Raw genomic sequence first — 96,484 nt, 5'->3', positions numbered from 1 at the left:
AGTCACTGGTAGGAGAGTCCGTTGGACTGCGAGAAGTGGACGACAACGTGTGGGACATGTACCTATGTAACTATCCACTGGGTAGGCTAGACAGCAGTGCAAGCCGGCTGTCCAGCACCCAGAAACGTAAAGGATGTCCCCGGTCTCGTTTGTAAAGGATGTCTCCGTCTGTACACCCCGAGAGGCCCTCACAGCCAGCACAAATCCCAAACAAAAAGCCCCCTCCCACCTTTGATCTGTGAATACATTCAAATGTGGGAGGGGGCTTGCCCCCGATGAGGCCCTCACAACCAGCGCAAATCCCAAACAAAAAGCCCCCACCCAAGCCACTGCGGATAGGGGACGCAATGACCTGGGCGAGGGCTTCTTTTACGACTGTTTTACTGCGCGATCGTTTTCACCGACACGCCACGTTCCACCGGCGTCGAGCGACCGTAGATATCCTCAAACCGCTCGATATCGTCTTCGCCCAAATAGCTGCCCGATTGCACTTCGATGATCTCCAGCGGGATCTTGCCCGGGTTGCGCAGGCGGTGTACCGAGGCGATCGGGATGTAGGTGGACTGGTTCTCGCAGAGCAGGAACACGTTCTCGTCACAGGTGACTTCGGCGGTGCCGCTGACCACGATCCAGTGTTCGGCGCGGTGGTGGTGCATCTGCAGCGACAGGCACGCGCCCGGCTTGACCGAGATGTGCTTGACCTGGAAGCGCCCGCCCATGTCGACCGAGTCGTAGGAGCCCCACGGACGGTAGACTTCGCAGTGGTTCTGGGTTTCGCTGCGCCCTTGTTCGTTGAGGGTGGCGACCATCTGCTTGACGCCCTGGACCTTGTCCTTGTGGGCAATCATCATCGCGTCCTTGGTTTCCACCACCACGATGTTTTCCAGGCCGATCACCGACACCAGCTTGCCGTTGCCGTGGATCATGCAGTTCTTGCTGTCCTGGATCACCACGTCGCCTTTGGTGACGTTGCCGTTGACGTCTTTATCGTTGACCGCCCACAGCGACGCCCAGCAACCCACGTCGCTCCAGCCCGCGCTCAGCGGCACCACGCAGGCGCGCTGGGTTTTTTCCATCACCGCGTAGTCGATGGAATTGTCCGGGCAGCAGGCGAAGGTGGCTTCGTCGAAGGTCACGGTGTCGGCGGTCTGCTCGCTGCGTTCCAGGGTCAGCACGCAGGTGTCGTAGATGTCCGGGTCGTGCTTTTTCAGCTCTTCGAGGAAGCGGCTGGCGCGGAACAGGAACATGCCGCTGTTCCAGAAGTAACCGCCGCTTTTGACGAACTCGACGGCGCGTTTTTCATCGGGTTTTTCCACGAACTGTTGTACGCGGCTCACGCCTTCGGGCAGCAGCGAATCGTTGGCGGACTTGATGTAGCCATAACCGGTTTCCGGACGGGTCGCCGGCACGCCGAACAGCACCATCTCGCCACGCTCGGCGGCCACGGTGGCCAGGGCCAGGGCGCGTTGCAGGGCTTTCTGGTCGTCGATCACATGGTCGGCCGGCAGCACCAGCATCAGCTCATCGCGGCCTTCGTTGACCAGCATCATCGCGGTCAGCGCCACGGCTGGCGCGGTGTTGCGGCCGAAGGGTTCCATCAGGATGCGCTGGGCTTCCAGCTTGCGCACGCTCAGTTGCTCGTTGACGATGAACCGATGGTCTTTGTTGCAGACCACGATTGGGGTGTCCATGCCATCGAATACCAGGCGCTCCAGGGTTTGCTGGAACAGCGTGTGCTCGCCGGTCAGGGCCAGGAACTGTTTAGGAAACTGTTTGCGCGAAAGCGGCCAAAGACGTGAGCCGCTACCACCGGAAAGGATTACTGGGATCATGCGGTTTCTCCTTGAATCGATTTGGGTCAGAGCTACGAAGGTTTGTCGTTCCACTCTTGTTTTTGTCTCGGTCCGAACTGACGCCTCTGCCCTCTGTAGGCGCGAGCTTGCTCGCGAAGAACTTCCAGACACCGCGTACATCCAGAATGCCCGCGTCATCAGTGGCGATTTTCGCGAGCAAGCTCGCTCCTACAGTGGGTTGCTGTCAGTCCGAGAAATGTTTAGCGGGTCGACACGGGGCGTTTCACCCACACTGGCGACAGGCTTGAACCGGAGCCGGTGATGTACAGCACCGCCGCCTCACCACGCTCCAGGGCTACCGGTTTTACGTCGCCGACTTTCTTGTCGCCGTCGTACAGCGCCAGGCTGACCTTCACCGGGTTGATTTCACGCTCGCCACGGCCTTTGGCGGCGACGGCCTTGACCACGTCGGTCTTGCCGTCGGCGGTTTTCAGGGTCAGGGCCTTGTCGCTGAGGTTCTGCACGCGCACCAGGGATTTCTGTTTGTTCTTGAACGGCGGTTCTTCGATCAACTGCGGCTGACCGCTGCTGTTGTTGACCAGGGTGTAGTAGTGGTCGGCGGCGAGCTTGACCGACACGGTCTGGCTGCCCACCTTGGCGCTGTAGTCGCCGCCGGGCATGAAGCTGAAGTCGCTGCTGGCCAACGGGGCGACGTCGCTCAGGTTGGTGGCGCCGACGGTGGCGCTGACTTCCTGATTGGAGGCGTTATAGACACGCACGAAGCTCGAGCCTTTCGGTGCGACAGGGCCGTACAAGGCCGCGTCACCGGCGAAGGCGGACATCGATACAACGCTCATGCCGGCAACCAGGGCCAGGGTCTTGGCGAGACGACGCGGAGTAGTAGTGAAAGTCATGTGAGTTACCTCTCTTTCAGTTTTGCGCCCGTTCGGGCGTCTCGGATTTTGGGTGTTTAGCTGGAGTGTTCAGAGCCATGTTCTGTTGGCGCGCACCGGCTTGTTTGAGTTGCGCGACCCACTGCGGGTCGGCATCGCCGATTTCGTTGTTGACAGGAAGATAGCGTTCGGGGAACTCCCAGATCAGCACCTGGGGCGGGCGGTTCTTGAAGTCATCGCTTTTGAGGTAGCTGAGCATCGGCAGGATCGGGCCATGGCCGTCTTCGGCGTAGCTGATCACGTCGCTGCCCAGGGCTTGCTTGAGCGCCCCGACGAAGTTCCAGTTGGGGTTGGCGCTGTAGCTGGTGCCGACCAGTGCCACCGGGGTTTCGCTGTCGCTGAACAGCGCGTCGTCGCCTTTGGTTTCGGCCAGGTGCGTGACGCGTTTTTCCAGCGGCTCCTTGGGCGGCATCAGGTTTTCGAACAGCGGGTCGAGTGGCAGGAACAGGCGCAGGTCGCCCTTGTGCGGTGCGGTTTTCTCGGCCTCGGTGACAAAGCGCTGCGGTTCGCCGCTCAGTGGGGCCTTGTCGGCGATCGCCTTGGCCAGTTGCTTGGCGGCGATTTCGGCACCGTCCGGGGTCCAGTGGGTGTCGGTGCGCAGGAACACTTGCTGGCCGCCGAGCTTGGCCTGTTGCAGCGGGCCAAGCAGGTCGGGGGCGAGGATCTTGTCGGCGGCGACACGGGCGTGGAAGTCCTGGTACAGGTTGGCGTGGATGCTCGCCGGTTTCACGTCACCCAGGTGTTCCGGGTACAGGCGCACCTTGGCCGGCACGATGGCGAGCACCAGTTGAATGCCTTGGGCCTTGAGCTGCTGGCGCACGCCTTCGACCAGGGCGTAGTTGCCCTCCAGGTTCTGCTCTTCGTTGACGGCGGGGTTGAACTCCTCGTCGCTGTACAGCCAGTGATCGCGGCCCAGCACCACGCCGGGGCGGCCTTCATTGAACAGCTTGTAGTCCAGCGCGGCCCAGAGGTTGGTGCCCAGGCGCTTGATCGGGAACTGTTCGTCGTAGTGGGTCTCGACGGCTTTGGTCCAGCGGCCGTTGAGCACGGTGGCGTCGGCATTGGTGCTGAAGCCGAAGAAACCGCGCAACGACCAGGCGCCCAGGGCGAGCAGCACCACCAGGAACAGGCTGATATAGAGGACGCGCAATGATCGGGTCATGGTCGGCTCCCTCAGAATTGGAAGTAAAGGAACGGCGAGAAACTCTGCGCCGACAGTTTCAGAATCGACGCCACGAACAGCAGCAGCACGGCAGCGCGCATGGCGTAGCGTGGCCAGTCAGCGGTCCAGTAGGCCGGTTGCACGGCGGCGTCTTTGCCCACGGTGAAACCTGGCTGGTGGATGCTGCCTGGGTCGTCGCCCGGTACGGCCTTGATCAGGCTCGGGTCGGCCGCCTTGGTTTTCTCGGCAGGGCGGTTGCTGTAGAAGTCGCGCAGGCCAAAGAACGCCAACGTTGCGTAGGCCACCACCAGGGTCGCCACTTGCAGGCCGGTGAGGCTGGCGCGGTTGAGTTCCGACAGCGACCATTCGCCAAAGCTGAACATCGCGCCGTACATGCGCCCGGCGACGTGCAGGTTTTCGGAACGGAAGATCACCCAGCCCATCACCACCAGCAGGAAGGTCAGCGCCCAGCGGATCGGGTTGAAGCTGCGCGGCGAGGTGTTCAGGCCGATGGCTTTCTCGATCGCCAGCCACATGCCGTGCCAGGCGCCCCACACGATGTAGGTGATGTTCGCGCCGTGCCACAGACCACCGAGCAGCATGGTCAGGAACAGGTTGCGGTAGGTGATCAGCGTGCCTTTACGGTTGCCGCCCAGGGTGATGTAGAGGTAGTCGCGCAGCCAGGTCGACAGGCTGATGTGCCAGCGCCGCCAGAACTCGGTGATCGACTGGCTGATGTACGGCTGCTTGAAGTTTTCCATGAAGCGGAAACCCATCATCAAGCCCAGGCCGATGGCCATGTCGCTGTAGCCGGAGAAGTCGAAGTACAACTGCGCGGTGTACGCCAGCGCACCGAGCCAGGCATCACCGGTGGTGGGGTTTTGCAGGGCGAAGCAATGGTCGGCCACCACCGCCAGGGTGTCGGCGATGAAGACCTTCTTGATGAACCCCTGCATGAACCGCGTACAGCCTTCGGAGAACTTGTCGAGGGTGTGGGTGCGGTTGTTGAACTGGTCGGCCAGGTCGCGAAAGCGCAGGACGGGGCCGGCGATCAGGTGCGGGAAGATCGCCACGAACGCGGCAAAGTCGATGAGGTTGCGCGTGGCCGGAGTGTCGCCGCGATACACGTCGATGATGTAGCTGATGGACTCGAAGATGTAGAACGAGATCCCGATCGGCAACAGTACGTGGGTCAGGATGAATGGCTCCAGGCCCGCCGACTTCATCATCACGTTGATGCTGTCGACGCCGAAGTTGGCGTACTTGAAGTAGCCGAGGATGCACAGGTCGACCGCCACGCCCAGCAGCAGCCAGCGTTGCGCCGGCTTGGTACGCACGCCGGCGGCACCGACCTTGAGGCCGATCCAGTAATTCCACAGCGTGACGGCGGCGAACAGCGCCAGGAAGTCCACTCGCCACCAGGCGTAGAACACGTAGCTGGCCAGTAGCAGCAGCAGGTTGCGATAGCGTTGCCCGCTCAAGTAGTACAAGCCGAGAAAGATCGGCAAGAACAGAAACAGGAACACATTGGACGAGAAAACCATCCCGATCTCTCCATGTTTAACCAACAGTCAAGGGCCGCAGCCCCCCCAAACCCCCCCCACGAATCCGGGGGGAGGTTGTATTGCTCAAATGTGGGAGGGGGCTTGCCCCCGATGGCGGTGTAACAGTCGCCATCTGTGTTGAATGACACACTGCTATCGGGGGCAAGCCCCCTCCCACATTTCTAACCGCGTTTCGTCAGATGCCTTTGTTGCCTTTTTCGTGCGTCGGGTCGTAGACCTTGGTCAGGTCGCCCCCGAGGCGGAAGGTCTTGAACGGCTGCATCCCATGTTTGCGCTCGAGCACATCCGGTGCGCAGGTGTAGAGGGTGCAGAAGGGTTCAAGCCAGGCGAATTTCATGTCTTCCTTGAGGTCCTTCATGTCCTGCTCTTTGCCGTTCTTCTGCTCGAAGATCTGCGGGTCCTTGACCCCGGCCAGCACCTTGTCGCCCAGGCGTTTGAGCGCGCCGTTGTTTTCCTGGCGCAGATCCACGCCGTTGACCAGGGCAAAACTGGCGATCATCGACAGCGGCGGCAGGGCGTAGTTGTGGTACGACAGCGCGCGTTGCTGGCGCTTCAGCTCGTTGGGCAGGAAGCCCTGGTCGTCGACCTGGTTGGCGCCGACTTTGTATTCCTTCACCGCCCAGTCAAACAGGTCGCGACGGTTGGTGGCGATGGACGTCGCCATCACCGACCAGGCGGCCCAGTAGGAGTGGTTGTTGGTTTTTTCCAGCGGCAGGTTGTCCCAGTCGCTCACCACCTGATCGGCCAGCCGGTTGAACCAGGCTTCGATCAGTTGCGATTCCTGCTGATGGTTGGCCAGCGGGTGCGAGTCGGAGAACTTCAGGCGCACATAGGCCGAGGCCATGCTGCCCAGCGCCCATTTGCGCATGGATTTGCCGGTGTGGTTGAAGTCCTTGGACATCAACGCATCCGCCTTGGCCCAGCTGGTCAGCCAGTTGAGTGTGCATTCCAACTGTTCCGGGCGACCGTCGCGCATGAACTGCATCACGCGCTTGCTGGTGTCTTTTTCCAGCTTGGTGATGTCGGCGGTGCTGTCGCGGAAGGCTTTTTCCGACTGCACGTTCAGCGTGGAACGGGCCTTGTCCGAGCCTTCGTACTTGCTGCGAAACTGCAGCGAGCCGGTGTACGGCGCCGGCATGGCGTCGCAGCCGTCCTTGAAGTCGCCGGTCTTGAACGCTTCCACCGGGGCGAAATAACCCTGGGGCGGACGCAGTGGCGCGGCGGCATTCACAGAACCGGCGAAGATCGCCAGGCCCAGCAATGTGGGGATCAATAACTTCTGCATAGGTAACCTCATTGCCCGAGTGAGGCAGTCTTCTGACCGCCGCTTGGGAATACGTTGCGTGTGCAAATTTTCGCTTCGACTTTCTGCGCGGCAGCACCCGCTTCGGGGCCCTGCACTTCCACGGCCAGCAAGTTCTGCGAGGCCCAGTCTTCGTCGGTGCGCAGTTCAAAGGCGAAACGCCCGTCTGTATCGGATGTTTCGGGTTTTTCGATCTTGATGTCCTCGTGGCGCCCGTTCATGTACCAGAGGGTGGCTTGCAAGGTTTTCACCGACGGGTCGGCGAAGCGGATGTCGACCTGATGGTTGGCGTTGCGCAGGTCTTTGTTCGAACTGTTGACCAGCAATTCGTTCTTGCCGGGTTTCAGGGTGGCGCTGGCGCTCATCTGCGCGGTCTTGCCTTCGCAGCCGTTGTCCAGCAGCGCCATCATCTGGCGGTAGATGGTTTCCTGGTCGAGGCGGTACAACGGCGAGAATTCCCAGATCAGGATTTTCGGCGGCGTCTTCTGGAACTCGTCGCTGCCCAGGTACTGGATCATCGAGCCTTCCAGGCCGCCGCCGGGGAAGGCGACGTTGAGGATGTCGGCGCCGATTTCCTGTTCGAGGAAGCCGGCGAAGTTGTAGTTCTTGCCGCTGTGGCTGGTGCCGACCAGGGTGATCTGCGGGTTGCCCGAATCGCCGAACAGGTCGCCGTCGCCGGCTTCGCCCTTGGGCTCGGTGGTGAACTGGTCCATGTACTGGATCGCGTAGCTGGTGCCGCACAGTTGCCCGGCCATGTTGTGCAGGGTGCCGGTCTTGCCCATGCGCCCGGAGCGCTTGGTTTCGAATTCGCGCTTGGGAATCTCGGCGAACTCGGGCATCGCGCGCACTTTGGCGCCGACGATTTTCGCGGTGCGCTGGGCGCCGTAAGGGGTCCAGTGCTGGTCGCCGCGGAAGTAGAAATCGTGGGCCGGCAATTCATCGGGCAACTGCTCGTTGGTCAACGGCGACAGGTCCGGCACCACGTAGCCCATCTTGGCGAAACGGCCGAGCATGCTCTTGTAGTTGCCCAGGGCCTTGTCGAAATCGAACGCGGCTTTCTCTTCGGGGTTGAGCTTGTTGCGGTTCACCAGGCCACGGGTCGGCTGGTAGACCACCACCAGTTCCACGCCCTTGGCCTTGAACGCATCGTGCAGCTGTTGCATGCGTTTGTAGCCGGCGGGGCTGGTGTCGAATTCGGTGCGCAGGTCTTCCTGGGTACGGAACAGCCAGTCGCCCTGGGCTTGCACCAGGGTGGTGAAGTTCTGCTGGTAGCGCGTGGTGTAGTTCTTCGCGTCGTGGGCCGCCGGGCACAGGCTGCAGCACGGTTCGGCGCTGAAGGTCGGCGCCTTGATCTCGTCGGCGCGCACGCCCTGGCTGGCCGCGAGCAGGCCGAGGGTCAGACCCGAGAGGCTCAACAGTTTGATCATGTGTGGGTGCATAAGGGTCATCCTCAGTCCTGCATTTCGGTCTGGCGTTCGACAGGGTCGATCAGCACGGCTTTCTGCTGGCGTACCAGCAGGTCGAGAATTTCTTCCTGACGATCGCCCAGCACGCCGGAGAAGCTGATGCCGCTGGATTTGGTCGGCGCCAGCATCGACACGCGGTACAGCTCGATACTCAACGGCGAGTCGATCGACAGCGGCCCGCTGCCGTTACCGGCCAGTTCGCCGCCGACCACGATCAGCGAGACCTTGGTGTCGAACGGGTCGAGGGCGATGTCGCGGTCGGTGTCGGTCAGGTCCTTGATGTGGCCATAGACGCCGGTCAGCCCGTTGGCCATCGAGGTGTTTTCGTACAGCTTGATGTTGACGCTGTTGCGTATGCGGATGCCGTGGCGACGGTTGGCAATCACCTTGTTGCCCCACAGCAGGTTGTCGCCGCTCTCATAGAGGGTGATGCCGTCGGTGTGGTTGCGGTAGATCTCGTTGTCGGCGATCAGGTTGTTCACGCTGTTACGGTCGATCACCAGGCCCGAGAGCTTGTTGTCGTAGCTGCGGTTGTTGAAGATGAAGCTGTCGTTCACTTCCCGGGAAATGATGATGCCGTGCTTCTTCTTGGTGCCGTAGACGGTGTTGTCCGCGATGATCAGGCCGTGGGAACGGTCGTGGGGGTCGATGCCGTAGACGATGTTGTCTTTGTAGGTGTTGCCCTTGATCACAAAGCCTTCGGTCTCGTAGCAGTAGAAGCCGTACCACATGTCCGAGAACTCGGAGTCGATGATCCAGCCGGTCGGCTCAGGGCGCTTGAGCACCTTGGCCATGTTCGGCGTGTACTGGGAAATACTCACCCCATACGACTTACTGTTGGCGTAACCGAAACTGGCCATTTTGGTGTTGGCGATGTAGGTCTCGGTGCCGCCCCAGGCCAGCAGGAACGGGCGGAACTCATTGGGCGACTGGTAGGTCGCCGGGCCGTTGGCCTTTTCTTTCCAGCCGGTGATCTTGGTATCGCGCACGAACAGCTGGCCGTCGTTGATCAGGAACGCACCGGCCTCCTGGGACAGGCGCAGTTCTTTGGTGTGCTTGTCGATGTCGAGGATGCCCTTGCGCCCGACCACGATCGGCAACTTGGCGAGGAACACGCCCGGCGAGGTTTCGCTGAGGTACTGCTTGGGCACTTTGCCCAGCAGGTCCTTGAGGTTCATGTAGCCGTCGTCGATAAAGATCGCCTGGGGAATGCCGTGCTGGCGCACCACCCACTCGGCCATCTTGTTGTCGCCGCCGATGAAGTCCTTCAGCGCGTCTTCCTGCATCATGCGGCGGATGCTGATTTTGCCCGGCTTGGTTCTGACGATTTTCTTTTCCATCGCCGCGGCGGTGTAGCCCGACAGGTCCGGCAGGGCCGGCTTGGGCATTTCCAGCGGCGCGGTCGGCGGGCTGGAAATGGTGTAGGTCTTGGCCTGTTGCAGTTCTTTGGCGATGGTCGGCGCCTTGACCGGCTGCGCGGTATCGGCGAAGGCTGTGGCATTGGCCATCAGCATCGCGGTCACCAGCAAGCATCTGCCTGTGAAGGGGTGAGCAATCATTGCGCGGGCTCCCATCAGAACTTCCAGATCACGTCGACAAAGGCGCGATGCATGTACGAGTCGACCTGGCTGCCATAAGCGTCGCCCGGTTTGAACACGCCGGCACGAAAGCGCACCAGGGCCGACGGTTCGTCGATCGACTGGCTGAGCGCGGCCGGCAGCAGGCCTTTCTTGAAGTACTTGGTGACGACCAGGTCCATCTCCTGGCCCAGGTCTTTCTTGCCGTCTTCAAGGGGCAGGGAGGTGCTGGACAGGATCGCGCCGGTCACGTCGTCGGTGTTGTTCTGCACGGCGTCGATGCCGTTGCTGCCCACCGGCTTGTTGCCGTCGACGCGCCAGAACTTGTGGTACACCAGGCTGGCGTCGTAGTCCTCGCGCAACTGCCAGGAGCCGAACAGGCTCATGGACTGCATGTTGTTCATCTCGCCGCGGAACGCTTCGCCGAAGCGATGCAGGCGGGACTGGGTGCCGGTGAAGTTCGAGCGGTTGCTTTGCAGGCCGTTCTGTTCGTACTCGGCGCTGGCGCGGGCATAGGCCGCACCCACTTGCCACTGCGGGTCGAGGCGCAGGCGGATACCCAGGTCGGTGGCCCAGCCGCTCACGTCTTCGCTGCGCTTGGCGTTGCTCGGGCGGGTGCCGTCGGCGTTCAACGCGTTGACGGTGTCGCGGTCGCCCTGCATGCCGGTGACGCTGGCCCAGTAGTTGACGGTGTTGGTGTTGCGCCAGTTGTAGGCGTCGCTGTTGGCCTCGATGCCGAGCCAGGTCAGGTCGCCGTTCTCGCGCTTGTCCAGCGGGTCGCTGGCCACGCCGGGTTCGGCGTAGTCGAGCTTGCCGTCGTCATGGGTGTGGTGCCCGCGCAGGCCGATCCACTGGCCCGGCGTCCACTGGTAGGCGGCGTCGGCGTAGAAGTGCTGGCGGTCCTTGTCCTTGGGCGACAGTTCCTTGAGGTCGGTGCGGTATTCGCTGAAGCGTTCGGCGGCGCCGACGTTGGCCTTGAGCAGGGTGGTGTCGAAGGTCCAGTTCAGCGCTTCGATGTTGGTGTCGCGCCATTGGCCGTCGTCATTGCGCAGACGCTGGCGGCCGAACTTGAGGAGCTCGCCGGGGTAGGGCGTGAAGCCGCTGTAGCCGACCCAGAACTCGCGCAGCGCCAGGTAGTTTTTCTTCGCTGTGCGGTCGCTGTTGCTCGACTGCTCGGTGGTGTCATCCGAGGACTGCTGCAGGGTGTCGGTCTCGATGATGTCGCTCGAGGCAACGGCCTGGCCCATGGCGTAGGCGCTCCAGTTGCCGCTTTCGCCGTAGATCCACGGGCGCAGGTCGAGGCCGATGCCGTTGACGTCGCCACCCTTTTGGGTGCCGAGGTCGCGGTCGTCTTCGGACTGGCCGGTGACTTTGACTTCCAGGCCGAAGTTATTGGCTTCGGTCAGCGCGGCCAGGGTCGGGCACGACCACAGCAGGGCGAAGGTCAGGCCGATACCGGCCTGCACGAATGGATTGAGCTTCATAGGGATTCCTCGCCGTCTTCTTCTTGCAGGGCGTGCAGTTGCAGCGTGCTCTGGGCCAGGGTGCCGCGCGCGGCCAGTTCCTGTTGCACCAGGCGTTGGCCTTCGGCGCGTTGTTCCGGCGTCAGCGGGATTTCGAGCTGCGTGGCCAGGTCATTGGCCTCTGGTGTGCCCTGGGCTTTAGCCAATTGGCTGAAGACATAGGCGTTCAATGGGTCGGGCTTGGTGCCCTTGCCTTGGGAAAACAATTGCGCGATGGCGAAGTCGGCGCTGTTCTGGCCGTTGCGCGCAGCGGTCAGCAGGTGGTCCAGGGCTTTTTGCGAGTAGACCTTGCCCAGGTAGCCACGGCGGTAGATCTGGCCGAGGTAGTAGTCGGCGGCCACTTCGCGGCCCAGGGCTTTCTCGAAATGCGCTTCGGCGGCCTTGGCGTCCGCCGGCACCCACTTGCCATCGTAGTAGAGCTTGCCCAGCAACAGCTCGGCGCGCGGCTGGTCGGCGGCGCGGCCGTTGTCCAGGTACTTCATCATCTGGTCGACGTCGCCCAGTTCCGGGAAGTCGTAGAGCAATTGCGCCAGGCTGACCCAGGATGCGGGGTAGCCGGGGGCGATTTTTTCCAGCAGCGCCTGGGCGGTTTTCTCGTCGGTCTTGCCCAGCGTTGCGTCGCCCAATACGCGGGCCACGCTGTCGATGCGCTGTGCGGTGACGGTGCCGCTGCTGTAGCCGGCTTCCATTTGCTTGAGCAGTTCGGCCTGTTTTTCTGGCTCGGCTTTTTTCTGGTAGACCGTGGCCAGTTCGACGTAGCAGATGTCGGTGGTGTTCAGCGCGGCCTTGCAGATGCGCTCGACATCATCCAGATGCTGGTCGTAGGTGTCCTGGGTGCGATACAGCAGCACCTGGGCCAGACCGGCTTCCGGGTAACCGGCGGCCTGCCATTTGTTGATCTGCTGCTGGGCGTTCACGTTGGGGAAGCTGTGCGGGTATTGCAGGTACAGCATCGCCAGCGGGATCAGGGTGTTGCCTTCGCCATTGGCAAAGGCTTTTTTCAGCAGGCCTTCGGCTTCATGGTGTTCGGCGTCGGTGGCGCCGGGCTTGGCCACCAGCAGGCGCCCCAGGCGGGCCTGGGCGCGCGGCGAAATATCCGCAGCGGCGCGGTAAGTGGCCTCGGCCTGTTTGATCTGCGCCGGATCGCGTGTGCCGACCTGGATATCGGCCAGGCCCACCTGGGCCTCGCTGTAACCCAGGGTCGCCAGTTGCTGGTAATTCTGCTGCGCGGTGAGCGTGTCGCCCCGCTTGAGGGCTTCGTTGGCCAGGCGCTGGTCGGGCAGACCGGCGCAACCGGCGAGGCTGACCGCAAGGGCCAGCAACGCGACAGGACCCTTGTGGGCGCGGGCTTGCTCGCGATGCAGGCCGTGCGGTCCGTCAGGCAAACCGCACTGATCCCATCGCGAGCAAGCCCGCTCCCACAGGGATTGCGGTGTTTTCAGGAGAGTCGTCACAGGCATGTCCTCGCTTACAGTCCGGCAGCCATGGCTTTATCGATCAGCCAGTTCAGCGATGGGCCACGGTCGCTGGTGACTTCCACCGGGCGGCCAGCGTAGGCGCTGTCCAGCGGTGCGTCCGGCTTGATCTGCACGCGGATGTCGGAGGACAGGTCGGCGCTGTTCAGGCTGGTGCTGCTGACGATGGTGCCGGTGCGGGTCTGTTCTTCGTCGGCGACCTGGAAGTTCACCGGGGTACCTGGGCGAACGTCAGCGAACTGGCGGTAGGAGAAGCGTGCTTCCACGTTGGCCAGGCTGCCGCGAGGCACCAGTTGGAAGATCACGTCGCCTTTGCTTGCGTATTGACCGTCGGCCACCATTTGCTGGGCCACGATGCAGTCGCAAGGCGAGGTCAGGGTGCCGGTCATTTGCTTGCCGAACAGTTCTTCGACCTTGGCCGGTTGCAGTTGGTCTTCGTCCAGATGGCCCTTGAGCACGTCGAGCATGCTGGTGCTGAAGGTCGCGAGCGGCGCGCCTTTGGCCGCCACCGCGTCGCCTTTGAGCAGGCTTTGCACGGTGCCGTCGCGGGGCATGGTCACGTTCATGCCGGGCACGCTGACCAGGCCGGCCTGGGCGTGGCTGACGAAGTACATGCCGTACAGCGATTTGAAGACGAAACCGAATGCCGCCAGGCCCACCAGGAAGATCGCCAGGCTGAACGTCACGGCGCGCAGGCGGCCGAAGACGCTCATGTTGCTGCCGCCGTCCTTGACCTTGCGCGCCTTGGTGAAGTTGTCGCGTTGCAGGGTGGCGAGTACGTCGCCCATGGTCACGATATCGCCCGACAGGTGCGACGTGATCAGGTGACGCAGCGTGGAAATATCCTGCGCGTCGAGGTTCTGGAACTGGCAACCGGTGCGCCCGCTCTGGCGGTCGTAGGAGCGAATCTGCAGCTCCACATCCATCGCCAGGCCGAGGTTGTCGATGACAAATTGCAGGCGACCCTTGTGCACTTCGCCAACGATCAGCGGCTGGGTGGCGGTGAACGCCAGGCCGCCGGCGGACAGGTCGATGACCCGTGCTTCGGTCGGCGTGCGGTCAGTGTTGAAAAAGCGCAACTTGGCCGGGATTTTGACCCGGGCGTGCTGGCGTTGGGCTTCGGATTCGTGGACAACGTTGGCGTTTACTTGGCTGTTCATCAGGGCAATTTCCTAGAGTTAATTCAGGCTTGGCAGGGTCAGACCATCATCAGCAACACGGCGACGAAAATGCTGCCGGCGGAGAAGGTCATGGTCCGAGACGACCAGGTGTTGAACCAACGTTGAAAGCTGGCCAAATCGCGGGTCAGTTTGGTGTCCTGGCGGGTCCAGGACTGTTGATCGAGGCGGAAGAACACGTAGATTTTCACCAGCGCGCCCATGATCTGGTTGTAATAGAGAATCACCGGGTACGCCGGGCCGATCCTGTGTCCGGAGCACGACAGCAGCACGGTCAGGATCAGGCGGGTGATGCCGATCCACAGCAGGTACGCGAGGATGAACGCGCCGCCGTACTTGAAGGTGGCGATGATCGCCACGGTCAGGCCGAGCAGCGAGGTCCACATCGACACGCGCTGGTCGAACAGCACCACGCTGGTGAACAGGCCGAGGCGACGTACACCCAGGCCCAGGGCGCGGGAGTTCTGGCGCAGGTTGTTGCCGTACCAGCGGAACATCAGCTTGCGGCTGGCTTTGATAAAGCTCTTTTCCGGCGGGTGCTCCACGGTGTTGATTGCGGCATCCGGTACGTAGAAGGTGTCGTAGCCCAGGCGCATCAGGCTGAACCAGCTGGACTTGTCGTCGCCGGTCAAAAACTTGAAGCGGCCCAGGCGCCAGTGTTGCAGCGAGTCGCTTTCCACATCGGCGATAAAGCCCGGGTCGGTGACCACGCTGGCGCGGAACACCGACATGCGCCCGGTCATGGTCAACACGCGCTTGGACAGGGCCATCGAGCACATGTTGATGTGGCGCTGGGCGAAGCGCAGTTTGTGCCATTCGCTCATGATGTAGCCGCCGCGCACTTCGCAGAACTCGTTGGTGGTCAGGCCGCCGACATTGCCGAACAGCTGGAACCACGGCACGGTTTTGCGCACGACGCCTTCGGCGAGCACGGTGTCGCCATCGATCACTGCAACCACGGCGCGGTCATCCGGCAAGTGGCGGGAGATGGCGCGGAAACCGAAGGCCAGGCCGTCGCGCTTGCCGGTGCCGGCGATACGCACGAAGTCGAGCTTCACATGGCCCGGCGGGTTCATGCGTTCCCACAGGCTTTTCACCAGCAGTTCATCGGACATTTCCACCAGCGAGCAGACCACGGTGGTGGGGAAGCCGCATTCGATCGCTTCGCGGATCACCGAGCTGTAGACCTGCGCGGTGGTCAGCGCATCGATCCGGAAACTGGTGACCATCAGGAACACATGGGACGGGTCCGCGGCCTTGCCCAACTTGCGCACTTTGCGCCGCAGGTGGGGGTAGACCACGTACAGGAACAGCATGCCGCGAAAGAAATGCGTCGCACCCATCGAGTAGCGCCAGATACCGACGGCGCCAATCAGGAAAATAAAATTCTTCGACTCGGAGTCGAACGTACTCGCCGGCAACAGCAGGGCGAGTCCCATCAGCAGGCTCAAGAAGAACAGCCAGCCGGCGGATTGGAGCAGTACGTGTTTTAACTTGGACATAGGCGTCATCCGCAGGTGAAGGAGGTTTCGAGCTGCAAGCGCTGGGGATCAGGACGCCGGCAGCCCGAAACTTGCGGTTGCTGTTACCAGCAAATACCTTCGGTACGGCCGCTCACACTGGTGGCCTTGGACATGAAGCCCACCAGGTCGACCACTTGCTTGCCGTGCGGTGCGTTATGGGCCAAGGCCCGGAACTTCTCGTCACGGTTGCCGAGGATGATCACGTCGCAGTTGTTGATCACATCGTCGAAGTCCGAGTTGAGCAGGGACGACACGTGCGGGATCTTGCCTTCGATGTAGTCCTTGTTCGCGCCGTGGACACGGGCGTACTCGACGTTGCTGTCGTAGATGCTCAGGTCGTAACCCTTGCCGATCAGCATTTCCGCCAGCTCCACCAGGGGGCTTTCGCGCAGGTCATCGGTGCCGGCCTTGAAGCTCAGGCCCAGCAGGGCGACTTTGCGTTTGTCGTGGCCGGCGACGATGTCGAAGGCGTTCTGCACCTGGGATTCGTTGCTGCGCATCAGCGAGTTGAGCAGCGGCGCTTCCACGTCCAGCGAGCCGGCGCGGTAGGTCAGGGCGCGCACGTCTTTGGGCAGGCACGAGCCGCCGAACGCGAAGCCCGGGCGCATGTAGTACTGGGACAGGTTGAGGGTCTTGTCCTGGCAGACCACTTCCATCACTTCGCGCCCGTCGACGCCGACGGCCTTGGCGATGTTGCCGATCTCGTTGGCGAAGGTCACCTTGGTGGCGTGCCACACGTTGCAGGTGTACTTGATCATTTCGGCAACGGCGATGTCCTTGCGGATGATCGGCGCGTCGAGTTCTTCGTACAGCGATTGCAGGACATCACCGGAGGCTTTGTCGAATTCGCCGATGACGGTCATCGGTGGCAGGTCGTAGTCGGCGATGGCGGTGGATTCACGCAGGAACTCCGGGTTGACCGCAACGCCGAAGTCGACGCCGGCTTTCTTGCCGGAGCAGTCTTCGAGGATCGGGATCACCACATTGGCCACGGTACCCGGCAATACGGTGCTGCGCACGACGATGGTGTGGCGGGTGGTCTTGTCACGCAGGACAAAGCCGATCTCGCGGCATACCGATTCGATGTAGTTGAGTTCCAGGTCGCCGTTTTTCTTGCTCGGCGTACCGACGCAAATCATCGACAGGTCGGTAGCGCGGATGGCTTCGGCGAAGTCGGTCGTACCGCGCAGTCGTCCGGTCTCGATACCCTGGCTCAGCAGCTCGCCCAGGCCCGGTTCAACGATCGGCGATTTGCCTGCGTTGATCAGGTCGATTTTTTCCTTGGAGATGTCTACGCCGACCACTTCATGGCCGCGGGCAGACAGGCAACCGGCACAGACTGCGCCAACGTAACCCAAACCAAATATGCTGATACGCATCGCATTTACCTCTGTATTAAATCATGCCATTAAATGGCCGGAGTTCATGTTTGCAAGCGTCACTGATGCCGCGAAAGTTAGGCGAATAGACGCCGACTTGCCGCGTGTAGGCATGTTGAATAACGAGTGACTAATGATTGCACTCAAGTTGTGCGCAACGTGGCCTTGTTATTGGTGCTTGCCCTGAAATGCAGCCGGCCTTCCTGGGAGAAGGGCCTGGCGCCAGTGCAACAGGGCCTTGATAAAAGGCTGTAAGCCTATAATTATCAATGCCTTGGGTTGTATCACTGACCCATTGGGGTAAGCACGGCCTTGGCCTTATAGTGTGTGGCAATCGATCCTTATCGCCGCTCTTAACTAATCGGTTGGTAATATGAGCCCAGAGTCAAAGTTTAATGTGACAACTTTGCTACTTCCGTTGGTCGCCATGTAAGTCATCTCTTACAGAAACAGAGAATTCCGTTACCGGTGGTATGAGCGGTGCTTTAGGGCTAAGTTCCTGGCCGCTCATCCTGTTTCCGGAAATTTCTTGAAATATCAGCAAAGATGGCACTGGTACTATATTGATAGCACTTGCTATTTGGGCCAGTAGTTACGGGGAGTTGGCGCGCGGGAATAGTTTTGTGCCACTAGTGATTTAAAAAAGTGGTGCCACTACGAAAAAAAATGACGAATGTCGAGTGAAATATTTGTTAGAGATGCGTCAGGATATTTTTTGACGCCAAACAATTGACGATTTCCGCTGTGAAATGCAGACAAAAATGTGCGAGGGGGCTTGCCCCCGATGGCGGTGTGTCAGTCTATCCATGTATGACTGATCCCCCCCCATCGGGGGCAAGCCCCCTCCCACATTTGATCTTTAGCGTCTATGAGGGCGGAGCAGGGCCTTATTCCGGTGCGTGATCGCGCAGGAACACCAGGTTGTCCGGCTTGGACTGCTCGGCATTGAAGCGATAACCCTGCACATCGAACTGCTTGAGCTGGGCCGGGTCGTTGATGCGCTCTTCGATCACGAAGCGGCTCATCATGCCCCGGGCCTTTTTCGCGTAGAAGCTGATGATCTTGTACTGGCCGTTCTTCAGGTCCTTGAACTCGGTATTGACGATCCGCGCATTCAGCGCCGTGCGCTTGACCGCCGAGAAGTACTCGTTGGACGCCAGGTTGAGCAGCACGTCATCGCCTTGTTCGGCCAGGGCTTGGTTGAGCCACTCGCTGATCCGGGTGCCCCAGAAGGCGTACAGGTCCTTGCCACGGGCGTTGGCCAGTTTGGTGCCCATCTCCAGGCGGTACGGCATCATCAGGTCCAGAGGGCGCAGCAGGCCGTACAGGCCCGAGAGCATGCGCAGGTGGTCCTGGGCGTAGCTGAAGTCGGCGTCGCTGAAGGTGTCGGCGTTAAGACCGGTGTACACGTCGCCCTTGAACGCCAGCAACGCCTGCTTGGCGTTGGCCGGTGTGAACGCCGGGGTCCAGCTGCCGAAGCGCGCGGCGTTGAGGCCGCCGATCTTGTCGGACACATGCATCAATTCGCTGATCTGCGCCGGGCTCAGGTGGCGCAGTTGCTCGATCAACTCCTGGGAATGGTCCAGGTACTGCGGCTGGGTAAAGCGCTGGGTCGCAGGCCTGGACTCGAAGTCGAGGGTCTTGGCGGGGGAAATCACCATCAGCATGAAGTTGGCTCCTGTAATCGTGCTTGTAACGTGGGCGGGATTCTAGGGGGTTGGGCACTTTGACTCCACCTATGATGGCGATAGGCGCGATCCGTTATGATGGCCGGTGATTCTGGAGAGGGAGACCCTGTGTGCGAATAGCGCTTTTATTGTCGGCGTGCCTGTTTTGCCTGAACGCCCACGCGGCGCCGGTGGACGTGGCCAGCCTGGATCGCGGCGTCTGGCCGGAAAAACTCAGCAGCCCTGCGCTGTTCGACGTGGCCTCGCGCGCCGAAATATTGATGTTCGCCCGCAGTCTGATCGGCAGCGAAGCCCTGGATGAAGCGGCGCTCAAACAGCGCCTGGGCCTGAAGATCATCAACCTGGCGGCCATCGACGATCTGCGTCGCCAGCTCTGGCGGCGCCTTCTGGAGAATTACACCGCTGCCCAGGAAAGTTGCGAGGAGGATGCGTCGTTCTGCTACCTGGTGGAAAACATGGACGACCTGCGCGAGCAGGCCGGCAAGTTCGAGGTCAGTGACAACTCCTTCTATATAGGCTGGGCCGGCCCGAGCCACAATTTCCACGAGCGTTACCTGGACGAGCTGCTGCGCAAAGCCGCGCTGTTCCCGCAGATCAGCAGCGAAATCGCACGTTTCGGTGACCATGAGCGCAATGGCGACGAATTCAACGACCGCCTGTTCCTGCTGACCTTCGACGGCGGCCCGGCACCGGTCAGCGGCAATACCGACTGGCTCACCGATTACCTGCGCAAGCAGAAGATGAACGCCACGTTCTTCGCCCTCGGCAGCAGCCTGCAAAACCGTGTGGAGCGCAGTTCCGTCGCGGATGTGCAGGCGCTGTATCAGGGGCAGTGCGTGGGCACTCAAGGTTGGCAGTACCGTTCCCACAGCCATTGGGTCGAATGGCAAAGTTCGATCATCCGCAGCGCCGCGCTGGCGCAGAACCTGATGCCGGAAAACTACGTGCCGCTGTTCCGTCCACCCTACGGCCAGCGCCGCGCGGACAGCCAGGGTTTCTTCCAGTCCCAGGGTTTGCAGGTGGCGTTGTGGGATATCGACTCCCAGGACGAACCGGGCAAGCTCAAGGCCGATGAGTCGGCGCAGCGGGTGCTGACATTGATGTTGTTGTGGCGCAAAGGGGTGATTGTGTTTCACGACACCCAGGACAAGGCGCGGGTCGCATTACCGATGGTATTGCAGGCAACGGCGCAAAGCGGGCTGGGTTGGCAGGACTGCCGGGAGGCGTTTCGCTGAAGAGGCTGAAGTGCCCGCTCCCGTTGGGGATGCGGCATTTTCGGGGTGATTTTGTACGATATTTCTATGCGGGCCGACTTCCGACTTTAACGGGGTAGCTGGCACTCGGCTAGTGCTATTCGTCATCCTGAAAAATAAACTTCAAAAAAACGTCAAAGTGCTTTTTCCTGTCATGGGTTTTGCGGTATTACGAAGTCAGATCGCCGAAACCTGCAACACAGGTGGCGTCTTCCAAGACTCCTCATGTGGGCACTGCACTTGACGTCACGCAAGGTGCAGTCGGTGGTCGAATCGAGGCGCAGCACTGTTGTGGTATTGCGTCGACTGGCTCCCACAAAGGTGACCGAGTATGGATGATCATGGACGTAACCCTTCTTCCGACCAGCCAATCCTTTATGTGCTTGATACCAACGTACTGATCCACGATCCGAACGCTCTGCTTAACTTCGAAGAACACCACGTCGCCATCCCGATGATCGTGTTGGAGGAACTCGACAAACTCAAAAGCGGGCATCACAGCGTGGCCGCCGAATGTCGCCAGGCCATCCGCCTGATCGACAAAACCCTGGGTGAAGCGTCACCCGAGGACGTCGAAGTCGGCGTGCCGATCCAGCGCGGCAAAAGCGGGCCCAAGGGTTTGTTGTCGATTTTGATGAGCAAGCGCAGCGAGCCCAACAGCCTGCTGCCGGAAAACCTCAACGACAACAAAATCATCAACCAATTGATCGACCTGCACGCTCGTGACAAGGACATGCGCGTGGTGCTGGTGACCAAAGACATCAATATGCGCCTCAAGGCACGAGCGTGTGGGATCGCTGCCGAGGACTACAGTACCGACCAACTGGTCGACGACGTGTCGATGCTGTCCCGTGGTTATCACACCATGACCGGCTCGTTCTGGGACCGCGTCAGCAAGGTCGAAACCCGTCAGGACCACGGTCGCACCTGGCACCAGGTGCAACTGATCGACAACCTGCCGGCGGTACACGTCAACGAGTTCATCATCGACGAACAGGGCTTCGTGGGCTGGATCAAAGAGATCCAGGTCGACAGGCTGCTGATCCTCGACCTGCATCAGGAACCCCTGTTGCACCAGGAAGCCTGGGGCCTGAAACCGCGTGATATCTACCAGAGCCTGGCGCTGTATGCGCTGCTCGACCCGGACATCCACCTGGTCAACCTGACCGGTGCCGCCGGCTCGGGCAAAACCATCCTGGCTCTGGCGGCCGCCATCGAACAGACCATGGTGACCAAACGCTATCGCCGCATCATCGCCACCCGCAGCGTGCAGGGCCTGGACCAGGAAATCGGTTTCCTGCCCGGCACCGAAGCGGAAAAAATGGAGCCGTGGCTGGGGGCGATCACCGACAACCTCGAAGCTTTGCACATGGATGACGAAAACACCCATGGCAGCGTCGACTACATCCTCAGCAAAGTGCCGTTGCAGTTCAAATCCCTCAATTACATCCGAGGTCGCAGCTTCCAGCAGAGCCTGATTTTGATCGATGAGTGCCAGAACCTCACGCCGCACCAGATGAAAACCATCATCACCCGTGCCGGCGCCGGTTCCAAAGTGGTGTGCCTGGGCAACCTGGCGCAGATCGACACCCCTTACCTGTCCGCGACCAGCTCCGGGCTGACTTACCTGACGGAACGCTTCAAAGACTTCCCGAACGGCGTGCATATCGCGCTGCAGGGAGTTCCACGTTCGATCCTGGCCGAATACGCCGAATCTCACTTGTAAACGCGGTCCATGTAGGAGCGAGCTTGCTCGCGAAGAGTGTCTACGATAACGCGGGGTCTCTGGAGCCCCGCGTTGTTCTTTGGTTTTTCGCGAGCAAGCTCGCTCCTACAGGGTTTACAATCGACGCTCCTGATCAGGAGTATCCCTGTGCTGACTCATCTCGATTCCCAAGGTCGCGCCCATATGGTCGACGTCACCGACAAGTCCGTGACGTTCCGAGAGGCGGTGGCTGAAGCGCGGGTGCGTATGCTGCCCGAGACACTGAAAATGATTGTCGATGGTGCCCATCCCAAGGGCGATGTGTTTGCCGTGGCCCGTATCGCCGGGATCCAGGCGGCGAAAAAAACCAGTGATTTGATCCCCTTGTGCCATCCGCTGATGTTGACCGGCGTCAAGGTCGAACTGAGCGCCGAGGGCATAGACTCCGTGCACATCGTGGCGCGCTGCAAACTCTCGGGCCAGACCGGCGTAGAGATGGAAGCGCTGACGGCCGCCAGTGTCGCTGCGTTGACCATCTACGACATGTGCAAGGCCGTGGACCGCGGCATGACCATCGAAAACATCCGCCTGCTGGAAAAGCTCGGCGGGAAAAGCGGGCATTTCAAGGCGGACCAGGCATGAGCATCAACGTACTGTTTTTTGCCCGCTACAGCGAAACGATCGGCCTGGATTCCCTGGAGATGGAAGGCGACTTCGCCACCGTCGACGCGGTGCGCCAGGCATTGGTCGGCGATCCGGGCTTTGACGTGCTCAACGAGACCAGCTTGATGTGCGCGCGCAATCAGGAAATGTGCAGCGTCGACGAGCCGCTCGAAGCCGGTGATGAAGTCGCCTTCTTCCCACCCGTGACCGGAGGCTGAGCATGGCCATCCGTGTGCAGCCCGCGCCGTTTGACCCCGGCGCCGAAGTCAACGCGATGCACGCTGCCAATGTCGGCGTCGGCGCGGTGGTGAGTTTTGTCGGCTATGTCCGCGACTTCAATGACGGCCACGACGTGGCGGGGATGTTCCTGGAGCATTACCCCGGCATGACCGAAAAGGCCCTGGCCAAGATCGCCGTGGAAGCCGAACAACGCTGGCCGCTGCTCAAGCTGGAAGTGCTGCACCGCATCGGCGCGCTGGAACCGGGCGAGCCCATCGTCTTCGTCGCCGCTGCTAGCGCGCATCGTCAGGCTGCGTTTGATGCCTGCGCGTTTGTGATGGACTACCTGAAGACCCGTGCGCCGTTCTGGAAGAAAGAAAGCACCAGCGAAGGTGCGCGTTGGGTGGACGGGCGCGACAGCGACCACGCCGCAGCGGATCGCTGGAAGTAGCCAGCCGAACACCTATCTCAAAATCAGCTGAAATCAAATGTGGGAGGGGGCTTGCCCCCGATAGCAGTGGGTCAGTTGGCAAATTCTGCGACTGACACTCCGCTATCGGGGGCAAGCCCCCTCCCACATGTTTGACCGCATTTGAGCTTACGGGCGTTTGCGTTCTACAGCCCGGAGCAAGTGCGTCGGCGGTGTCTCGCAGCTGATCTTGCGGCCCAGCAGCGTCTCGATCGACGGCAACTGATACGAGTCATCCTCCCCGGCAAAGCTGATCGACACACCCGCTGCCCCGGCACGGCCGGTGCGGCCAATACGGTGTACGTAGTCGTCGGGCATTTCGGGCAGGGTGAAGTTGATCACATGGCTGATGCCGTCGATGTGAATCCCGCGCCCGGCCACGTCGGTGGCCACCAGCACGCGGATCTTGCCTTCGCGAAAGCCTTCCAGGGTCTTGATGCGCTTGTGCTGCGGCACGTCGCCTGACAGTTGCGCGGCGTTGACGCCATCACGCACCAGGCGCTCTTCGATACGGCGCACTTCGTCCTTGCGGTTGGCAAACACCATCACGCGCTCCCAACCGTTGTCGTTGATCAGGTTGTAGAGCAGCTTGTACTTGTCGGCACCGGCCACGGCGTAGATGTGTTGCTCGACGTTTTCGCTGGCGACGTTCAGCGCCTCGATCTCGACGATGGACGGCTCGGTGGTCCACTGCTTGGCGAGGTTCATCACGTCTTCGGTGAAGGTCGCGGAGAACAGCAGGGTCTGACGCTCGTTTTTCGGCGGGGTCTGGCGAATGATCTGGCGTACTTGCGGGATAAAGCCCATGTCGAGCATGCGGTCGGCTTCGTCCAGCACCATCACTTCGACCATGTCCAGGTGTACGTCGCCGCGCTGGTTGAAGTCGAGCAGGCGGCCCGGAGTGGCAACCAGGATGTCGCAGTGGCGCGCTTCGAGGTGCTTGAGTTGCTTGTCGAAGTCCATGCCACCGACAAACGTCATGACGTTGAGGCCGGTGTACTTGGTCAGGTCGGCGGCGTCCTTGGCGATCTGCACCACCAGCTCGCGGGTCGGGGCGATGATCAGCGCGCGCGGCTCACCCATGTAGCGTTCTTTCGGCGGCGGCGTTTGCAGCAGTTGGGTGATGATCGAGATCAGGAACGCGGCGGTCTTGCCGGTGCCGGTCTGGGCGCGGCCGATGGCGTCTTTGCCGGCCAGGGTGAAGCCCAGCACCTGCGCCTGGATCGGTGTGCAGTACGGGAAGCCCAGGTCCTGGATGGCGTGCATCAGTTCCGGTGCGAGCTTGAAATCGTGGAAGCGGGTTTTGCCTTCCTGGGGTTCGACGACGAAATCTTCGAGTTTCCACGGTGTGACGGGCGGCTTGGGCGCGCGTTCACGGCGTGCGGCTTTTGGCGCAGGCGCAGGCGCAGTTGCCGCAGCGGCTTCGGCCGGTTTCGGCGGTTCGGTTGGCGTCACCTCGAGCGGTTTCGGCGCGGTCACAGGCGCGGCCAGGCCAGGCTGTTTACCGTCGTGGCGGCTGCCGGGTGTCGGGACGGGAGCACTGGGAACTGGCGCGAGCGGCTCAGCCTCGCTTTTGCCGAACATCTTCTTGAGTGCTTTGAGCACGGTGATCTCATTAATTGGTTAAGGAATATACGCCGGCCAGTGTAATGCAAGAATCGGGCGCGGCGTAGTGCGTCTGTCATGTGGCTAAATAAACGGCGGCGTTCAGCGCAGTCGTTCGGCCAACCACGTACCGATATCGCTGATCTCTTCGGGTAACACTTCGTGACCCATTGGGTATTCCTGCCATGTCACGGTGACACCACGGGTCTTCAAGTGCTCGTAAGCGCTGCGCCCCATGGCGTTCTGTACCACCTCGTCGTACTGGCCATGCAGGCACAGCACCGGAATGCGCTGTTGACTGGCGGATAATTCCAGCTCGTCGTCGAAGGTCGGCGCATAAGTGGAGAGGGCAATCACGCCACCCAAGGCGCCTTGCCATTTATGGAAAGCGGTGTGGTACACCACGGCGCCACCCTGGGAGAAACCCGCCAGGAAAATCCGCGAGGCGTCTATTCCGCTGCTTTTTTGTTCCTTGATCAAATCCGTGACCATTTTGGCCGACTCTTTCAGCTCTTCCAGGCTGATGGACCGCGCCGGGCTCATCGCCCTGATGTCGTACCAACTGGGCATCTCATAGCCGCCGTTGATGGTCACCGGGCGGGTCGGTGCTTGAGGCAGGACGAAGCGGGTGGTCAGCAGGTTTTCCTGCAGCGCTTGGGCCACCGGTTGGAAGTCGTAGCGATCGGCACCCAGGCCATGCAGCCAGATTACGCAGGCGTCTGCAGGCTTGGTGGGCTGAAGAATCAAGGGGTTGCTCATGTCTGCTCCATTGATGTGCGTGCGCTCCGATTGAGTGCGACGGAACGGTGCGCAATAGTTTGATCTGTTACGAGAATGTCGCAAGGTTGAATCTTTTGCCATTGACCTTGGGCTGAATCGACTCAGCAGCCACTCTGGTACGCGCTTTGCTATGTGTAGGTCGATGTCAGATCTTTCCTGGGACGGTAACACTATCAGTGACTGCCGTTTGTGGGATAGCAACTGGAATTACTGCGACTGCCTCATGCTGCTTGACCCTAATAAAAGCCAACACGGGTCGATATCGCCTCATAAGGGTGCGCTGAGGTTCTAGCTCCGACACAACAAGAGCAACTGGAGGTTTGAATGAAGGTATTGAAATCCACCCTGGCCATCGTTTCCGCGGCCGCTGTATTGGGTGTCAGTGGTTTCGCCCAAGCCGGCGCCACCCTGGACGCCGTGCAGAAGAAAGGTTTTGTGCAATGTGGCGTGAGTGACGGCTTGCCGGGTTTCTCGGTACCGGATGCCAGCGGCAAGATCCTCGGGATCGACGCTGACTTCTGCCGCGCGGTAGCCGCTGCTGTGTTCGGCGACGCGAGCAAGGTCAAATTCAGCCAGTTGAACGCCAAGGAGCGTTTCACCGCGCTTCAATCCGGCGAAGTCGACATTCTGTCCCGTAACACCACCATGACCAGCTCCCGCGATGCGGGCATGGGACTGAAGTTCCCCGGCTTCATCACTTACTACGACGGCATCGGCTTTCTGGTAAACAACAAGCTGGGCGTTAAAAGTGCCAAGGAACTGGACGGTGCAACCATCTGCATCCAGGCCGGCACCACCACCGAGCTGAACGTTTCCGACTACTTCCGTGGCAACGGTCTGAAATACACCCCGATCACCTTCGACACCTCCGACGAAAGCGCCAAGTCGCTGGAGTCCGGGCGTTGCGACGTACTGACCTCCGACAAGTCCCAACTGTTCGCCCAGCGCAGCAAGTTGGCCTCGCCGAAGGACTACGTGGTTCTGCCGGAAACCATTTCCAAGGAACCGCTGGGCCCGGTCGTGCGTAATGGCGACGACGAGTGGCTGGCCATCGTGCGCTGGGTTGGCTACGCCATGCTCAACGCGGAAGAAGCCGGTATCACTTCCAAAAACGTCGAAGCTGAAGCCAAGTCCACCAAGAACCCGGACGTTGCGCGTCTGCTCGGTGCCGACGGCGAATACGGCAAAGACCTGAAAGTGAAGAAAGACTGGGTCGTACAGATCGTCAAGCAGGTCGGCAACTACGGTGAAGTGTTCGAGAAAAACCTCGGCAAGAGCACGCCACTGGAAATCGACCGTGGCCTGAACGCGCTGTGGAACAACGGCGGCATTCAATACGCACCCCCTGTGCGCTGATCGCTGATGGTTCTATCACCCGGTGGGCCAACCGCCGGGTGATGTTCTGTTCCATTCTTTCCGGGGCACTTCATGCAAAATAAAATCGGCGCACCAAAGCAGAAGCTCAGCTTCAGCGATCCCAAAGTGCGTGCGTGGCTCTTCCAGATCATCACGATTGTGGCGGTGGTCTCGCTGGGCTGGTACCTCTTCAACAATACCCAGACCAACCTTCAACACCGGGGCATTACCTCGGGCTTCGACTTTCTTGAGCGCAGTGCCGGCTTCGGCATCGCGCAGCACCTGATCGACTACACCGAATCGGACAGCTATGCCCGGGTGTTTGTGATCGGGCTGCTCAATACCTTGCTGGTGACCGTGATCGGCGTGGTCCTGGCGACCCTGCTCGGGTTCATCATCGGCGTGGCCCGCTTGTCGCCCAACTGGATGATCAACAAGCTGGCGACGGTGTACGTGGAAGTGTTCCGCAACATCCCGCCGTTGCTGCAAATCCTGTTCTGGTACTTCGCGGTGTTCCTGACCATGCCGGGGCCGCGCAACAGCCATAACTTCGGCGACACGTTCTTCGTCAGCAGCCGTGGCCTGAACATGCCGGCCGCGCTGGCCGCCGACGGGTTCTGGCCGTTCGTGGTCAGCGTGGTCGTGGCCATCGTGGCCGTCGTGCTGATGACCCGCTGGGCCAACAAGCGCTTTGAAGCGACCGGCGTTCCCTTCCACAAGTTCTGGGCGGGTCTGGCGCTGTTCATCGTGATCCCGGCATTGTGCGCCTTGGTCTTCGGCGCGCCGTTGCACTGGGAAATGCCCAAGCTGCAAGGCTTCAACTTCGTCGGCGGCTGGGTGCTGATCCCTGAACTGTTGGCGCTGACCCTGGCGCTGACCGTGTACACCGCGGCGTTTATCGCCGAGATCGTGCGCTCGGGCATCAAGTCCGTCAGCCACGGCCAGACCGAAGCCGCACGCTCCCTGGGCCTGCGCCCCGGGCCGACGCTGCGCAAGGTCATCATCCCGCAAGCCCTGCGGGTGATCATTCCGCCGCTGACCAGCCAATACCTGAACCTGGCGAAAAACTCGTCGTTGGCCGCCGGTATCGGTTACCCGGAAATGGTTTCGCTGTTTGCCGGCACGGTGCTCAACCAGACCGGCCAGGCCATCGAAGTCATTGCCATCACCATGAGCGTGTACCTGGCGATCAGCATCAGCATTTCCCTGCTGATGAACTGGTACAACAAGCGCATTGCGCTGATCGAGCGGTGAGGAAACGAGCATGAGTTCGCATACGTTCAAACCTGATATGCCACCGCCGAGCAAAGTCTTCGGGCCGATGGCATGGATGCGCGCCAACCTGTTTTCCAGCTGGCTCAACACCCTGCTGACCTTGTTGGCGTTTTACCTGATCTACCTAGTCGTGCCGCCGATACTGCACTGGGCGATCCTCGACGCCAACTGGGTCGGCACCACTCGCGCCGACTGCACCAAAGAAGGCGCCTGCTGGGTGTTTATCCAACAGCGCTTCGGGCAGTTCATGTACGGCTACTACCCCGGCGACCTGCGCTGGCGCGTAGACCTGACCGTGTGGTTGGCCATCGTGGGCGTGGCGCCGTTGTTCATCTCGCGTTTTCCACGCAAGGCGATCTACGGCCTGGGCTTTCTGGTGTTGTACCCGATCATTGCCTTCTTCCTGTTGCGTGGCGGCATTTTCGGCCTGACCAGCGTGGCCACCAGCCAATGGGGCGGCCTGATGCTGACCCTGGTCATCGCCACCGTCGGCATCGCCGGTGCCTTGCCGCTGGGGATTGTGCTGGCGCTGGGGCGGCGCTCGAACATGCCGGCGATTCGTGTGGTCTGCGTGACCTTCATCGAATTCTGGCGCGGCGTGCCGTTGATCACGGTGCTGTTCATGTCCTCGGTGATGCTGCCGTTGTTCCTGCCCGAAGGCATGGGCATCGACAAGCTGCTGCGGGCGTTGATCGGCGTGATCCTGTTCCAGTCGGCCTACGTGGCGGAAGTGGTGCGCGGTGGCTTGCAGGCGATTCCCAAAGGTCAGTACGAAGCGGCCGCGGCGATGGGCCTGGGTTACTGGCGCAGCATGGGCCTGGTGATTCTGCCGCAAGCCCTGAAGATGGTGATCCCCGGCATCGTCAACACGTTTATCGCGCTGTTCAAGGACACCAGCCTGGTGATCATCATCGGTTTGTTCGACCTGCTCAACAGCGTCAAGCAAGCCGCCGCCGACCCGAAATGGTTGGGCATGGCCACTGAAGGCTACGTGTTCGCCGCCCTGGTGTTCTGGATTTTCTGTTTTGGTATGTCGCGCTATTCCATTCATTTGGAACATAAGCTCGACACAGGCCACAAGCGTTAGGAGTTGATGTTATGAGCGAAGCGATCAAACAGCCTGTGAGCCCTGAAGGCATTATCCAGATGCAGGGCGTGAACAAGTGGTACGGCCAGTTCCACGTATTGAAAGACATCAACCTCAACGTCAAGCAGGGCGAGCGTATCGTGCTGTGCGGCCCGTCGGGTTCGGGCAAGTCCACCACCATCCGCTGCCTCAACCGCCTGGAAGAACACCAGCAGGGCCGCATCGTGGTCGATGGCGTGGAGCTGACCAACGACCTCAAGCAGATCGAAGCGATCCGCCGCGAAGTCGGCATGGTGTTCCAGCACTTCAACCTGTTCCCGCACCTGACCATCCTGCAGAACTGCACGCTGGCACCGATGTGGGTGCGCAAGATGCCCAAGCGCAAGGCCGAAGAAATCGCCATGCACTACCTGGAGCGCGTGCGTATCCCGGAGCAGGCTCACAAGTTTCCGGGGCAACTCTCCGGCGGCCAGCAACAGCGCGTGGCGATTGCCCGGGCGCTGTGCATGAAACCGAAAATCATGCTGTTCGACGAACCGACCTCGGCCCTCGACCCGGAAATGGTCAAGGAAGTGCTCGACACCATGATCGGCCTGGCCGAAGACGGCATGACCATGCTGTGCGTGACCCACGAAATGGGCTTCGCCCGTACCGTGGCCAACCGCGTGATCTTCATGGACAAGGGTGAGATCGTGGAACAGGCGGCGCCGAATGACTTCTTCGACAACCCGCAGAATGATCGGACCAAGTTGTTCTTGAGCCAGATTCTGCATTGATCGATGGTTGATGCTTGAAGCGATAAACCCGGCACCAGGCCGGGTTTATTTTTGCCTGCTGTTTTTACGCGGACGCTTGAGTTGCAAGCTGCGCATCTTTTGCGATCAGCAGATGGTTCAGGTCTTCGCCGGCATTGAGTGCCTCTATTTCGGCCAATAGATGCGGATGTTTATCCAGTAGACGCATCAATGTGAGCAGTGGCGCGGGCGGAAAGATCTCAGCCCTTTCGTAGCGGGAAAATGCGTTATGGCCGCGGCCGGTCAATAGCCTCACCGCGTCTTTCTGCGTCAGATGCAATTTGCGGCGAATTCGTTTCATTTCGGCGGCGATGATTGTCCTGGCATCCATTAACAACTTATCGCTGGCATCGGAATAACGCTCTGCGCTATCGGTGTCCGAATCGAACTCGACCTCGTGACAGGCCTGGCATTCCCAGCCTGCAATATCAGGGATATCCCGGATCATGCCGCGTGTGTTGATCGTGAAGTTGCGACCTTCGAAATGCTGCATTGCGTCATGGGTTCCGCAGCTCACGCATTGTTGGGTTTTCATAAGGTTTTCTCCTTGAAGGAGATTACGGGAGGACCACCGCCTGGGCGGTAAGTCACTTTGATGTAAATCTCCGTAGCGTAAATCTTGATCAGATAGACGTCCTGCCACACACGGTGGTCTGAATAGGTCGTCATTGACGTGTACAACATTCGATTCTCAAGGGCGCAGACCGCGAGTCGCATCTGGCCGATGTTCAACTCAAGTTGTCGAGCCGCCTCCCGCGCGCTTGCGGTGAATGCTCTGCTACCCAACCTGATGACATCCGCCTTTATCACCGCCAAATCGTAATGAGGTGTGTACTTTTCCATAAGACACCTAAGGCTGAAATTACCCTTTAAGGGTAATTTTAACAATCGAAAATACTGCTCCGTTTCCCTGCCTGAAAACCCTAGTGCGTTGCCTTTGTAGGCAAGTCCGAATAGGCTGTAGGTAAATTCATCCTATGATTGGACGAAAGCGCAAACCCTATGACAGACATCTCCCCGCTGATCAAACGCTCCCTGGTCGACCAAGCCCTCGAGCAGCTGCGCCAGCGCATCACCCAAGGTACGTGGGCCATCGGCGAGCGCCTGCCCACCGAGCCTGAGCTGGCGGCGGAACTGGGCATCAGCCGCAATACCGTGCGCGAGGCCATGCGGGTGCTGGCATTCTCTGGATTGATCGAGGTCCGCCAGGGCGACGGCAGTTACCTGCGTTCGATGACGGACCCGCTGGGCGCCATGCGCGCGTTATCCCATTGCAGCCTGGAGCAGGCGCAGGAGACGCGGCAGATCCTGGAAGTGGAGGCCATCGGTCTGGCCGTCCTGCGTCGCACCGAGCAAGACCTGCACCGGTTGCGCGAGGCGCTTGATGCCAGCGCCGCGCTGTATCACGGTGAGCTGGAGGCCTACATCAGCGCCGATCTGGTATTCCACCAACGGCTGGTGGACGCGGCGCACAACCCGGCGTTGAGCGAGTTGTACCGGTACTTTTCCAGCATCATCGGCGCGCAACTGCGCCAGACCCTGAACATCTCGCCGCGTCGCCAGGCGGTGTTCGACCTGCACACCGCCCTGCTTGATGCCGTAGCGCAGCAAGACCCGGAGCGCGCCAAATCCCTTTGCCGGCAGTTGATCAATGAACCCTGACGCCCCACGCACGCCTGAGTTGGAAGAATTGCTGATCGACGCCGAGGCCGACGACGATGCAGTCCAGCACAGCCCCCCGTCGACGAGCCGGCCATGGCTGTTGCTGCTGGGCCTGGTGCTGGTGGCGCTGAACCTGCGCCCGGCGCTGTCGAGCCTGTCGCCGCTGCTCAGTGAGGTCTCGGCCAGCCTGGGCTTGTCGGCGGCCAGGGCCGGTCTGCTGACCACCTTGCCGGTGCTGTGCCTGGGCCTGTTCGCGCCGCTGGCGCCGCTCCTTGCGCGGCGCTTCGGTGCCGAGCGGGTGGTGCTGGGGATCTTGTTGACGCTGGCCGGCGGTATTCTGCTGCGCAGTGCGTTCGGTGAGGTCGGGTTGTTTGTGGGCAGCCTGATCGCCGGGGCCAGCATCGGCATCATCGGCGTGTTGTTGCCCGGTATCGTCAAGCGCGACTTCGCCAGGCAGGCGGGCGCGATGACTGGGGTCTACACCATGGCGCTGTGCCTGGGCGCGGCGTTGGCGGCGGGGGCCTCGGTGCCCTTGAGCGACTCCTTCGGCAACCGTTGGAGCATCGGGTTGGGCTTCTGGATGGTGCCGGCGTTGCTGGCCGCGCTGTGCTGGTTGCCGCAAATCGGGCAGAAGCACGGCGCGCATCGCGTCGCCTACCGGGTGAAGGGCTTGCTGCGCGATCCGCTGGCCTGGCAAGTGACCTTGTACATGGGCCTGCAATCGTCCCTGGCCTACATCGTGTTCGGCTGGGTGCCGTCGATCCTCATCGACCGCGGCCTGAGCGCCACCGATGCCGGGCTGGCGCTGTCCGGTTCGATCATCGTGCAACTGCTCAGCGCCCTCACCGCGCCTTGGCTGGCCACGCGCGGCAAGGACCAGCGCCTGGCCATCGTGGTGGTGATGCTGCTGACCCTCGGCGGGCTGATGGGCTGCCTGTACGCGCCCCTCGACGGGCTGTGGGGCTGGGCGATTCTGCTGGGCCTGGGGCAGGGCGGTACGTTCAGCCTGGCGCTGACCTTGATCGTGCTGCGCTCGCGGGATGCCCACGTGGCCGCCAACCTGTCGAGCATGGCCCAGGGCTTCGGTTACACCCTGGCGTCCCTGGGCCCGCTCGCGGTGGGCCTGATTCACGACTGGACCGGCGGCTGGGCCGCCACCGGTTGGGTCTTCGCGGTGATCGGCCTGGGCGCCATCGTCGCTGGCCTCGGTGCGGGGCGCGCGCGGTACGTCGAGGTCAGCAGCGAGAAAGTCTAGAGGTACTCCACCTCCAGCGTCGCCGAACCGTCCATGAGGATGTCGGTACTCAGGTCCAGATTCTGTTTGGCGTTGATCACCGTCTCCAGGCTCAGCGTGCTGGTCAGGTTCTGGATCGCCATGGGGCCGGCGGTGCTGCCCGCGGTGTCGGTGAAGCCCAGCAGGCTCTTGGCGCCGATGTTGATCGGGTTGCGGTTGGCCGCGCGCCAGGCCACGCCGCCGGTGGTGGACTCGGTGCCGTGGACCTCGGCCACGCCACCCACCACGGTCTGCTGCGGATCGAACGTCAGCGAGTACACGCCGATCTTGTTCGCGCTGTTGTCCAGGCCCAACCCGTAATAAATCTCGCTGTTGACGTGGGCCGAGCCGTCGCGGTTGTCGTGCATGCGCAAGGCATAACGCACCGGGCCGTTGCAGGTCACCGTCAGGTTCAGGGACTTGACCGGCAGCCGCGTGCCGGTCGTGAGGTTGAGGTCTTGCTGGGCGATCTTGCCGAAATCCACCACGCCGTTGGCCGACAGGCTTGGCGCGCAGGACACCGGGATGATCCGGCCGTTGACGTTCAGGTCGACGGGGGCGGCGGCCTGCGCCGGTTGGCTGAACAACAGGGGCACGAGGATCAGGTAGCGAGCAATCATGGGAGGCTCCGAGGGGCTTAGAAGTAGGTGATTTCCAGGGTCGCCGAACCGTCGAGCCGCACTTCGCTGCGCAGGTCCAGGCTGTCGAGCGGCGCGATGAAGGCTTTCAGGCTGAGTAATGCGTTGAGGTTTTGCAGGGCATTCGGGCCTTCGGTGCTGCCGGCCGTGGCGGTAAACCCGAGGAGGCTGCGCGCGCCCAAGGGGATCGCGCTGGCGCTGGCGCTGCTCCAGGCGGCGCCGCCTGTGGTCGAGTCGGTGCGATACAGCTGGGGCAGGTTGTCGGCGCTGGCCTGGGCGGGGTCGGCCAGCAGGTAATAACGGCCGACTTTCTGCCCGCGTGCATCCAGGCCCAGGCCGTAGGCGGTTTCATCGATGCCGCCGGTGGCTGAGCCGGCGCGGTTGTCGTGCATGACCAGGGCAAACGGAGTCGGGCCGTCACAGCTGACCGTGAGGCTCAGCGCGCGGGCGGGCAGGGCGGTGTCTTTGTCGCGGTGCAAGTCGCTGACCGACAACTTGCCGAAGTCCACCGTGCCGTTGTTGGCCAGGGTGGGCGTGCAGGCCGTCGGTGCGAAGCGCGCTTGCAGCTGCAATTCCCGTGAACGCCCGGAGGTGGGCGCGTCCACCTGCGCCGAGGCTTCCCAGGTTTCGGCATCGCGCACGCGGATCGCTTCGTCCCGCGCCCACGCACTCACCTGCAGTTGCGCGGCAAAACTGCGCCCGGTGGCGGGCTGGCCGTCGTGCAGCGGGACGATGCCGTGGTCGGCGCGCCAGGCCAGGCTCGTGCCGATTTGCGCGGGCGCCTGGCCTGGGCCGGCGAGCAAGCCGAGTTGCACCGCGTGGCCATCGAGCACCGCGTCATGCACTTGCACGCGGTAATTGCCGCCGTCGCCCAAGCGCAAGCGCTCGGTGCCGGCAGCCAGGGCGCGGTAGAACAGGCTCATGTCGCCCGGTTGCGGGCAGTTCAAGGTCAAGGACAGGCGCCGTTCGCCGAGCAGGTGTTCCGCTGCCGGTGCTGACGCGACGGCGCGGTTCATCAGACCAAAATCCAGGCGCGATTCGCTCAGGTCCAGGCGGCAGTCGTCCTCGGCCAGGGCCGTGCCGGCGAACAGCAGCAGGGCTGCCAGGCTGTGTTGAAGCTTCATATTGGGGTCCTCAAGGTCGCTGGCAGCGGGCCGGTGCGGTTTCGAAATACACGTGGGGGTCGGCCTTGGCCGGCAGTTCAAAGCGCAAGTGGCAGCGCGGCTGGTCAGGGGCCTTGATCCATAGCGGGCGGGTGTCGAGCACGTCGGGCAAGAACACTTGGTTGCCTTCCTGGACCAGGGTGATGAACTCGCCGTCCTCCGTGGTCACGGTCGAGCCGCGTGGCATCGGGGTGTCCAGGGTCAGCAGCGCACGCCGGGTGAGCGACACGCCGAACTCGATGCGGTCCACCGCGCCGCGGCCTGCCGATACCACCGCAAGCCCGTTGTGGATGTCGGCATTGCGCGGCAGCGAACGGGTGTGGACTTCCAGCGGGCTGCGCCCATAGGCGCTGAGCTGAGGCGCCACGGCCTGGCCTTGCCAGTCGGTCCACACCGGGCCGCTGGGGGTGTTGACCTTGATCCCGGGCATATCGCCCACCGCCAGCACGGCAAAGGTGTCGCGCACCGGGTAGGGCGAGAACGTCAACCCGTCGGCGTGCAGCACCATCCCGCCGCGTGCGCCGCCCTGGTAGCTGGAGCGTTCGGCGTCAGCGCGCGTGTAGTTGAAGTCCAACTGGCTGTAGAACGGCAGGGCCGACACGCCCAGGGACGATTCGACTTCGCGGTCGCGGGTGTCATGTTCGACGCCGACGCGATACGCCAAGTGGTCGTTGATCTGCTCGTTGAGCCCCATCCCGGTGCGGTGCTCGCCGCCGGAATTGCGCACCCAGGCGCGGCCACGACGGCTTTCGCCGAGGGGCAGGCTGACCGTCAGGTACAGGCTGTCGTCGTTGTAACGACGCCCGCCCATGTGCCATTCGGCGGTGGTGGAAATCGACATACCGGCGACCTGCGTACCCCAGGAGGCGAGGGCGCGGCTGCTGCTGTCGCCCTGGAACGAGGACGAACGGGAAACCCCCGCGCTGAAGGCGCCCAGCCACGGGTGCGACCACGAGCTGGTGGCGCTCTGCTGGTCGCGGTAACGCGCGCGTTGCTGCTCGCGGGTGTCGGCGATGTAGGTCGATTCGGTGAGGTCGCGGTAGCCCTGGGTGCGCCAGGAATTGGCTGCCGTGAAGGCCCAGCGCTCACTGAGTTTGTGCGACCACGACAGGTCGGTCTGCACCCCGCGTTCCTGGGTGCGCCGCGAGGCTTCGGAGGCGACCACGGCCACTTGCACCTGACTGTCCGGCAGCGGCAACAGGCCCAGGCTCAGGCCCGCCGAGCGATAATCCGCGGCCGCCAACAGCCCGCTGCCGAAGCTGAGCTGCGGATGCGGCGCGGCGCTCCAGCCGGCGCTCAGCACCCAGGGTTCGGCGCCCGGGCCGTCGCCGATATTGCGCACCCGCCCGGCCGCCACCGAGTAGCCGGGCGCGGGCAGCCCCAGGCCGAGCATGGCGGCGGGCACGGTAAAGCGCCGTTCCTCGCCGGTGCTTTCCTTGACGGTGACTTCGACGTCGGAGCGCCCGTTGAGGCGCGGCACATTGCTCAAGCTGAACGGGCCGGCGGGCACCACTGTGGAGTGAATCAACGCGCCGTTCTGGCGCACTTCCACCTGCGCCGGGCCGTTGGCGATGCCGTTGATGGTCGCGCCCTGGTTCTGATCCTGCAGGGCCTGTTCGGTGAGCACCTGCACGCCGGTGATTGGCGCACCCGCGAGCACCGGGTTGTAGAGGTTGATCTGCCCGGCCTGCAACACCGCCTGGTGGCTGGCGAAGGTGCGCTGGGCGTAGGCGTCCAGATGGGTGGTGCTTGAGCGGCTGTCCTGCCAGGTCTGTACCTGGCGGCTGCGCACGATCCAGTCGCCGGCATTGAAGCCGACCTCGGTATTGGCCGAGCCAAAGCGGCTGGAATCGTTGCGGTAATGGTTGTACAGGCCGGTCACGTCGTAGTTGAGCAGCGCCGCGAAACCGCCGGTCTGATAGCCGGAAATGTCCTGGGTGAGCGGGCGCAGCGCCTGGGTGGGCACCACCAGGTTCAGGCTCAGGTTGGCCGGGTCGTGCTCGACCACGGTCTGTGGGTATTGCTCGAGAAAGGCATAACAACTGCTTTCTTCTGCCGGGCCCGAAGACGGTGTCACCAACTGCGCGGCGTCCAGCAGCGGCGGGTCGAAGCATGTGGCGCCGTGCTGATCCACGCTGACATCGACGCGCCCGCGCCGCTGGCCGTTGACCGTCAGGTTGAGCGCATGGCGCCCCTGGGTAAAACGCGGGGTCTGCATCAGCAGGCTGGCGAGTTCGGGATCGATGCCGCGCTGGAGCAGGGTCTGTGGATCAAACGAACCTGTCGACGACTGCTCTGCCCATGCCAGGTTCGTCAGCAACCCCTGACTGAGCGTCAGCACCAGTAATGCCAGGCGCGGTGAAACGCCGGGCACGGCTTTGCCGTCACGGTAATGGATGACTGTGTTCACACAAATGCACTCGGATGATGGAAGTACCCGGCGTGATTCCCTATCGCGTCAGGTCTTCCCGGTGGCCTTCAGCGGGTGGCCACTTCGTGATAGTGGCGCCGTCGTGTCCCTGGGCGCCGTTGCATCACAGGCTTATGGGCGCGTCGTGGGGCGCGACCGCAAAGCCATACACTGTGGCCGGTTGCAGGCGCACGCTGGTGGCGCCGGCGCCGGCGCCGGCGCCGCTGGCGGTGACGGTCAGCGTTTCACCGGGCAGCACATAGGTGCGCGGCAGCATCGCCGAAGCATTGCCGGGCAGCAGTTGCAGCTCCTGGGCCAGGCGCACCACATACGGGGACGGGTTGTGGACGCTGAGCTGGTCGGCTTTCAAGGTCCATTGCAGGCCCAGCCACGGCGTGCGATTCGGCGCCAGCCCCTTGGGATGAATGATCACCGGCAGGTTCTGCCGCACGGTCACGCCCACTTGCGCGCGCCCGAGCTGGGCCGGGTCGCGCTGGGCGGGCATGCCCTCGAAAATCACCCGTTTGAGGCGCTGGGTTTGCAGCGGCGCCTGGGTTTGCAGGATGAAGCGCACCAACTGGCTCTTGGACGCCTCGACGCGGGTCAGGGGTGGAGTCACGAACAGCAGCGTGTCGCTGTCCTCGGGGATGTTTTCGAGGGTGACGTGCAGCAAGGCCATTTTGGTGTCGGTGTTGGTGACCGAGACCGTGGCCTCGCCATCGGCCTCGTTGACGATCACCACCGAGGTGTCCGGGACCATGCCGTCGGCACGCGCGACGGTTGCACCGAGGACGGCCAGTGCCACGCAGCAGAGACGCGGCAGCCAGCGCCAAACGGAAAAAAACGAGTTCATAACAGGGCTCTTCTATACAGGGCGCTTCAAATGGGCCGACATGCGCGCGGTGGGTGACCGGGGCGCCGACGGCACGGTGTCAGAGGTAACGCAGGTCCAGCGTGATCGAGCCATCGAGGGGCACCTCTTCGTGGAGCGTCAAGGTGTTGGCCGGGCTGATCGAGGTGTCGACCCGCAGGGACGCCACCAATTGCCGGATCGGCGCGGGCAGCGTATCGCCGGCCCGGGCAAAGCCCATCAACAGACGCGGGTACATGTTAGGTTCGGGCTTCCAGCTAGCCCCCTGGTCGGATGAGGTCAGGGTTTGCATCGGCTGCGAATCGCCTACCGGGCCGCGCAACGACAGGCTGACCGACCCGAGGCGTTCGTCGGGGGCATGGGGGTTCATGCCCAGCCCATAAAAATAATCCGGCGCCAGCGATGACTCACGCTTGTTGTCGATGCCCACCAGGGCGAACAACACCAGGCCTTCGCAACTGATGCTCAAGCCCATCTGCTGGTTCGGCAGCACGGTGAACTCACTCGGATGCAACGTCGTCGCCAGGATCTTGTCGTGGTCGACAAGGCCGTTGTCCGACAGCGATACGCTGCACGCGCTGGGGGTGATTCGCCCGTTGACGTCCAACTCCACGCTCGAGAGCGCGAAGGCCAAGGGCGCCGCCGCCAACAGAAGGGTGAGGGCCGGCAAGCGAGTAAGCAGGTTCATGGCTTGAGTTACCTGGTGTTGAACGGGTGGTACGGGCATCGGGCAAGGCGGTGGCGTTACAGGTAGAGGACTTCGACCGTGACCGAACCGTCGATCACCGTGTCTTCGGTAATCGTCAGGCCCTGGGCCGGCAGGATGAATGGCTTGACCGAGAGCGCCACCTGCGTGTTCTGGGCCGGCACAGGCACCCGCGCCGCGCCGATCTCTTGGATCGAGATCAATTGATTGGTTTGCCAGCCCATGTCTGGCCGCATAGAGTTCCAGGTGGTGCCGTTGTCCGACGACCGGATCATCCCGACGGGCGTGTTATCGGCGACGCCCTGGTCGAGGAACATGAGGTAGCCGCCAATACGCTGACCGGCACTGGTCTTACCGATGCCATATTCGATGATGCTGTTTGCCGAGTCGGTGCGGTTGTCGGTGGCCGTCAGGGCAAACAGGGTCGAGGCTTCGCAGTCGATGCCCATTTGCAGGGTGACCGGGGTGAGTTGGGTCCGGGTGTCCAGGTTAAGGTCCTTGACCGAGACCCGGCCGACGTCGATGGTCTCGGCCGACAGGCTCGGCATGCACGCCGAGGGCACAATCAGGCCCTTGACGGTCAGGTCAACGGTGGAGGCGGCGAGCACCGGGAAAGCGCAGCCGATCAGTACGCCGGTAACGCTGGTACGCAGTAGCTTTTTCATGACGGGTGAAGCTCCAGGGATGGATAGGAATACAGGGGGTCCAGGGGGACAGGGGGTTACGCTGTTACAGGTACTTCATCTCAAGGGTCGCGTGCCCGTCGACGAGGACTTCGTCGGTGAGGGTCAGGCCATCGGCACGGGCAATTCGGGTGTAGAGCACAATGTCTGCTTCGAAGATCGTCACGGCCATTGGCTGAGTAGGGTTGTCCATTGCGGCAATCGCGAGCAGGTTGAGGTGGCCCAACTGCGTACCGGGGGTCCACGTGGTGCCGCCATCCAGCGACACGATGGTTCGCACGGCCATGGTGTCCGCCATGGGGTTGCTCAAACTCAGCGAAACGCTGCCCAGTTTCTCGTCGTTGGGGGTCGTGCCCAGGCCGTGGTGGTTGGGGATCACCGATGTGCCGTGGCGGTTGTCGATGGTGGTCATGGCGAAGAGCGTCGAGCCTTCGCACCGCACGTTCAGGTGCAGGGTGTTGCGCGGCAGCAACGTGTCTCGGTCTTGGTTGAGGTCGCGCACGGTCACCTTTCCGTGGTCGATGGTGCCGCCTTCAGCCAAGCCCGGCGTGCAGGCTTTGGGCGTAATTACGCCGCTCACGCTCAGCTCGGCCTGGCTGCTGGCTAAAGCGCTGGGCACGTTCGCCAGCAGCAGACTCGCCAACAATGCGGGGAAATATTTATCCATGAAATGAACAACCTCTCTGGGCAATGCCCTGCGTGGATGATGAGTTACAGGTACTTGACCTCGATCGTGGCGGAGCCGTCGATCAGCACTTCGTTGCTCAAGTCCAGGCTGTTGGCGGCGGCGATCTGGGTGTCGATCACCAGCTCGCTGATCACGTTCTTGATCGGGATCGGCTTGGGATCCTGACCGTTCGACCTGTCGCCAAACGCCGCCATGTACGGGTTTTGCCAAACCACATCGTCAATGGCTTGCCAGCTCACGCCATCCAATGACTCGATGGGCTCGACGGCGACGTTGTCGGCCACCGGATTTCTCAGGGAGAGCCAGAACGTGCCGATTTTCTGCAGGTTGTTGATCAGGCCCAGGCCGTAGCCGAAGCCGTAGATTGACGACCCGGCGCGGTTGTCGGTGGTGCGCAACGCAAACAGGGTTGCGGCCTCGCAGTCCACATTGAGTTGCAGCCTGGCGGTGGGCAGGCTGGTCGGGCTGTCGAGGTTGAGGTCTTTTACCGAGACCTTACCGTGATCCACCACACCACTGGCGGACAACGTCGGTGTACAGGCGCTTGGGGTAATCACGCCTTTGACGGTCAATTCCACGGTACTGGCGGCGAAGGTCATACCGCTGCCGACAAGGGCGATGACGGCGGTGAATGCGGCTAAGGGCTTTTTCATGTGATCGAGCTTCCGATGCAAAACTGATTGCCGAGGGGCAAAGGGGGACCCGTCGGTAACTAGGTGGCGACCGCCTGGAGTGGCCGGTCGCGTCCCGCTCTGGGGATGCCGGGCAATCTATCGGGGGGAGGGCGTCGGGCAAATACAACAAATACGACAATGGGCGGATGTCGCACACGCCCAATCGACTTGTCGGAACTCGTTTTTTTGTGTGTAGGAAATATAAGGGTTTCGTAGTTGTTGTATCGCGCAGGCGGCCTAATTCAAATAGCGTTCCGGCCGATACATCTTCACAGCACATTCGAACAGCCAGGCGTGTTGCGTGCCGTACCCGGTACCTATGTCGGCGGATGTTCTGTCGGCCATTGAGGTTGCCGATCCCCGCGCCGTGCGCTTATTGAATTTGAGGTAGTCATGTCATCAGGCCCTATCCCAGGCGACCGAGCAGGGGATGACCTGGCCGCACAGCCGGCGTCAACCCGGCATTGGCGTGAGCTCAAGGTGTTGTTGGTAGACGATCATCCCGCGTATTGCCTGCTGATGGGCGCGATGCTGGAGCGGTTGGGGCTGGCATTTGCAGTGTGCGCGCACGGCCAGGCTGCCCTGGCGATTCTGGACGTCAGCCGCGCCGACCTGATTTTCAGCGACTGCCAAATGCCGGTGATGGATGGCTATGCCATGACCCGCGAGCTGCGCCGCCGCGAACTGCGCGACGGCACGGAGCGCGTGCCGGTCATCGCGTTCACCGGCAAGCTGGGCGCGCGCGAAATCCAGCAGTGCCAGGCTGCGGGCATGGATGCCTGGCTGGCCAAACCGGTGACCTTTCAACAACTGCGCCAAGTCCTCGGAGACTGGCTGCCCGGCCCGCGTATCAGCGAGACCGCGCAGCCGGTCACGGCGGTGGAGGGGCGCTGGCCGAGTCGCGGCCGGTTGGGGCAACTGTTCGGCTGCAGCGAGGCGCTGCCCGGCATCCTGGCAAGCCTGGTGTATGAGGCCGAGCTCGATCTGCATGCGCTGGCCCAGGCCACCGACGGCCTGCAAGCGCAGGCCACGGTCGAGCATTTGCACCGCTTGATCGGCAGCGTGGCGTTCTTCGGCGCCACACCGCTGGAAATGCGCGGTCATCAGTTGATCGAGGCGATCAACCGCGACGGTGTGGCCATGCACCTTCAGCGCTTGCTCGCCTTGCGCAGCGACTTGATGGGGTATCTGAAATATTTGTCGCTATTAGGAAAAGGATGACAGCTAAGACCGATGGCTTCTGTAGGTCTTCAGAGTGGGCAATTTCCTTTTTTTCTGTGGGGTAAAATTCTGCTCCCAGGGATTGCTGGGCTATCTGCCATTACGGCGTTTGGGGGCGGTTGTTGCCGATCCGATCCGGGAGTATTTTGCGCGGATTCAAGTTGCCATCATGGTGGTGCTCATGCTTCGCGTAATTATTGCTGACGATCATCCCATCGTGCGTATCGGGCAGAAAGTGGTGATAGAAGCCAATGGCCGGTGCAAAGTTGTCGCCGAGGCCGACGGCCCGGATCAGTTGCTGGCGCTGGTGGACAGCACCCCGTGCGATATCCTGGTGACGGACTTCGCCATGCCGGGTAACCAGCAAGCCGACGGCTATGGCTTGCTCGGCCTGATGCGGCGCCGGCACCCGGACTTGCCGGTGATTCTGGTGACCATGTTTGCCAACGTCGCCACGTTGCGCGAATCGTTTGCCCAGGGCGCGCGGGCGATCCTGGCCAAAAGCGCGTCGGCCCGCGAACTGCCCCTGGCGATTGCCGCCGTCAGTGAAGGGCGCACCTTCGTCAGCGAGTGTCTGCGCGCACAACTGGCGGAGGCCGGGACGGGCAATCAGCAAGCCGTGCCGCAGTTGTCCGGCAAAGAGCGCGAAGTGGTGCGGATGCTCGCCAGCGGCATGACCGTCAGCCAGATCGCGGCGCGGGTCAACCGCAGCATCTCGACCATCAGCAAGCAGAAAAGCACCGCGATGACCCGGCTGTGCATCTCCACCGATGTGGATTTGTTCGCTTATGCGCGTGCGGCGGGCATGGTGCCGTAGAAAGTTGCAGTTTCATGACGGTGCTAGAGTGAGTCAGGCAGTGTCTGAGTATCGTATTACTTGTATTAAGTTTGAATGAGTTATCCCTTAACTTGCGATGGCTGTCCTGGCATTGTTTGGTCGGGGCATACACTTCATTCTAATAGTTTTGTCTTGCTGGCGAGTTAAAGTAAGCGCGTCTGTGCGCTTGCCTGGCTCATCAAGTAATGACCGAAAGTGAGCCTGTTATGCAACCGTCCCGTGTACTTGTTGCCGCCGCGTTTTTACTGGCCGGTGTTTCTAATGTAATGGCCGCATCCAGTGTGGATATCAGCGTGGTCGGTACTATCATTCCGTCGGCCTGTACGCCAACTTTATCTGATGCCGGTACGGTGGATTATGGGAAGATCTCGATCAACGATTTTCCTAGACTGGGGGAGATGGTACTGCCAGCGGCGACGATAAACTTGGAGGTTACTTGTGACGCGCCGACTTTGATGGCAGTCAGGAGTCTGGACAATCGAGCCGGAACTGCGGCTGTTCAATCACCGTCACATGACCCGCTCACCGTGTATGGTTTGGGCTTGGCAAGTGGTGGGCAAAAGATCGGCAGGTACGAACTTAAGATGAACGATGTGACAGCCGACGAACAACCGAGAGTCGTGATTGAGTCCATCGATAAAGAGACGTGGTTTGCTGCCGATAACGCAACGTGGCAACCACGTTGGCTGCGCACCGTGAGTAACGGTAATATAATTCCCGTGGCAGTGACGACCCTTAAGACAGACCTGATGTTGAGTACAGTCCTCGCGCCCAAAGACTCTCTGCCGGGTGAGGAAGAAATCCAGATAGACGGCAGCGCCACTTTGGACGTTATCTACCTTTAACCCCGCCAGGCATCACTTATTCTCGTGACGAATAACCATGGCTTTCCCGTGTTACGAGGATTATCGTTCAGCACCCCTGACCATCGTGCGAATGTTGCCCATGAGTGATGCCCACAACGTCCTGATCACCGAGTTCTATACGGCCTTCCAACATCTGGATGCCGAAGCCATGGCCGCCTGCTACACCGACGACGTGGTGTTCAGCGACCCGGCGTTCGGCGAGCTGCGCGGGCGCGATGCCGGGGATATGTGGCGCATGCTCACCACGCGGGCCAAGGACTTTTCCCTGACCTTCGACCACGTGCGCAGTGACGACAGTACCGGCAGCGCCCATTGGGTGGCGACGTACCTGTTCAGCGCGACTGGCAATACGGTGGTCAACGACATCGGCGCACGCTTCGTGTTTCGCGACGGCAAGATCTGCGAACACCACGACCACTTCGACCTGTGGCGCTGGTCGCGCCAGGCCCTGGGCCTCAAGGGGCTGCTGCTGGGCTGGTCGCCCGCGCTGAAAAACGCCGTGCGCGCCCAGGCGCTCAAAGGCCTGAGGGCATTTCAGGCCAGTCGTTGATAAGATTGGCGCTCCTCTGGTTTGCCGAATCGACCCGTGACTGATCTTCCTGAACCCAAGCCCTGGTTCGTGTACCTGGTGCGTGCCGCCAACGGCTCGCTGTATTGCGGCATCAGCAATGATCCGCTGCGCCGGTTTGCCTCCCATCAAAGCGGCAAGGGCGCGCGGTTCTTCCTCTCCAGCCCCGCCGTCGCGCTGGTGTACACCGAGCAGTGTGCGAGCAAGGGCGAGGCGCTGCGCCAGGAACGCTTGATCAAAAAACTGAAGAAGAGCGCCAAGGAATGCCTGGCGGCGAGTGGCTCATTGACCTGATTGATGGGGGCCTATTTCACCCACGCGTGATTTTGCAGGCTAAGCTGAATGCTCATTTAATTGAGCGGAGCCTGGCATGTCTGAGTTGATCCTGCACCACTACCCGCAATCCCCTTTCGCGGAAAAAGCCCGCCTGCTCCTGGGCTTCAAGGGCTTGTCCTGGCGCTCGGTGCTGATCTCGCCGGTGATGCCCAAGCCTGACCTGATCGCCCTCACCGGCGGCTATCGCAAGACTCCGGTGCTGCAGATCGGCGCCGACATCTACTGTGACACAGCACTGATCGCGCACCGCCTGGAACAGGAAAAAGCCGGGCCGGCGCTGTTTCCCCAAGGCCTGGAACTGGTCGCCCAGGGGTTCGCCGCCTGGGCCGATTCGGTGGTGTTCGCCCATGCCGTGGCCTTGGTATTCCAGCCCGAATCCCTGGCGGCCAAGTTCGCCAAAGTGCCGCCCGAAATGCTCAAAGTGCTGGTGGCCGATCGTGCCAAGCTGTTCAGCGGCGGCACCGCAGCCCGTCTGCATCTGGAGCAGGCCAAGCATCAATGGCCGGCGATCATCAGCCGCATCGACCAGCAATTGCAGCACCAAGAGGGAGATTTTCTGTTCGGTGAGCCTTCGATTGCCGACTTTGCCCTGGCCCATCCGCTGTGGTTCCTCAAAGGCTCGGTGGTGACCGCGCCGTTGGTTGACGCACATCCCGCCGTTGCCACCTGGCTCGACCGGGTGCTGAGCTTTGGCCATGGCACCGCCACCGAGATGAGCACCGAGCAAGCCCTTGACGTAGCGCGTCACGCCACCCCGGCGGCGTTGCCCGCTGAAGTGTTCGAGGACTTGAATGGCTTCACGGCCGGCCAGCAGGTGAGCATTGCGGCCACCGACTACGGTACCGACCCGGTGCTCGGTGAGTTGTTGTTTGCCGGCCGCGAAGAACTGATCCTGCGCCGTACCGACGAACGCGGCGGCACCGTGCATGTTCACTTCCCGCGCCTGGGTTTTTGCATTCAGGCGCAATAAAACCGGATTATTTTCAACCGGAGGTGAGGTAAACCCGACGCCCATCCGTGTAGTGCTTGAAACTGCGATCTATTCGCATTAACAGCGTTTTCTACACGGGTGCTCACAAGCATGAAATCGACGGCGGGCGGTTGGGTTAAACAGTGGCTGGGAGCCTCGGTCTTGACGGTATCGGGGCTGGCACTGCTGCCCCTGAGTGTGGCGCAGGCGCAGGAACAACAAAGTGCCCAGTTCAACTTTGCCCTGGCGGCCAAGCCGCTGCCCCAGGCGCTCAGTGATTTCAGCCGGGTCACCGGGCTCAGTGTGATCTACACCGACGAAGCCCCCTACGGCCTCAATGCCCCGGCCGTCAGCGGCCCGATGAGCGCGACCCAGGCCCTGCAACGCCTGTTGGGCGGCTCCGGTTTTACCTTCCGCCAGATCGACGCCCGCACCCTGGCCCTGGAGCCGGTGCCCAGCGACGGCGCGCTGAACCTGGGCGCCACCACCATCAGCGCGGTCGCCGAACCCGCTGACAGCACCAGCTACCAGCCGCCACCCACCAGCTCGGTCATGCGTTCCCGTGGCCTGCTGCTGGAGACCCCGCAAACCGTCAACGTAGTGCCCGCCCAAGTGCTGCGTGATCAACAACCGCGCAACCTGGATGACGCCCTGGCCAATATCAGCGGCATCACCCAGGCCAACACCCTCGGCAGCACCCAGGATGCGGTGATGCTGCGCGGCTTTGGCGACAACCGTAACGGTTCGATCATGCAGGACGGCATGCCCGTGGTGCAGGGCCGGGCGCTGAACGCTACGGCCGAACGGGTTGAAGTGCTCAAGGGCCCGTCGTCGCTGCTGTATGGCATCCAGGACCCGGGCGGCGTGGTCAATATCGTCAGCAAAAAGCCGCAGTTGCTGCAGTCCACCTCCTTGACTGTCCGTGGCTCCACCTTCGGCAACGGCAAGAACGGCAGCGGCGGCAACCTCGACACCACGGGGCCCATCGGCGACAGCGGGCTGGCGTATCGCCTGATCGTCGACCACGAGGACGAAGACTACTGGCGCAACTACGGCACTCACCGCGAGAGCCTGATCGCGCCATCCCTGGCCTGGTATGGCGACACCACCCAGGTGGTGTTCGCATACGAACACCGCGAGTTTCTCTCGCCGTTCGACCGGGGCACCGCCATCGACCCCAAGACCAATCACCCGTTGGACATCCCCGCCACCCGGCGCCTGGATGAGCCGTTCAACAACATGGAAGGCCGCTCCGACCTGTATCGCTTGGAGGCCGATCACGACCTGAACGACGATTGGAAGGCGCACGTCGGCTACAGCTGGAACCGCGAAACCTATGACGCCAGCCAGGTGCGCGTCGCCTCGGTGAATGCCGACGGCACCTTGACCCGCAGCATGGACGGCACGCGTGGCGCACTGACCACCGACCGCTTCGCCACGGCCAGCCTGGAAGGCAAGGTCAAGCTGGGCGGCATGCAGCATGACCTGGTGTTCGGCCTCGACGATGAGTACCGCAAGATCTATCGCGCCGAACTGATCCGCCAGGCGCAGCGCAGTGCCTTCAGCTACGTCAATCCGGTGTATGGCAACGATGTGCAAGGCACCACGGTGAGCGCCAAGGACAGCGCGCAGACCGACTTGCTGCGCAGTGACTCACTGTTCTTCCAGGATGCGATTCACCTGACCGACCAGTGGATTCTGGTGGGTGGCGCGCGCTATCAGATGTACGACCAATACGCCGGCAAAGGCGTGCCGTTCAAGGCCAATACCGACGGCAATGGCCAGAAATGGGTGCCGCGTGCCGGCCTGGTGTACCGCTACACCGACGAGCTGTCGTTTTACGGCAGCTACACCGAGTCGTTCAAACCCAACTCGACCATTGCCGCGCTGAACGATGGCAGCGTGCTTCAGGGCGACCTGCAGCCGGAGCAATCCAAGGCCTGGGAGCTGGGGACCAAACTCGACATACCGGGGCGCATCACCGCCAGCGCGGCGCTGTTCGATATCACCAAGCGCAACGTGCTGGTGTCCGTCGGCTCCGGTGTCGACACGGTCTACAGCGTGGCCGGCGAAGTGCGCTCCCGTGGCCTGGAGCTGGACGCCAGCGGCCAGCTCAGCGAGCGCTGGAGCCTGATCGGCAGCTATGCCTATACCGATGCCGAAGTCACCAAAGACCCGGCGCTGCAAGGCAAGCGCCTGCAGAACGTGGCCAAGCACACCGGTTCGTTGTCGGCGGTGTACGACGTCGGCAGCTTGATCGGCGGGGATGATCTGCGCGTCGGTGCTGGCGCGCGTTACGTCGGCCAGCGCGAAGGCGATGCGAATAACAGCTTCAATCTGCCGGGTTATACCGTGGCCGATGTGTTCGCCTCCTACAACACCAAAATCGAAGGGCAGAAGGTCAAGTTCCAGCTCAACGTGAAGAACCTGTTCGATCGCACCTACTACACCTCGGCGGCCAGCCGGGTGTTTGTGTCGATGGGGGATGCGCGGCAGGTGTCGGTGTCCAGCACGCTGGAGTTCTGAGCCGGCGGCGAGGGCAGTGGTCGAGCCTGTCAGGGGCGCTTCGCCCCCCCAGCGCGAGCACGCTCTCTCGCCACAAACGGCATGAGCTGTTAGCGTTGCCGCCACTGACGGCTTTGCGGAAAACGGTACTGATGCGGTTTGCACGAGGGTTACACACCAGCGCGATGCTGGTCGGCTTGAGCGTTTTATTGGGGGGCTGCGCCAGCGTTGCGCCGACCGCCGGCCCTTCAACCCTGGACCGCCTGTTGGCCGACCCGGCCCTCAATGGCGCCACGGTTTCACTCGTGGTGCGCGACGCCCGCAGCGGCAACACGCTTTATCAACACAACCCGCGCACGCGGCTGGTGCCGGCCTCCAACCTCAAGCTGCTGACCACCGCAGCGGCGATGGACGTGCTGGGCCCGCAGTATCGGTTTTCCACCCAACTGCTGAGCAACGGCACGCAGCAAGGCGAACGCCTGAACGGCAACCTGTACCTGCGCGGCCTGGGCGACCCGACCACGCAGTTCGCCGATTACCAGGCACTCGCCGCGCAACTGGCGAGCCAGGGCGTGCGTCAGGTGCAGGGCGACCTGGTGTTCGACGACAGCTGGTTCGATGCACAGCGCCTCGGCGTGGATTGGGCTCAGGACGATGAAAGCACCTACTACGGCGCGCAGATTTCGGCGCTGACCGTGTCACCCAATTCTGATTTTGATGCGGGCACCTTGATGGTCACCGCCACCGCGCCCATGAGCCCCGGCCAGCCGGTCAGTGTGGCGATCAACCCGGCGACCGATTACGTGCAACTGAGCAACCGCGCGGTGAGCGGCCCCGGCAACAGCTATGGGATCACGCGCCAGCACGGCACCAACCTGCTGCAACTCACGGGCGCGCTGGCGCCGGGCAAGCACAGCCGGCAATGGGTGAGTGTGTGGGAACCGACGCAACTGGTGGCCAATCTGTTTGAACAGGCATTGGCGCAGCAGGGCATCCAGGTGCTGGGCCGTCGAGTGATCGGGGGCAGCAGTCCGGCGACGGCGCGGCTGCTGGCGGAGCATCAATCGGCCCCGTTGCAGGAACTGATCACGCCGCTGCTCAAACTTTCGAACAACAACATGTCCGAAGCCTTGCTCAAGGCCATGGGCCGCCAGACCACGAACGCCGGAACCGCGCAGGCGGGCGTGGCGGCGGTGGCGGCCTTCATGCGGCGCCAGGGGTTGGACCCGGCGAGCCTGAATCAGGTGGACGGTTCGGGGTTGTCGCGGCGCAATCTGGTGTCGGCGCAGACGCTCACCGACCTGCTGCTGGCGACGTCCAGGCAACCCTGGTTCGACGCGTGGTACAACGCCTTGCCGATTGCCGGCAACCCCGCGCGCATGAGCGGCGGCAGCCTGCGTTATCGCCTGCGCGGCACGCCGGCGCAAGACAACCTGCATGCCAAGACCGGCTCCATGGGCGGCGTGTCGTCATTGAGCGGTTACCTCACCGACGCCCACGGGCGGCGCCTGGTGTTTTCGATGATCAGCAACAACTACCTGAGCGACGCCGCACCGGTCCGCGCTCTGGAGAACCGCCTGGCGGTCGCCCTGACGCAATGGCGCGACTGACTCAGGGCTGGTAGCCCATCCGCCAACTCACCGCCCGGGTCGCCGCCAGCAGGCGCTGCGCCGCCGGGCCGTCTTCATCGGCATGGAACAGCGAGGTGGGGCCGACCACGGTCATCACCGCCGCCACCTGGCCGACCGCGTTGAACACCGGCGCCGACAACGCATCCACACCCGGCATCAGCAGGCCATGCACAAAGTGCAAGCCACGCGCGCGGATCTGTTCGCAGGCGCTGGCGTAGGCCTGGTCGTCCGCCAGAGCGTGGGCGATGCCCGCCTGGATCTCGCGCTCGCGCAATTCGATGGTTTCCCGCGCTGGCAAAAAGGCGCTGAACACCAGCCCGGTGGATGAACTGAGCAGCGGCAACACCGAACCCAACTGCGTCACCACGGTGACCGCGCGCACCGCCGGTTCGATCTGCACCACGGTCGCACCCTGGTTGCCCCACACCGCCAGGAAGCAGGTTTCATTCAATTCGTCGCGCAGCTCGGCCAGGGGCAGGGCGCCGACTTTGAGCACGTCCATGCTGCCCAGTGCGGCGAGGCCTACGCGCAACGCTTCGCGACCCAGACCGTAATGGTTGGTGGCGCTGTTCTGCTCGGCGAACCCCGACGCGATCAGGGCCTGGAGATAGCGGTGAACCTTGCTCGCCGGCATCTGCACATGCTCGGCCAGGCGCGACAGCGAGGTGGAGGGCGACAGTTCGGCCAGGGCCTTGAGGATGTCGGTGCCCACTTCGGCCGAGCGGACTTTCTGTTTACCGGTGTCGCGGGGCTTTTCCATGGGGCAACGGGAATCCGAGAGATGAGTGGGCGTCTTTATAGCTTGACGGTCGACAGCGATCAAATTACGTTATGCGTAACTGGATTACGATAAAAACAACTTCCGTCAGAGGATGATCCATGAACCTCGAATACCTCTCGGGCTTCGGCAATGAATTCGCCAGCGAAGCCCTGCCCGGCGCGCTGCCGGTCGGCCAGAACTCCCCGCAAAAAGCGCCTTACGGCCTGTACACCGAACTCTTCTCCGGCACGGCCTTCACCATGGTGCGCAGTGAAGCGCGCCGTACCTGGCTGTATCGCATCCAGCCGTCGGCCCATCATCCGGCGTTCGTCAAACTGGAGCGACAACTGGCTGGTGGGCCGCTGGGCGCGGTGACGCCGAATCGGCTGCGTTGGGACCCATTGGCGATACCGAGCGAGCCGACCGACTTCATCGATGGCCTGGTCGCCATGGCGGCCAATGCCGGGGCGGAGCAACCGTCGGGCATCAGCATTTACCATTACGGCGCCAACCGTTCGATGCAGCGCGTGTTCTTCAACGCCGATGGCGAGCTGTTGATCGTGCCCGAGCAGGGCCGCTTGCGTATCGCCAGCGAACTCGGGGTGTTGGAGGTCGAGCCGTTGGAAATCGTCGTGCTGCCACGCGGCCTGAAGTTCCGTGTCGAACTGCTGGATGCGCAGGCGCGCGGTTATGTCGCCGAAAACCACGGCGCCCCGCTGCGCCTGCCGGACCTCGGCCCGATCGGCAGCAACGGCCTGGCCAACCCGCGTGATTTTCTGACCCCGGTTGCCCACTACGAAGACCGCCAGCAGCCGACGACCCTGGTGCAGAAATTCCTCGGCGAACTGTGGGCCTGCGAACTCGACCATTCGCCCCTCGACGTCGTGGCCTGGCATGGCAACAACGTGCCGTACAAATACGACCTGCGTCGGTTCAATACGATCGGCACGGTGAGTTTCGATCACCCCGACCCGTCGATCTTCACCGTATTGACCTCGCCCACCAGCGTGCATGGCTTGGCCAACCTCGATTTCGTGATCTTCCCGCCGCGCTGGATGGTGGCCGAGAACACCTTCCGGCCGCCGTGGTTCCACCGCAACCTGATGAACGAATACATGGGCCTGATCCAGGGGGCCTACGACGCCAAGGCCGAAGGCTTCCTGCCCGGTGGCGCGTCGTTGCACAGCTGCATGAGCGCCCACGGCCCGGATGGCGAGACCTGCACCAAGGCGATCAATGTCGAGCTGGCCCCGCACAAGATCGACGACACCATGGCGTTCATGTTCGAGACCAGCCAAGTGCTGCGCCCGACGCGCTTCGCCCTGGACTGCCCGCAACTACAATCTGCTTATGATGCGTGCTGGGCCTCGCTGCCCGTCACCTTCGACCCGAACCGGAGATAACCCATGACGCAATCAACGCTCGCCCGCAGTTGGGTCACCAGCGCCAACGGTCATCGTGATTTTCCCCTGCAAAACCTGCCGCTGGGGGTGTTCAGCATCAACGGCGCGGCGCCGCGCAGTGGCGTGGCGATCGGTGACTGCATTCTCGACCTGCTGGCCGCCCGCGATGCGTTTGACGGTGAAGCGCTGCGCGCCGTCGATGCCACTGCCGGCGGGCAGTTGAACGCGTTCTTCGAGCTGGGCCGTGGCCCGCGCGTGGCCTTGCGCGAGCGCCTGTTGGCATTGCTCGGGGAGGGCAGCCCGCTGCAAGCACGCGAGGCCGAAGTGCTGCACCGCGCCGCCGATTGCCAGATGCACCTGCCCGCCAAGATCAATGACTACACCGACTTCTATGTCGGCATCGAACACGCGCAGAACGTCGGCAAACTGTTCCGCCCCGACAACCCGCTGCTGCCCAACTACAAGTACGTGCCGATCGGTTATCACGGCCGTGCATCGACCATTCGCCCGTCCGGCACCGAGGTGCGCCGCCCCAAAGGCCAGACCCTGCCGGCCGGCCAGACCGAGCCGACCTTCGGCCCCTGCGCGCGGCTGGACTACGAGTTGGAGCTGGGCATCTGGATCGGCCAGGGCAATGCCATGGGCGACTCGATTGCCATTGGCGAGGCGGCCGAGCACATTGCCGGTTTCTGCCTGCTCAACGACTGGTCGGCGCGGGATATCCAGGCCTGGGAGTACCAGCCGTTGGGGCCGTTCCTGTCGAAGAGTTTTATCACCAGTATCTCGCCGTGGGTGCTGACGGCCGAAGCGCTGGCGCCGTTCCGCCAGGCACAACCGGCTCGTCCCGCAGGCGATCCGCAGCCGCTGCCGTACCTGCTGGATCAAGGCGATCAGGCGGCGGGCGCGTTCAATATCGAGCTGGAGGTGCTGCTGACCACGGCGTCGATGCGTGAACAGAACCTGCCGGCCCAGCGCCTGACCCTGAGCAACACCCAGTACATGTACTGGACCGTGGCGCAAATGGTTGCGCATCACAGCGTCAATGGCTGCCAGTTGCAGGCCGGCGATCTGTTCGGTTCGGGCACCTTGTCCGGGCCGCAGCCGGGGCAGTTCGGCAGCCTGCTGGAGATCACCGAGGGTGGCAAGAAGCCAATTGAACTGGCGTCGGGCGAGGTGCGTAAATTCCTCGAAGACGGTGATGAAATCATCCTGCGCGGCCGTTGCAGCCGTGACGGTTTTGCCTCCATCGGCTTCGGCGAATGCCGTGGCACGGTGGTCGCGGCGCGCTGAGGGGCAGGGCGATGGAGCTTTACACTTACTATCGGTCTACCGCGTCGTACCGGGTACGGATCGCGCTGGCGCTCAAGGGCCTGGACTTCACCGCCGTGCCGGTCAACCTTGTGGCGCCGGCGGGCGGCGCCCATCGCCAGCCGGAGTACCTGGCGATCAACCCACAAGGTCGCGTCCCGGCGCTGCGCACCGATGACGGCGAACTGTTGATCCAGTCGTCGGCGATCATCGAATACCTGGAGGAATGTTATCCACAGGTGCCGCTGCTGTCCCAGGACCTGGCAGCCCGCGCCCATGCGCGCGCGGTGGCGTCGATCATCGCCTGCGACATTCACCCGCTGCACAACTCCAGCACCCAGAACCTGTTGCGCCAGTGGGGCCACGATGAAACCCAGGTGCTGGCCTGGATCGGTCATTGGATCAGCCAGGGCTTGGACGCGGTCGAGCAGTTGATTGGCGATCACGGGTTTTGCTTTGGCGAGCAGCCGGGGCTGGCGGATGCGTTTCTGATTCCGCAGCTGTATGCCGCCGAGCGCTTCAAGGTGGCGTTGGCGGGGTATCCGCGTATCGGGCGGGTGGCGGCTTTGGCGGCGCAGCATCCGGCGTTTATCCAGGCGCACCCTGCCAACCAGCCTGATACACCCTAGACGCGCTCGTTGTGTTCAGTGAATCACCGAGTTGGGCGGCAAGTGGCCCAGCCGCTGGGTCAGGCGCAGGCGCTGGATCGGGTCTTCGCTGAGCAGCAGCGCGTGCTCCAGGTCGAAACGCTCGGCGCTTGGGCAGTCCAGGCGTTGATACAGGCTGGCCCGCGCCAGGTAATCGGCGGCGCTGGCATGGCCCAGTTCCAGCACGCGCTCGGCGTCGACCAGGGCGGCCAGCGGGTCGTCATTGGAGAGGTACAACTGGCGCAGGTTGCGCGACAGTCGTTGCAGGATCGAGCGTGGGCTGGCGGTGCGCAGGTGGTCGGCTTGCAGCTTGAGGTCGGGGCCGTATTGGCGTTGCAACAGTTCGCGGCAATCGTTGGGGTACAGGCGTCGGCCGCCGCAAGGGTCGAGCAGGTGATCGGCGCCGGGTACCCGCAGCAGGAAGTGGCCGGGGAAGTTGACGCCGACCATCGGGATATTCAGGCGTTGCGCCAGTTCCATCGCGATCAGCCCCATGGCCAGGGGTTGTCCGCGCTTGCGCTGCAACACCTTGTCCAGCAGCGCGGCGGCGGGGCGCAGCGGGGTGAAGTCATCCTGGGCGAACCCGAGGTCATTCAGGCGTCGCAGCAACGGCTGGCCGAGCTCATCCGCCGGCAACAGGGGCATGCCCAGGCTGACCTGCTGTTGCAGCACGTTGAGCTCCTGCAGGATCAACAGCGGTTGCACCGTTGGGTCATGCTCGGCCGCAATCCACAGCGCAGCTTCAAACAGCGCAGGGGGCGAACGTTCCAGGCAGGCGAAAAAGGCGTGACGGGGGTTCATTGCATTCTCCGGCGGATGCTCCCGTTTTAGCCTTGCTGAGAATTTTCGTCCAGTAGCTTGAGAGATATCCTACTTGCTTATGTCGCAGGCCCCGCAAAACCGGGTGGCTTATTCCCGCGCACTTCGGCAGTTTTCTGCCGCAGGCCTATACTTGGCGACACCAGAAGTGATTCGGGAGCTTGACGATGTTTGCTCTCATGCACAGCACCCGCCTTGAATCGCTGCACCTAAGCATCGACCCGACGACCGGGTTGAAGGCGATCATAGCCATCCACAACAGCCGCCTGGGGCCTGCCCTGGGTGGTTGCCGTTACCTCGCATATCCCGACGACGAAAGCGCGGTGGCCGACGCCGCACGCCTGGCCCAAGGCATGAGCTACAAGGCCGCCCTGGCGGGTTTGCCGGTAGGCGGTGGTTGCGCCGTGATCCTGCGCCCCGCCCATGTGGAAAGCCGCGCAGCCCTGTTTGAAGCCTTCGGGCGATGTGTCGAGCAACTTGATGGCCGCTATATCACCGCCATCGACAGCGGCACCTCGGTGGCCGACATGGATTGCATTGCCCAGCAAACCCGCTTCGTCACCAGCACCACCGCCGCCGGCGACCCTGCGCCCCATGCCGCCATGGGCGTATTCGCCGGTATCCGCACCACCGCGATGGCGCGCCTGGGCAGCGACAATCTCGAAGGCTTGCGCGTGGCGATCCAGGGCCTGGGCAACGTCGGTTACGCCCTCGCCGAACAACTGCATGCCGCCGGCGCCGAACTGCTGGTCAGCGACATCGACCAAGGCAAAGTGCAACTGGCCATGGAGCAACTCGGCGCACACCCGATCGCCAATGACGCCTTGCTCAGCACCCCCTGCGACATCCTCGCGCCCTGCGGCCTCGGCGCCGTGTTCAATCGCAACAGCGTCGGCCAACTGCGTTGCGCCGCCGTGGCCGGTTCCGCCAGTGCGCAACTGACCAACCTGCAAGTCGCCGACCAGTTGGAAGGGCGCGGCATCCTCTACGCCCCGGACTATGTGATCAACTCCGGTGGCCTGATCTACGTCGCCCTCAAACACAGCGGCGCCGAACTGCCGACCATCACCGCGCACCTGTCGAACATCGGCACGCGCCTGACCGAAATCTTCGCCCACGCCCAGGCCGAAAAACGCTCCCCCGCACGGGTCGCCGATGAACTGGCCGAGCGCCTGCTTTACCGCTAGCCCACGCATTAAAAAGGCCCTGAATCATCGATTCAGGGCCTGTTCAATTCGGGCTTTATTCCGCCGGCGGGTTCAGCAACTCGGACAGCGCGTCCGGTTGGCTCTTGAACGCCTTGGCAAAGACATCGCGGTTTTTCGCCATGTAGATCCCGGCCTCTTCAACCTGCTGCTCGCTCAACGACGGCACGGCTTTTTGCAACACTTCTGCGAGCAACTCAGCGAGTTCAAGCATCTTGTCATGACGGTCAGCTTCGGCTTTATCCATGAACAAACGCTCCAGATCTCGGCTGCTGCGGTATACCACTTCGACGGCCATTCACCACCTCACATGCCTTCACGATAGTTGTCTTTTGCGACTACTGTATTTATATACAGCTAAAAGGGTAAGCCAAACCGTGGGGTTTGGGTAGCAGTTTTTTAATGTAGCCCGGAAATACAGGTTTGGAGTGTCTCATGTCACCCCGCCATCATCTTACCCCTGCCGCTGGCCTTTTTTCTGCATGCAGAACAACCGTCACGTCCAAGCGGCACTATCCGGTCGAGCCGACCTAAGGAAGCATCATCGTGAAAATCAATTGGGCCGAAAAGCTGCGTCAGAATGTCCACGGGCTGGCCGAGTCTCTGGGCAATCTGTTTGTCGAGACGTTCCACTACCTGGCGTTGTTCGCTATCGGTGCGGTGACCGCCTGGGCGGCGGTGATGGAATTTCTGGGGATGCTGGAGAACGGGCACATCAAGATCGATGACATCTTGCTGTTGTTCATCTACCTGGAATTGGGCGCCATGGTCGGGATTTACTTCAAGACCAACCACATGCCGGTGCGCTTCCTGATCTACGTGGCGATCACCGCGCTGACGCGTCTGCTGATCTCCAACGTGTCCCACCACAACCCGCCGGACATCGGCATCATCTACCTGTGCGGCGGGATTCTGTTGTTGGCGTTCTCGATTCTGGTGGTGCGCTACGCGTCGTCGGCGTTTCCCTCGGTGAAGGTGCAAGGCCCGCACCGCAAGGGCGAGAGCCCTGAAACAGAGAAAGGCGAGCTTTAAAGCCTGGCGCTCAAGGGCTGGGCGCGGGTGGGCGGTCGCTGCAACAGCTTGTGACTGTCCCCGTCCGTCATCACTGCCAGGATTTCCATGGCGCTGTGGCCCTGCTCGATGGCAATGCCGAACTGGATGCTTTGCACCAGGCGCTTGAGCCGTTGCGGGTCGTTGCGTTGTGCGGCGCTGATCATGCGCTTGACCACCACGCCCTGCTCATTCGAGAGGGTCAGCATGATGCTGCCATCCAGGCGCTGGATGCTCAGGTTGACCCGGTATTGTGGGGTGAAGGTGTCGGTGATGATCTGAAAAGGATTGTCCATGGTGCGTTACCGCCTGATAAGAACATGCAGTCATTGACGACCGAGGTCTGGATTAGTTCGCGTTGCCTGACCACCGGCCACTCCGTCGCTGAGGGTTCACAACATCCGTTTGCCTCATCAGCTGTACAGCAAGGGCCGTGCCGTACAGCGACCTGTCTGACGCTGGAACACACCTGTCGGAGAGGGCTGGCCCGCGATTGCGGGGGATCAGCTCATGAATCCTCGGCTGAGAGACGGCTATCGCGGGCGAGCCGGTTCCCACATGGGTTGGCGTCGTGCTTTGTTTCAGGGCAATAGCGAGAATGCGGTGCATGATTGGTCGGCGGCGCAAGCAGGCACGCGCGGGGCAACGATGAAGATTGCGGGGCATAGGAAGATGTAACTAACTCCCCACCCTACCAGCGTTTTTGCTTGTAGTCAGGGTTAATTTGTAATGTGGGATTTATCTTTGCAAAGGGGTTGAATTGTTTCTCTGACTGCTCAATTGTGTAATCAAGAGGTCATGGTTTCACCACCCCGGTGTTGCAGTTTGTGACCTCTCGCGAGCTAGCTGAAATAAGGGAAGAACTATGCAAATCCAAGTCAATAGCGATAACCATATTGAAAGCAGCATCCGACTGGAGGAGTGGGTACGTAATACCATTGAAAGCACGCTCGAACGTTATGAAGAAGACCTGACCCGCGTTGAGGTCTACCTGCGGGATGAGAACGGCGACAAGCCCGGTCCCCACGATTTAAGCTGCCGCCTGGAAGCACGGCCAAAGGGCCATCAACCGCTTTCGGTGCTGCATAAAGCCGATACGCTGGAACTGGCGATCGACGGTGCCGCGACCAAGCTGGACCATGCGTTGGAACACCTGTTCGGCAAACTGCAAGGCAAGCCACGCGCTGCCGCGAAAAATGTGCCGGCCAACAAAGTGAATGATGACGCGCTTGAAGAGGAATTCCTGGAAAACGAAAACGCTGCAATTAACAGCTGACAGTTTTTTCATTCCCCACTGAGAACGGGCCTGCAGATGCAGGCCCGTTTTTGTTTACCTGCTGCGTCGGAAAAAATACCCGCTCAACCACGCCAACCCACACGCCCCTACGCCCGCAAACAACATCGCCCAACCTGCGCCGTGGCGCAGCGCCGCTTGGGCATCCGCGCGCGCCAGCCCCATCGAGCTCAGCACTTCCAGCTTGCCCGCTGCAATGTGCTGACTGATCGCGGGCCAATCCAGTGCGCTGGTTTCGGGCAGCACTTCGGCCAGTTGATGGCTGATCCCCAGCAAGAGCACCAAACCCATCAGCGCAATATTCAGCGCCAGGGTGATCAGCCGCGCACTGAGGTCGATACCCGAGGCCATGCCGGCGCGATCCGCCGAGACCGAGCCGGTGGTGGTGTTGGTGGTCGGTGAGTTGGTCAGCGCCAAGCCCACGCCGGCCATCGCGCAACTGAACAGCACCAGCACGATGTTTGGATGCGCGGCGCCATTGGCGGCGGCCATGGCCAGAAAGCCGGTGCCCATCACCCCCAGGCCCAGCGGGATGATGCGTGCGGCGCCGTAGCGCAGGGCCAGGCGTTCGGCCAGCGGCGGTACCAGCAAGGTGGGCAGGGTATAGGCGAGCAGGGCGCTGCCGGTGGTCAGGGTGTCGTAGCCCAGGCCCGCCTGGAAGTACAACGGCAGGTAGATCATGAACGGCCAGAAGCTGAAGTTCATGCCGATCGACCCCATCAACGCGCCGTTGAAGCGTTGGATGCGAAACACCGAAAAATCGAACATCGGATGGGCGCTGCGCCGCTCAATCAAGCTGAACAGCAGCAGCGCGGCCAGCGACAGGCCGGCCCAGCCCAGCATGGCCGGTGCGCCAAAGCCATTCTCGGTGCCTTGGGTGATGAAATAAACCAACGCAAACACCGACAGCGTCAAGGTGAGCATGCCGGCGATATCGAGGCGATGGCTGGCCGGGTCGCGCGACTCCTGCACGCTGACATGCAGCAGCACCAGAGTCAGCAAGGTCAGCGGCACATGTACGAGAAACACCCAGCGCCAGTCCGCCACCGCCAGGATCAACGCCCCGACCATCGGCCCGAAGCCCAGGCCCAGGCCCGCGATCACGCCCCACACCGCAAAAGCCCGCGCCCGCGCCGCCGGTTCACGGAACTGGTGCGACAAAATCGCGAACTGGCAGATCATCATCGCCCCGGCGCCCACGCCCTGGACGAAACGCGCCGTGATCAGCTGGGACGCGTCTTCAGCCAGCCCGCAGGCCAGCGAGGCCAAGCCAAACAGCCACAGGCACAGCACCAGCATGCGTCGCCGGCCAAAGCGGTCGGCCAGCGTGCCGGCAGCCATCAGTACGCTGGTGCAGGCCAGGGTGTAGGCGTTCATGATCCATTGGGCATCCTGGAAACCCGTGCCCAATTGTTGTTCCAGCGTGGGCAGGATCACCGGCACGCTGGAGATTTCCAGGCCGAACATCAGCGCCACCAGGCACACGGCGGTGAGGGCGAGCGCGTTTCTGGCGGAGCTTGATGGGCTGACAGCCGATACAGCGACGGCGGGAGGCATGGGGTCTTCCTTTCGAGAGGTGGAGCGTGTCATTCTCGCGGGAAGTAGATTCTTTATTCGTGACAAGTTTTCCTTCAATCAGGGAATCAAAGGCGACAATTACAGCATGGCCACCCCACGTTTTGATGGCGTTGAACTCTTTCTGCAGATCGTCGAGAGCGGCAACCTGACCGAAGCCGCCGAACGGCTGAACCTCACCCGTTCGGCCGTGGGCAAAGGCTTGGCGCGCCTCGAGGCGCGCCTGGGCACGTGCCTGTTGCAGCGCTCCACCCGCCGTCAGCGGTTGACTGAGGACGGGCAGGCTTATTACGAGCATTGCCTGCGCGCGCTGGCCGAGCTGGAAGCGGCCGAATCCGTGCTCGAAAGCGGTCGGCAGCAGCCTCGCGGGCGCTTGAGGGCGAGCTTGCCGCTGGCTTTCGGGCATCACTACGCGGCGCCGGCGTTGTGGGGCTTGCTGGACCGTTTTGCGCAGTTGGAGATTGATATTTCGTTTTCTGACCGGCTGATCGACGTGGCCCAGGAAGGCTTCGACCTGGCGGTGCGAATCGGCGCGTTACCCGACACCGACCGCTTGAGCGCGCGGCGCCTGGGCGAACAGGCCATCGGCCTGGCGGCGGCGCCGGCGTATTTGCGCCGCGTCGGTCGAATCGAGTGTCTCGAAGATTTGGCCGGGCACCGCGGCATTGCCTACCGCTGCAATGCGCCGCGCCTGGAGTGGGAACTCAATGATGCCCAAGGCCGCCCGCACCGCGCGCGGGTCGCCTCGCCGCTGATGATGGACGACCTCCAGGCCGTGGCCGATGCCGCCATCGCTGGCGTGGGCCTGGCCTGGTTGCCGAGCTGGCTGATCGCGCACTATGTGCTGCGCGGGCAGTTGGAAGCGGTACTGCCGAGCTACCGCGAGCAACCCGCGCCGATCCATGTGATCTGGCCCACCGCGGCGCACATGCCGGCCAAGACGCGCTGCGCCATCGACGCCCTGGTCGCGGGCACCCCGAGTTGCCTGGCGGGCAGCTAGATCTCACGCCTTCGAGCAGGTGATTCATCCGTTCTCTTTTGCTTATGAGAATATTTATCATTAATATTGCGCTCTGATGAACCTGGCGCTCCCCGCATGAAAAGCAAAACCTCGCTTCCCGCCGCTTACCGCCTCGCTGTCACGTCACGCGCATTGGCCGCTGTGGTCGGCGGCTATCTGATGGCGTCTCTGGCCGCCGTCTGCCTGGCGCTGTGGCTGCCCACGTCCCGCGCCGACGCAGTGATCACCGGGATGATGAGTTCGTTTGTGTTCTACCTGTTGGCGGTGCTGTGGTGCTTTGCCTGCCGCACGGCATGGCGTGCATGGTGTGGCGTGATGCTGCCGAGCGCGTTGTTCGCGACCCTGGCAGGTGTGGGTGTATGGATGGCACGCACATGAAAGAAGGATTCCGCCAGGCCATGGCCTGGTTGCACACTTGGGCCGGACTGATCTTTGGCTGGCTGCTGTTTGCGATTTTCCTGACGGGCACCTTGTCGTATTTCAAGGATGAAATCAGCCATTGGACCCAGCCCGAAGTGCAGGCCAGGCCGTTGGACGATGGGCGCAGCCTCGCGGTGGCCCAAGCCTACCTGCAGCGGCAGGCGCCCACCGCCGCGCGCTGGATTATCACCTTGCCGAACAGCCGCGACCCTGGCCTGTCGGTGATGTGGCAAGACAAGGTCGACCCGGGCAAACGCGGCAACTTCATCCAGAAAGTCCTCGACCCGGTCAGCGGCCAAGCCGTGCAAGCCCGCGAAAGCATGGGCGGCGAGTTCTTCTATCGCTTCCACTTCCAGCTGCAAATGCCGTACCCCTGGGGCCGCTGGTTATCCACCTTCGCCGCGATGGTGATGTTGGTCGCGTTGATCACCGGCATCATCACCCACAAAAAAATCTTCAAGGACTTCTTCACCTTCCGCCCCCGCAAGGGCCAGCGCTCCTGGCTCGACGGGCATAACGCCGTGGGCGTGCTGGTGCTGCCGTTTCATTTGATGATCACCTACAGCAGCCTGGTGATCTTCATGAGCATGGTCATGCCGGCCCCGATCGTGGCCTCTTACGGCAACGACAGCCGGGCCTTCTTCAACGAGGTGTTCCCCGCCACCGACAACGCCCCGGCGCTGGGCCAGCCCGGCACATTGTTGCCGTTGCTGCCGATGTACGAACAGGCGCGGGCGCAGTGGGCGGGCGGGCATGTCGGGCGCTTGGTGGTGAATAACCCGAGTGATGCGAATGCCTCGGTCAATGTGGTCCGCGCCGGCGCCGACCGCGTGGTGCATGATTTCGGCAGCACCGTGTCGTTCAACGGCAGTACCGGCGAGCGGCTGCGGGTCAGCGCCGAGCAATCGCTGCCGGCGGCGATCGGTGGCAGTTTCTATGGCCTGCACATGGGCCGTTTCGCCGGCCCGGTGTTGCGCTGGCTGTACTTTATCTGTGGGCTGGCGGGCACCGCGATGATCGGCACCGGCCTGGTGATCTGGCTCGGCAAGCGCCAGCTCAAGCACGCCAAAACCGGCGGCATGCCGTTTGAGCTGCGCCTGGTCGAAGTGCTCAATATCGCCAGCATGTCCGGGTTGTTGATCGCCATCGCGGCGTTCTTCTGGGCCAACCGTTTGTTGCCGGTGAGCTTCGCCCAGCGCGCCGACTGGGAAGTGCAAATGTTCTTTATCGCGTGGGGCCTGAGCCTGTTGCACGCCATGCTGCGCCGAGGGCGCCAGGCCTGGGTCGAGCAACTGAGCGTTGGCGCGCTGTTGTTTGGCGCGATCCCTGCGCTCAACGCGCTGACCACCTCGCACCACTTGGGCGTGTCACTGGCGACGGGCGACTGGGCCATGGCCGGCTTCGACCTGACGTGCCTGGGCAGCGGGGTATTCCTCGCCTGGGCCGCCTGGAAGATGCACCACCGCACGGCGCCCCAGCCCAAGGCCGAACGGGCGCGCGCGCTCACTCTCAAACCGGAGGCGCATTGAATGCTGCTTGCATGGCTGATGTGCTACGTCGGGTTTACCGCACTGTGCCTGTCCACCGACCGTCACCATGGCGAACTGCTGCGCAGCAAGCCGTCGCCGCGCCGCCGCCTGGGGTTGCGCGCGGTCGGTGGGGGGGGCTTGACGCTATCGATCTGGCCAGCGGTGGCTGCCTCGGGGTGGGCCCAAGGCCTGGTGGAGTGGTGCGCGGTGTTGATGCTCAGCGCGCTGCTGCTGGTGCTGCTGTTGCCGTATTGGCCGAGGTTGGCCTTGAGCCTGGCGGGCGTCGGCCTGCTGGCCGGTCCCGTCGCAGCCTTTGCCACCCTGTGAGCCGCGCATGATGATCAGTACGCCACCGGAACCCCAGGACAGCCCGCACGCGGACGCGGCGGGTGGGCGCGCGCATTTCCTGCAGGTGTTTTTGTCCCAGCGTTCGCAGATGGAAGCGCTGGTCAGCCGGCGCGTGGGCTGTCGTGCCACTGCAGCCGACCTGGTGCAGGACTTGTTCCTGCGCTTCTGGCGCCGGCCGCTGGTGCAGGTCGAAGAACTCAGCACGTACCTGCTGCGCTGCGCCGGCAATATCGCCATCGACCACCTGCGCAGCGAAGGCGCGCGGGTGCGCAGCAACGAAGGCTGGTTGCCCGAGCAGCAGGACAATCAAGGCTCCGAACCCCAGGCTGCACTGGAGGCCGGCAACGACCTGCGCCACGTCGAGGCGGCCTTGCGCAGCTTGCCCGAGCGCACCCGCCAGATCTTCCTGCTCAACCGCATCCATGGCCGCAAATACGCGCAAATCGCCAAGGCCATGGGGCTGTCCCAAAGTGCCGTGGAAAAACATATGATGCGTGCCCTCGAAGCCTGCAAAGCCAGCCTTCGCGAGCCATCGCCTCCACGCACGCCAGGGAAAGCACCGTGAATGTCACTCCCACGCCCGACCAGCAACAGGCCGCACTGGCCTGGCTGAGCCTGTTGCACGACCAGCCCAGCAGCGGCGACCAGGCCACCTTCAGCCTTTGGCTGCGGGCTGATCCGGCACACGTCGAGGCCTATTCCCAGGCCCAGGTGTTATGGGAGTTGAGCGAAGTGCCGGCGCGTAAACTGGCGGACGAAGACGCGTTGGCCTTACACGGCTACCTGAATGCGATGCACACCTCGCAGCGCTCACGGGTCATGCGCGGGGTGGGCGCCCTGGCCATGGCCGCGTGCCTGGTGTTGATGGTGTGCATGGGCGGCGGCTGGCAACCGTCGCGCTGGGTCGATGACCTGGGGGCGGACTACGTGACGGCGCCGGGCGAGGTGAAAACCGTGACCCTGGCCGATCAATCCCGCGTCACCCTGGATGCCGACAGCGCCATCGCCGTGGATTTCAGCCAAGGTGAGCGGCATGTCCAACTGCGGCGCGGCGCGGGCTTTTTCAGCGTGACTCACACCGGCGCGGTATTTGTGGTGGGCGCGGGCAGTGGTGAAACACGGGTGCTGGGCACGCAGTTCGAAGTGCGTCTGCAACCGGCGGGCGCGCAGGTGACAGTGTTGTCGGGGCGGGTCGGCGTCACGCCGGCCAAGCAGGGTGCGCAGCAAATTCTTACGGCGGGCCAGCAAATGAGCTACGCCGAGAGCGTGGCCGAGCCCCTGCACGCGGTCGACAGCGAATCTCGCCTGGCCTGGCGCGACGGCTGGCTCAACTACTACAAGGCACCGCTGGCCGAGGTGATCGAGGATCTGCAGCGTTACTACCCTGGGCGCATCCTGCTGCTCAACGACGAAGTGGGCTCCCGGCGTGTCAGCGGCAGTTTCCCGAGCAACGATCCGCAAGCCGTGCTGAATGGCTTGCAAGCGGTGCTGGGGTTCGAGCAGCACACGCTGCTGGGGCGGCTGATCGTGGTGCGCTGATTACTTCAGCGCCGCCATGATCTTCTCGGGGCTGTAATCGCGAATCAACGTGCCGTTCACGTCCACGAACGGAATCCCGCCGCCGCCCAACGCTTCATAGGCCTTGCGCGCCTGGGCGTCTTTTTCGATATCGAGCGCCTGGTACGGAATGCCTTTCTGGTCGAGGAAGCGGCGGATCTGTTTGCAGTAGCCACACCACTCGGTGGAGTAGAGCACCACGCGCGCCGAAGCCCGCGTTTGCTCCGGGACCACCTGGGACGGGTTGAACAGCCGTTCGACCTTGCCCCAGTTCTGGATCGCCACCACCACCAGCAACACCAGCAGGACTTTTTTAAGGACCCCGCCGAGCATCAGTTGCGGCGCTTGAGCTGGTCGGTCAGTTGGGTCGGCAGGCCCTTGATGATCAAGGTGCCGGCGGCTTCGTCGTACTCGATCTTGTCGCCCAGCAGGTGCGCTTCAAAGCTGATCGACAGCCCTTCGGCGCGCCCGGTGAAGCGGCGGAACTGGTTGAGGGTGCGTTTGTCGGCCGGGATCTCCGGCGACAGGCCGTAGTCTTTGTTACGGATATGGTCGTAGAACGCCTTAGGCCGATCTTCATCGATCAACCCCGACAATTCTTCCAGGCCCATTGGCTCGCCGAGCTTGGCCTGGCTGCTGGCGTAGTCCACCAGGGTCTTGGTCTTTTCGCGGGCGGTTTCGTCCGGCAGGTCCTCGCTTTCAACGAAGTCGCTGAACGCCTTGAGCAGGGTGCGCGTTTCGCCCGGGCCGTCGACGCCTTCCTGGCAGCCGATGAAGTCGCGGAAGTACTCCGAGACTTTCTTGCCGTTCTTGCCCTTGATGAACGAGATGTACTGCTTGGACTGCTTGTTGTTCTGCCACTCGGACACGTTGATCCGCGCCGCCAGGTGCAACTGGCCCAGGTCCAGGTGGCGCGATGGCGTCACGTCCAGTTCGTCGGTGACCGCCACGCCTTCGCTGTGGTGCAGCAGGGCGATGGCCAGGTAGTCGGTCATGCCTTGCTGGTAGTGGGCAAACAGCACGTGGCCGCCGGTGGACAGGTTGGACTCTTCCATCAGCTTCTGCAGGTGTTCGACGGCGGTGCGGCTGAACGTGGTGAAATCCTGGCCCCCGTCGAAATACTCCTTCAACCAGCCGCTGAACGGGTGCGCGCCCGACTCGGCATGGAAGAAACCCCAGGCCTTGCCTTGTTTGGCGTTGTAGCTCTCGTTGAGGTCGGCAAGCATGTTCTCGATCGCGGCCGACTCGGCAAGTTCGGAGTCGCGGGCGTGGAGAACTGCGGGTGTGCCGTCGGGTTTTTTGTCGATCAGGTGGACGATGCAATGACGGATCGGCATAGGCTTCTCGGCTGGTTGATAGGGGAGCGGTTGGCCTCCCCGAAAAGTCGCCCAGTGTACCGCACCCATTGGCCAAGACGTGCTTTGAAGGTGTTTTGGAAGGCCTCCGACGGGCCATATGCCTTTTTTTCACGGTTTAGAGCGATAAAGCTGACCAAATGGGTAGGTAGAAGCGGATATTTCCCCGTCTCTGTGCTAGTTTTGCCCGGTCTTACGCCCAAGACTCGGCGTTAAGCGTGCATTCAGTATTTGTCAGGTCGAACCAATCCTCGTTTCAAGCATCTATAACCCCGATCTCCGAGGTTATAGCCGGGGATGCCAGGCCTTGACGGTCGGGCTCGACGGCTGACACTGCACTCTGCAATCCATATGAATTTGATAGGGAAGGAACACCACAATGGCTATTACTAAAGACCAACTGATCGCTGACCTGGCTGAAGCAGTAGACGCACCGAAAACCACCGTGCGCGCTCTGCTGGACCAACTGAGCCAAGTTGTTGCTGATCAGCTGGAAAACGGCGGCGAAATCACTCTGCCAGGCGTTGGCAAACTGAAAGTGACCGAGCGTCCTGCCCGTACTGGCCGTAACCCTTCGACTGGCGCTGCCATCGAAATCGCTGCCAAGAAAGTTATCAAGCTGGTTGTGGCCAAAGGCCTGACCGACGCTGTTAACAAGTAAGACGCAGCAAAAAAAAACCGTGCGCCGGAGCGATCCGGGCACGGTTTTTTGTTGCCCGGGATTTAGGCTCAGTCTTTGCGCGCCCAGCGCTGGCGCCATACCTGCTGCTCGGATGGGGTCTGGAAGGTCCAGGCGACAAAGCGGCTCTGTTTCTGGCCCTGGGACATTTCCACCACCTGGCTTTGCAGCACGCCGGCTTTTCTCAGCGCGGTCTCGATCGCGGGCAGGTTCGAGGCTTTCGACACCAGGGTGCTGAACCACAACACCTTGTGGGCAAAGTGCGCGCTCTCGGCGATCAATTGCGTCACGAAGCGCGCTTCACCGCCTTCACACCACAGTTCGGCCGATTGGCCGCCGAAGTTCAGCACCGGCAACTTGCGTTTTGGGTCAGCCTTGCCCAGGGCGCGCCATTTGCGTTCGCTGCCTTTGGTGGCCTCGTCCATGGACGCGTGGAACGGCGGGTTGCACATGGTCAGGTCAAAGCGCTCGCCCGGTTCCAGCAGGCCCAGCAGGATCTGTTTGGGGTTGCTTTGCTGGCGTAGCTGGATCGCCTTGTTCAGGCCGTTGGACTGCACGATGGCCTTGGCGGCGGCGACGGCGGTGGGGTCGACTTCCGAGCCGAGGAAGTGCCAGCGGTATTCGCTGTAGCCGATCAGCGGGTAGACGCAGTTGGCGCCCATGCCGATGTCCAGCACCTTGACCGGCGCGCCGCGGGGAATTTCGCCGTCATTGACGCTGGCCAGCAGGTCGGCGAGGAAGTGGACGTAGTCGGCACGCCCTGGCACCGGCGGGCACAGGTAATCCGCCGGGATGTCCCAATGCTGCACGCCATAGAAGGACTTCAACAGCGCCCGGTTGAATACGCGCACGGCGTCCGGGCTGGCGAAGTCGATGCTTTCCTTGCCGTAGGGGTTGATGATCACGAATTGCGCCAGTTCCGGCGTGGTCTTGATCAGCGCCGGGAAGTCGTAACGGCCCTGGTGGCGGTTGCGCGGGTGCAGGCTGGCCTCTTTGCGCGGCACGACGGGTTTGGCCGTGGTGGCGGTCTTGGGCTTCTTGCGCGGAGGTTTCGGTGTGCTGGGGGCGGTCATGATGATTCTGGTGTTGGCTCAAAGTGGTGGGCATTGTCACACATCCTGAGGTCAACTCGATCAAATGTGGGAGGGAGCAAGCCCCCTCCCACATTGATCGGGTTTGCAAAGGAAAAAAAAGAGACCCGCAGGTCTCTTTTTTCACACGGCTAGCCCTTACAGGCTGGAAATCCGCGCATGTTGCTCCGCCAGCTTGCCCAGGGCCTGTTCGGCCTCGGCCAGTTTGGCGCGTTCTTTGTCGATTACTTCAGCCGGTGCCTTGTCGACGAATGCCGCGTTGGACAGCTTGCCGCCGACCCGCTGCACTTCGCCTTGCAGGCGTGCAATTTCCTTGTCGAGACGGGCCAGTTCCGCGCCTTTGTCGATCAGGCCGGCCATCGGCACCAGCACTTCCATGTCGCCGACCAGTGCGGTCGCCGACAGTGGCGCTTCGGTGCCATCCGCCAATACGGTGATCGATTCGAGCTTGGCCAGCTTCTTGAGCAGCGCATCGTTCTCGCTGAGACGACGCTGGTCTTCGGCGCTGGCGTTCTTCACGAACACCGCCAGTGGCTTGCCCGGGCCGATGTTCATCTCGGCGCGGATGTTGCGCGTGCCGAGCATCAGGGTCTTGAGCCATTCGATATCGCTTTCGGCAGCCTCATCGATGCGGGCTTCGTTGGCCACCGGCCAAGGTTGCAGCATGATGGTCTTGCCTTGGATACCGGCCAGCGGCGCGAGGCGCTGCCAGATTTCTTCGGTGATGAACGGCATGAATGGGTGCGCCAGGCGCAGTGCCACTTCGAGGACGCGCACCAGGGTGCGACGGGTGCCGCGCTGGCGTTCGACCGGCGCATTTTCGTCCCACAGCACTGGCTTGGACAGTTCCAGGTACCAGTCGCAATACTGGTTCCAGATGAACTCGTACAAGACCTGCGCGGCCAGGTCGAAACGGAACTGGTCGAGTTGGCGGGTCACTTCGGCTTCGGTACGCTGCAGTTGCGAGATGATCCAGCGGTCGGCCAGGGTCAGTTCGACTTCTTCGCCGTTCTGCCCGCAGTCTTCGCCTTTATCCAGCACGTAGCGCGCCGCGTTCCAGATCTTGTTGCAGAAGTTGCGATAGCCTTCGACGCGGCCCATGTCGAACTTGATGTCGCGACCGGTGGACGCCAGCGAGCAGAAGGTGAAGCGCAGGGCGTCGGTGCCGTAGCTGGCGATGCCGTCGGCGAACTCGTCGCGGGTCTGCTTCTCGATCTTCTTCGCCAGTTTCGGCTGCATCATGCCCGAGGTGCGTTTCTGCACCAGGGTTTCCAGGTCGATGCCGTCGATGATGTCCAGGGGGTCCAGAACGTTGCCCTTGGACTTGGACATCTTCTGGCCCTGGCCATCGCGCACCAGGCCGTGGACGTACACGGTCTTGAACGGTACTTGCGGCGTGCCGTCTTCGTTCTTCACCAGGTGCATGGTCAGCATGATCATCCGGGCAACCCAGAAGAAAATGATGTCGAAGCCGGTGACCAGCACGTCGGTGGAGTGGAATTTCTTCAGGAACTCGGTCTGCTGCGGCCAGCCCAGGGTGGAGAAGGTCCACAGGCCCGCGCTGAACCAGGTGTCCAGTACGTCGTTGTCCTGCTGCAGCGCCACGTCCGGGCCGAGGTTGTGCTTGGCGCGCACTTCGGCTTCGTCGCGGCCGACATAGACCTTGCCCGACTCGTCGTACCAGGCCGGAATGCGGTGGCCCCACCACAGCTGACGGCTGATGCACCAGTCCTGGATGTCGCGCATCCACGAGAAGTACATGTTTTCATACTGTTTAGGCACGAACTGGATGCGGCCATCTTCCACGGCTGCAATCGCAGGCTCAGCCAGCGGCTTGGTAGACACGTACCACTGGTCGGTCAGCCACGGTTCGATGATGGTGCCGGAGCGGTCGCCCTTCGGCACTTTCAGGTTGTGGTCGTCGACGCTGACCAGCAGGCCGGCGGCGTCGAAGGCGGCAACGATCTGCTTGCGCGCTTCGAAACGGTCGAGACCGACGTATTCGGCCGGGATCTTGCCGTCGATGCTCGCGTTCAGCGTGCCGTCCAGATTGAAGACCTGGCAGGCCGGCAGTACGGCGGCATTCTTGTCGAAGATGTTCAGCAGCGGCAGGTTGTGGCGCTTGCCGACTTCGTAGTCGTTGAAGTCGTGGGCCGGGGTGATTTTCACGCAGCCGGTGCCGAATTCGGGGTCGCAGTAGTCGTCGGCGATGATCGGGATGCGGCGGCCGACCAGCGGCAGCTCGACGAACTTGCCGATCAGGGCCTGGTAGCGCTCATCGTTCGGGTTCACGGCCACGGCGGCATCGCCGAGCATGGTTTCCGGACGGGTGGTGGCGACGATCAGGTAGTCGTGGCCTTCAGCGGTCTTGGCGCCGTCGGCCAGCGGGTACTTGAGGTTCCACAGGAAGCCTTTCTCGTCGTGGTTTTCCACTTCGAGGTCGGAAATCGCCGTGTGCAGCTTGGTGTCCCAGTTGACCAGGCGCTTGCCGCGGTAGATCAGGCCGTCTTCATGCAGGCGCACGAAGGCTTCTTTCACGGCTTCCGACAGGCCGTCGTCCATGGTGAAGCGCTCGCGGCTCCAGTCGACGGACGAACCTAGGCGACGGATCTGACGGCTGATGTTGCCGCCGGACTGGTCCTTCCATTCCCAGACTTTCTCCAGGAATTTCTCGCGGCCCAGGTCGTGACGGCTCTGGCCGGTGGCTTCGAGTTGGCGCTCCACCAGCATCTGCGTGGCGATACCGGCGTGGTCGGTGCCCGGTTGCCACAGGGTGTTGCGGCCCTGCATGCGGCGGAAACGGATCAACGCATCCATGATCGCATTGTTGAAGCCATGGCCCATGTGCAGGCTGCCAGTGACGTTCGGTGGCGGAATCATGATGGTGTAGGAATCGCCCGCGCCTTGCGGAGCGAAATAATTCTCGGACTCCCAGGTCTGGTACCAGGAAGTTTCAATAGCGTGCGGCTGGTAGGTCTTATCCATGCGCGGCGGGACCCTAGTTGGCATTAATTCAGGAAAGCCGGCAAGTATAACGGGGGATAGGGGCGAGGGGTAGGAGCGAGCTTGCTTCGCGAAAACCTGAAGGGCCGCGCGTTCATTCAGGATGTCCGCGCCATCATTGACGTTTTTCGCGAGCAAGCTCGCTCCTACAGGGGCGCTAATTCTGGTACTGGCTGAGCAACCGTTCCATCCGCGCATCCATCCGGCGCTTGATCTCGGTTTCGATATGCGGGGCGAAGTCGTCGATCACGTCTTGCATGATCAGTTGCGCGGCGGCGCGCAGTTCGTTGTCCAGGTGCAGCAGCAAGGCATCCGGGGTTTTTTCGGCAGGCGCGGCAGCGGGCGCCGCTTCGACAACCGGTGGGGCCGGCGCAGGTTGCGGTTCGAGCGGCTCAACCGGCTTGGCGCCGACCATGTCGAACAACAAGGGGATCTGCACGTCGCCATTGACGGTTTCTGTCAATAACGGCGGTTGAAGGTTGTCATCACCCAGCAACTGACGGATCGACTCCAGGTCGTCCAACAGGTGGTCGTCTTTTTTTAGCGTGTTCGGGGTGTCCATCATGCACTCAAAGTCGTTGTAGCCGGTGATCCTGCAAAGGATAGCCCTGTTCGCGATAGAAACGGAAACTCTCCCGCGCGGCCTGACGAATAGCCGGATCTTCCACCACCACTTCCGCCACACGGGCGAACGCCTTGGCAAAGGCCGGGACTTTCAGGTCGAGGTTGACCAGCAGGTCATGGTGATCGCCGCAGCTGTCGCCTACGCCCAGGACCACCTGGCCGTCGGGTTCACTTTCCGCAGGGCCGTGGGGCACGAAACTTTCGCCCTTGAAGCGCCACAGGCGTGCGTCGAGCTCGTCGCGTTGGGCGGCATCGCTGCAATGCAGGTAGATGCGGTGGCCCATGCGCCAGGCTTTTTCGGTGAGTTTGCAGGCAAAGTCCAGGCGCGCGAGCGGATCGGCGCTGGGCAGTATATAGAAGTCAACTTGGGTCATTGCGGTTCCTGGAGCCCGAGGCGGCGGTAACGCCGCCCCGGAGTCACGGTTTTCAGGCCTTGGCGCGATCCAGCAGGTACTGGGTCAGCAGAGGCACCGGACGGCCGGTAGCGCCCTTGTCCTTGCCGCCGCTGGTCCAGGCGGTGCCGGCGATGTCCAGGTGCGCCCAGTTGAAGTTCTTGGCGAACCGCGACAGGAAGCAGGCTGCAGTGATGGTGCCGGCTTTCGGGCCGCCGATGTTGGCGATGTCGGCGAACGGGCTGTCCAGCTGTTCCTGGTACTCATCGAACAGCGGCAGTTGCCAGGCGCGGTCGTCGGCGGCCTTGCCGGCGCTGAGCAGTTGCTCGATCAACTCGTCGTTGTTGCCCAGCAGACCCGAAGTGTGGGAGCCGAGGGCGACGATGCAGGCACCGGTCAAGGTGGCGATGTCGATCACCGCCTGTGGCTTGAAGCGTTCGGCGTAGGTCAGCGCATCGCACAGCACCAGGCGGCCTTCGGCGTCGGTGTTGAGGATTTCGACGGTCTGGCCGCTCAGGGTGGTGACGATATCGCCCGGACGGGCCGCGCCGCCGCTCGGCATGTTCTCGGCGCAGGCCAGGATGCACACCAGGTTGATCGGCAGCTTGAGCTCCAGCACCGCGCGCAGGGTGCCGAACACGCTGGCGGCGCCGCCCATGTCGTACTTCATCTCATCCATGCCCAGGCCCGGCTTGAGGCTGATGCCGCCGGTGTCGAAGGTGATGCCTTTACCGACCAGGGCGTAAGGCTTCTCGGCCTTCTTGCCGCCGTTGTATTGCATCACGATCAGGCGTGGCGGCTGGTCGCTGCCCTGGCCGACCGCATAGAACGAGCCCATGCCCAGTTCCTTGATCTTCTTCTCATCCAGCACTTCGACTTTCAGGCTTTTGAATTCCTTGCCCAGCGCCTTGGCCTGCTCGCCCAGGTAGGTCGGGTGGCAGATGTTCGGCGGCAGGTTGCCGAGGTCGCGGGTGAACGACATGCCGGCGGCGATGGCCTGGGCGTGGCTCACGGCGCGTTCGACTTCGGCCTGGGCGGCCTTGATGGTCAGCAGGGTGACTTTCTTCAAAGCACGCGGTTCGGCTTTCTGGCTCTTGAACTGGTCGAAGATGTAGCCGCCGTCGAGCAGGCTTTCGGCCAGCAGGCGGGTCTTGCCGTAGCTGTCACGGCCCTTGACCACGATTTCATCGAGTGCCAGCGTCGCGTCGCTGCCGCCCAGGCCCTTGAGGGTGGTGAGAATGCCGCTGATGATCTTGCGGAACGGGCGGTCGCCGAGTTCGGCGTCCTTGCCCACGCCCACCAGCAATACGCGCTCGGCCTTCAGGTTCGGCAGGCTTTGCAGCAGCAGGCTCTGGCCGACCTTGCCGGCCAGGTCGCCGCGCTTGAGGACCGCGCTGATGGCGCCGCCGCTCAGTTCGTCGAGTTGTTTGGCCGCAACGCCGAGCTTGCGGCCTTCGCCGACAGCGACCACGAGGGTGGCGGTTTTCAACGTTTCGGGGCTAACGCTTTTTACAACCAATTCCATGTTCGGGTCCCTTATAAAGGTCTGTGAGCCTGGAGTCTGTGTGCTCCGGCTTTTAAAGCCTGGCAGCCGTGTAAACCGCCAGCGACAAAGGCCGCAGTTTGAACCTCGGCGGCGGAGCCTGACAACCCTTGCCGCAGGCTTTGTGTACGCGCATGAGTAAGCTCCGTGACAGGCGCGGTCAATCACAGGATAATGCGCAATCTTTTTAGCCGGCCTGTTTAAACGGGCCGACTCGTTATGCTTGCTTGTTTGGCCGCCTTAGCCTGACAACCCTGGAGTGTCTGGTTTGATTGTCTTCCGTTATCTGTCCCGCGAAGTCCTGTTGACCCTGAGTGCCGTGAGCGCGGTATTGCTGGTCATCATCATGAGTGGTCGTTTCGTCAAGTTCCTTGCCCAGGCGGCTTCTGGCGCCCTGGATCCGGGCTCGCTGTTCTTGATCATGGGCTTTCGCCTGCCTGGCTTTCTGCAGCTGATTCTGCCGCTCGGCCTGTTCCTCGGCATTCTTCTGGCCTACGGCCGGTTGTACCTTGAAAGTGAAATGACTGTGCTTTCGGCCACCGGCATGAGCCAGCAGCGTCTGCTGGCCATGACCATGGTGCCGGCCGCCGGTGTTGCCCTGCTGGTGGCCTGGTTGAGCATGAGCCTGGCGCCGCAAGGTGCCATGCAGTTCCAGTTGCTGCTGAACAAACAGGACGCGATGACTGAGTTCGACACCCTCGAGCCCGGGCGCTTTCAGGCACTCAACGACGGCACGCGGGTGACCTACACCGAAACCATGACCGATGACCGCGCCAACCTCGGCGGCGTGTTCATTTCCCAGAAAAACCTTGGGCAGAACCAGAAAGACCGTGGCATTTCGATTCTGGTGGCCGACAGCGGCCGGCAGGAAGTTCGCCCCGACGGCAGCCGTTACCTGATCCTGGAAAATGGCTATCGCTATGACGGCAGCCCGGGCCTGGCGGATTATCGGGCAATCAAATACGACACTTATGGCGTAATGCTGGCTCGTCCTGATATCAGCGAAGAAGTCACCGACCGCGATGCACTCCCGACGTCGTCGCTTTTCGGCAGCCCGGAACTGCGCTCCATCGCCGAGCTGCAATGGCGTATTTCCCTGCCGTTGCTGGTGTTCATCGTGACGCTGATGGCCGTGCCGCTGTCCCGCGTCAACCCGCGCCAGGGCCGCTTCCTCAAGCTGCTGCCGGCGATCCTGCTGTACATGGCCTACCTGACCATCCTGATCTCCGCCCGTGGTTCCCTGGAAAAGGGCAAGCTGTCGCCGACCCTGGGCCTGTGGTGGGTACACGGGGTCTTCCTGATGATCGGCCTCGGGCTGCTCTACTGGGAACCTATACGTCTGAAAATGAAGAGCCGTCGTGGCCAGAAGGAGTTGGCTCGTGGCTAAGCTCGATCGCTACATCGGTAGCAGCGTACTGATCGCCATCCTGGCGGTGTTGGGCATCATTCTCGGGCTGGCGTCGTTGTTCGCCTTCATTGATGAAGTGGGCAACGTCACCGACACCTACACCGTGACGGACGTATTGAGCTTCGTGGCGCTGACCGCCCCGCGTCGTCTCTACGAAATGATGCCGATGGCCGGGTTGATCGGCTGCCTGATCGGCCTGGGCGGCCTGGCCAGCAACAGCGAGCTGACGATCATGCGTGCGGCCGGGGTTTCCATCGGCCGTATCGTCTGGGCCGTCATGAAACCGATGCTGTTGCTGATGGCGTGCAGCGTGCTGATCGGCGAGTACGTGGCGCCACCGTCCGAAGCCACTGCCCAGGCCAATCGTGCCCTGGCCCAGGGTTCGGGCGATGCGCAAAGCGCCAGGCACGGCCTGTGGCACCGTCAGGGTGATGAATTCATCCACATCAACGCCGTGCAGCCCGACGGCCTGCTGATTGGTGTGACGCGCTACACGTTCGACAAAGAGCGGCACATGCTGACCTCCAGTTTCGCCAGGCGCGCGCAGTACAGTGCTGAGAAATGGACGCTGAGTGATGTCACCACCACTTACTTCCGCAATGTGGGCCAAGGCATCAAGGCCAGCACCGAAGTGATCAGTGTGCCGACCGAGCAATGGGACATCGCCCTGAAGCCGGAACTGCTCAATACCGTGGTCATGATCCCGGAAGCCCTGCCGATCTCCGGTTTGTGGAGTTATATCCACTACCTCAAGGATCAGGGCCTGAATAACGGCCGTTACTGGCTGGCGTTCTGGGTCAAGGTGCTGCAGCCGGTGGTCACCGCCGCGCTGGTGCTGATGGCGATCTCGTTCATCTTCGGCCCGTTGCGCTCCGTGACCCTCGGTCAGCGGGTCTTCACCGGCGTGCTGGTGGGCTTTGCCTTCCGTATTGCCCAGGATTTGCTTGGCCCGTCGAGCCTGGTGTTCGGCTTCTCGCCGCTGTTTGCGGTGCTGGTGCCGACCGCGATCTGCGCCCTGGCCGGGTTCTGGCTGCTGCGCCGCGCCGGGTGAGCCTGCGCTTATGAGCAAAAAATGCCCCGTTCGAGAGATCGGGGCATTTTTGTTCTGGTCAGCAAAGATGACGTCCTGCCCGAGCATCAGGTACAATTCCCGGCTATTTTTCAGCGGGCAGTCTGCCTGCAGCCTTTTTGAGTGTTGATCCGTGAGTGATTTGAGTCATATCCGCAATTTCTCCATCATCGCCCACATTGACCATGGCAAGTCGACGCTGGCCGATCGATTCATCCAGATGTGCGGCGGCCTTGCCGAGCGTGAAATGGAAGCCCAGGTACTGGACTCCATGGACCTCGAGCGCGAGCGCGGGATCACCATCAAGGCCCACAGCGTGACTCTGTACTACACCGCCAAAGACGGTATCAAGTACCAGCTGAACTTCATCGACACCCCCGGCCACGTCGACTTCACCTATGAAGTCAGCCGTTCCCTGGCGGCCTGCGAAGGCGCGCTGCTGGTGGTGGACGCGGGGCAGGGCGTCGAAGCCCAGTCCGTGGCCAACTGCTACACCGCCATCGAGCAAGGCCTGGAAGTCATGCCGGTGCTGAACAAGATCGACCTGCCGCAGGCCGATCCGGACCGCGTGAAGGAAGAAATCGAAAAAATCATCGGCATTGACGCCACCGACGCCGTCGAGTGCAGCGCCAAGACCGGCCTGGGCGTCGACGAAGTGCTCGAGCGCCTGGTCAAGACCATCCCCGCGCCTACCGGCAACATCGAAGATCCGCTGCAGGCGTTGATCATCGACTCCTGGTTCGACAACTACCTGGGGGTTGTCTCCCTGGTACGCGTGCGCCATGGCCGTGTGAAGAAAGGCGACAAGATCCTGGTCAAATCCACCGGCAAGATCCACCTGGTGGACAGCGTCGGTGTGTTCAACCCGAAGCATACCGCCACCGTTGATCTGAAAGCCGGTGAAGTCGGCTTCATCATCGCCGGCATCAAGGACATCCACGGCGCGCCGGTGGGTGACACCCTGACCTTGAGCAGCACCCCTGACGTCGACGTGCTGCCGGGCTTCAAACGCATCCAGCCGCAGGTCTACGCCGGCCTGTTCCCGGTCAGCTCCGACGACTTCGAAGACTTCCGCGAAGCCCTGCAGAAGCTGACCCTCAACGACTCGTCGTTGCAGTACACCCCGGAAAGCTCCGACGCCCTGGGCTTCGGCTTCCGTTGCGGCTTCCTCGGCATGCTGCACATGGAGATCATCCAGGAGCGCCTTGAGCGCGAATACGACCTGGACCTGATCACCACCGCGCCAACCGTTATTTTTGAGCTGTTGCTGAAAAACGGTGAAACGATTTACGTCGACAACCCGTCCAAGCTCCCGGACCTGTCTTCCATCGAAGACATGCGTGAGCCGATCGTGCGCGCCAATATTCTTGTGCCGCAGGAGCACCTGGGCAACGTCATTACCCTGTGTATCGAGAAGCGCGGCATCCAGCACGACATGCTGTTCCTCGGAACCCAGGTACAAGTGACCTACGATTTGCCGATGAACGAAGTGGTCCTGGACTTCTTCGACCGTCTCAAATCCACCAGTCGCGGCTATGCTTCGCTGGATTACCATTTCGATCGTTACCAATCGGCTAATCTGGTGAAACTGGATGTGTTGATCAACGGCGACAAGGTCGATGCCCTGGCACTGATCGTGCACAAGGACAACGCGCACTACAAAGGTCGACAGTTGACCGAGAAGATGAAAGAACTGATTCCGCGCCAGATGTTCGACGTCGCGATCCAGGCCGCCATTGGCGGGCAGATCATTGCGCGGACTTCCGTCAAGGCACTCAGAAAGAACGTACTGGCCAAATGCTACGGTGGCGACGTCAGCCGTAAGCGCAAGCTGCTTGAGAAGCAAAAGGCCGGTAAAAAACGCATGAAGCAAGTGGGCAACGTGGAAATTCCACAAGAAGCCTTCCTTGCGGTGCTCAGGTTGGATAGTTAGGTCCTATGTCGCTAAATTTCCCGCTGTTGCTGGTCATCGCCGTTGCCGTTTGCGGACTCCTGGCGTTGCTCGATCTGGTGTTCTTCGCCCCGCGTCGGCGGGCCGCTATCGCGTCCTATCAGGGCAGCGTCAGCCAGCCCGATGTCGTGGTGATCGAGAAGCTGAACAAAGAGCCTTTGCTGGTTGAATACGGCAAATCGTTCTTTCCGGTGCTGTTCATCGTGCTGGTGCTGCGCTCGTTCCTGGTGGAGCCGTTCCAGATTCCGTCGGGGTCGATGAAACCGACCCTGGACGTGGGCGACTTCATCCTGGTGAACAAGTTTTCCTACGGGATCCGCTTGCCGGTGATCGACAAGAAAGTCATCGAGATCGGTGACCCGCAGCGCGGCGATGTGATGGTGTTCCGCTACCCGAGCGATCCGAACGTCAACTACATCAAGCGTGTGGTCGGCCTGCCAGGTGACGTGATTCGCTATACCAGCGACAAGCGGCTGTTCATCAACGGCGAGTCGGTGGCCGAGAAGCTGCTGGGCGCCGAGCCGAACACCCTGGGCAGCGCCGAGCTGTATCAGGAAAAACTCGGTGCGGTGGAGCACGAAATCCGCAAGGAAATGAGCCGCTACCGCGCGATGCCCGATGGCGAATGGAAAGTGCCGGCCGGGCACTATTTCATGATGGGCGACAACCGCGACAACTCCAACGACAGCCGCTATTGGGATGACCCCACCATTCCCAAGGACCTGCTGGGCATGGTTCCCGACCAGAATATCGTCGGCAAGGCCTTCGCGGTCTGGATGAGCTGGCCGGAACCCAAGCTCAGCCACCTGCCGAACTTCTCGCGGGTCGGGCTGATCAAGTAATACAGACGGCGCTGTGATCACAGCGCCGAATGCTTTTCTGGGGCTGGGACAATTTCCGGCCTCATGCAGCACCAATCAGGATTTGAATTTGAACACTGCGTCAATCGTCGATGGCCGCCGGTGCCACCAAACAGATATGGGTAAACCGTGAGCGTTTCTCTAAGCCGTCTCGAGCACCTGCTCGGCTACACCTTCAAGGACCAGGAACTGATGGTCCTTGCCCTCACACACCGCAGTTTTGCTGGGCGTAACAACGAACGCCTGGAATTCCTCGGTGACGCCATCCTCAATTTCGTTGCCGGTGAAGCGCTCTTCGAACGCTTCCCGCAAGCCCGTGAAGGCCAGTTGTCGCGCTTGCGTGCGCGGCTGGTGAAGGGCGAGACCCTGGCCGTGCTGGCCCGTGGTTTTGGCCTGGGCGAGTACCTGCGCCTGGGCTCCGGTGAGTTGAAAAGCGGCGGTTTCCGTCGCGAGTCGATCCTGGCCGACGCCCTTGAAGCGCTGATCGGCGCCATCTATCTGGATGCGGGCATGGAAGCGGCCAAGGCGCGCGTCACCGCCTGGCTGACGTCCGAGATCGAAAGCCTGACCCTGGTCGACACCAACAAAGATCCCAAGACCCGCCTGCAGGAATTCCTGCAGTCCCGCGGGTGCGAACTGCCACGCTACGAAGTGGTGGATATCCAGGGTGAGCCCCATTGCCGCGTCTTTTTCGTGGAATGTGAAATCACCTTATTGAATGAAAAAAGCCGAGGTCAGGGTGTGAGCCGTCGTATTGCCGAACAGGTAGCGGCCGCTGCAGCACTGATTGCCCTGGGCGTGGAGAATGGCCATGACTGATTCAACCGCAACACGCTGTGGCTATGTCGCCATCGTCGGCCGTCCCAACGTGGGCAAGTCCACGCTGCTCAACCACATCCTCGGCCAGAAGCTTGCGATCACCTCGCGCAAGCCGCAGACCACCCGTCACAACATGCTGGGCATCAAGACCGAAGGCGCCGTACAAGCGGTCTACGTCGACACCCCGGGCATGCACAAAGGCGGCGAGAAAGCCCTGAACCGCTACATGAACAAAACCGCCTCGGCCGCGTTGAAAGACGTCGACGTGGTGATCTTCGTGGTCGACCGCACCAAGTGGACCGACGAAGACCAGATGGTTCTCGAACGTGTGCAATATGTCACCGGCCCGTTGATCGTCGCGCTGAACAAGACCGACCGCATCGAAGACAAAGCCGAGCTGATGCCGCACCTGAGCTGGCTGCAGGAACAACTGCCGAATGCCCAGATCATGCCGATCTCGGCCCAGCACGGGCACAACCTCGAAGCCCTGGAGCGCGTGATCGCCGGCTACCTGCCGGAGAACGAGCACTTCTTCCCGGAAGACCAGATCACCGACCGCAGCAGCCGTTTCCTCGCCGCCGAACTGGTACGCGAGAAAATCATGCGCCAGATGGGCGCCGAGCTGCCGTACCAGATCACCGTCGAAATCGAAGAGTTCAAGCAGCAGGGCAAAACCCTGCATATCCATGCGCTGATCCTCGTCGAACGTGACGGCCAGAAGAAAATCATCATTGGCGACAAGGGCGAGCGCATCAAGCGCATCGGCACCGAAGCGCGCAAGGACATGGAATTGCTGTTTGATTCCAAGATCATGCTGAACCTGTGGGTGAAGGTGAAGGGTGGCTGGTCCGATGATGAGCGCGCATTGCGCTCCCTGGGTTACGGCGACCTGTAAGAACACCGCAGGGCAAAAAATGTGGGAGGGGGCTTGCCCCCGATAGCAGAGTGTCAGTCACTAAATATTTTGACTGAGCCACCGCCATCGGGGGCAAGCCCCCTCCCACATTAGGTTTGTGTCGTTTTCACTAGTGCATTCCAGCAACGAGAACCCATGTCCTCAACCCCGCCTCCCAGCCAGCCCGCCTACGTGCTGCACAGCCGCGCCTACCGCGAGACCAGCGCCTTGGTGGACTTCCTCACGCCCCAAGGTCGCCTGCGCGCGGTGTTGCGCAGTGCGCGGGGCAAGGCGGGCACGTTGGCGCGGCCATTCGTGGCGCTGGACGTGGAGTTTCGTGGCAAGGGCGAGCTGAAAAACGTCGGCCGCCTGGAAAGCGTCGGCAACTCTGCCTGGCTCAATGGCGAAGCGCTGTTCAGTGGCCTCTATCTCAATGAATTGCTGATCCGCCTGCTGCCGGCCGAAGACCCGCACCCGGCGGTCTTCGATCACTATGCCGCGACGCTGCTGGCCCTGGCCGAAGGCCGCCCGCTGGAGCCGCTGTTGCGCGCGTTCGAATGGCGCCTGCTCGACGACCTCGGCTATGGCTTCGAACTGAGTAACGACCTGCATGGCGAACCCATTGCCGCCGACGGCATGTATCGTCTGCAGGTCGACGCCGGCCTGGAGCGTGTGTACCTGCTGCAACCCGGCCTGTTCCAGGGCACCGAGCTGCTGGCCATGAGCGAAGCCGACTGGAGCGCCCCCGGCGCCTTGTCCGCCGCCAAGCGCCTGATGCGCCAGGCCCTGGCCGTGCATCTGGGCGGGCGGCCGCTGGTCAGTCGCGAGTTGTTTCGAAAGCCCTGACAACCCCGTGTATGCTGTGCAGCGTTTCTTTCCCCTTTTCAGGAGCGCTTCCGTGACCACCAGCAATCGCATTCTTCTCGGCGTCAATATCGACCACGTCGCCACGCTGCGCCAGGCCCGGGGCACCCGTTACCCAGACCCGGTCAAAGCCGCGCTGGACGCCGAAGAAGCGGGCGCCGACGGCATCACCGTACACCTGCGCGAAGACCGCCGTCACATCCAGGAGCGCGACGTGCTGCTGCTCAAGGACGTGCTGCAAACCCGCATGAACTTCGAAATGGGCGTCACCGAAGAAATGATGGCGTTCGCCGAGCGCATCCGCCCGGCGCATATCTGCCTGGTGCCGGAGACCCGTCAGGAGCTGACCACCGAAGGCGGCCTCGACGTGGCCGGCCAGGAAGCGCGGATCAAGGCTGCGGTGGAGCGTCTGTCGCAGATCGGCAGCGAAGTCTCGCTGTTCATCGACGCCGACGAGCGCCAGATCGAAGCCGCGCACCGGGTCGGTGCGCCGGCCATCGAATTGCACACCGGGCGTTATGCCGATGCGACCACGCCGAGCGAAGTCGCCGCCGAGTTGCAGCGCATTATCGACGGCGTGGCCCAAGGTCTGCGTGAAGGCCTGATCGTCAACGCCGGCCATGGCCTGCATTACCACAACGTCGAAGCCGTGGCGGCGATCAAGGGCATCAACGAGCTGAACATCGGCCACGCGCTGGTGGCGCATGCGCTGTTCGTCGGTTTCAAAGGTGCGGTCGCCGAGATGAAGGCCCTGATCCTGGCCGCTGCCAAACACTAAAAGCAATGAAGATCCAATGTGGGAGGGGGCTTGCCCCCGATAGCGGTGTGTCAGTCAACTCATCTATAGCTGACCCACCGCAATCGGGAGCAAGCCCCCTCCCACATCAGTCCTCGGTGTTTTTGGCATGCGGCAATGCGAAGTCTTACTGTTTAGCCGTCGCAGGTGTATCGTATCTGCCCTTTGCAGGCCCTCGGCCCGCAGCAGATACGTGAGGTTGTTGTGTCCCGATCCTTTTCCCGTCGACAAATCCTGGGTGGTCTTGCCGGCCTGGCCGTAGTGGGCGTCGGTGCCGGTGGCGGCTACCGCTACTGGCTGGGGAAAGTCGCCGAGGCCGAGGCGGGACACGACTACGAACTGATCGCCGCGCCCCTCGATGTGGAACTGGTGCCGGGGCACAAGACCCAAGCCTGGGCGTTCGGCCCGTCGGCCCCCGGCACCGAGCTGCGCGTGCGCCAGGGCGAATGGCTGCGGGTGCGTTTCATCAACCACCTGCCGGTCGCCACCACCATCCATTGGCATGGCATCCGCCTGCCGCTGGAAATGGACGGCGTGCCCTACGTCTCGCAATTGCCGGTGTTGCCCGGCGAATACTTCGACTACAAGTTCCGCGTGCCCGACGCCGGCAGCTACTGGTATCACCCCCATGTGAACAGCAGCGAAGAACTCGGCCGTGGCCTGGTCGGCCCGCTCATCGTGGAAGAGCGCGAACCCACCGGTTTCAAGCACGAACGCACCCTCAGCCTGAAAAGCTGGCACGTCGACGAAGAGGGCGCCTTTGTCGCCTTCAGCGTGCCCCGTGAAGCGGCGCGTGGCGGTACGGCCGGGCGCCTGTCGACCATCAATGGCGTGGCCCAGGCGGTGATCGATTTGCCGGCCGGGCAGATCACCCGCGTGCGCTTGCTCAACCTCGACAACACGCTGACCTATCGCCTCAATATTCCCGACGCCGACGCGCAGATCTATGCGCTGGACGGCAACCCCATCGAGCCGCGCCCCTTGGGCAAGGAATACTGGCTCGGCCCGGGCATGCGCCTCTGCCTGGCGATCAAGGCCCCGCCGGCGGGCGAAGAATTGTCGATCCGCAACGGCCCGGTGCGCCTGGGCACGTTCCGTTCGGTGGCCAACGCCGACGCGCCGAGCGCATGGCCGCCGGCGCTGCCCGCCAATCCGATCAGCGAGCCGGACCTGGCCAACGCCGAGAAACTCAACTTCAATTTCGAATGGGTCGGTTCGGTGTCGGTCAACGTCGACAACGGCAAACCGCCGAGCCTGTGGCAGATCAACGGCCAGGCCTGGGACATCACCGACAAGGCCTGCGCCGACCGCCCGATTGCCAAGCTGGAGAAGGGCAAAAGCTACATTTTCGAACTGAAAAACATGACCCAATACCAGCACCCGATTCACCTGCACGGCATGAGCTTCAAGGTGATCGCTTCGAACCGCCACACGGTGATTCCGTACTTCACCGACACCTACCTGCTGGGCAAGAACGAACGTGCCCGCGTCGCGCTGGTGGCGGATAACCCGGGCGTGTGGATGTTCCACTGCCATGTGATCGACCACATGGAAACCGGCCTGATGGCCGCCATCGAGGTAGCGTGATGCGCCAGTTTCGCCCCACGGCGATCATCGACCGCAGCCGCGACCAGGATTTCATGCGCGAAGCCCTGGCCCTGGCGGCACAGGGCGCGGCGTTGGGCGAAGTGCCGGTGGGCGCGGTGCTGGTGCAGGACGGTGTGATCATCGGCCGTGGCTTCAATTACCCGATCAGCGGCAACGACCCCAGCGCCCATGCCGAAATGGTCGCCATCCGCGCCGCCGCCCAGGCGCTGAGCAACTATCGCCTGCCCGGCAGCACGCTGTATGTGACGCTGGAACCGTGCAGCATGTGCGCGGGCCTGATCGTGCATTCGCGCATTGCGCGGGTGGTCTACGGCGCACTGGAGCCGAAGGCGGGGATTGTGCAAAGCCAAGGGCAGTTTTTTACCCAGGGCTTTCTCAACCATCGGGTGCTGTTTGAAGGCGGGGTACTGGCCGAGGAATGCGGGACGGTGTTGAGCGAGTTCTTCAAGGCCCGCAGAGCCAAACCAGCCCTCTAAAGAACACTGATGAGCAAATGTGGGAGGGGGCTTGCCCCCGATGGCGGTGGGTCAGTTATAGATAAGCTGACTGACACACTGCTATCGGGGGCAAGCCCCCTCCCACATTTTTGATCTTCATTTTTTCAGGGAGATCGGGGGTTACTTCCTGGCGATGATCACCGCCCGCATCGGCGCCGGCAGCCCTTCAATCGTCTTGCTATGGTCTTCCGGGTCGAGGAAGTCACTCAGCGACTGATACTTCATCCACTCCGTCCCCCGCTGTTCCTCCACCGTGGTCACGCTCACATCCACACAGCGCACCTCACTGAACCCGGCCCGGCGCAGCCACAGCATCAACGCCGGCACCGATGGCAGGAACCATACGTTGCGCATCTGCGCGTAGCGGTCTTCCGGCACCAGCACCTGTTGCTGATCGCCTTCGATCACCAGCGTTTCCAGCACCAGTTCACCGCCTTTGACCAGGCAGTCTTTCAGCGCCAGCAAATGCTCGATCGGTGAGCGACGGTGGTAGAACACGCCCATGGAAAACACAGTGTCGAAGCCTTCCAGGTTCGCCGGCAAGTCCTCGAACGGGAACGGCAGGTGCCACGCGTTCGGCGCCGACAGGTAACGTTGCACCGCCTGGAACTGGCAGAAGAACAGCCAGTTCGGGTCCACGCCGATCACACTGTCGGCACCGGCGCCGAGCATGCGCCACATGTAATACCCATTGCCGCAGCCTACATCGAGAATGCGCTTGCCCTTCAGGTCCAGGTGCGGCGCGACCCGCGACCACTTCCAGTCCGAACGCCATTCGGTGTCCACATGCACGCCGAACAAGTGGAACGGGCCCTTGCGCCACGGGCACAGGCCCATCAATGCGCTGTGCATCTGCGCGCGCGTGGCGTCGTCGCAATCGCTGTCGAGGGTCAGGCCATTGAGCAAATCGACTTCGCTGGGCTGGATCTTCGGCAATGCATCCAGCGCGCTCTGCCAGCGCTCCAGGTCGCCATGCCCCTTTTCCATCTTGCTATCGAGTTGCGCTTGCAGGCCCTGGGCCCACACGGCCAGGGGAGTGCCGACCAGATGGCGGGCGAGGGGGGACAGATCAATCATGGCAAGGCAATCAACGAGGCAAAGTTAAGACACTGGAACCACGGCACGACTTTCGAGAACCCGGCCGCCAGCAGGCGTTCGCGGTGTTCTTCGAGGCTGTCGGGCTTCATGACGTTTTCGATGGCGCTGCGCTTCTGGGCGATTTCCAGCTCGCTGTAGCCGTTGGCGCGTTTGAACGCGATGTGCAGGTCGGTGAGCAGCGCGTGTTCTTCAAGGTCATTGAAGCGCAGCTTTTCCGAGAGGATCAGCGCACCGCCGGGCAACAACGCCTGGCGGATGCGCCCGAGCAACGCCAGGCGCTGATCGGGGGCGATGAATTGCAGGGTGAAGTTCAGCGCCACCACCGAGGCCGGCTGGAACTGCAGCGCGAGGATATCGCCCTCGATCACCTGGACCGGCAGCAACTCCTGGAACATCGAGTCCTGGCCATTGAGGTACTCGCGGCAGCGCTCGACCATCGCCGTCGAATTATCCACCGCGATGACGTGGCAGCCGTCGGTACGCACGTGGCGGCGCAACGCCTGGGTGACCGCGCCGAGGGAGGACCCCAGGTCGTACAGCACACTGTTGGGCTGGGCGAACTGCGCGGCGAGCACGCCGAGGTTTTCGACGATGGTCGGATAACCGGGCACCGAGCGCTTGATCATGTCCGGGAACACCCGCACCACGTCTTCGTTAAAGGCGAAGTCCGGCACCTGGGGCAGGGGCTGGGCGAATAGGCGATCGGGTTCTTTGCTCACGGTTGTTCCGGCGACGAGGGGGGAAAGGCGGGCATTTTAGCCAAGTTGCTCCTTGGATGCGCGGGTTGTCTGATGGAACGCCGAGGCGGTGATGCCCCATTGGCCGAGCCAGTAAGTGGCGATCAGCAGATACGGCGCCGCGTCGAAGCTCAGCACAAAGCGATTGATACCGATCAGCGTGTCGGAAACCACAAACGATACGGCCCCCGCCGCCGCCAGTAGCGCCGAACGCTTGGGCACCGCGCTGCCCAGTCGCGCCAGCGCCCGCCAGAGCATCGCGCTGATCACCAAGGCGTAGACCACCACTGGAATCAGCAAGTCGCCGAGGCCATGGGCGATCAGGATGCTCAGCAGCATCGCGCCGACGCCCAGCGCCAGCACCAACGGCAGCCACGCCAAGCGTCGGCAGTCGCTGAAATAGGCTTTGAGGTACGCCAGGTGCGCGCACAGAAACGCGCCCAGGCCAAAGATAAACAAGTCGCCCGGCCACGCCAGCAGCACATCGCCGACCAGGGAGAAAATCAGCCCCAGGCTGATCCAGCGTCGATAGTCGCTCGGCGGCGCATCATGCAGCCAGCCCAGCAGCGCCAGCACCGGCAACGGTTTGACCAGCAGGCACAGTAACGCCGCGTGGACGGTCAGGCCGTAGATAAAGGTGCCGGCGCCCATCAACGCAAGAATCAGCCATGGCATATCAGTTCACCGTGATGGCGCAGTCGAACGTCTCGGCCGGTTCGGCTTCCGGTTCCCAGGGTTGCTGGGAGGTCAGGCGCAAACGGCCCTGGCCGGCCGCAAAGGCTTGGAAGCGCCAGGTGGACTGGCCGCCGCCGCCGATCACGCCGGATTCTGTGCTGCTGTAGACCTCGGGCCCCAGGGCGCGCAGCACGCCGCCGGCGGAATCCTGGATGGCCCAGCGGTAGCCGGTGGTGGGGTTGCTTGGCAGGGTCAGGATCAGGTTTTGTCCGTTTTTGAGCTGGAGCGGGCAGGCGCTCTGTTTTTCCACGCTGACGTTTTGCTGCGGGGCACTGGCGCACGCGGCCAGCAGGGCAAGGCTCAAGGGGAGAAGCAGGCGGGCAGCGGTCATGAAGACTCCGTTGATGTGCGACGAAGGGCGAGCATAACCGAAGATGCGACAGGGTGTGACAAGAGGGCGGCGACGGACGCCATTGCGCGCAAGCCCGCTCCCACATCTTGGCCGCCTTCCAAAGGATGTACTCGGTCAAGTGTGGGAGCGGGCTTGCGCGCGATGACGCCCGCCCAAGCGCTAAAGGACGATCAGAACAGCACCTTGGCCACATCCGCAAAGCGCTTGGCGAAGTGCACGGTCATCCCTTCCTTCAGATACTCCGGCAATTCCTCAAAGCTGCCGCGATTCGGCTCCGGCAAGATCAGCTCGTGAATCTTCTGGCGCCGCGCCGCGATCACCTTCTCACGCACCCCGCCAATCGGCAGGACATGCCCGGTCAGCGTCAGCTCGCCGGTCATGGCCACGCCTTTCTTCGGTGGCTGGTTGCGCGCCAGCGACAACAGCGCACTGGCCATGGTCACGCCAGCGCTGGGGCCGTCCTTCGGCGTGGCGCCTTCGGGGACGTGCAGGTGGACGAAGGCTTCATCGAAGAACTTCGGATCACCGCCAAACGATTTCAGGTTGGAGCTGACGTAGCTGTAGGCGATTTCAGCGGATTCTTTCATCACCTCACCCAACTGCCCGGTGAGCTTGAACCCACGGTTGAGCGTGTGGATGCGGGTCGCCTCGATCGGCAGGGTCGCGCCGCCCATGCTGGTCCAGGCCAGGCCGGTGATCACGCCGACGCCAGACAGCACTTGTTCGTTGCGGAACACCGGGATGCCCAGGGAGCTTTCCAGGTCCTTGGTGCCGATCTTGATCACCGCGTCCGGCTCATCCAGCAGCTTGACCACCGCCTTGCGCACCAGCTTGCCCAGTTGTTTCTCCAACTGGCGCACCCCGGCTTCGCGGGCGTAGCCGTCGATCAATGCGCGCAGGGCGCCGTCGCTGATGGTCAGGCTGTTTTTCGACACGCCGGCTTTTTCCAGCTGCTTAGGCCACAGGTGGCGCTTGGCGATGGCGACTTTCTCTTCGGTGATATAGCCCGACAGGCGAATCACTTCCATGCGGTCCAGCAGGGGGCCGGGGATCGAGTCGAGGGTGTTGGCGGTACACACGAACAGCACTTTCGACAGGTCCAGGCGCAGGTCCAGGTAGTGGTCGAGGAATTCGACGTTCTGTTCCGGGTCGAGGGTTTCCAGCAGCGCCGAAGCCGGGTCGCCCTGGAAGCTCTGGCCCATCTTGTCGATCTCGTCGAGCATGATCACCGGGTTCATCACTTCCACATCTTTGAGCGCCTGCACCAGCTTGCCGGGCAGGGCGCCGATGTAGGTGCGGCGATGGCCCTTGATCTCGGCCTCGTCGCGCATGCCGCCGACGCTGAAGCGATAGAACGGCCGCCCGAGGGATTCGGCAATCGATTTACCCACGCTGGTCTTGCCCACGCCCGGCGGGCCGACCAGCAGCACGATGGAACCGGCGACTTCGCCTTTATAAGCGCCCACCGCGAGGAATTCGAGGATACGACTCTTGATGTCGTCCAGCCCGGCATGGTGTTTGTCCAGGACCTTGCGCGCATGTTTCAGGTCGAGCTTGTCCTTGCCGTACACGCCCCACGGCACCGAGGTTGCCCAGTCCAGGTAGTTGCGCGTCACCGCGTATTCCGGCGAACCGGTTTCGAGGATTGACAGTTTGTTCAGTTCTTCATCAATGCGTTTCTGCGCCTGGGCTGGCAGCACTTTGCCTTCCAGGCGCTGTTCGAACTGTTCGACGTCGGCGCTGCGGTCGTCCTTGGTCAGGCCCAGCTCCTGCTGGATGACCTTGAGCTGTTCCTTGAGGAAGAATTCGCGCTGGTGCTCGCCGATCTTGCGGTTCACCTCGGCGGAGAGTTCTTTTTGCAGGCGCGCGACTTCAACTTCCTTGCGCAGCATCGGCAGGACTTTTTCCATGCGTTTGAGCATGGGCACGCAGTCCAGCACTTCCTGCAACTCATTGCCGGTGGCGGAGGTGAGGGCGGCGGCGAAGTCGGTCAGCGGCGATGGGTCGTTGGGGCTGAAGCGGTTGAGGTAGTTCTTCAACTCTTCGCTGTACAGCGGGTTGAGCGGCAGCAGTTCCTTGATCGCATTGATCAGCGCCATGCCGTAGGCCTTGACCTCATCGGTCGGCTCGGTCGGCTGGTGCGGGTATTCGACTTCCACCAGGTACGGTGGGCGATGGTGCTTGAGCCAGGTGCGAATCCGCACGCGGGTCAGGCCCTGGGCGACGAATTGCAGTTTGCCGTTTTCGCGGCTGGCGTGGTGGACCTTGACCAGGGTGCCGTACAGCGGCAGCGCGGAGGTGTCGAAATGCCGCGGGTCTTCGGGCGGCGTGTCCATGAAGAACAGGGCCAGGGAGTGATGGTCGGATTTGCTCACCAACTCCAGGGTTTCGGCCCACGGCTCTTCATTGACGATCACCGGCAATACTTGCGCCGGGAAGAACGGTCGATTGTGAATCGGGATGATGTAGACCTTGTCCGGCAGGTTCTGCCCAGGCAGGGCCAGGCCGGTATTGGACGAGTGAACCTCGGCGTTTTCAGGGTCGGCGTATTCGTTGGCGTCGTAATCGGGGGTATCTTGCTGGTCGCTCATGGGGCACCTGCATCAGGAAGTATGCAAGTTAGATGGGGCGGGCCAGCGGCGGTTTCAATGGCGGGGGCTAGATAGCAACATATTGCATGAAATTACTGCAGAGACTCGGTCAAGGTGGGAGGGGGCTTGCTCCCACAAGGTTAACCGCATGCCGTCAGCTGATTTTGTGCAGGTAGGCGGGCAGGGGCTGTTCCGGCAACACCGACAATACCTTCAACCGCTGCAACATCCGCTGCCGCGCCCGTTGCAGGTGCTCGCGCAGGTTCAACGCCGCCGCATCGAACGCGCCGTGCAGCAACAATTCAAGGATCAAGCGGTGTTCGGCGAGCATCGCCGGGTCGGCGCCGATCCCCAGCAAGCGATAGAAAATCCGACTGATGATCATCGGGCTCTGGCCCTGGCGGATCAGCGCGGCGATCTTGCGGTTCTGCAGGCCGGCGAGGCAGCGTTGGTGCAAGTCTTCTTCGATCTGCTCGATGGCTTCCAGGCTGCACTGCGGGCTGTCCTGGGCGTCGAGCACGCGTTGCAACATGGCTTCGAGCAGCGCGCGGTCAAGGTTCGGCGCGCTCTGGCGCAGCGCTTCAGGCTCCAGGCAGGCGCGCAGTTCGTAGTCTTCGGTGACTTCCCGCGCCGTCAACGGCCCGGCCAGCCATTGGGAGTAGGGCTCTTTTTCCACCAGGCCACGGTCGCGCAGACGCATCAGCGCTTCACGCACCACTGCGCGGCTGACGCCATAGTGGTCGGCGGCGGCTTGCTCATCCAGGCGATAATGGCCAAAGGCTATGCAGGTGGACAGCGCCGCGCCGATTTCCTCGACGATCCGCTCGCCCAACGGCCGTGTATCCACCAACTCGTCCTCGTCGTTCAGGCCCAGGTGCGCAGCGCTCAGCGGCAGGCGCAGCGGTTCCATGGCCACGCCCTCGGGGTTGATCAGGTAACCGCGCCCGTTGAAACGGCAGATCAACCCTTCGGCATGCAGCAGGTCCAGCGCCTTGCGCACCGGCACGCGGCTGGTGCCGAACAATTCGGCCAGCGGCGCTTCGAGCAGGACCAAGCCGTGGCGGGCGGTGCCGTTGACGATCGCGTCACGCAAAAGCTGGTGAATCATCGCGTAACGGGAGGCCGAGGCGGACACTGCTTTCATCGTGTTCTCTGAGGTAAAGAGGTCTGGTGTATGTAGGACGAAGCCGGGGATTCTCTCATAGATGCGCCTGTCACTCCGCGCCACGTCGGTGGCACTTTTTTGGGGCCTTGAATCTAGGACTGTTACTTTTCTGCACTAAAATGTACTTATTAATAAAAGATACATTATTGGCTTGGGCGTGCGTTGCAGAGTCCGCGCCAGGTTTTTTTGCTTCCTACAAAACCATCTAGCCCGGCGCTCTGGTCGATAAAGCGCAACCGCGGGAAAAGCCATCGACACAGACTGGCACGAAAGCTGCCTTTATTAAATGTACATTTTATTAATATGTACGTTTTATGAGGGTCAACCTGATGTCAGACGCCACTTCAATGGCCGAGGATTTCGCCAGCGGTCGCAGCGACCCGGTGCAAGCCCTCGAACAGGCGCTCGACCACGCGAGCCGCGCGGCCGCGGTGTTTATCACCCTGACCGCCGACCGCGCCCGCCGCGAAGCCGAAGCCGCCGCCGCCCGGTGGCGCGCCGGCCAGCCCTTGAGTGTGTTCGACGGCGTGCCCCTGGCCTGGAAAGACCTGTTCGACGTGGCCGGCAGCATCACCACCGCCGGCGCCGCCTACCGCCGCGACGCGCCCGCCGCCTTGCTCGATGCGCCGAGCGTGGGCCTGTTGTGCCGCGCCGGGATGGTCAGCGTGGGCAAGACCAACCTCAGCGAGCTGGCCTATTCCGGCCTTGGCCTGAACCCGCATTTCGGCACGCCGCACAACCCCCATGGGCGTGACCAGCCGCGGATTCCCGGCGGTTCGTCGTCCGGTTCGGCGGTGGCCGTCGCCGCTGGCATCGTGCCCATCGCCATGGGCACCGACACCGCTGGTTCGATCCGCATCCCCGCTGCCTTCAACGGCCTGGTCGGTTACCGCAGCAGCAGTCGGCGCTACAGCCGCGACGGTGTGTTCCCGCTGGCCCGCACCCTCGACAGCCTCGGCCCGCTGACCCGCAGCGTGCGTGATGTGCTGGCCATCGACGACCTGCTCAACGGCCGCCGGCAAACCCACCGCGCCCGCAGCCTCAAGGGCCTGCGCCTGGTGCTTGAGCAACGCCTGCTGGATGACGTGCAACCGGCGGTGCGCAACAACCTGCTGCGCGCCGTCGAGCAACTCAACGCCGCCGGCGCGCTGATCGACGTGCGCCCGTGCGCCACCTTCCAGGCCACCCTGGAACTGATCCAGCAGCAAGGCTGGCTCGGCGCGTTCGAAGCCTTCGCCCTGCACGAAGCGCTGCTCGACAGCCCCGACGCCGCTCGGCTCGACCCGCGTGTCCGGCGCCGCCTCGAAGCGGCGCGGTCGCTGCCGGCCAGCCGCCTGCTCCAACTGATCGACGCGCGTCGCCGCCTGCAACAGCAACTGGTCGACGAACTCGACGGCGCCCTGTTGATCACCCCGACCGTCGCCCATGTCGCCCCGGCGCTGGCAGCGCTGGAAGTCGACGACGAACGCTTTGCAAGCACCAACCTCGCCACCCTGCGCCTGACCATGCCCGGCAGTTTGCTCGACATGCCCGGCGTCACCTTGCCCAGCGGCTGCGACGCCCTGGGCTTGCCCACCGGGCTGCTGCTCAGCGCCCCGACGGGGGAAGACGCACGCCTGTTGCGGGCGGCGCTGTCCGTCGAATCCCAACTGACTATCTAAGGAGACACCCCCATGGCTAAAGACATCCTCTGTGCATTCGGCGTCGACGTTGACGCCGTCGCCGGCTGGCTCGGTTCCTACGGCGGCGAAGACTCGCCCGACGACATTTCCCGCGGCCTGTTCGCCGGTGAAATCGGCACGCCGCGCCTGCTCAAACTGTTCGAGCGCTACGGCCTGCGCACCACCTGGTTCATCCCCGGCCACTCGATGGAAACTTTTCCCGCGCAGATGAAGGCGGTGGCCGACGGCGGTCACGAAATCGGCGTACACGGCTACAGCCACGAAAACCCGATCGCGATGACCGCCGAGCAAGAAGAAATCGTGCTCGACAAGTCCATCGAACTGATCACCCAAGTGACGGGCAAACGTCCGACCGGCTACGTCGCACCGTGGTGGGAATTCAGCAAGGTCACCAACGAGCTGCTGCTGAAAAAAGGCATCAAGTACGACCACAGCCTGATGCACAACGACTTCCACCCCTACTACGTGCGCAAGGGCGACAGCTGGACCAAGATCGACTACAGCCAGCACCCCGACACCTGGATGAAACCCCTGGTACGCGGCGAAGAAACCGACCTGGTGGAGATCCCGGCCAACTGGTACCTCGACGACCTGCCGCCGATGATGTTCATCAAAAAGGCGCCCAACAGCCACGGCTTCGTCAACCCGCGTCACCTCGAAGAAATGTGGCGCGACCAGTTCGACTGGGTCTACCGCGAACACGAACACGCGGTGTTCACCATGACCATCCACCCCGACGTGTCCGGCCGCCCGCAAGTGCTGCTGATGCTCGAACGCTTGATCGAACACATCCAGAGCCATGCCGGCGTGCGCTTCGTCACCTTCGACGAAATCGCTGATGACTTTATCCGTCGGCAACCGCGTACCTGATCCCCAGCCCTTGTAGGAGCGAGCTTGTTCGCGAAAAACCTGAGAACGCCGCGTGCATCCAGGATGCCCGCGTCATCGTTGATGATTTTCGCGAGCAAGCTCGCTCCTACAAGATGGGTTCAAACCGCGTAGCTGATCCCCCACCTTTGAGGCGCGATTCATGTCCATCTACAACAAGCTTGACCTGACTGGCTGGAAACCCCGGCAACTGACGTCCCAGGAAGTGCGCTTCGCCACCTGGATCGCATTTTTCGCCTGGGTGTTTGCGGTGTACGACTTCATCCTGTTCGGCACGTTGCTGCCGGAGATCGGCCGGCACTTCGGCTGGGGCGAGGTGGAGCAAGCTGAAATCGCGACCTGGGTGGCGGTGGGCACGGCGGTGGTGGCGTTTGCCATTGGCCCCGTTGTCGACAAGTTGGGGCGACGCAAAGGGATCATCTTCACCGTGGCCGGTTCCGCAGTGTGCTCGGCGCTGACCGCGATCGGTGGGGCGTGGGGCAAGTCGCCGCTGATTCTGATCCGTTCGTTGGGCGGTCTGGGCTATGCCGAGGAAACCGTCAACGCCACGTATTTGAGCGAGCTGTATGGCGCCTCGGAAGACCCCCGACTGACCAAGCGTCGCGGGTTTATCTACAGCCTGGTGCAGGGCGGCTGGCCGATCGGGGCGCTGATTGCCGCCGGTTTGACCGCGCTGTTGCTGCCGATCATCGGCTGGCAGGGGTGCTTCATTTTTGCTGCGATCCCGGCCATCGTGATTGCGATCATGGCGCGCAAGCTCAAGGAGAGCCCGCAGTTCCAGATCCACCAGCGTATCAGCGAGCTGCGTAAAAGCGGCGCGGTGAGTGAAGCGCAAAACGTTGCCGTGACCTATGGCGTGGACTACGACGAGCACAGCAAAGCCGGCCTCAAAGCCGCCTTCCGAGGCCCGGCCCGCCGCGCCACCCTGGTGATCGGCGCCGCGCTGTTGCTCAACTGGGCGGCGATCCAGGTGTTCAGCGTGCTCGGCACGTCGGTGATCGTCAGCGTTCACCACATCTCGTTCGAGAACTCGCTGATCATCCTCGTGCTGTCGAACCTGGTGGGTTACTGCGGTTACCTCAGCCACGGCTGGATGGGCGACAAGATCGGTCGTCGCAATGTCATCGGCCTGGGCTGGATGCTCGGCGGGCTATCGTTCGCCGGGATGCTGTTCGGCCCGAGCAACATGGCGATGGTGGTCGGGCTGTACAGCCTGGGCCTGTTCTTCCTGATCGGGCCGTATTCGGCGGCGTTGTTTTTTATCAGCGAAAGTTTCCCCACCAGCATCCGCGCCACCGGCGGCGCAATCATCCATGCCATGGGCCCGATCGGTGCGGTGGTCGCGGGGTTCGGCGCGACGCAAGTGTTGTCCGCCGGCAGCGACTGGCAGACCGCCGCCCTGTGGTTCGGCGCCGTGCCGTGCTTTTTGTCCGGCGTGCTGATGTTCGCCGCACGCCATGTGCGCCCGGAAACCGTGCAGTAAGGAGTGTTCGATGAACCGTAAAGTTGCCTTGATTACCGGTGCCGCCAGCGGCATCGGCCAAGCCCTCGCCGTGGCCTATGCGCGTTGCGGCGTGGCCGTGGTGGGCGGGTATTACCCGGCCGATCCCCATGACCCGCGCACCACCGTGTCCTTGGTGGAGCAAGCGGGCGGCGAGTGCCTGATGCTGCCGCTGGACGTCGGCGACAGCGCCTCGGTGGACGCCTTGGCGGCCCAGGCCGTGCAGCATTTTGGCCGCCTCGATTACGCGGTGGCCAATGCCGGTCTGCTGCGTCGGGCGCCGCTGCTGGAAATGACCGATCAGGTGTGGGACGAAATGCTCAATGTCGACCTGACCGGGGTGATGCGTACCTTCCGCGCAGCGACCCGGCATATGCCCGCAGGCGGTGCGCTGGTGGCGATTTCGTCGATTGCCGGCGGCGTATATGGCTGGCAGGAACACAGCCATTACGCGGCGGCCAAGGCCGGTGTGCCGGGGTTGTGCCGCTCGCTGGCGGTGGAGCTGGCGCCGTTGGGGATTCGCTGCAATGCGGTGATCCCGGGCTTGATCGAGACGCCGCAATCGCTGGATGCGCAGAACTCCCTCGGGCCGCAAGGCCTGGCCAAGGCGGCGCGGGCGATTCCGCTGGGCCGGGTGGGCAGGGCGGATGAAGTGGCGTCGCTGGTGCAGTTTTTGACCAGTGACGCGTCGAGCTATTTGACCGGGCAAAGCATCGTCATCGACGGTGGCCTGACCGTGCGCTGGCCCGACTGACCCCACCTGGGTACTGTGTTTTTTCAGGAGTTTGTGTATGCCCCAACTGACTAACCGCCGCGCCGTGATCACCGGCGCCGGCAGCGGCATCGGTGCCGCCATCGCCCGTGCCTATGCCGCTGAAGGCGCGCGCCTGCTGCTGGCCGACCGCAATGCCGTCAGCCTCGCCGAAACCGCCGTCACCTGCCGCAACCTCGGCGCGCAAGTGTTCGAGTGCCTGGCCGATGTCGGCACCGTCGAAGGCGCCCAGGCCAGTGTCGACCGTTGCGTCGAACATTTCGGCGGCATCGATATCCTGGTCAACAACGCCGGCATGCTCACCCAGGCGCGCTGCGTCGACCTTACGATCGAAATGTGGAACGACATGCTGCGCGTCGACCTCACCAGCGTCTTCGTCGCCAGCCAGCGCGCCTTGCCGCACATGCTGGCGCAGGGCTGGGGACGGATCATCAACGTCGCCTCGCAACTGGGGATCAAGGGCGGCGCCGAGCTGACCCACTACGCCGCGGCCAAGGCCGGGGTGATTGGCTTCACCAAATCCCTGGCGCTGGAAGTCGCCAAGGACAACGTGCTGGTCAACGCCATCGCGCCGGGGCCCATCGAAACGCCGCTGGTGGGCGGCATCAGCGACACCTGGAAGCGCGCCAAGGCCGCCGAACTGCCCCTGGGCCGCTTCGGCCTGGCCGACGAAGTGGCGCCGACCGCTGTGCTGCTGGCCAGCGAGCCGGGCGGCAACCTGTTCGTCGGCCAGACCCTGGGCCCGAACTCCGGCGACGTCATGCCATGAGCGGGGTATAGCCATGTGCGGACTCTGCGGGCTGCTCGGCGAAGACCTGCACTGGAGCGACCCCCTGGGCGACGAGTTGCCCCGGCGCCGCGAACGCCTGCGCCGGATCGCCGCTATCAACCAGGTGCTGGCAGTGTTCCGGCTCAAGGTCGAAGACTTCCAGGGCGCGTCGTACCTGCTGCTCGGCGCGACCGGCAAGCAGGCGTTGGCCAGCGGCCTGGATCAACTCTGGCAAGCGGCCGAAACCATGCTCGGGCGCCAGCTGGACCCCCTCGACCCGCAACTACTCGATCACTTGGAATGCCCCCTG

91 protein-coding genes are annotated in these 96,484 nt (G+C 62.4%); 48 read left to right on the top strand and 43 right to left on the bottom strand.

The window, feature by feature from the left end; all coding sequences use genetic code 11:
- Nucleotides 1-380: 380 nt before the first annotated feature.
- The 13 genes from C8K66_RS22115 to yaaA all read right to left on the bottom strand — a co-directional run bounded on the left by C8K66_RS22115 (nt 381) and on the right by yaaA (nt 18,564).
- Nucleotides 381-1,832 (bottom strand): mannose-1-phosphate guanylyltransferase/mannose-6-phosphate isomerase, encoded by a 1,452-nt coding sequence (locus C8K66_RS22115; protein ID WP_046384632.1) that lies wholly within the window; start codon nt 1,830-1,832, stop codon nt 381-383.
- Nucleotides 1,833-2,053: 221 nt separating this feature from the next.
- Nucleotides 2,054-2,707 (bottom strand): alginate O-acetyltransferase AlgF, encoded by a 654-nt coding sequence (locus C8K66_RS22105; protein ID WP_046384631.1) that lies wholly within the window; start codon nt 2,705-2,707, stop codon nt 2,054-2,056.
- A 16-nt stretch (nt 2,708-2,723) separates the two neighbouring features.
- Nucleotides 2,724-3,908 carry an alginate O-acetyltransferase gene (locus C8K66_RS22100; protein ID WP_046384630.1) on the bottom strand — a complete coding sequence of 395 codons (1,185 nt, stop codon included), beginning with the start codon at nt 3,906-3,908 and terminating at the stop codon, nt 2,724-2,726.
- An 11-nt stretch (nt 3,909-3,919) separates the two neighbouring features.
- Nucleotides 3,920-5,452: an MBOAT family protein gene (locus tag C8K66_RS22095; RefSeq protein WP_046384629.1), complete on the bottom strand. Its 1,533-nt coding sequence runs from the start codon at nt 5,450-5,452 to the stop codon at nt 3,920-3,922.
- A 196-nt stretch (nt 5,453-5,648) separates the two neighbouring features.
- Nucleotides 5,649-6,758, bottom strand: a complete 1,110-nt coding sequence (locus tag C8K66_RS22090; RefSeq protein WP_090234772.1) for a mannuronate-specific alginate lyase — start codon at nt 6,756-6,758, stop codon at nt 5,649-5,651.
- Between the two features lie 8 nt (nt 6,759-6,766).
- The gene (locus tag C8K66_RS22085) at nt 6,767-8,215 is read right to left on the bottom strand and encodes an alginate O-acetyltransferase (RefSeq protein WP_046385355.1); all 1,449 of its coding nucleotides are present in this window, start codon (nt 8,213-8,215) and stop codon (nt 6,767-6,769) included.
- An 11-nt stretch (nt 8,216-8,226) separates the two neighbouring features.
- Entirely contained in the window at nt 8,227-9,816 is a 1,590-nt protein-coding gene (gene algG / locus C8K66_RS22080) for a mannuronan 5-epimerase AlgG (RefSeq protein WP_108525928.1), read from the bottom strand.
- On the bottom strand, nt 9,816-11,303 hold the full coding sequence (locus tag C8K66_RS22075) for an alginate export family protein (RefSeq protein WP_057004281.1): 1,488 nt from the start codon (nt 11,301-11,303) through the stop codon (nt 9,816-9,818). The genes algG and C8K66_RS22075 overlap by 1 nt, the downstream gene beginning before the upstream one ends.
- Complete coding sequence (gene algK / locus C8K66_RS22070; RefSeq protein ID WP_169863729.1) at nt 11,300-12,802, bottom strand: alginate biosynthesis TPR repeat lipoprotein AlgK; 1,503 nt, start codon at nt 12,800-12,802, stop codon at nt 11,300-11,302. The genes C8K66_RS22075 and algK overlap by 4 nt, the downstream gene beginning before the upstream one ends.
- A gap of 8 nt (nt 12,803-12,810) precedes the next feature.
- Nucleotides 12,811-13,977 (bottom strand): alginate biosynthesis protein Alg44, encoded by a 1,167-nt coding sequence (locus tag C8K66_RS22065; protein WP_017848639.1) that lies wholly within the window; start codon nt 13,975-13,977, stop codon nt 12,811-12,813.
- Nucleotides 13,978-14,015: 38 nt separating this feature from the next.
- On the bottom strand, nt 14,016-15,497 hold the full coding sequence (gene alg8, locus C8K66_RS22055; RefSeq protein ID WP_017848640.1) for a mannuronan synthase: 1,482 nt from the start codon (nt 15,495-15,497) through the stop codon (nt 14,016-14,018).
- 83 nt (nt 15,498-15,580) lie between these two features.
- Complete coding sequence (locus C8K66_RS22050) at nt 15,581-16,897, bottom strand: nucleotide sugar dehydrogenase (protein ID WP_046384626.1); 1,317 nt, start codon at nt 16,895-16,897, stop codon at nt 15,581-15,583.
- 887 nt (nt 16,898-17,784) lie between these two features.
- Entirely contained in the window at nt 17,785-18,564 is a 780-nt protein-coding gene (yaaA, locus tag C8K66_RS22045) for a peroxide stress protein YaaA (protein WP_046384625.1), read from the bottom strand.
- 131 nt (nt 18,565-18,695) lie between these two features.
- Here yaaA and C8K66_RS22040 point away from each other — a divergent pair, with 131 nt between their 5' ends.
- From C8K66_RS22040 to moaE, 5 genes are all read left to right on the top strand, one after another.
- Complete coding sequence (locus C8K66_RS22040) at nt 18,696-19,820, top strand: polysaccharide deacetylase family protein (protein WP_108525926.1); 1,125 nt, start codon at nt 18,696-18,698, stop codon at nt 19,818-19,820.
- 349 nt (nt 19,821-20,169) lie between these two features.
- A complete protein-coding gene (locus C8K66_RS22035) occupies nt 20,170-21,564 on the top strand; it encodes a PhoH family protein (protein ID WP_017848644.1) in 1,395 nt (464 codons plus the stop codon).
- Nucleotides 21,565-21,711: 147 nt separating this feature from the next.
- Nucleotides 21,712-22,185, top strand: a complete 474-nt coding sequence (gene moaC, locus C8K66_RS22025; RefSeq protein WP_046384623.1) for a cyclic pyranopterin monophosphate synthase MoaC — start codon at nt 21,712-21,714, stop codon at nt 22,183-22,185.
- Complete coding sequence (gene moaD / locus C8K66_RS22020) at nt 22,182-22,424, top strand: molybdopterin converting factor subunit 1 (protein ID WP_046488654.1); 243 nt, start codon at nt 22,182-22,184, stop codon at nt 22,422-22,424. The genes moaC and moaD overlap by 4 nt, the downstream gene beginning before the upstream one ends.
- Nucleotides 22,425-22,426: 2 nt before the next feature.
- Entirely contained in the window at nt 22,427-22,876 is a 450-nt protein-coding gene (moaE, locus tag C8K66_RS22015; protein ID WP_017848647.1) for a molybdopterin synthase catalytic subunit MoaE, read from the top strand.
- A gap of 147 nt (nt 22,877-23,023) precedes the next feature.
- On the opposite strand, the gene rhlB is transcribed toward moaE, so the two are convergent.
- Nucleotides 23,024-24,505 (bottom strand): ATP-dependent RNA helicase RhlB, encoded by a 1,482-nt coding sequence (rhlB, locus tag C8K66_RS22010; protein WP_046488650.1) that lies wholly within the window; start codon nt 24,503-24,505, stop codon nt 23,024-23,026.
- A 96-nt stretch (nt 24,506-24,601) separates the two neighbouring features.
- The gene (locus C8K66_RS22005) at nt 24,602-25,258 is read right to left on the bottom strand and encodes an alpha/beta hydrolase (RefSeq protein WP_017848649.1); all 657 of its coding nucleotides are present in this window, start codon (nt 25,256-25,258) and stop codon (nt 24,602-24,604) included.
- A gap of 345 nt (nt 25,259-25,603) precedes the next feature.
- On the opposite strand from C8K66_RS22005, the gene C8K66_RS22000 reads away from it, so the two are divergent.
- The 4 genes from C8K66_RS22000 to C8K66_RS21985 all read left to right on the top strand — a co-directional run bounded on the left by C8K66_RS22000 (nt 25,604) and on the right by C8K66_RS21985 (nt 29,773).
- Nucleotides 25,604-26,635 carry an amino acid ABC transporter substrate-binding protein gene (locus tag C8K66_RS22000; RefSeq protein ID WP_046384621.1) on the top strand — a complete coding sequence of 344 codons (1,032 nt, stop codon included), beginning with the start codon at nt 25,604-25,606 and terminating at the stop codon, nt 26,633-26,635.
- Between the two features lie 72 nt (nt 26,636-26,707).
- On the top strand, nt 26,708-27,889 hold the full coding sequence (locus tag C8K66_RS21995; RefSeq protein WP_079442895.1) for an amino acid ABC transporter permease: 1,182 nt from the start codon (nt 26,708-26,710) through the stop codon (nt 27,887-27,889).
- A gap of 10 nt (nt 27,890-27,899) precedes the next feature.
- Complete coding sequence (locus C8K66_RS21990; RefSeq protein WP_017848652.1) at nt 27,900-28,997, top strand: amino acid ABC transporter permease; 1,098 nt, start codon at nt 27,900-27,902, stop codon at nt 28,995-28,997.
- An 11-nt stretch (nt 28,998-29,008) separates the two neighbouring features.
- Nucleotides 29,009-29,773, top strand: coding sequence for an amino acid ABC transporter ATP-binding protein (locus tag C8K66_RS21985; RefSeq protein ID WP_003171943.1), 765 nt, complete (start codon nt 29,009-29,011; stop codon nt 29,771-29,773).
- 64 nt (nt 29,774-29,837) lie between these two features.
- Here C8K66_RS21985 and C8K66_RS21980 read toward each other — a convergent pair whose 3' ends face one another.
- Both C8K66_RS21980 and C8K66_RS21975 read right to left on the bottom strand, forming a co-directional pair.
- Entirely contained in the window at nt 29,838-30,326 is a 489-nt protein-coding gene (locus C8K66_RS21980; protein WP_046384619.1) for a type II toxin-antitoxin system MqsA family antitoxin, read from the bottom strand.
- The gene (locus tag C8K66_RS21975) at nt 30,323-30,634 is read right to left on the bottom strand and encodes a type II toxin-antitoxin system MqsR family toxin (RefSeq protein ID WP_057004286.1); all 312 of its coding nucleotides are present in this window, start codon (nt 30,632-30,634) and stop codon (nt 30,323-30,325) included. Before C8K66_RS21975 ends, C8K66_RS21980 begins: the two co-directional genes overlap by 4 nt.
- Nucleotides 30,635-30,793: 159 nt before the next feature.
- Between C8K66_RS21975 and C8K66_RS21970 the strand changes: the two genes are divergently transcribed.
- Together C8K66_RS21970 and C8K66_RS21965 are read left to right on the top strand one after the other, a co-directional pair.
- Nucleotides 30,794-31,453, top strand: a complete 660-nt coding sequence (locus C8K66_RS21970) for a FadR/GntR family transcriptional regulator (protein WP_017848655.1) — start codon at nt 30,794-30,796, stop codon at nt 31,451-31,453.
- Nucleotides 31,443-32,708, top strand: coding sequence for a CynX/NimT family MFS transporter (locus C8K66_RS21965; RefSeq protein WP_108525924.1), 1,266 nt, complete (start codon nt 31,443-31,445; stop codon nt 32,706-32,708). Before C8K66_RS21970 ends, C8K66_RS21965 begins: the two co-directional genes overlap by 11 nt.
- Here the strand turns inward: C8K66_RS21965 and C8K66_RS21960 are convergent.
- The 8 genes from C8K66_RS21960 to C8K66_RS21925 all read right to left on the bottom strand — a co-directional run bounded on the left by C8K66_RS21960 (nt 32,705) and on the right by C8K66_RS21925 (nt 40,538).
- A complete protein-coding gene (locus tag C8K66_RS21960; protein ID WP_108525922.1) occupies nt 32,705-33,346 on the bottom strand; it encodes a DUF1120 domain-containing protein in 642 nt (213 codons plus the stop codon). The genes C8K66_RS21965 and C8K66_RS21960 overlap by 4 nt on opposite strands.
- Nucleotides 33,347-33,363: 17 nt before the next feature.
- Nucleotides 33,364-34,488, bottom strand: a complete 1,125-nt coding sequence (locus C8K66_RS21955) for a DUF1120 domain-containing protein (RefSeq protein WP_108525920.1) — start codon at nt 34,486-34,488, stop codon at nt 33,364-33,366.
- 10 nt (nt 34,489-34,498) lie between these two features.
- On the bottom strand, nt 34,499-36,937 hold the full coding sequence (locus C8K66_RS21950) for a fimbria/pilus outer membrane usher protein (protein WP_046384614.1): 2,439 nt from the start codon (nt 36,935-36,937) through the stop codon (nt 34,499-34,501).
- A 124-nt stretch (nt 36,938-37,061) separates the two neighbouring features.
- The gene (locus C8K66_RS21945; RefSeq protein ID WP_046384613.1) at nt 37,062-37,790 is read right to left on the bottom strand and encodes a fimbria/pilus chaperone family protein; all 729 of its coding nucleotides are present in this window, start codon (nt 37,788-37,790) and stop codon (nt 37,062-37,064) included.
- A gap of 79 nt (nt 37,791-37,869) precedes the next feature.
- Nucleotides 37,870-38,496 (bottom strand): DUF1120 domain-containing protein, encoded by a 627-nt coding sequence (locus C8K66_RS21940; protein ID WP_017848661.1) that lies wholly within the window; start codon nt 38,494-38,496, stop codon nt 37,870-37,872.
- 56 nt (nt 38,497-38,552) lie between these two features.
- Nucleotides 38,553-39,179, bottom strand: coding sequence for a DUF1120 domain-containing protein (locus tag C8K66_RS21935; RefSeq protein ID WP_046384612.1), 627 nt, complete (start codon nt 39,177-39,179; stop codon nt 38,553-38,555).
- Between the two features lie 64 nt (nt 39,180-39,243).
- Nucleotides 39,244-39,864, bottom strand: coding sequence for a DUF1120 domain-containing protein (locus C8K66_RS21930; RefSeq protein ID WP_046384611.1), 621 nt, complete (start codon nt 39,862-39,864; stop codon nt 39,244-39,246).
- A gap of 44 nt (nt 39,865-39,908) precedes the next feature.
- On the bottom strand, nt 39,909-40,538 hold the full coding sequence (locus tag C8K66_RS21925; protein WP_017848664.1) for a DUF1120 domain-containing protein: 630 nt from the start codon (nt 40,536-40,538) through the stop codon (nt 39,909-39,911).
- Nucleotides 40,539-40,952: 414 nt separating this feature from the next.
- Between C8K66_RS21925 and C8K66_RS21920 the strand changes: the two genes are divergently transcribed.
- From C8K66_RS21920 to dacB, 8 genes are all read left to right on the top strand, one after another.
- Nucleotides 40,953-41,780 (top strand): response regulator, encoded by an 828-nt coding sequence (locus C8K66_RS21920; protein ID WP_186351966.1) that lies wholly within the window; start codon nt 40,953-40,955, stop codon nt 41,778-41,780.
- A 181-nt stretch (nt 41,781-41,961) separates the two neighbouring features.
- On the top strand, nt 41,962-42,597 hold the full coding sequence (locus C8K66_RS21915) for a response regulator transcription factor (RefSeq protein WP_026140231.1): 636 nt from the start codon (nt 41,962-41,964) through the stop codon (nt 42,595-42,597).
- Between the two features lie 227 nt (nt 42,598-42,824).
- Nucleotides 42,825-43,463 carry a DUF1120 domain-containing protein gene (locus tag C8K66_RS21910; protein WP_046384610.1) on the top strand — a complete coding sequence of 213 codons (639 nt, stop codon included), beginning with the start codon at nt 42,825-42,827 and terminating at the stop codon, nt 43,461-43,463.
- 100 nt (nt 43,464-43,563) lie between these two features.
- Nucleotides 43,564-44,034, top strand: coding sequence for a nuclear transport factor 2 family protein (locus tag C8K66_RS21905; RefSeq protein ID WP_046385353.1), 471 nt, complete (start codon nt 43,564-43,566; stop codon nt 44,032-44,034).
- Nucleotides 44,035-44,070: 36 nt separating this feature from the next.
- Nucleotides 44,071-44,346: a GIY-YIG nuclease family protein gene (locus tag C8K66_RS21900; protein WP_026140234.1), complete on the top strand. Its 276-nt coding sequence runs from the start codon at nt 44,071-44,073 to the stop codon at nt 44,344-44,346.
- A 76-nt stretch (nt 44,347-44,422) separates the two neighbouring features.
- A complete protein-coding gene (locus C8K66_RS21895) occupies nt 44,423-45,358 on the top strand; it encodes a glutathione S-transferase family protein (RefSeq protein ID WP_017848670.1) in 936 nt (311 codons plus the stop codon).
- 111 nt (nt 45,359-45,469) lie between these two features.
- Nucleotides 45,470-47,884 carry a TonB-dependent receptor gene (locus tag C8K66_RS21890; RefSeq protein WP_108525918.1) on the top strand — a complete coding sequence of 805 codons (2,415 nt, stop codon included), beginning with the start codon at nt 45,470-45,472 and terminating at the stop codon, nt 47,882-47,884.
- A gap of 131 nt (nt 47,885-48,015) precedes the next feature.
- Complete coding sequence (gene dacB, locus C8K66_RS21885) at nt 48,016-49,473, top strand: D-alanyl-D-alanine carboxypeptidase/D-alanyl-D-alanine-endopeptidase (RefSeq protein ID WP_108525934.1); 1,458 nt, start codon at nt 48,016-48,018, stop codon at nt 49,471-49,473.
- Between the two features lies 1 nt (nt 49,474).
- Here dacB and C8K66_RS21880 read toward each other — a convergent pair whose 3' ends face one another.
- The gene (locus C8K66_RS21880) at nt 49,475-50,254 is read right to left on the bottom strand and encodes an IclR family transcriptional regulator (protein WP_046384607.1); all 780 of its coding nucleotides are present in this window, start codon (nt 50,252-50,254) and stop codon (nt 49,475-49,477) included.
- Nucleotides 50,255-50,373: 119 nt separating this feature from the next.
- Between C8K66_RS21880 and hmgA the strand changes: the two genes are divergently transcribed.
- The 3 genes from hmgA to maiA are packed head-to-tail and all read left to right on the top strand — an operon-like array spanning nt 50,374 to nt 53,594.
- A complete protein-coding gene (gene hmgA, locus C8K66_RS21875; RefSeq protein ID WP_046488623.1) occupies nt 50,374-51,657 on the top strand; it encodes a homogentisate 1,2-dioxygenase in 1,284 nt (427 codons plus the stop codon).
- Between the two features lie 3 nt (nt 51,658-51,660).
- Nucleotides 51,661-52,947, top strand: coding sequence for a fumarylacetoacetase (gene fahA / locus C8K66_RS21870; protein WP_108525916.1), 1,287 nt, complete (start codon nt 51,661-51,663; stop codon nt 52,945-52,947).
- An 11-nt stretch (nt 52,948-52,958) separates the two neighbouring features.
- A complete protein-coding gene (gene maiA, locus C8K66_RS21865; RefSeq protein WP_057004295.1) occupies nt 52,959-53,594 on the top strand; it encodes a maleylacetoacetate isomerase in 636 nt (211 codons plus the stop codon).
- A 15-nt stretch (nt 53,595-53,609) separates the two neighbouring features.
- Here the strand turns inward: maiA and C8K66_RS21860 are convergent, their stop codons facing one another.
- The gene (locus tag C8K66_RS21860; RefSeq protein ID WP_046488617.1) at nt 53,610-54,413 is read right to left on the bottom strand and encodes a SirB1 family protein; all 804 of its coding nucleotides are present in this window, start codon (nt 54,411-54,413) and stop codon (nt 53,610-53,612) included.
- 185 nt (nt 54,414-54,598) lie between these two features.
- Between C8K66_RS21860 and C8K66_RS21855 the strand changes: the two genes are divergently transcribed.
- Nucleotides 54,599-55,618 carry a Glu/Leu/Phe/Val dehydrogenase dimerization domain-containing protein gene (locus C8K66_RS21855; protein WP_017848678.1) on the top strand — a complete coding sequence of 340 codons (1,020 nt, stop codon included), beginning with the start codon at nt 54,599-54,601 and terminating at the stop codon, nt 55,616-55,618.
- A gap of 55 nt (nt 55,619-55,673) precedes the next feature.
- On the opposite strand, the gene C8K66_RS21850 is transcribed toward C8K66_RS21855, so the two are convergent.
- A complete protein-coding gene (locus tag C8K66_RS21850) occupies nt 55,674-55,934 on the bottom strand; it encodes a YebG family protein (RefSeq protein WP_010564043.1) in 261 nt (86 codons plus the stop codon).
- Between the two features lie 248 nt (nt 55,935-56,182).
- Here C8K66_RS21850 and C8K66_RS21845 point away from each other — a divergent pair, with 248 nt between their 5' ends.
- On the top strand, nt 56,183-56,668 hold the full coding sequence (locus tag C8K66_RS21845) for a phosphate-starvation-inducible protein PsiE (RefSeq protein ID WP_046384603.1): 486 nt from the start codon (nt 56,183-56,185) through the stop codon (nt 56,666-56,668).
- Here the strand turns inward: C8K66_RS21845 and C8K66_RS21840 are convergent.
- Entirely contained in the window at nt 56,665-56,982 is a 318-nt protein-coding gene (locus tag C8K66_RS21840) for a DUF3509 domain-containing protein (RefSeq protein ID WP_046384602.1), read from the bottom strand. The two genes, C8K66_RS21845 and C8K66_RS21840, sit on opposite strands and share 4 nt — an antisense overlap.
- Nucleotides 56,983-57,551: 569 nt before the next feature.
- Between C8K66_RS21840 and C8K66_RS21835 the strand changes: the two genes are divergently transcribed.
- Nucleotides 57,552-57,962 (top strand): HPF/RaiA family ribosome-associated protein, encoded by a 411-nt coding sequence (locus C8K66_RS21835; RefSeq protein ID WP_046384600.1) that lies wholly within the window; start codon nt 57,552-57,554, stop codon nt 57,960-57,962.
- A gap of 54 nt (nt 57,963-58,016) precedes the next feature.
- Here C8K66_RS21835 and C8K66_RS21830 read toward each other — a convergent pair whose 3' ends face one another.
- Complete coding sequence (locus C8K66_RS21830) at nt 58,017-59,537, bottom strand: MFS transporter (RefSeq protein WP_057004301.1); 1,521 nt, start codon at nt 59,535-59,537, stop codon at nt 58,017-58,019.
- 106 nt (nt 59,538-59,643) lie between these two features.
- Here C8K66_RS21830 and C8K66_RS21825 point away from each other — a divergent pair, with 106 nt between their 5' ends.
- The 6 genes from C8K66_RS21825 to C8K66_RS21800 all read left to right on the top strand — a co-directional run bounded on the left by C8K66_RS21825 (nt 59,644) and on the right by C8K66_RS21800 (nt 64,412).
- Nucleotides 59,644-60,555, top strand: coding sequence for a LysR family transcriptional regulator (locus C8K66_RS21825; protein WP_026139741.1), 912 nt, complete (start codon nt 59,644-59,646; stop codon nt 60,553-60,555).
- Nucleotides 60,556-60,651: 96 nt separating this feature from the next.
- On the top strand, nt 60,652-60,954 hold the full coding sequence (locus tag C8K66_RS21820; protein ID WP_046384598.1) for a DUF3649 domain-containing protein: 303 nt from the start codon (nt 60,652-60,654) through the stop codon (nt 60,952-60,954).
- Nucleotides 60,951-62,525, top strand: coding sequence for a PepSY domain-containing protein (locus C8K66_RS21815; RefSeq protein ID WP_108525914.1), 1,575 nt, complete (start codon nt 60,951-60,953; stop codon nt 62,523-62,525). Before C8K66_RS21820 ends, C8K66_RS21815 begins: the two co-directional genes overlap by 4 nt.
- Nucleotides 62,526-62,852, top strand: coding sequence for a DUF3325 domain-containing protein (locus C8K66_RS21810; protein ID WP_108525912.1), 327 nt, complete (start codon nt 62,526-62,528; stop codon nt 62,850-62,852).
- A gap of 7 nt (nt 62,853-62,859) precedes the next feature.
- Complete coding sequence (locus tag C8K66_RS21805) at nt 62,860-63,438, top strand: RNA polymerase sigma factor (protein ID WP_017844530.1); 579 nt, start codon at nt 62,860-62,862, stop codon at nt 63,436-63,438.
- Nucleotides 63,435-64,412, top strand: coding sequence for a FecR family protein (locus C8K66_RS21800; protein WP_108525910.1), 978 nt, complete (start codon nt 63,435-63,437; stop codon nt 64,410-64,412). The genes C8K66_RS21805 and C8K66_RS21800 overlap by 4 nt, the downstream gene beginning before the upstream one ends.
- On the opposite strand, the gene C8K66_RS21795 is transcribed toward C8K66_RS21800, so the two are convergent.
- Together C8K66_RS21795 and yejK are read right to left on the bottom strand one after the other, a co-directional pair.
- On the bottom strand, nt 64,413-64,763 hold the full coding sequence (locus C8K66_RS21795) for a glutaredoxin family protein (protein WP_017844532.1): 351 nt from the start codon (nt 64,761-64,763) through the stop codon (nt 64,413-64,415).
- Nucleotides 64,763-65,767 carry a nucleoid-associated protein YejK gene (gene yejK, locus C8K66_RS21790; protein ID WP_017844533.1) on the bottom strand — a complete coding sequence of 335 codons (1,005 nt, stop codon included), beginning with the start codon at nt 65,765-65,767 and terminating at the stop codon, nt 64,763-64,765. Before yejK ends, C8K66_RS21795 begins: the two co-directional genes overlap by 1 nt.
- Nucleotides 65,768-66,164: 397 nt before the next feature.
- Between yejK and C8K66_RS21785 the strand changes: the two genes are divergently transcribed.
- The gene (locus C8K66_RS21785) at nt 66,165-66,446 is read left to right on the top strand and encodes an HU family DNA-binding protein (protein WP_003188840.1); all 282 of its coding nucleotides are present in this window, start codon (nt 66,165-66,167) and stop codon (nt 66,444-66,446) included.
- 68 nt (nt 66,447-66,514) lie between these two features.
- Here C8K66_RS21785 and rlmF read toward each other — a convergent pair whose 3' ends face one another.
- From rlmF to C8K66_RS21760, 5 genes are all read right to left on the bottom strand, one after another.
- Entirely contained in the window at nt 66,515-67,537 is a 1,023-nt protein-coding gene (gene rlmF / locus C8K66_RS21780) for a 23S rRNA (adenine(1618)-N(6))-methyltransferase RlmF (protein ID WP_079442914.1), read from the bottom strand.
- A 156-nt stretch (nt 67,538-67,693) separates the two neighbouring features.
- A complete protein-coding gene (locus C8K66_RS21775; RefSeq protein WP_108525908.1) occupies nt 67,694-70,540 on the bottom strand; it encodes a valine--tRNA ligase in 2,847 nt (948 codons plus the stop codon).
- Between the two features lie 175 nt (nt 70,541-70,715).
- Nucleotides 70,716-71,120 carry a hypothetical protein gene (locus C8K66_RS21770; protein WP_057004308.1) on the bottom strand — a complete coding sequence of 135 codons (405 nt, stop codon included), beginning with the start codon at nt 71,118-71,120 and terminating at the stop codon, nt 70,716-70,718.
- A 7-nt stretch (nt 71,121-71,127) separates the two neighbouring features.
- Nucleotides 71,128-71,556, bottom strand: coding sequence for a DNA polymerase III subunit chi (locus C8K66_RS21765; protein ID WP_057004309.1), 429 nt, complete (start codon nt 71,554-71,556; stop codon nt 71,128-71,130).
- 52 nt (nt 71,557-71,608) lie between these two features.
- On the bottom strand, nt 71,609-73,099 hold the full coding sequence (locus C8K66_RS21760; protein ID WP_017844539.1) for a leucyl aminopeptidase: 1,491 nt from the start codon (nt 73,097-73,099) through the stop codon (nt 71,609-71,611).
- A gap of 286 nt (nt 73,100-73,385) precedes the next feature.
- Here C8K66_RS21760 and lptF point away from each other — a divergent pair, with 286 nt between their 5' ends.
- The 10 genes from lptF (at nt 73,386) to tadA (ending at nt 83,863) form a co-directional block, all read left to right on the top strand.
- Nucleotides 73,386-74,504: an LPS export ABC transporter permease LptF gene (gene lptF, locus C8K66_RS21755; protein ID WP_046384588.1), complete on the top strand. Its 1,119-nt coding sequence runs from the start codon at nt 73,386-73,388 to the stop codon at nt 74,502-74,504.
- A complete protein-coding gene (lptG, locus tag C8K66_RS21750; protein WP_057004311.1) occupies nt 74,497-75,576 on the top strand; it encodes an LPS export ABC transporter permease LptG in 1,080 nt (359 codons plus the stop codon). The genes lptF and lptG overlap by 8 nt, the downstream gene beginning before the upstream one ends.
- A gap of 151 nt (nt 75,577-75,727) precedes the next feature.
- Nucleotides 75,728-77,527: a translation elongation factor 4 gene (gene lepA / locus C8K66_RS21745; protein WP_017844542.1), complete on the top strand. Its 1,800-nt coding sequence runs from the start codon at nt 75,728-75,730 to the stop codon at nt 77,525-77,527.
- 5 nt (nt 77,528-77,532) lie between these two features.
- Entirely contained in the window at nt 77,533-78,387 is an 855-nt protein-coding gene (gene lepB / locus C8K66_RS21740) for a signal peptidase I (RefSeq protein ID WP_046384586.1), read from the top strand.
- A 147-nt stretch (nt 78,388-78,534) separates the two neighbouring features.
- Nucleotides 78,535-79,224: a ribonuclease III gene (gene rnc, locus C8K66_RS21735; protein ID WP_046384585.1), complete on the top strand. Its 690-nt coding sequence runs from the start codon at nt 78,535-78,537 to the stop codon at nt 79,222-79,224.
- Nucleotides 79,217-80,119, top strand: a complete 903-nt coding sequence (era, locus tag C8K66_RS21730) for a GTPase Era (RefSeq protein ID WP_003210432.1) — start codon at nt 79,217-79,219, stop codon at nt 80,117-80,119. Before rnc ends, era begins: the two co-directional genes overlap by 8 nt.
- 156 nt (nt 80,120-80,275) lie before the next feature.
- The gene (recO, locus tag C8K66_RS21725) at nt 80,276-80,965 is read left to right on the top strand and encodes a DNA repair protein RecO (RefSeq protein ID WP_017844545.1); all 690 of its coding nucleotides are present in this window, start codon (nt 80,276-80,278) and stop codon (nt 80,963-80,965) included.
- 52 nt (nt 80,966-81,017) lie between these two features.
- Nucleotides 81,018-81,761: a pyridoxine 5'-phosphate synthase gene (gene pdxJ, locus C8K66_RS21720; RefSeq protein ID WP_017844546.1), complete on the top strand. Its 744-nt coding sequence runs from the start codon at nt 81,018-81,020 to the stop codon at nt 81,759-81,761.
- A gap of 222 nt (nt 81,762-81,983) precedes the next feature.
- Nucleotides 81,984-83,366, top strand: a complete 1,383-nt coding sequence (locus tag C8K66_RS21715) for a multicopper oxidase family protein (protein ID WP_108525932.1) — start codon at nt 81,984-81,986, stop codon at nt 83,364-83,366.
- Nucleotides 83,366-83,863, top strand: coding sequence for a tRNA adenosine(34) deaminase TadA (tadA, locus tag C8K66_RS21710; RefSeq protein ID WP_108525906.1), 498 nt, complete (start codon nt 83,366-83,368; stop codon nt 83,861-83,863). Before C8K66_RS21715 ends, tadA begins: the two co-directional genes overlap by 1 nt.
- 141 nt (nt 83,864-84,004) lie before the next feature.
- Here the strand turns inward: tadA and cmoB are convergent, their stop codons facing one another.
- From cmoB to C8K66_RS21680, 6 genes are all read right to left on the bottom strand, one after another.
- A complete protein-coding gene (gene cmoB / locus C8K66_RS21705; protein WP_102617531.1) occupies nt 84,005-84,961 on the bottom strand; it encodes a tRNA 5-methoxyuridine(34)/uridine 5-oxyacetic acid(34) synthase CmoB in 957 nt (318 codons plus the stop codon).
- Nucleotides 84,958-85,701: a carboxy-S-adenosyl-L-methionine synthase CmoA gene (gene cmoA / locus C8K66_RS21700; RefSeq protein ID WP_017844550.1), complete on the bottom strand. Its 744-nt coding sequence runs from the start codon at nt 85,699-85,701 to the stop codon at nt 84,958-84,960. Before cmoA ends, cmoB begins: the two co-directional genes overlap by 4 nt.
- Nucleotides 85,702-85,737: 36 nt before the next feature.
- Entirely contained in the window at nt 85,738-86,394 is a 657-nt protein-coding gene (locus tag C8K66_RS21695; RefSeq protein ID WP_046384582.1) for a lysoplasmalogenase, read from the bottom strand.
- Between the two features lies 1 nt (nt 86,395).
- A complete protein-coding gene (locus tag C8K66_RS21690; protein ID WP_017844552.1) occupies nt 86,396-86,785 on the bottom strand; it encodes a protease inhibitor I42 family protein in 390 nt (129 codons plus the stop codon).
- A 191-nt stretch (nt 86,786-86,976) separates the two neighbouring features.
- On the bottom strand, nt 86,977-89,397 hold the full coding sequence (gene lon, locus C8K66_RS21685) for an endopeptidase La (RefSeq protein WP_017844553.1): 2,421 nt from the start codon (nt 89,395-89,397) through the stop codon (nt 86,977-86,979).
- A 154-nt stretch (nt 89,398-89,551) separates the two neighbouring features.
- Nucleotides 89,552-90,541, bottom strand: coding sequence for a GntR family transcriptional regulator (locus C8K66_RS21680; RefSeq protein ID WP_046384581.1), 990 nt, complete (start codon nt 90,539-90,541; stop codon nt 89,552-89,554).
- Between the two features lie 350 nt (nt 90,542-90,891).
- Between C8K66_RS21680 and C8K66_RS21675 the strand changes: the two genes are divergently transcribed.
- From C8K66_RS21675 to C8K66_RS21650, 6 genes are all read left to right on the top strand, one after another.
- A complete protein-coding gene (locus C8K66_RS21675) occupies nt 90,892-92,223 on the top strand; it encodes an amidase (protein ID WP_108525904.1) in 1,332 nt (443 codons plus the stop codon).
- Between the two features lie 12 nt (nt 92,224-92,235).
- A complete protein-coding gene (locus tag C8K66_RS21670; protein WP_108525902.1) occupies nt 92,236-93,114 on the top strand; it encodes a polysaccharide deacetylase in 879 nt (292 codons plus the stop codon).
- Nucleotides 93,115-93,274: 160 nt separating this feature from the next.
- The gene (locus tag C8K66_RS21665) at nt 93,275-94,615 is read left to right on the top strand and encodes an MFS transporter (RefSeq protein WP_108525900.1); all 1,341 of its coding nucleotides are present in this window, start codon (nt 93,275-93,277) and stop codon (nt 94,613-94,615) included.
- A gap of 10 nt (nt 94,616-94,625) precedes the next feature.
- A complete protein-coding gene (locus C8K66_RS21660; protein ID WP_017844558.1) occupies nt 94,626-95,387 on the top strand; it encodes an SDR family NAD(P)-dependent oxidoreductase in 762 nt (253 codons plus the stop codon).
- A 37-nt stretch (nt 95,388-95,424) separates the two neighbouring features.
- Nucleotides 95,425-96,174, top strand: coding sequence for an SDR family NAD(P)-dependent oxidoreductase (locus C8K66_RS21655; RefSeq protein WP_017844559.1), 750 nt, complete (start codon nt 95,425-95,427; stop codon nt 96,172-96,174).
- A gap of 13 nt (nt 96,175-96,187) precedes the next feature.
- On the top strand, nt 96,188-96,484 hold a 297-nt coding region (locus tag C8K66_RS21650; protein ID WP_017844560.1), incomplete at its 3' end, for a hypothetical protein.

This window comes from Pseudomonas sp. GV105, from assembly GCF_003058185.1.
Lineage (GTDB): Bacteria > Pseudomonadota > Gammaproteobacteria > Pseudomonadales > Pseudomonadaceae > Aquipseudomonas > Aquipseudomonas veronii.
This window is presented reverse-complemented; position numbering and strand designations above follow the sequence as displayed.

Bases quoted from the DNA above. Each gene is read 5' to 3' on its own strand.
- C8K66_RS22115 (WP_046384632.1), bottom strand. From the start codon at position 1,832: ATGATCCCAGTAATCCTTTCCGGTGGTAGCGGCTCACGTCTTTGGCCG.
- C8K66_RS22105 (WP_046384631.1), bottom strand. From the start codon at position 2,707: ATGACTTTCACTACTACTCCGCGTCGTCTCGCCAAGACCCTGGCCCTG.
- C8K66_RS22100 (WP_046384630.1), bottom strand. From the start codon at position 3,908: ATGACCCGATCATTGCGCGTCCTCTATATCAGCCTGTTCCTGGTGGTG.
- C8K66_RS22095 (WP_046384629.1), bottom strand. From the start codon at position 5,452: ATGGTTTTCTCGTCCAATGTGTTCCTGTTTCTGTTCTTGCCGATCTTT.
- C8K66_RS22090 (WP_090234772.1), bottom strand. From the start codon at position 6,758: ATGCAGAAGTTATTGATCCCCACATTGCTGGGCCTGGCGATCTTCGCC.
- C8K66_RS22085 (WP_046385355.1), bottom strand. From the start codon at position 8,215: ATGCACCCACACATGATCAAACTGTTGAGCCTCTCGGGTCTGACCCTC.
- algG (WP_108525928.1), bottom strand. From the start codon at position 9,816: ATGGGAGCCCGCGCAATGATTGCTCACCCCTTCACAGGCAGATGCTTG.
- C8K66_RS22075 (WP_057004281.1), bottom strand. From the start codon at position 11,303: ATGAAGCTCAATCCATTCGTGCAGGCCGGTATCGGCCTGACCTTCGCC.
- algK (WP_169863729.1), bottom strand. From the start codon at position 12,802: ATGCCTGTGACGACTCTCCTGAAAACACCGCAATCCCTGTGGGAGCGG.
- C8K66_RS22065 (WP_017848639.1), bottom strand. From the start codon at position 13,977: ATGAACAGCCAAGTAAACGCCAACGTTGTCCACGAATCCGAAGCCCAA.
- alg8 (WP_017848640.1), bottom strand. From the start codon at position 15,497: ATGTCCAAGTTAAAACACGTACTGCTCCAATCCGCCGGCTGGCTGTTC.
- C8K66_RS22050 (WP_046384626.1), bottom strand. From the start codon at position 16,897: ATGCGTATCAGCATATTTGGTTTGGGTTACGTTGGCGCAGTCTGTGCC.
- yaaA (WP_046384625.1), bottom strand. From the start codon at position 18,564: ATGCTGATGGTGATTTCCCCCGCCAAGACCCTCGACTTCGAGTCCAGG.
- C8K66_RS22035 (WP_017848644.1), top strand. From the start codon at position 20,170: ATGGATGATCATGGACGTAACCCTTCTTCCGACCAGCCAATCCTTTAT.
- moaD (WP_046488654.1), top strand. From the start codon at position 22,182: ATGAGCATCAACGTACTGTTTTTTGCCCGCTACAGCGAAACGATCGGC.
- moaE (WP_017848647.1), top strand. From the start codon at position 22,427: ATGGCCATCCGTGTGCAGCCCGCGCCGTTTGACCCCGGCGCCGAAGTC.
- C8K66_RS22005 (WP_017848649.1), bottom strand. From the start codon at position 25,258: ATGAGCAACCCCTTGATTCTTCAGCCCACCAAGCCTGCAGACGCCTGC.
- C8K66_RS22000 (WP_046384621.1), top strand. From the start codon at position 25,604: ATGAAGGTATTGAAATCCACCCTGGCCATCGTTTCCGCGGCCGCTGTA.
- C8K66_RS21995 (WP_079442895.1), top strand. From the start codon at position 26,708: ATGCAAAATAAAATCGGCGCACCAAAGCAGAAGCTCAGCTTCAGCGAT.
- C8K66_RS21990 (WP_017848652.1), top strand. From the start codon at position 27,900: ATGAGTTCGCATACGTTCAAACCTGATATGCCACCGCCGAGCAAAGTC.
- C8K66_RS21985 (WP_003171943.1), top strand. From the start codon at position 29,009: ATGAGCGAAGCGATCAAACAGCCTGTGAGCCCTGAAGGCATTATCCAG.
- C8K66_RS21980 (WP_046384619.1), bottom strand. From the start codon at position 30,326: ATGAAAACCCAACAATGCGTGAGCTGCGGAACCCATGACGCAATGCAG.
- C8K66_RS21975 (WP_057004286.1), bottom strand. From the start codon at position 30,634: ATGGAAAAGTACACACCTCATTACGATTTGGCGGTGATAAAGGCGGAT.
- C8K66_RS21970 (WP_017848655.1), top strand. From the start codon at position 30,794: ATGACAGACATCTCCCCGCTGATCAAACGCTCCCTGGTCGACCAAGCC.
- C8K66_RS21965 (WP_108525924.1), top strand. From the start codon at position 31,443: ATGAACCCTGACGCCCCACGCACGCCTGAGTTGGAAGAATTGCTGATC.
- C8K66_RS21960 (WP_108525922.1), bottom strand. From the start codon at position 33,346: ATGATTGCTCGCTACCTGATCCTCGTGCCCCTGTTGTTCAGCCAACCG.
- C8K66_RS21955 (WP_108525920.1), bottom strand. From the start codon at position 34,488: ATGAAGCTTCAACACAGCCTGGCAGCCCTGCTGCTGTTCGCCGGCACG.
- C8K66_RS21945 (WP_046384613.1), bottom strand. From the start codon at position 37,790: ATGAACTCGTTTTTTTCCGTTTGGCGCTGGCTGCCGCGTCTCTGCTGC.
- C8K66_RS21940 (WP_017848661.1), bottom strand. From the start codon at position 38,496: ATGAACCTGCTTACTCGCTTGCCGGCCCTCACCCTTCTGTTGGCGGCG.
- C8K66_RS21935 (WP_046384612.1), bottom strand. From the start codon at position 39,179: ATGAAAAAGCTACTGCGTACCAGCGTTACCGGCGTACTGATCGGCTGC.
- C8K66_RS21930 (WP_046384611.1), bottom strand. From the start codon at position 39,864: ATGGATAAATATTTCCCCGCATTGTTGGCGAGTCTGCTGCTGGCGAAC.
- C8K66_RS21925 (WP_017848664.1), bottom strand. From the start codon at position 40,538: ATGAAAAAGCCCTTAGCCGCATTCACCGCCGTCATCGCCCTTGTCGGC.
- C8K66_RS21920 (WP_186351966.1), top strand. From the start codon at position 40,953: ATGTCATCAGGCCCTATCCCAGGCGACCGAGCAGGGGATGACCTGGCC.
- C8K66_RS21915 (WP_026140231.1), top strand. From the start codon at position 41,962: ATGCTTCGCGTAATTATTGCTGACGATCATCCCATCGTGCGTATCGGG.
- C8K66_RS21910 (WP_046384610.1), top strand. From the start codon at position 42,825: ATGCAACCGTCCCGTGTACTTGTTGCCGCCGCGTTTTTACTGGCCGGT.
- C8K66_RS21905 (WP_046385353.1), top strand. From the start codon at position 43,564: ATGAGTGATGCCCACAACGTCCTGATCACCGAGTTCTATACGGCCTTC.
- C8K66_RS21895 (WP_017848670.1), top strand. From the start codon at position 44,423: ATGTCTGAGTTGATCCTGCACCACTACCCGCAATCCCCTTTCGCGGAA.
- C8K66_RS21890 (WP_108525918.1), top strand. From the start codon at position 45,470: ATGAAATCGACGGCGGGCGGTTGGGTTAAACAGTGGCTGGGAGCCTCG.
- dacB (WP_108525934.1), top strand. From the start codon at position 48,016: ATGCGGTTTGCACGAGGGTTACACACCAGCGCGATGCTGGTCGGCTTG.
- C8K66_RS21880 (WP_046384607.1), bottom strand. From the start codon at position 50,254: ATGGAAAAGCCCCGCGACACCGGTAAACAGAAAGTCCGCTCGGCCGAA.
- hmgA (WP_046488623.1), top strand. From the start codon at position 50,374: ATGAACCTCGAATACCTCTCGGGCTTCGGCAATGAATTCGCCAGCGAA.
- fahA (WP_108525916.1), top strand. From the start codon at position 51,661: ATGACGCAATCAACGCTCGCCCGCAGTTGGGTCACCAGCGCCAACGGT.
- maiA (WP_057004295.1), top strand. From the start codon at position 52,959: ATGGAGCTTTACACTTACTATCGGTCTACCGCGTCGTACCGGGTACGG.
- C8K66_RS21860 (WP_046488617.1), bottom strand. From the start codon at position 54,413: ATGAACCCCCGTCACGCCTTTTTCGCCTGCCTGGAACGTTCGCCCCCT.
- C8K66_RS21855 (WP_017848678.1), top strand. From the start codon at position 54,599: ATGTTTGCTCTCATGCACAGCACCCGCCTTGAATCGCTGCACCTAAGC.
- C8K66_RS21850 (WP_010564043.1), bottom strand. From the start codon at position 55,934: ATGGCCGTCGAAGTGGTATACCGCAGCAGCCGAGATCTGGAGCGTTTG.
- C8K66_RS21840 (WP_046384602.1), bottom strand. From the start codon at position 56,982: ATGGACAATCCTTTTCAGATCATCACCGACACCTTCACCCCACAATAC.
- C8K66_RS21835 (WP_046384600.1), top strand. From the start codon at position 57,552: ATGCAAATCCAAGTCAATAGCGATAACCATATTGAAAGCAGCATCCGA.
- C8K66_RS21830 (WP_057004301.1), bottom strand. From the start codon at position 59,537: ATGCCTCCCGCCGTCGCTGTATCGGCTGTCAGCCCATCAAGCTCCGCC.
- C8K66_RS21825 (WP_026139741.1), top strand. From the start codon at position 59,644: ATGGCCACCCCACGTTTTGATGGCGTTGAACTCTTTCTGCAGATCGTC.
- C8K66_RS21820 (WP_046384598.1), top strand. From the start codon at position 60,652: ATGAAAAGCAAAACCTCGCTTCCCGCCGCTTACCGCCTCGCTGTCACG.
- C8K66_RS21815 (WP_108525914.1), top strand. From the start codon at position 60,951: ATGAAAGAAGGATTCCGCCAGGCCATGGCCTGGTTGCACACTTGGGCC.
- C8K66_RS21810 (WP_108525912.1), top strand. From the start codon at position 62,526: ATGCTGCTTGCATGGCTGATGTGCTACGTCGGGTTTACCGCACTGTGC.
- C8K66_RS21805 (WP_017844530.1), top strand. From the start codon at position 62,860: ATGATGATCAGTACGCCACCGGAACCCCAGGACAGCCCGCACGCGGAC.
- C8K66_RS21795 (WP_017844532.1), bottom strand. From the start codon at position 64,763: ATGCTCGGCGGGGTCCTTAAAAAAGTCCTGCTGGTGTTGCTGGTGGTG.
- yejK (WP_017844533.1), bottom strand. From the start codon at position 65,767: ATGCCGATCCGTCATTGCATCGTCCACCTGATCGACAAAAAACCCGAC.
- C8K66_RS21785 (WP_003188840.1), top strand. From the start codon at position 66,165: ATGGCTATTACTAAAGACCAACTGATCGCTGACCTGGCTGAAGCAGTA.
- rlmF (WP_079442914.1), bottom strand. From the start codon at position 67,537: ATGACCGCCCCCAGCACACCGAAACCTCCGCGCAAGAAGCCCAAGACC.
- C8K66_RS21775 (WP_108525908.1), bottom strand. From the start codon at position 70,540: ATGGATAAGACCTACCAGCCGCACGCTATTGAAACTTCCTGGTACCAG.
- C8K66_RS21770 (WP_057004308.1), bottom strand. From the start codon at position 71,120: ATGGACACCCCGAACACGCTAAAAAAAGACGACCACCTGTTGGACGAC.
- C8K66_RS21765 (WP_057004309.1), bottom strand. From the start codon at position 71,556: ATGACCCAAGTTGACTTCTATATACTGCCCAGCGCCGATCCGCTCGCG.
- C8K66_RS21760 (WP_017844539.1), bottom strand. From the start codon at position 73,099: ATGGAATTGGTTGTAAAAAGCGTTAGCCCCGAAACGTTGAAAACCGCC.
- lepB (WP_046384586.1), top strand. From the start codon at position 77,533: ATGTCGCTAAATTTCCCGCTGTTGCTGGTCATCGCCGTTGCCGTTTGC.
- era (WP_003210432.1), top strand. From the start codon at position 79,217: ATGACTGATTCAACCGCAACACGCTGTGGCTATGTCGCCATCGTCGGC.
- recO (WP_017844545.1), top strand. From the start codon at position 80,276: ATGTCCTCAACCCCGCCTCCCAGCCAGCCCGCCTACGTGCTGCACAGC.
- tadA (WP_108525906.1), top strand. From the start codon at position 83,366: ATGCGCCAGTTTCGCCCCACGGCGATCATCGACCGCAGCCGCGACCAG.
- cmoB (WP_102617531.1), bottom strand. From the start codon at position 84,961: ATGATTGATCTGTCCCCCCTCGCCCGCCATCTGGTCGGCACTCCCCTG.
- C8K66_RS21695 (WP_046384582.1), bottom strand. From the start codon at position 86,394: ATGCCATGGCTGATTCTTGCGTTGATGGGCGCCGGCACCTTTATCTAC.
- C8K66_RS21690 (WP_017844552.1), bottom strand. From the start codon at position 86,785: ATGACCGCTGCCCGCCTGCTTCTCCCCTTGAGCCTTGCCCTGCTGGCC.
- lon (WP_017844553.1), bottom strand. From the start codon at position 89,397: ATGAGCGACCAGCAAGATACCCCCGATTACGACGCCAACGAATACGCC.
- C8K66_RS21680 (WP_046384581.1), bottom strand. From the start codon at position 90,541: ATGAAAGCAGTGTCCGCCTCGGCCTCCCGTTACGCGATGATTCACCAG.
- C8K66_RS21675 (WP_108525904.1), top strand. From the start codon at position 90,892: ATGTCAGACGCCACTTCAATGGCCGAGGATTTCGCCAGCGGTCGCAGC.
- C8K66_RS21670 (WP_108525902.1), top strand. From the start codon at position 92,236: ATGGCTAAAGACATCCTCTGTGCATTCGGCGTCGACGTTGACGCCGTC.
- C8K66_RS21665 (WP_108525900.1), top strand. From the start codon at position 93,275: ATGTCCATCTACAACAAGCTTGACCTGACTGGCTGGAAACCCCGGCAA.
- C8K66_RS21660 (WP_017844558.1), top strand. From the start codon at position 94,626: ATGAACCGTAAAGTTGCCTTGATTACCGGTGCCGCCAGCGGCATCGGC.
- C8K66_RS21655 (WP_017844559.1), top strand. From the start codon at position 95,425: ATGCCCCAACTGACTAACCGCCGCGCCGTGATCACCGGCGCCGGCAGC.